We start from the raw sequence: 115,343 nt of genomic DNA, 5'->3' as shown, positions 1-115,343 counted from the left end.
CGAGGGCGGCAGAAAGTCCGCCTCGAACACCGGCTCCAGAACGATCTTCGCTGCCTGTTGGGCCACTCGGTCGCGCACCGTGGGAATGCCCAGTGGCCGCTTGCCGCCCTGTGGTTTCGGGATGTCCACACGCCTGGCCGACGCGGGACGGTACGTGCCTGAGCGGACAGCCTGCTGGAGTTCGCCGAGCATCCGTCGAACCCCATACTCGTTCTCCACGAACGCCAGGGTGACCCGATCCACCCCGGTGCTTCCCCTGTTGGCCCGGACTCGCTCCCATGCCTCCCACAGGACGTCACCTCTGTGGATACGGTCATACAGGGCATGAAAGCGCCGCTCCGGAGACTGCTTGGCCGCAGCCCATAGCCCGCGTTGAAGTTTTCGCACTTTCGGAACGGACGCGTGTCCGTCCACTACGACGGGGCATCGCCCGTCGGGGTTGTTGGACCGGGCAGACCCGGTCATGCCCTCGCGCTTACCTCCGCCACGGACGTGATCAAAGTGCGGGCCCTTCCCTCCCGGCGCGTTATGTTGCACGCCGATCACCGGTACTACGCCCCGCTCGGACTCCCGCTGCCCTCCGGACGACTTCACCATCGGCTTATACGTCCGGTCTCTTGCCTGACGTCAGGCGTGGTCAGACGGGTCTCTCCTGTTCCGGCCCAGACTGTGCACACGTGCCGTCCTCCATACCCGGGAGAACCCCGAGGGCTGACCCCGGAACCGGGCCCTCAGGACATGGCCTTCGCCCCTTCATGACGGGCTCGGCTTCTCCGCTGTAGATCTGACGAGGCTGCAAGGTTCGCTTGGTGCTACGGCCCGCGTGCTTGCTCCCTCCGAAGAGGCATTCGACATCCCGCTCAGTCTGCCGCGTCTCCACGACGAACCGGGACCTGCTACTGGGCACTCCGGTGTCTACCCGGACGGGACTTTCACCCGCGAGCCTGGACCAGCTTTCAGGACGCAACATGCCGGTGATCGTACGGACTACGCCCCTGCGGTGCGGGCGAGTTGAACAGCGCGGCCCTCATGCGAGGGCCGGTTTCCTGGACTGGGTGCTGGCTTCTTGGCATTCTTGCGTGTGGCGCTGTACCGACCCCCAGATCGGTGCCGGAGCGCTCGCGGGCGAGTGGCATAGTGAGCCGGATGATCGGACGCCTGTACACCGTTGTCATCGACTGCCCCGACCCGGGTGAGCTCGCCGGTTTCTACGAGAAGCTCCTGTCGCTCTCACGACAGGAGGACACCGGTGACTTCGTCGTGCTCCAGAACGCCGCGGGCGCCCCGGTGGTCGCCTTCCAGCGGGTGGACGACTTCCGCGCGCCGCGGTGGACGGATTCCGCGCGCCCTCAGCAGATGCACATCGATGTGATGGTCGCGGACCTAGATACGGCCGAGACCCAGGTGCTCGCTCTCGGTGCGACGCTGCTGGATGGTTCGGACAAGCCGATCGGTTACCGGGTCTACGAGGACCCCGTCGGCCATCCCTTCTGCCTGATCACTCCCGAGGGAGCCTGAGAGCCTGTGTCTCTCCATTGGGCTGATCGGTAGGATGCTCTTATGGATGTCAAGCAGCGGTTGTGAGGTGGCTCGGGGTCGCTGCTGAGGCGTTCGTGGTGGTCAGGACGTGGTAGATCTCGCGGGCGACGAACCGTTTGAGGCAGCGGATGATCTCCTTCTTCGACAGGCCCTCTTTGGTTCGTCGTTCCATGTAGGTGCGGGTGCGCGGGTCCCAGCGCAGGCGACAGAGCACGATCCTGTAGAGGGCCGCGTTCGCGGCCCGGTCACCGCCCCGGTTGAGGCGGTGGCGGTGGGTTCGGCCGGAGGAGGCGGGCAGCGGCGCGACGCCGCAGAGCATCGCGAACGCCGCTTCGGATCGGAGTCGGCCGGGGTTGTCGCCCGCGGTGACCAGCAGCTGACCGGCAACGTCTGGTCCGACGCCGTGCAGCTCGGTCAGAGCCGGGTTGATCACCTGGGTGAGCGGGGCTATCAGTTCGTCCAGTTCGTCGGTCTCCCGGCCCAGGTCGCGGTGACGGCGGGCGAGGGACCGCAAGGCGATCTTCGTCGCGGTGACCGGATCGCCGGCCTGGCCCGCATCGGGGCGGAACCCCGCACAGATGGCCAGCAGGTCCTTGTCCTTCAGGTGCCGCAGCATGGTGCGGACGCCTTCCGGCGCGGTGACGATCAGGTTCTTGATCTGCCGGGTGACGTCGGCCCGCTGCTGGACCGCACTGCGGCGAGCGACGCGCAGGGCCCTCAGAGCCTCGACCCGTCCGTCACGGAACTTCGGGGGTCCCGGTGCGGCGTTCGGCGAGTGCGGCCCGGGCCGCGGCTTCCGCATCGACAGGGTCGGACTTGCCCTGCCAGCGGCGGGTCTTGCGGTCCGGGCGGTCGATCTCCACCACCGTCACCTCGTGTTCGCGCAGGTAGCGGGCCAGGCCGGCTCCGTAGGCGCCCGTCCCCTCGACTCCGACCATCAGCAGGGTGCCGAAGGAGCGGAGCCAGGTCAGCAGCTTGCGGTAGCCGAGCGCGGAAGCGGGGAACTGTGCCGAGCCCAGGAGCCGGCCGGCCGAGTCGATCGCGGCTGCGGTGTGGGTGTCCTTGTGGGTGTCGATACCGCCGGTGACCTGGACCTCATGGTGTGCCATCGTGGGTTGTGCCGTCCTCTCCATTCGACCGGGCGGGATGGCACCCGTCGGCCGGGAGGGCGGACAAGACAGTGATGGGGCCTCTGGCCAGGCTCTTATGAAGTCACGTCCCCCGGCCCGACGGATGCGGGCGAACGCCCCCGGCCGGGGCCGACAGATCCCGTTGAGGACCCTGAGTCAGTCAGGCGGTGGGTCAGACCCCGCCGGGGAACGCTCACGTACATCCTCACTGTCAGGCGGCTTCGGCCATCACGTAGCCGTGGGTGCTGTCGCGGCGTTCGGCGGGATGGTTCTTGCGCCGGGTGAGGCGTCGGGTCATGAGGGTGATGGCGGCCCAGGTGATGAGGGTTTCGGAGTGCTGGGCCAGGGGCCTCAACCGCTCTCCCGCACATAGGTCACCACCCGCAAGGGCGAGCCGTGGATCACCGTCCCCAAGCTGGAGCCGCTGGCCGAGCCGACCGGACTGCAGGCGCTGACGCCGACTTCTTGTCCGGCTTCACCGACGAGTTCCCCTCCATCGCCGTGTACGAGCGCATCGACCGGCCGACCCTGCAGCGCCGACCGCTGCTGGCCCTCTTCGCGCTGGGCACGAACATGGGTATCCGGGCGATCGTGGCGACCGGCGAGCACGGCGAGAGCGAGGCCACGCTGCGGCATGTGCGCGGGCACTTCATCACCGTCGACAACCTGCGCGCCGCGGTGACCAGGCTGGTGAACGCCACCTTCGCCGCCCGTGACGTGGCCTGGTGGGGCCGCGGAACAGGGTGCGGGTCGGACTCGAAGAAGTTCGGCTCCTGGTCGTCCAACTTCATGACCGAGTACCACGCCCGCTACGGCGGCAACGGCGTGATGATCTACTGGCACGTCGAGAAGAAGAACGTCTGCATCTACTCCCAGCTCAAATCCTGTTCGTCGTCCGAGGTCGCGGCAATGATCGAGGGCCTGCTGCGGCACTGCACCGATGCCGAGATCGAGTCGAACTACGTCGATACCCACGGAGCCTCGGTGGTCGGCTTCGCCTTCACCGAGCTGCTGAACTTCCAGCTCTCCCCCGGCTGAAGAACACCGGCAGCATCCGCCTGTACCGCCCGGACGACACCCCGCTCAGCTGGCCGGCGCTCGGCGGCTCGCTGACCCGCCCGATCCGCTGGGAGCTGATCGAGCAGCAGTATGCCCAGGTGGTGAAGTACGCCACCGCGCTCCGGCTGGGGACTGCGGAGGCTGAGCAGTTACTGCGCCGGTTCACCCGCGGCGGACCCAAGCACCCCACTTATGCCGCGCTCGAGGAGCTCGGCCGCACCGTACGCACGATCTTCGCCTGCGACTACCTCGCCAGCCCTGACCTGCGCCGCGAGATCCACAGCGGACTGCAGGTTGTGGAGAACTGGAACTCGGCGAACACCGTGCTCCACTACGGCAAGGACGGCGCCCTGACCGGACCCGACAAGGAGCACGCCGAGAGCAGCATGCTCGCGCTGCACCTGCTGCAGTCCGCGCTCGTACACGTCAACACGCTGCTGGTCCAGCAGGTCCTCGCCGAACCAGCGTGGGCGAAGAGGCTGACGGACGAGGACCGGCACGGCCTGACCGCCTTGTTCTGGTCGAACGTCAACCCGTACGGCACCTTCCGCCTGGACATGGACAAGCGCCTCGACCTGGGCTCCTCGGCAATGGTGCCCGGGCAGCGGCGGGCCGCAGGGCACAGCCGGACGCGGTCAAGGTCGGCTGTCGATCCGTGACCCAGCTCAGCCCGGCAGAACGTCCTCAAGTTCCACCAGTTCCTGCGCGTTCAGCGTGAGTTCCACGGCCCTGGCAGAGTCGGTGATGGAGGCCGGGCGGCTGGCTCCCGGTACCGGGATCATCGCCGGGGAGTGGGCGAGCAGCCAGGCCACGGCGATCTGCTGGGGGCTGACGCCGCGTTCGGTGGCGATGCGGTGGAAGGCTGTGCCGATGGAGGTGGGGCCGGAGGGGCCGTCGAGGGAGCTGCGGGAGATTCCGCCGAGTGGGCTCCAGGGCAGGAAGGCCAGCCCCAGCTGTTCACTCAGCTGCAGCTCGGGCTCGCTGTCGCGGACGGCGGGTGAGTACTGGTTTTGTACGGAGACGAGCCCGTCGCCGAGGATCTGATGTGCCTGGCGGATCTGGGCGGTGGTGACGTTCGAGATGCCGGCGGCGCGGATGGTGCCGGCATCGAGAAGCTCGCGCAGCGCGCCGACGGATTCCGCCCAGGGTACGGTCGGGTCCGGCTTGTGCAGCTGGTACAGGCCGATCGCGTCGACGCCCAGGCGCTTGGCGGAGGCTTCAGCGGCTTGCTTGAGGTGGGCGGGGGTGGCGGTGACGGTCCAACTGCCGTCGCCGGGGCGGCCGCGGCCGCCCTTGGTAGCCACCAGGACATGGGAGGTGGGGCTGCCATAGCGGGCCAGGGCGCGGGCGGTCAGCAGCTCGTTGTGGCCCACCTCGTCGGCGTGCCAGTGGTAACTGTCGGCGGTGTCAATAAGGGTGACGCCGGCGTCGAGGGCGGCGTGGACGGTGGCGATGGCCCGCGCCTCGTCCGGGCGGTGCTCGATGGACAGCGGCATGGCACCCAGGCCGATGGCGCTGACTGCGGTGTGGGCGATGGTCCGGTACTGCATGGTGGCCTTGTTCCTTAAGCGGTGGGAGCAGCGGATATGGCGAGGGCTTCGGCGACGGCGCCGGGCAGCCAGTCGGTGGTGCGGGAGAAAGAGAAGCCCAATGCCTTCGCACGGGCATTGCTCATGGCGTAGTGGCGGTCGAAGGAGAACGGCGAAGCCTCCACGCCCGCCGGGACTGTCCGGTAGACGGCCTCCCGGCCGGCCTGCGTGGCGACGATCTCAGCGAGGCCGTGCACATCGAGCGGGCCGTCGGAGCAGGCGTTGACTGGGCCGGTGAAGTCGGCTGCGGTCGCCCACAACAGCAGGTCCGCCACCTCCTCGTAGTGGATGAAGACCGTGGGCAGCGCCTTCGCGTGCACAGTGACCTCTTCGCCCTGGGTGACGCGCCCGGCATAGTGCGCCAGCCTGCCGGTGAACTCCTGCGCGCCGCCGAGCACATGGGCGCTGCGCACAGTGGCGAAGGCGAAGCTGCCGACGTGGGCGAAGACGGCCTCGGCCTGCCGCTTGCCCTCGGCGTAGTGCGCCTCCAGGTAGGAGTCGTCGTGCCAGGGCAGGTCCATGGCCACCTGCCAGTTGGCCGGGTCCACGCTCTCCTCGGGCACGGGCGTCCCCGTGGGCACGGTCGGCAGCGCGGCGGTCGCGGGGTCGTAGACCTCGATCGTGGAGGTCATGACGTAGCGCCGGGTGCGGCCGGCAAAGGCGCGGGCGGCGATAGCGGCCTGTACCGGGGTGTAGCAGACCTGGTCCACCACGACGTCGAAGGTGCGGGCGTCGAGTGCGGCTGTCAGGGCGGCCTCGTCGTTGCGGTCGACGACGAGGTGCTCGACGCCGGTGGGCGGCGAGGTGGAGCCGCGGTTGATCACGGTGACCTGGTGGTCAGCGGCCTGCAGGCGCTCTACCAGGAGCTTTCCGAAGTACCGGCTTCCGCCGATGACGCAGATCTTTTGCACGCCCCCATCCTGGAGACCTATCGTCATCAGCAGAAGTCCTGACTTACTTGGTGCACATTAAGGAAAACTGTTGATTGATGTGCAGCGGCTCCGGGTTCTGCGGGCGGTGGCGGAGCACGGCAGCTTCAACCGGGCGGCCGCGGTTCTCCGCCTCACCCCCTCGGCCGTCTCCCAGCAGGTGGCTGCCCTGGAACGCAGCCTCGGTGCCCAGGTCGTCGCGCGCAGCACCCGAGGCGTCTCCCTCACACGGGCCGGCCAGATCATGGTCGGCGCCGCCGAATCCGTCGCCGCGGAGCTTGAACATGCACAACAGCAGGTTGCCGAGCTCAGCACTGGCCGCACCCAGCTCACCGTCGCCACTTTCACCAGCGGCGGCAGGCTCATGCTGCCCGCCGCTCTCACCCAGCTCATGGCAGCGCATCCTCGCACCGTGCTCCACGTCAGGGAGGGCGAACCCGAGGACACTCTTCCCCTCGTCCGGCAGGGCGCCGTGGACCTCGCCCTCGCCTACCACTTCGATGGCCCGCTCCCCGTCGGACCAGGCCCGAGCTCCAGCCTGGAGTGGACGCCGCTCCTGGAAGACCCCCTGCACGTCGTCCTGCCGCAGGAGCACCGGCTCGCGAGCCACGACGCGCTCGACCTCGCCGATCTGGCAGCCGAACCCTGGGTGCTCGGCTGCCTGAAGACCGAGGCATATCTGCGCCGCTACGCTGAGCACGCCGGCTTCGATCCGGAAATCCGCGGGACCACCACCGACTACTTCTTCGCCCGCTCCCTCGTCGCCGCAGGCATGGGAATCTCCCTGATCCCCTCCATCGCGCTCGCCCCCGAAATCCCGGGCCTAAGCACCGTCCCGATCAAGTCGCCGGGCCCGATCCGGCACATCGGCGTCGCCACAATCAGAGGCCGTGACCGGCCCCACGTCACGACGCTCATCCGCTCCCTTCGCGAGCAGGCGATGCCGCACAACGGGCATTGATCCGCCACAGACCCGCCGAACGCCGACGGGGCGGCGTTTCATAGGTGTTCACCTATGAAACAGTCCGCCCGGCGACGCGCGACCTGCGGCGATCACGTTTCATGAGTTGTTGCAAACGGCAGGATGGATGAAACACTCTCATGAAACGATTCCGGCGTGACCGCCGACCCGTACGCGCTCGTTGAAGCGCACGCTGTCCTGTCTCCCTGATGTCCGGGCAGTCTCGGAGATCTCCGGGCATCTGAGCTGACGTCTCAGTCATCTCCGGGCAATTGGTAGGGTGCCTCGGTCTTCTCCGGGTACGCCGTCGCGGCTGTGGCTGCTCGACTTCGACCCGCTGGTGACAGGCATGCCCTCACAGCCGTTCCGGCTGTCCTGGGCGGAGTCGGGAGGGGGCGGGTGCGGCATACGCCGGACTTCTTCGTCCGCCGGACCGATGGCACGGCTCTGGTGGTGGACGTGCGCCCTGCTGAGTGGATCGAGCCGCAGGACGGCCATCCGCTATACGGGTCCAGACGCCGGCGCGGCGGCCTCGCGAGCGTAGTCGGTGAGGTCTTTTGGTTGGCTGCCTGGGGCCTCCTGGACGTGGATCTTTACCTCGCCGTCGACCGGCGGCCTCTCGACAACCAGTGTGCCGGTGTCGGCCTCGGGCACGCCCCGGGAGCTTCGTGACTACTTCAACCGTTGGCGGATGCGTTGCCGTGCCCAGAGCGCCGAGACCGTGGGCACGATCGCGGGGCGTTCATCGCGGCCGGAGGCTCAGGAACCAGCCACGTTTGCGGGCGCGGTCCAGCCGGTAGCTCGGATCCACTCGACCAGGTCCAGCGTGGCCGGCTCGATCGAGCGCACCACCGCGAGGTCCGAAGGGTATTCCGCCGCCTCCGCGAACTGGCGGAACATCGCCTTGTCGAGGTCGTTGGGAAGCACGCTCAACGGGAGGGCCTCGTACCGTGCCGGGAGCCCGGCGCGCGCGCCGAACGCCGCGGCGATCTGGGGGCCCGTCAGCTCGTCGCCGACGAGCTCGACGGCTCCGCCGGGCGCCTCCGCGGTGTCGAGCAGGAGCGCGGCGGCGACCCGGCCGATGTCCCTGACCGAGATCATCTTCAGGGCGACGTCCTCCGGCAGCGGCAGCCTCAGCACGATCTCCCCATGCTCCAGGCTCGGTGCCATCACGCTCGCGAAGTTCTCCATGAAGGCGGTCGCGCGAACCATCACGGCCCTCAGGCCGGACTTCCTCAGGCGCTCCTCGATCCAGTGCTTCGAGTCGTGGTGCGGCACACCCGACTCCCGGTCCGCTCCGAAGACCGAGTTGAACACGACGTGCGGGACGCCCGCCTCGACCGCCGCGTCGACGAGCGCGGTACCGATGCGGATCTCCGCCTCGACCTCTTCGAGGCTGTTCGCCTCCGGGGTCATGAAGTAGAACCCCTCGACCGTCGCCAGCGCGGCGGCCAGCGACGCCGGGTCGTCGGCCCGGATGGCCGCCAGCTCGACGCCGCGGGCGGCCAGCGCCTGAGCCCGGTCGGACTGCGGGTTGCGGACTAAAGCCCGCACCCGCGCCTTGTGGTCCAGCAGCGCGTCGACCACCGCCCCGCCCTGTTGCCCCGTCGCGCCGAAGACTGCGATCGTGCCGGTCGTCTGTGTGCTCATCGCTGCCACCCTTCACTAGTTCATGCCATGAACGAAACTAGTTCACGGCATGAACCTCGTCAAGGTGCGGGTGCAGCGGGACCTCACGGTGTGTTGGGTTGGTTCGAGGTGGGCGAAGAGAGGTCCGAGGTGTCCACGATGGCGGTGGCCACGCGCTCGAAGTCGCGCTGGTCGTCGGCGTCGAGGTTCCTCGCGATCTCGGGCAGGCGCTTGGCGACCTCGGCGTAAACGGCCTCGGCGAGCACCTTCCCCGTGGGCGTCGCACTGAGCATGACGACCCGTCGGTCCTGCGCCGAGCTTGCCCGGCCGACCAACTCGCGCCGCGCGGTGCGATCGACCAGCTGGCTCAATGCGTTCTTGGTCATACCCAACGACGCGGCGAGGTCAGCCATCTGCCGCGGCTCGTTCCTGACTGCGCAGAGCAGCGTGGCCTGCGAGGGGGTCAGGTCGAACTCGGCGCAGACCTGCGCGTACTTGCGTTGAATCACAACCGAGAGCCAGAAGAGCTTGTCGCCATAGTCCACGCCGGCCTCCCCGTCCGATGACGAACGATCAGCCTACTCGTCGCGGGCCGGCAGACCACGCCACTCACCAGGAGATGCACACCTCTGCGAGACCGGCCTGGCACTCCTACCCCAACCACTTTGATCGACTTACCCTGTCCCTTCACCCTCAGGTGGCGCCTCTACCGGCGCGCGACGGCTCGCGCGCCGGTGCCATGTTACTTCTGTGCCGCCTCGAGGGTGGGGTAGTCGGTGTCTCCGGTGTGGTCGCCGCCGTAGAAGGTGGCCGGGTCGGCCGCGTTCAGCGGGGCGTTCGCCTGGAGGCGGGCCGGCAGGTCCGGGTTGGCCAGAGCGGCCGCGGCGACGGTGACGACGTCGGCCAGCCCGGCGTCGAGGTCGGCGATCCGGGCCTCGAGGGGAGCGCCGGCGCGGTTGAGGAGCAGGGCCGTAGGCCATTCGCGGCGCAGCCTCGCGACGAGGTCTTCGTCTCCGGCGTGGATCACGTGCAGGTAGGCCAGGTTCAATGGGGCCAGGGCGGCGAGCAGAGCCGGGTATACCTGGTGCGTGTCGTGCTCGGTGATGTCGTGGTACGAGTTGCCCGGCGAGACCCGCAGGCCCGTACGGTCGGCGCCGATCTCGTCGGCCACCGCCGAGGCGACCTCGACGGCGAAGCGGATGCGGTTGGTGACTGCGCCGCCGTACTGGTCGGTGCGCTCGTTGGCGTTGTCGGAGAGGAACTGGTGCACCAGGTAGCCGTTGGCCGCCTGGATCTCGAAGCCGTCGAAGCCGGCCGCGATCGCCGCGGATGCCGCACGGCGGTATTCGTCGACCACGGTGAGATGTCGTCCTCGTCTTCGGTGAGATCGGGCCATCGCTCCAAGAGTGCGGCGACATAGGCCGCAATTTGCTTGGACGGAGCAACGTCTGGCCCATCCGCGTCGATGTACTTGTCATACAGATCGGTGAAGCACTGGCCTGCAACAACGTCATCTGCAGGCCGCTCGCCTTCCCAGACAGCAAGGTCATAACTCATGGGCGCAGCCTGCCATCCAGCACTGACAAGAGCACCGACGGACCAGATCGCCTGAGACGCCGAGCGAATCGGACCCGATCGTTTGAGACCAGGACCAGTTCCGCGGAGACGGGACACGACGGGCTGACTTCAATCGCAACGGACAGCAGTTGTCCTTCGACAGCCAAGTTAGTCGAGTACAGCGCGCTGACCTGCGTCGACCGAGTTGGGTGTCAACACGGCGCTTGATGGACCGGATCATCGTGTCAGAGGGGGCTGGACCCGCGATGGCCGCACGTTCTGCGGAATTGTTGTTGGGGTGCGGCCTGGGCCGCACCCCAACCTGGCTGATCGGCGGTGAGGGAGTCCAGTTCGCCGTCGGCTGAGCGCCCCCGGCTGTGGGCCGTGTCCTGGTGTGGGCGCGGTTGCCATGAGAGGGGTAGGACTTGTCGTCGGCGACCGCGTCGGGGTGAGAGCGTGGGCGTCCGATCGGGTCGCGGTCCCGGATCTTCTCCAGAACGGGGATGAGCGGAGGGCTGCCGGAGTCCTGTCCGGCGGTCAGGGTGATCGCGTGCGGGCGGCACTGGCAGGAGGGCCAGTCCCCTGAACCTCCGTCCGAGTGCGGGTCCCGGCCGGCACCCACGGCCAGCCGTTTCACGGCCTGGGACAACAAGCAGGTGTCTACGAACCTTGGTTCTTGCTTGGGGTGAGCGGGAAGGATGCCTCGTCGCGCTCCGTGCCGTCGGTGATCCACCATCTGTCCCCGCCGAAGAGTGCCAGCTCTGCGCGGCCGTCGCCGTCCCAGTCGTGGGTGTCGAAGAGCTGGCCGTCGCTGGCGCCGTCGTCACCCGGCACGGATCGCTTGGTGGCGCGCCAGGGCTCCGATCCGAGCCCGTGCTCGGAGCCGCCCCGCAGCACCTCGATCCGCGCGTCCCCCTCCTCCTTTTTCTTGGTGAGCTGGACGGCCAGGTCGTCGCAGCCATCGCCGTTGAAGTCTGCGGCGGCGAGCCTGGTGCCGAATCCCTCCTTGAAGTCGCCGCCTTCCATGGTGGCCCATTTGTTCGGATCCTTCCCGTAGCGGACGCTGACCTGACCGCGCCGGTGAGGCGTGTCGTCCTCGTCGTAGCTGTTGACGAAGCTCCGGCCGACGGCGACGTCCTGCCGACCGTCGCCGTCGAAGTCGCCGAAGACGACGTTCTCGCCCTCCGGCAGCCGCTCGGGCTCCTTGCTCAGGCCGCCGGCGGTACGGGCGCCGCCGGTGAACAGCAGGGGCGGATCCCACGGGGAGTCGTAGAGCGCGAGATCGGTGGCGCGGTCGTCGTTCGCGTCCCCGGCGACCAGCACGGGTGTCGCGCCCTTGTGGACCGGACTGGGGATCCTCACGGTCCGGTCGGGGGCACCCGAGTGCTTGAACGGTCCTTTGAGGACGACCAGTTCGCCCTGCTCCTCGCCCGAGTCCTTGAAGACCGCGAGGTCGGTGTGGCCGTCCCCGTCGAAGTCGCCGGCGATCGGCGCGGTGTGGTAGCCGCTGCCCGGCAGCGGGACGCGCCCGTGCGGCCCGTCGGCCCGCGGGCCCTTGGGGCCTCCCCACAGGACCTGGGCGGCGCTGCTGACGACGAGATCGGCGTGGCCGTCCTCATCCAGGTCGGCGACCGTGGGCTGGAGCGGGTCGTCGCCCACCTGGATGTCGTCCGGCACACCGAGGTCGCCCTGGGTGAGGACGGTCGTGCGGTCGTGGTCCGGACCGCGCTTGGAGCCGGGCACGACGACCACGTCGACCTTCAACGACCGGGAGATCTCGTGCACCAGATCGACGGAGCCGTCCCCGTCGAGGTCGGGGGTCACGGGCGTGTCTTCACGTGCGGAATCGACCGGTCGGCAGGGACTGCCGGGTACCGGGCGCACGCCGTCGTCGGACGGGCGAAGGACGAGGAACGCCACCACCGCCACCACGACGAGAGAAGCCACCACGGCGTGCCACACACGCAGGTGGCGGAAGAACGGACCGCCTGCCGTCGGAAAGTGCATCAGCCCACCTCACAGGCGTGGACGCGGGCCGCACAAGGAAGTGGATCATTCTGTTACGGGGGTGATGCACAACGGCCCTGCCCCCCCCTGTTGCGGCCCACGGTAGGTGTAGGGCGGTGAGCCATGGCCTCTTCCGGGAAGCGATGCCCGCGGCCCAGCTGCACGGTTGGGACGTCTGCCTGATCCTCACGCCGTCCGCCCAGTAGCTCACCGAGGACGCCCAGGGCGAGATCAAGGGAGTATCCGGCGGCAAGCCAAGCAGCACCTCCCCGGATATGGCCCGCCGACCAACGAGCCTGGCCGGCGGCCTTCTTGGAGGCTCTGCGATCCGGACAGTCGATGGAACCCGTCGCCCGTCGCCGGTCCTCCGTCATCCGATCCCCCTGCCGGCCAGGCGCACGACCGTGCGCGACCCCAGCAGCTCGACCGCCATCCCCTCGGCGAACAACTCCCGCCTCCACAACAGGTGGAACAACAATCCTTCTCCCGCAGGGGAGTTCAGCTCTCCTCGCGGTCGACCCACCAGGCCGTGGCCTGGACCCCGACGGGGTTTTCACGTTCCGCACCAGGAAGATGCGGCTGGGGAGGGCGCCCTCTCTACCCCGGGACCAGCGGTATCCGCCTCCTGGACTGAGATCCCCAGGGGTCGCTTCGTGCCTTCCAGCACGCGGGTCCTGCGGCTGCCGCTCGTATACCATCGCGCAGCCTCAACGTCACGGGGCATGATCAAGGGTTCACTTGCGGTCGGGTAGGCCGCCGGCGAGGTGCCTGCTGGGCAGGTCCTTTTTCAACGGCCCCCGCCGAGTGAAGTAGGCCGCCGACGAGGTGCCCGTGGCTCGGGTCCTTTTCCGACGGCCCCTTCCCGAACGGAACGGGCGAGTTTCCCCGCATTCCGCTCTCCAGTGATCACGTCCGTTTGAGCGCAGTGGGCCGCCCGGAATGGATGTCTTCATGACAGCGGCGGCAGATCACCAAGGTTTTCCGCCGTCGCATCGCCATGAGGCGGACCCATGCCGGTTTCTCGCGCCGTCCTGGGCGGTTGAGGTCGGCGAGTTTGCGGACATGGTGCACTTCCAGGTGTGTCCGTGACTCGCAGAGCTCACAGCATTCGGCGAGGAGTCGATGAATCAGCTCGTTGCGCTTGCTGCTGGCCATGACGGGCTTGAGGTCGGTGAGGGTCGCTGTGCGCTGTCGTTTGAGCGGGATCCCCCCGAATCGGGCGACCAGTGGTTTCCTCCCTCGATCGCGTTCGACAGTGACCTGGAAACAGGTGCGCGGTCCTTCCGGCGTCTCGATCATGCTCTTGTACTTTCGAGCCGTCTTCGTGACCGTGCTGCGATGTTTCCCGGCCAAGGTCTTGAGCATCGAAGTCTCCATGACCCATCGGAGCTTGCCCAGGCGAAAGACGTCCTGGGCCAGAAGGTAGTACTGGACGACACCTTGAAACTCGGACTGGTACTTCGCAACGATGGTGAAGTCATCGTCACGCATGACCGAACCTCTCAGCGCCGGTTTTCCCTTGCTCATGTAGAGCGCGCATCGCTGCCTGATCGCCTGCCTGGGCACAAACAGCCCAATGGATCCATTGACTGCCCGTCGATTACGGGTGATCTTGTCGTTGGAGTATTGGGATTTGATGTCGTAGCCGAGGAAGTGCGCCGCCTGGCTGGTGGCGTGCGTGATCAACGTCTTGGCCTCAGAAAGTTCCAGCTCGAGTTCCTCTCGCAGGAACGCCCGAATCTTTGACTTGATCTCCTCTGCTTCGTGCCTGGGCCCGGCGAATCCCAGCAGCCAGTCGTCGGCATAGCGCACATACCGAAGCCGTCGATAGTCTGGATCATTGGGGTCTTGGCTCGGCAACGCTCGGCGCCGGGGTTCGAGCTCCCGCACCGATTTTCGGCAACCGCGCCGTCTCGCCCCTTGGATCCAGTGCTCCAACCGCCGGTATTCCCGGTTCGGTTGTCGACGCTGGCCGTGGTTGTATTCGGGCAGCAGCGACTGTTCAACGAACTGATCGAGCCGATCAAGGTAGATGTTCGACAGGATCGGGCTGGCCACTCCACCTTGCGGAGCACCGCTGAGTGTCGCATTCCAGCGCCAATCCTCCAGATATCCAGCCTTGAGCATGTGCCCGATCAGCCGGAGGAAACGGCCATCGTGGACTTTCTCCGACAGGATCGACAGCATGACACTATGGTCAAGGCTGCCGAAGCAGTCGGAGATATCGCCCTCGACGAACCAATGGGTTCCCGTCCAATACCGTTCCACCTCACTCAGTGCGGTGTGACAGCCCCGGCCGGGACGGAAGCCGTGGGAGCGGTCGGAGAACTGGACGTCGTAGTACGCCTCTAGAAGCATGCGCACTACCTCGGCCACGAGCTTGTCCGACCAAGTCGGCAGTCCTAGCGGACGCTTCTTGGCTGATCCCTTCTTCTCGATGTATACGCGTCTCGCCGGGGACCATCGATAGCGCTCGCAGCGGAGCGATTCGATGATCCTTTGGATCTTCTCCAGGGACATGCCATCCACGGTTTCCCTGGTGGCCCCGGGAGTCATCGCTCCCTTGTTGGCATAGATGCGCCCGTAGGCCAGCAGAAACAACTCCGTGTTGAATAACTGCCGGTAGAGCCTTTCGACCGGCAAACCTCTCTCACCGCGCTTGCGGAGGACGCTCAGCACCGTTTCAGCACTCTGCATTGCGCATGCTTCCCTTCGCCGAACATCTCGATCACCTGGTGCCCTTCGCCCTGTGGTCCCGGTTTTCCCGGCCTCCTTGGCAGGTCGTTACTCCTGCGACTACTACGGCACCTCCGTCGCCATAGGGCTCGCGCCCCGTAGGCGATCCCGTGGTACGTCTTCGCTGTACGTATCGAGCACGACGTAGGCCGTTCACTCATCTCCTTGACCACCCTCGTTGGGCGGCGTTTCGCGCCATGGAGGTTGCCTCGGCTTCACGGTTCATGGCCGGGCATGACGCGACGTCGGTTTCAGACGTTATTCCGACGGGTGCGCACTTTCACCACCGGAGATTGAACTTCAAGCAATCCAGCCTTGGCCTTATCGTGCGGGCCTTGCGGCACCCCGCCCTGAACGTCTCCAGACGGCCGCCGCTTTCCTGACATGCTCTTGTCCCCTCGCGCTTTCGCGTCCAGGTAAGTCAGGTGACCCAGAAACATTCCTCCAAGTTCCTCCCGATTGGGTCGGGGATACAACGAAGCGCCTCACGGCGCACACGGTACGTGCGACTTTGATCGCATACCGCTCTCCAGTGACTACTTGAGCGGAACGACTGCGAGCCGACCGGCATGCGTACTCTCATGGCAGAGACGGCAGACCACGAGGGTCTTCCGTCGCCGCTTCGCCATGGTCTTGACCCATGCGGGCCTCTCTCTGCGCCCTGGCTTGTTCAGGTCTGCGAGCTTGCGGATGTGATGGACCTCCAATCTCCTGGCAGATCCGCAAAGTTCACAGCTCCCGGCAAGGAGCCTGTGGATTAGCTCATTCCCTTGCGTTGTCGCCAAGACGGGCGCCCGGTCAACGGGCTTTGCCTCTACTTTCCGCTTCAGCGGGATTCCTCCGAACCACGCGACCAGCGGCTCCTTCCCTTCGCCACGTTCAACCACTGTGTGGAAGCACACTCTCGGCCCTTCGTCGGTCTGCATAACGGCCTAGTACTTACGGGCCGTCGCGGAAACCGTGGCGCGGTGCTTGGAAGCCAGGGTCTTCAATAGCGAGGTTTCCATGACCCACCGCAGCCTGCCAAGGCGGTAGACGTTGGAGGCCAGAAGGTAGTACTGGACCACACCTCGATACTCGGCCTGGTATTTGCTGATGATCGTGAAATCCTGATCGTTCAGCATCTGAGGCCGATGTGCGGGTTCACCCCGCCGCATGTACAAGGCGCTTCTTCGCGTGATGGCTTCCTCGGGGACACGCAGCCCGACGACACCGTTGACCGATCTCCGTCCACGGGTGATTCGGTCATTGCTGTGCTGAACCACGATGTTATATCCGAGGAACCGAGCCTTCTCTGTTCGAGCATGGGTGATCAGAGTCTTCTCCTCGGAGAGCTCCAGCTTCAGTTCCGAACGCAGGAACTCGCCAAGCGACTCCTTGATCTCCACGGCCTCGGACTTGGGGCCGCTGAAACCGAGCAGGATATCGTCTGCGTACCGGACGTAACATAACCTGCGGTAGTCAGGGTCATTCGGATCCTGGCTGGGCAACGCGCGGCGCACCTGTGACAGCGCACGTACCGACTTCTTGTCCCCGCGTTTCCGCGCTCGCAGGAGTGCGTTCTCGGCCCCCTTGTACTCAGGGTTGGTCCTCCGTAGACGACCTCGGTTGTATCGCGGTAGTAGCTGAGATTCGACGAACTGATCGAGTCGGTCAAGGTAGATGTTGGAAAGCGTGGGGCTTGCCACCCCTCCTTGCGGCGCACCGCTCAGAGTGGCGTGCCACCTCCAGTCCTCCAGATACCCCGCCGTGAGCATGTTGCTCACCAGCCGAAGGAACCGGCCGTCGTGAACCTTCTCACCCAAAATCTCGATCATGACCTGATGGTCAAGTCGGTCGAAACATTGGGTAATATCGCCCTCGATAAACCAGGTCACACCTTGCCACGTATCTGCTATCTCACGCAGCGCGGTATGGCACCCTCGGCCACTCCTGAACCCGTGTGAACGGTCGGAGAACTGAACGTCGTAGTACGCGTCGAGCAGCATGCGCACCACCTCGGCCAGTAACTTATCCGACCATCCAGGCAGTCCTACTGAGGTTTTCGTTAGTTCTGTGGGTGTAGGGCGCTTTGCGGTGTGAGTATCTTGGCGTGCCTTCCGAGTTTCAGTCTGTTGTTTCCGAAGTCTCCGTTCCGCCGCTGACGCGACCGCAGTTGGCCGAGGCTCGACGTATGCGGGCGGTGGAGTTGTTCGAGCAGGGGCGTCCCCATGCGCAGATCGCGGGAATGCTGGGGGTCCGTCCCGAGAGCGTGCGGCGATGGAAGCGCCAGTGGGAACAGGGCGGGGCCGCGGCGCTGCGGCGGTCTCCGGCCACGGGGCGGCCGCCCAAGCTTGATGACGCCCAGGTCGAGCAGGTGCGGGCCGCGTTGGAGCAGGGTGCCCAGGCGCACGGGTTCGAGGCCGATTTATGGACCTTGGAGCGGGTCGGGCTGGTGGTTTGAGCGGGTGAGTGGGGTGAAGCTGGCGCGGGCGTCGGTGTGGCGGCTGCTGACCGGGCGGCTGGGGTGGAGTCTGCAGCGTCCCCAGCGCCGGGCGGTCGAGCGGGACGAGTCCGAGATCGCCCGGTGGATCGCCCATGAGTGGCCCCGCATCAAAAGGGGGCGGTGAAGAAACGTGCCTGGATCGTGTTCTTCGACGAATCGGGTGTGTCGCTGCTGCCCCAGGTGCGCCGGACCTACGCGCCCCGTGGCCGGACCCCGACGTTGCGGCACCGGCTGAACTGGAAACGCGCCTCGATGGCCGCCGCTCTGGGATATCACGCCGCGGACGCCGGCCGTGGTCCGCGGCTGTGTTTCCACCTTAAGCCGGGCAGCTACGACACCATGGCGTTGATCGACGTGCTGCGGCAGGTCAAAGCGTTCTATGCGGGTGAGCCGGTGGTGCTGGTGTGGGACGGGCTGTCCGCGCACTGGAGCCGGGACATGCGCGCCTGGGTGGCCGGACAGGACTGGCTGACGCTGGAACGGCTGCCCGCCTATGCACCTGAGTTGAACCCGGTGGAACTGCTGTGGTCGGCGATCAAAACACGCGAGCTGGCCAACCTCACCGGCGACCACCTCGCCGACGTCGCCGATGCCACCGAACGCGGCATCCACCGGGTCTCCTCCGATGGACAACTCCCGTGGTCCTTCCTCACCCACACGGGACTGACGATCCATACTCAACCACCACAGAACTAACGAAAACCTCAGTAATGGCCTCCGTTTCCCGTTCTGCTTGGGAATATACGTCCGCCGGACGGGAGCCCACCGGTACCGCTCGGATCGAACGATATTGATGATGCTCTCGACCTTTTCTAAGGACATGCCGTCCACGGTCTCTCCCGTGACGCCCGGAGTCATCGCACCCGCATTCGAGTACAACTTCCGGTAGGCCAATAGGTAGAGCTCAGGATTGAACAGTTGTCTATACAGCCGTTCCAGCGGCAGACCCTTCCTGCCACGCTCACGAATGACCTCTAAGACGGTTTCGGCGTTCTGCATTACGCATCCCTCACGCGTCCGGAAGATCCTGTCACCTGTGCCACTTTGCCCTGTGTCCGGCTTTCCCGGACTCCCCGGCAGGTCGTTACTCCTGCGACTACAATTGGCACTCCGTCACCATGGGGCTCGCACCCTTTAGGTGATCCCGCGGTACGTCTCTGTTGTACCTCCGAGCGCGACTTAGGCAACCCACTCATCTCCTTGACTGCCCTCACAGGGCATCACCCGCCCCACGGAAGTTGCATCAGCAGGCGAACGATACTGACGCATGGAGCGGCACCGGTTACAGACGTCTTTCCGGTGGGCGCGGACATTCACCGATCGGAGATTAGGTTTCAAGCAGTCTAGCTTTTGCCTTATCACACGGGCCCCGCAGCGCCCCGCTTCGACGTCTTCGCGCGGTCGCTGCTTTCTGACATGCTACTGTCCCCTTCGTCTTTCGATTCCAGGTTAGCCATTGGGCCCAGGAACATTCTTCCAAGTTCTTCCCGATTGAATCGGGGATACAACAGAGCGCCTCACGGCGCACTTCGCCCGTCCAGCCTTCCCCTTGCTTGTCGCCTCCGGGCGGAACAGGAGGTCCTCGGGCTTCTCCAAGAGCGTCCACTCCCCGCACGCAGCCTCGTATCGCACCTTCATCTGCGAAGTGCTCCTTTCCCTGCAGTCGACAGGATCCTCAGCGAGTCCTGTCGTGGCAGGTCAAGGGCACTTTCGTGTTTCTCTAATCGTTCCCTGGACAGCCACCTCAGGAACGCGTGAGGTCAGCTGGGCGGGCGGATTGGTTCCGTGGGTGAGGTCTGCGGTGCTGTCCAACTGGCGAGGAGTTTGAGGCGGTCCTCCGAGGGGGTGCCCGGCTCGGCCGTATAGATGATCAGGTCGTGTACGGCCCGTTGCGGCAGGGGCAGATTCAGATCGCGGAAGGTCATCTCCACGCGGCCGACTTCGGGATGGTTCAGCCGCTTGACGCCTTCGTGACGGATTCGGACGTCGTGGCTGGCCCACATGGTTCGGAAGTCGGGGCTGAGCGTGGACAGTTCGCCGACAAGCTCGCGCAGGGCCCGGTCGTGAGGTTCGCGTCCGGCTTCGGCGCGGAGCACCGCGACCGTGGCCCTCGCACCCTCCTCCCAGTCGACGAAGAAGTCCTGGGAGCCCGGGTCGAGGAAGAAGTAACGGGGGAAATTGGCGCAGCCCCGGTCGCCGGTGGTGTCGCTGTCAAACATCGGTGAGTAGAGGGACCTGCACAGCGCGTTGCTCGCGACGATGTCCAGACGGCCGGTGCGGACGAAGGCGGGGGCCATGGTCATGGAGTCCACCATCCATTGGACGGAGGACGGGATCTTGACGTCCTTGCGGCGGTTCGGTCTGCGGCGGGTGGGGCGAGCCGCTCTGGCCAGCTCGAACAAGTAGGTGCGTTCGTCCTCATTGAGGTGCAGTGCCTGCGCGACCGCTTCCAGCACGTCCTCGGAGACACCGCCGATGTGGCCTTTCTCCAGCCGTGTGTACCACTCGGTGCTCACGCCGGCGAGGGCCGCGACCTCCTCGCGCCGCAGTCCCGGAACCCGGCGGCGCCGGCTGGTGGGCAGTCCGATCCGCTCCGGGGCGAGCTTGGCGCGTCGGCTGATGAGGAAGTCGCGGATCTCCGAGCGGTTGTCGGTGGGATCACCGGTGTGGTTTTCGGACGGAGGTTCCATTCGTCCAGGGTATCCATGGGTCCGGCCGATAGAGAGGTTGCGTTTATGCCCCCCATAAACGCGACCTTGTCCGCCTCTGACGGCGCCGATTTCCTTGGGTTGGCGGACTTGAACGGCCCTCTTTCATGGCGGGCCGCCGTCCGCCGGTCCATCATCCACACCCCGGGAGCATGACCATGGCCAGCAAGACCGTACTGATCACCGGCGCGACCAGCGGTATCGGCGCCCACACCGCGCGGTTGCTCCTCGACCGCGGTCACCGTGTGGTGGTCACCGGCCGCAACGAGAGCAAACTGAAGCTTTTCCTCGAGGACGCCGGCCACCCCGACCGGCTGCTGGGCCTCGTCTCGGACGCGGCGGACTGGGAGGCCACCGAGTCGGTCGTGACCCGCACCGTGGAGCACTTCGGGGCCCTCGACGCGGCGGTCGCCAACGCCGGATTCATGACCGGTGACTCCATCGGGGACGGCGACCCGACCCGGTGGTCGTCCATGGTCCTCACCAACGTCCTCGGCCCCGCCCTGCTGGCCCACGCCGCCCTGCCCCACCTGGAGGCCACCGGCGGACGGCTGGTGCTCCTCGGCAGCGTCGCCGGGCTGAAGAACTCTCCCGGGAACCTCTACTCGGCCACCAAGTGGGCCACGACCGGGCTCGCCGAGAACCTGCGCCTGCACGCCACGACCCGCGGCATCGGCGTCACCCTGGTCAACCCCGGCATGATCGACACACCCTTCTGGCAAGGCGCCGACGTTCCCCCTTTCGCCCTGCCTCCCCAGCCCATCGCCGAGGCCATCTGCTTCGCCCTCGACCAGCCGACGGGCGTCGACCTCAACACCCTGACCATCCGGCCCATGGGCCAGCCCACCTGACCGCGCTCGGTTGTCGCAAGGCGCCGCTCGGTCTCTCGGAGCTTCCTTGCATGTCTTTGTCACGGGTGGATCCGGTCTGACCGGTCCGCAAGCGCGGAGATGCGAGCCGATGGCATGGCGCGGGCGTAGTTCCCTGGTCGGACGCAAGGCGTAGCAACGTCCACCGGACCGGAACACGCCCGCGCACCTCACGCCCCGAGCCGTACGGCACTGGTTAGGCCGATTCCGGTGCTGCCCCCGGCGACGAGAGCGGTCTTGTCCTCAAACAGTCCCACTTGAACAACGGGCCCTACCCCTTGAGCGTGGACACCCTGATCATTGGATCGTGATGATCCATAGGACAGGAGTGCCCGTTGGGGACGTCGAAGTACTCGCCTGAGTTCCGGGCCGATGCCGTCGCGCTGTACCACGCCAGCCCGGGTGGGACGTATGCGTCGGTGGCCAAGGACGTGGGCGTCAACCACGAGACGCTGCGCACGTGGGTGCGGGACGCCGATCAGGCCGCCCGGCCTGAGGCCGTGGAGGCCTCCGCGATGGAGAAGGAGAACCGTCGGCTGCGGGCGCGGGTGAAGGAACTCGAGCTCGAGCGGGAGATCCTGCGGAGGGCCGCGAAGTATTTTGCGGCCGAGACCAGCTGGTGAGCAGCCGCTTCCAGTTCGTCGACGATCACCGTGGCGCCTTCGGCGTCAAGCGGCTGTGCCGGATGCTGCAGGTCTCTCGTTCCGGCTTCTACCGACACCTGGCCGGCGCGCAAGCGCGGGCCGGCCGGGCACGGGCCGATGCCGAGCTCGCTGAGCGCATCACCGAAATCCACCAGGAATCCGACGGCACCTACGGGGCCCCGCGCGTCACCGCCGAGCTCCGGGACGGCGGCGAGCGGATCAATCACCAGCGGGTGGCACGCGTCATGAGGAGGTTCACCATCGTCGGGCTCCACCTGCGCAAGAAGGTCCGCACCACCATCCCCGAACCTTCTGCGACGCCGGTGCCGGACCTCCTGCAGCGCGACCACGCCGCGACCACGCCGAACACTCGCTACGTGGGCGACATAACCTACCTGCCGGTGGGCAATGGCCAATTCCTTTATCTGGCAACGGTGTTGGACCTGTCCTCAAGACGACTGGCGGGCTGGTCGATCGCCGGCCACATGCGCACCGAGCTGGTCACCGACGCGCTCAAGGCCGCGGCCGCGGCCGCGGCCCGGGGTGCCGACGGCCTGCGCGGGGCGATCTTCCACAGCGACAACGGGTCGCAATACGTCTCGAAGGAGTTCGCCCAGGTCTGCGGCGAGCTCGGCGTGATCAGATCACGCGGCGCGGTGGGCACGAGCGCGGACAACGCCGCCGCAGAATCGCTGAACGCGACCATGAAAAGAGAGATGCTCCAGGGGAGAAAACGGTGGAACGGGGCCCGCGAGGCCCGGCTCGCGGTCTTCCGATGGGCGACTCGCTACAACACCAGACGAAGGCACTCCCGCCTCGGCCAGATCAGCCCGATCACTTACGAACAGCGATCAACTACGCTGACCACCGCCGCATAACAACCGGTGTCCACGATCAAGGGTGAAGCCCCGTGACAGCCATGACCCGTATAGTGCGACAGGCGCCGCTCAGATAGAGCGGGTCGATCGATTTCGTAAGTGGGATCAGTTGTGCGTGGTGGCCGGTGGGCCGGCGATGGCGGTGAGTTGGAGTTTGGTCTCGTCCTCGCTTCCGGGTACGGCGGTCATGATGACGATCTTGAGTTCGGTGTCGCCGTCGGTCAGGACGTCGCAGTCCACTGTGACCGGGCCCACCGACGGGTGGTCGACCGTCTTGCGGACCTCGCGGTTCGCGGTCACCTCTCCCTTCGCCCACAACTCGGCGAACCGCCTGTTGCCCGCGTTCAGGTCGCGGATCAGCCTGGCCAGGCGGCTGTCCCGGGGGAAGCGGCCGGTGGCGCGGCGCAGGTCGGAGACGACGGCTGCGTCGGTGGCGTCGGCGTCCGCCTCGGTGACCGGCCACAGCGCGAGGCGGGCTGAACCGGCATTGACTGGGAACCTGTCGCGGGCGAAGTTGCGCAGCCGTGGCGGTGAGGCCAAGGGGTCGCCCAGCAGGGCGGCCCACCCGTGGTTCCGCCACACCAGTTGCCAGTCCGCCGCGAACACGGCAGCCGCCACGTCTCCGAGGCGGGTGAGTACCCGCTGCATGCCGGGCGGGAGATGGTCGGAGATCGTGCCGTCCGCCGGCGGTGCGAGCTGGGCCAGCCGGTAGAGGTGGTCCCGCTCGGTGGTGGACAGCTGCAGGGCGCGTGCCAGGGACGCCACCACCGACACTGAGGGTGTCGTGGCCCGCCCCTGTTCCAGGCGCACGATGTAGTCGACCGACACTCCGGCCAGGTCGGCCAGTTCCTCACGCCGCAACCCCGCTGCCCTGCGCCCGCGGGCCACCGGCAGCCCGGCGGCCGACGGAGGCAGTCTGTCCCGCCACGTGCGGATCATTGCGCCCAGTCCGGTTCTGGGTGTCGTCGACATGCTCTCCATCCTCCCGCATCCCCGGTCGCGGGTGGGGACCCGAAGGTGGTACTGGTCTTCCCACCGTCGAATCGTCCCTGGTCCGTCTCCGCCGTCGGGGCGAGTATCGAAGGCATGACGATCACCTTCATCACCGGAGCCAACAAGGGGCTCGGCCGCGAGACCGCCCGCCGCCTCATCGCCTGCGGTCACACCGTTCTCCTGGGAGCCCGCGACCGTGAGCGGGGCGAGGAGGCCGCCGCCGCGCTCGGCGCACGCTACGTCCCCATCGACGTCACCGACGACGCGTCCGTGGCCGCCGCCGCGGCGAATGTCTCCGAGCACGAGGGCAGGATCGACGTCCTGATCAACAACGCGGGGGTACAGGGACCCTTCGGCGACCCCAGCGACCTCACCGCCGCCGACGCCCTCGCCGTCCTCGACGTCAACGTCATCGGCGTCATCCGCACCACCACCGCCTTCCTGCCGCTGCTGCGCCGCTCGGACGACCCCGTGATCATCAACGTCAGCAGCGGCATGGGCTCCCTCGCCTTCACCCACGACCCCGCCCGGTCCGAGTCGCACGTCGTCGTGCCGCTGTACGCCTCCTCGAAGGCGGCGCTGACGATGTTGACCACGCAGTACGCCAAGGGCCTCAAGGGCATCCGCGTCAACGCCGCCGACCCCGGCTACACCGCAACCGACCTCAACGGTCACAGTGGCCCCCAAACCGTCACCGAGGGCACAGACGCGATCGTCGCCCTCGCCACCGAGAAGCCCGGCGCCGGCACCGGACGCTTCATCGACCGCCACGGCGAGATCGCCTGGTCCTGACACCAGCGGTGCCGGGTCAACTATTTCGGGCGACGAGGGTCTGTCCAATCAACGGCTGATCTTGGTTGTTGAGGTTCAGTGGCTGGTGGTGGGAGTGAGGCGTCCTTCGAAGGCAATCTGGAAGGCGTTCAGCGGTGCCTTCCAGCGCATCGTCCAGCGGCGCCGGCCCTTGCCGGTCGGGTCCAGGCTCATCAGCGCCATGTAGACGCATTTCAACGCGGCGTTCTCCGACGGGAAGTGTCCGCGAGCCCGCACGGCCTTGCGGATGCGGGCGTTTACGCTCTCAACCGCATTCGTGCTGCATATGACCTTGCGGATCTCGACGTCGAAGGAGAGGAAGGGCACCATCTCGGCCCAGGCATCGGACCACAGCTTGATCACCGCCGGATACTTGGTGCCCCACTTCTCGGAGAACTCCAGGAACCGTTCGGTCGCGGCGGCCTCGCCCGGCGCGGTGTAGACGGGCTTCAAGTCTTTGGCGACCTTGTCCCAGTCCTGCCGGGCGACGTAGCGGATGCTGTTCCGAATGAGGTGAACTATGCATGTTTGCACCACAGTTCGGGGCCAGACCGTCTCCACCGCGTCCGGCAGGCCCTTCAGGCCGTCGCAGACGAGCATGAGGACGTCCTCGACGCCGCGGTTGCGGAGTTCGGTGAACACGCTGAGCCAGTGCTTTGCTCCCTCGCCGCCGTCGCCGGCCCAGATCCCGAGGATGTCGCGGGTGCCCTCGACGGTGACGGCCATGGCGAGATAGACCGGACGGTTGGCGACCTGGCCGTCGCGGATCTTGGTTCTGTCGACGATCTTGTGATCCGGACGGTTGAGCGGGTTGCGCCGACTGTTCGCGATCATGCATCGGGTGCTCTCGTGATGTGCTCCTCGAGTTGTTTCCGTACCTGTCCGCGCTGCTGATCGAGGAGGTCGAGCGAGGGCCGGACAAGGTAGTACTGCGGGCACGAGTGCGGTCGACGACGGGGTCCTGCCATTGCGGTCACAGCTCGTCGCGGGTGCACGGCGGGTATGTACGCAAGCTGCGTGATGCCGCTGTGGGCGGTCTCGGTGTTGTGATCGAGTTACACATACGTCGCTTCCGCTGTGAGAATTCCGCCTGCGCAGCAGTGACGTTCGCCGAGCAGATCGCGGGGCTGACGACTCCGCACGGCCGCTATACCCCTTTGCTGCGTGGGCTGTTGATGCAGATCGGATTGGCGCTGGCCGGCCGGGCCGGGGCCCGCCTGGCGGCCGCGGTCGGCATCACCGTGGGCAGGGACACGCTGCTGCGGATGGTCCGGTCCTTGCCCGAGCCGGAGATCGGCGAAGTTGAGGTGCTTGGTGTCGACGACTTTGCCTTCCGCAAGGGCCGCCACTACGGCACGGTGCTGATCGACATGGCCACCCACCGGCCGCTGCATCTCTATGACGGTCGCGAGGGCGAGGACCTGGCCGCCTGGCTCCAAGGCCATCCCGAAGTGAAGGTCATCTGCCGGGACCGCTCCAGTGGCTACGGGGAGGGCGCGCGGGTCGGTGCGCCGCAGGCCCAGCAGGTCGCGGACCGATATCACTTGTGGGCCAACCTCGGCCAGGCGGTCGAGAAGACAGTCAACGCCCACCGCTCCCGCCTGGCAGAACCGCTTGCCGCAGCGGAGGACGGCCCCAGCCACCTGGGAGCGGAGCCCGAGGTGGTGCAGTCGTCGAAGGAGCTGAAGATCGTGACCCGGCTGCGGGAGCAGCATGCCGCCGCCCACGAGCTGTGGGCACAGGGGATGTCGAAGGCGGCGATCGGCCGGAAGCGCGGGCTGCACCAGGCCACCGTCCGCAAGCTGGTCAACGCCCGCTCCGCTGATGATGTCGTAGCCAAGAGCCTGCAGCGGGCGCATGTCGTCGACCCGTACGTCGGCTACCTGCACCAACGATGGAACGAAGGCATCAGAAATGCCGCACAGCTCCACCGGGAGATCCAGGAACTCGGCTATCCCGGAGGCGAGTTGGCCGTCCAGCGTCATCTGCGGCGCTACCGCACCGGGCGCGGACACGCACCCGCCGTCGGTCCCAAGCCTCCCTCGGTCCGCGAGGTCACCTCATGGATCATGACCCATCCCGAACACCTCCGCGACGGCGATGCCGACAAGCTGCACCGCCTGCGTGAGCGCGACCCCGAGCTGGACCGGCTCACCGGCCACGTCAGGAAGTTCGCCGTCATGATGACCACACGCCACGGCGACCGGCTCGAGGAGTGGATCGCCGGCGTCGAGCGCGACACCCTGGCTCCGCTTGCGGGCTTCGCCCGCAACCTCCGCCGCGACTTCGACGCCGTCTGCAACGGTCTGTCCCTGCCGCATAGTTCAGGCGCTGTTGAAGGCAACATCAACCGGCTGAAGATGCTGAAACGCCAGATGTTCGGCCGTGCCGGCCTCGATCTCCTCCGCAAACGCGTCCTGCTCGCACGGTGACGCCATCCCCACTGGATCACAAGATCGTCGACAGAACCAAGATCCGCGACGGCCAGGTCGCCAACCGTCCGGTCTATCTCGCCATGGCCGTCACCGTCGAGGGCACCCGCGACATCCTCGGGATCTGGGCCGGCGACGGCGGCGAGGGAGCAAAGCACTGGCTCAGCGTGTTCACCGAACTCCGCAACCGCGGCGTCGAGGACGTCCTCATGCTCGTCTGCGACGGCCTGAAGGGCCTGCCGGACGCGGTGGAGACGGTCTGGCCCCGAACTGTGGTGCAAACATGCATAGTTCACCTCATTCGGAACAGCATCCGCTACGTCGCCCGGCAGGACTGGGACAAGGTCGCCAAAGACTTGAAGCCCGTCTACACCGCGCCGGGCGAGGCCGCCGCGACCGAACGGTTCCTGGAGTTCTCCGAGAAGTGGGGCACCAAGTATCCGGCGGTGATCAAGCTGTGGTCCGATGCCTGGGCCGAGATGGTGCCCTTCCTCTCCTTCGACGTCGAGATCCGCAAGGTCATATGCAGCACGAATGCGGTTGAGAGCGTAAACGCCCGCATCCGCAAGGCCGTGCGGGCTCGCGGACACTTCCCGTCGGAGAACGCCGCGTTGAAATGCGTCTACATGGCGCTGATGAGCCTGGACCCGACCGGCAAGGGCCGGCGCCGCTGGACGATGCGCTGGAAGGCACCGCTGAACGCCTTCCAGATTGCCTTCGAAGGACGCCTCACTCCCACCACCAGCCACTGAACCTCAACAACCAAGATCAGCCGTTGATTGGACAGACCCGGTTCTCGCAGGGCACAACGTCGTCTTCCTCGCTCTGCCCCACGGCCGGTCGGCCGCCGCCGAGCAGTTCGGCCCGGACGTGCTCGTGGCCGATGGATGCGGGGCCGGAAGCTTACCGCGCGACACCCTGGTTCGGCGGTTGGCGCACGACCGTTCGGGGGTGACCCACCACCCTGGAAGTCACGATCCGCCGCTGCTGGTGCCGCCAACTACACCGGTGCTCTGTGGGGTGACGGCATCCGCACCACACCCACGTCCCGGCCCGCCAGCGAACAGAGTTGAGGGATACAGGCTGGTCAGCCGGTAGACAACAACCTCGTGTTCTAGAACCAGCGCCGAGACCTGAGCTGCAAGAGGGTCTCGGGAGGCCCCGGGATCCACGGCGTTCAAGACCTGGAGGACTTGCCGTGCCTCTTCCGGCGAGTCGTGATCAATGGTCGCCACGATCTGACGCCGTGGCCGCGGCACAAACAGCTCGTAGTCCTGGTAGCGCGCTCGCGTGAGAGGAGACCCGTTGATTGCCATGATCAGAAGCACAACGCCCCCAAGCAGGGGAGCTACCGAACCAGCCTGATTGCCGACGATGAAGACAGCAGCAGCTCCTGCCCCGGACACCCCGGACAGCGCAAGCCCCGACAGCGACGCCGCCAAACGCTCTCAACGGGACCCCTCCGATACGGCGCGGCCCGTCAGGGCTGCCGGGCCCGGGGGTGGCGAGGGGGGGGCTGGCACCGGTCCGGGCTACCGTGGGACGGGTGCTCAACGACATCGAGACCTTCCAGGACGCACTCGCGGTCAGCGGACTGCCGCCCGTGCTGAGCAAGCGGCACGACGGCGGTGATTTCCGGGCCGGCGTCATGGCGCGCGAGCTCGGGCCTCTGCGGCTGATCGAGCTGATCACTCCTGCGGGCGAGTGTTTCCGGGATGCTCGTTGCGCCCGTGCCGAGGACGAGGCTCTGTGGCAGGTCGAACTGGTGACGCGCGGGCGAGCGCGCGTCGAGCAGGGTGGCCGCACCGCCGAACTCGGCCCGGCCGACATGGTCCTCGTCGACCCGGCGCGGCCGGTGCGGTACGCCAGTACCGCCTGCACTCACGTGACGATGCTGGTGTCCCGGCGCGAGCTGCGGCTCCGCCCCGGTGACGCCGACCGTCTGGCAGGCGTGCGCATTCAGGGCGACCGGGGTCCAGGAGCGTTGGTGTCCGCATTGGTGCGGGACATGAACCGGTCGCTGACCGGATTCCGTGCCGGCGAGGCGCATCGGTCGGGGGCCGCGGTGATCGAGCTGATCTCGGTGGCTTTGGAGTCGCAGTTGCACGACGTGCGCTCAGCTTCCGACGAGGTGCTGCGTGGCCGGATCCTCGGCTACATCGAAGCCCGGCTGTCCGATCAGGACCTCGCCCCGGCCAAGGTCGCCGCGGCGCACCACATCTCCGTCCGTCGGCTCCACAAACTCTTCGAAGATCAGGCATTGCCGGTCGCGGCCCATATCCGTCGGCGCCGCCTGGAGCGGTGCCGCGCCGATCTGCTGCGCGGTGACCGGACGGTCGCGGCTGTCGCCGCGCGCTGGGGGTTCGCCGATCCCGCCCATTTCAGCAGGCTCTTCAAAGCGACGTACGGCTGCGGCGCCGCGACGCTGATGTCCAACAACCGTGCACAGACAGTCAAGGTCCACACCGGATGGCCCGGTGATGATGGTGGCGAAACCATCGTGGAAAGGTGATTGCATGGAGCAGTCGGTCGAGTCGATGAGTGCCGTTCCGGGGCGGATGTACGAGGCGTGGAACCGTGGGGACGCTGTCGGTTTCTTCGCCGACTTCGCCGAGGACGCCCTGGTCGCAGAGCTCGAGGGGAGCATCTACCGCAGCCGCGCCGACATGGTCGCGGCGCAGGAGGTGGCCTTCACGACGGTGATGAAAGGCTCTCGGCTGGTCCAGGGCGAGGTGCTGTTCGCCCGGGTCGTGAGCCCGGGTGTCGGCGTGGTGCACAGTCGCGTGGGCATCCTCATGCCGGGCGAGGAGGAACCGCCACCGACACGCTTCGTCATGCAACTCCTTGTGATGGTCTGGCAGGAAGACCGTTGGATAGTCACGGCCATGGAGAATGCCCGTCTGCTCACCATGGACGGCATGGTGGCCCTGGAGGCCCTGAACGCCTAACTGATCATTTCAGAATGAGTTTGGTTCACAGGCTTGGCAGTTGGGCTGGTGGGCGGCAGAGTTCTGCGAGTGTCGGATGATCTTGTGCCTGATGATCTGTGGGATTGTGTCGCTCCGCTGCTCCCGCCTCGCCGGCCGCGGCGTCGGCGGTACCCCGGTCGGCTGCCCGTGGATGACCGTGCGGCTCCGCGCGGGATCGTCTACGTGCTGCGCACGGGTGTGGCCTGGGCGGACGTGCCGACCGAGACGATCGGCTGCAGTGGGGTGACGTGCTGGCGGCGTCTGCGGGACTGGACCGAGGCCGGCGTCTGGCCCCGCCTGCACGCAATCCTCCTCACAGAACTCCGCACGGCCGGACTGTTGGACATGGACGACGCCGCGGTCGACGGCTCGCACGTCCGGGCCCTCAAAGGGGGGCTCACACCGGACCTTCGCCGGTCGACCGCGGCCGACGGGGCAGCAAGCACCATGTGATCACCGACCGGCACGGAACGCCCCTTGCAGTGTCGGTGACCGGCGGAAACCGTCACGACGTCACCCAGCTCATGCCCCTGGTGGACGCGATCCCCCGCATCCGCGGCCTGGTGGGCCGGCCACGTCACCGACCACGGCGGCTGTTCGCCGACCGCGGCTACGACTACGACAAATACCGGCGGCTCCTCCGCGCTCGCGGCATCACGCCGAAGATCGCCCGCAAGGGCACCGCCCACGGATCCGGCCTGGGCAAGACCAGGTGGGTCGTCGAGCGAACCTTCGCCTGGCTCCACCAGTTCAAACGCCTGCGGATTCGCTACGAGATACGAGCAGACCTCCACCTCGGACTGCTCCAACTCGCCTGCAGCATCATCTGCTTGAGACGACTCCGAACCTCATTCTGAAATGACCAGCAAATGGGCGTTTGATATAGGTGGATTGCCCCTTATCTCCAATTAAGCTCCTCGCCAGGCCGGTGTCGTCTCGTCCGTTATGCGTTTGGTGAGGTTGTCGACCGAGGCGACGTGGATCATGGTCTCGGAGCCGGCGGGCAGGGTCGCGTAGTCTCGGGCGAGACGCCGGTGCAGCATGATCCAACCAATACTTCGTTTGGCAACCCAGTACCGATGAAAGGAGCAGTGGTGGCAGAAGAGATGCCTGCCGGGATTACCGACGGCGAAGTAATGATGATCAACACCCTGTACATCAACCCGGGCCGGTGGGGCGAGTACCAGGCCGCGTTGCAAGAGATCCTGCCGCAAGCTCGCGCCCTTGAGGCGTGCCTCGTGTTGGAAGCTGGCCAGGTCGCTGACGAGCCGGGCACGGTGATCTTGACAGAGCGGTGGCGTAGTGGCGTTGAGTATGTCACCGAAGTTCTCAAGCTGCCGATGTTCGAGAAGTACCTCGCGGCGACGGAGGCGATGTATGCGAAACCCCGAACAGTAGTTGTGCTCAACTCGCTTTGAGCATCATTGAGCCTTTCCCGGTAACGCCCCGTTGCTCGCTGTGATCGCGGGCCTGCGCTGCCGCCCGTGCGGTCCTCAAGTCCGGGCAGGAGTAGGTCCGCTGGTGGGAACGATCTTGCGACGGATTGTTCTGACCGAAGGGCCTCACGTGTCGATCAGTGTCACATACACCGCCGTGCTCAATGTGAAGTGGTCCACTGCCGAGCATCTGGCCCGGTTGCTGCACGATCACCGCATCGCGGCCGGAATCCGCAGGGGCAGGCGTGCGCTGGGCTGCTTCCGCCAGGCAGTGCTATTCCCGCGCTGGTTCATCGACGGCACTCGCCTTGCCCAACTCGCCTGCGACAACGGTCTTGAGGCTGATCCTTTGGAGTGGACACCCTGACAATGGATCTTGATGGTCCAGGGAGGGATGTCCAGGTGGGACGCAAGTCTCCGTACCCGGAGGAGTTCCGGAAAGACGCCGTCGCGCTCTACCGCGCCGCGGCAGGCAAGCGGACGTACGCGGCGGTGGCCGCGGATCTCGGGATCACCGCGGAGTCGCTGCGAACGTGGGTCCGCAAGGCCGAGGCCGAAACCGTGCCCGGACGCCGTGACGCAGGCGGGAGCCAGGCGGAGGAGCTGGCCCGGCTGCGGTCGGAGAACGCCCGGCTGCTCAAGGCCGAAAAAGAGTGGCACCTGGAGCGCGAGATCCTGCGCCGGGCAGCCGCCTATTTCGCTCGGGAGGTGAAGTGAGCCCCCGCCGCTGGGACTTCATCTCCGACAACCGAGCCGACTTCGGCGTCAAGCGGATCTGCCGTGTGCTCGGGACATCTCGCGCCGACTACTACCGGCACCTGGCAACCGAGCCGACCCGCGCCGAGCGCCAGGCCGAGGAGAAGCGGACCGTGGCCCAGATCCGTGCCATCCACGCCGAGCACCATGGCGCCTACGGCGCTCCGCGCGTCCATGCCGAGCTCCGTGCCCGCGGACACCGGATCAACCGCAAGCGTGTCACACGGCTGATGCGGATCAACCACATCATCGGCCGGCACCTGCGGAAGAAGAAGCGCACGACGATCGTGGACAGGACCGCGCCGCCCGCGCCGGACCTGGTGATGCGCGACTTCACCGCAGACACGCTGAACACCAGGTGGTGCGGCGACATCACGTACATACCCGTCGGCACGACGTGGCTCTACCTCGCCACGGTGATCGACATCTGTTCGCGGCGGGTGGTGGGCTGGTCGATCGCCGATCACATGCGCACCTCGCTGGTCACCGACGCGATCGAGATGGCCGTAGCTGCCCGTGGCGGCCGGATTCCCGGCGTCGTTTTCCACACCGACAGGGGCGCTCAATACCGTGCGGCCGCCTTCGCCGAGGTGTGCCGCCGGCACGGCATCCGCCTCAGCATGGGCCGAGTCGGCTCGAGCTACGACAACGCCCTGGCCGAGTCATTCTTCCAGGGCCTCAAGCGCGAGTTGCTCCACGGGAGGCGCTGGACCTCGAAGGCGCAGACGCGGCTCGAGCTGTTCCGCCGGCTGTCGTACTACAACCGGCGTCGCCGGCACTCCGCCCTCGGCTACCTCACACCAATCGAGTTCGAACACCAACTGATGACGTCACGTACTCTGTCACTCGTCGCATGAAACCCGGTGTCCACTCCCGAGGTTGAACCTCATTGCTGTGCTGAACCACGATGTTATATCCGAGGAACCGAGCCTTCTCTGTTCGAGCATGGGTGATCAGAGTCTTCTCCTCGGAGAACTCCAGCTTCAGTTCCGAACGCAGGAACTCGCCAAGCGACTCCTTGATCTCCACGGCCTCGGACTTGGGGCCGCTGAAACCGAGCAGGACATCGTCTGCGTACCGGACGTAACATAACCTGCGGTAGTCAGGGTCATTCGGATCCTGGCTGGGCAACGCGCGGCGCACCTGTGACAGCGCACGTACCGACTTCTTGTCCCCGCGTTTCCGCGCTCGCAGGAGTGCGTTCTCGGCCCTCTTGTACTCAGGGTTGGTCCTCCGTAGACGACCTCGGTTGTATCGCGGCAGTAGCTGAGATTCGACGAACTGATCGAGTCGGTCAAGGTAGATGTTGGAAAGCGTGGGGCTTGCCACCCCTCCTTGCGGCGCACCGCTCAGAGTGGCGTGCCACCTCCAGTCCTCCAGATACCCCGCCGTGAGCATGTTGCTCACCAGCCGAAGGAACCGGCCGTCGTGAACCTTCTCACCCAAAATCTCGATCATGACCTGATGGTCAAGTCGGTCGAAACATTGGGTAATATCGCCCTCGATAAACCAGGTCACACCTTGCCACGTATCTGCTATCTCACGCAGCGCGGTATGGCACCCTCGGCCACTCCTGAACCCGTGTGAACGGTCGGAGAACTGAACGTCGTAGTACGCGTCGAGCAGCATGCGCACCACCTCGGCCAGCAACTTATCCGACCATCCAGGCAGTCCTAATGGCCTCCGTTTCCCGTTCTGCTTGGGAATATACGTCCGCCGGACGGGAGCCCACCGGTACCGCTCGGATCGAACGATATTGATGATGCTCTCGACCTTTTCTAAGGACATGCCGTCCACGGTCTCTCCCGTGACGCCCGGAGTCATCGCACCCGCATTCGAGTACAACTTCCGGTAGGCCAATAGGTAGAGCTCAGGATTGAACAGTTGTCTATACAGCCGTTCCAGCGGCAGACCCTTCCTGCCGCGCTCACGAATGACCTCTAAGACGGTTTCGGCGTTCTGCATTACGCATCCCTCACGCGTCCGGAAGGTCCTGTCACCTGTGCCACTTTGCCCTGTGTCCGGCTTTCCCGGACTCCCCGGCAGGTCGTGACTCCTGCGACTACAATTGGCACTCCGTCACCATGGGGCTCGCACCCTTTAGGTGATCCCGCGGTACGTCTCTGTTGTACCTCCGAGCGCGACTTAGGCAACCCACTCATCTCCTTGACTGCCCTCACAGGGCATCACCCGCCCCACGGAAGTTGCATCAGCAGGCGAACGATACTGACGCATGGAGCGGCACCGGTTACAGACGTCTTTCCGGTGGGCGCGGACATTCACCGATCGGAGATTAGGTTTCAAGCAGTCTAGCTTTTGCCTTATCACACGGGCCCCGCAGCGCCCCGCTTCGACGTCTTCGCGCGGTCGCTGCTTTCCTGACATGCTACTGTCCCCTTCGTCTTTCGATTCCAGGTTAGCCATTGGGCCCAGGAACATTCTTCCAAGTTCTTCCCGATTGAATCGGGGATACAACAGAGCGCCTCACGGCGCACTTCTCCCGTCCAGCCTTCCCCTCGCCCGTGGCCCCTCGATGGCCGAGGCGCCCTTGGGCTTGAACGCTCAGCTCCACACCCCGCCGTTGCCAGCGACGCATGTGAGCGCGGGGACGAGCCTGGATACTGGCTCGAAGTCCAGCCATCCATCTCTCCTTCATCTGGCTGTCCTTACTTCTCTGGTGCGACCTCGTGTCGCACTCTCATGACGTTGGTGCCACGAACCCGATCACTGCGCGGCGGGGTCGTCGTAGTCGTTGAGGAGGAGGCTGTGGCGTTCGGTGAGCGGGCCAACGCCGAGATCTTCACGCATGAGCTTGCGCATCTTGGCGGCCGCTTTGCCGCGCGCCTCCCAGCGGGCGCGATCCTCTGGACTGCTGACAACAGTGCCGTCGATGTAGCCGTAGCAGATGCGTCGCAGACAGTGGAACACGCTGTTGGAGGCCTTGACGACGGGTTGGGGCGCGATAAGCCACATCCGTTCTGATGCGATGGCTATGTCTGAATCCCGAAAGGCTTCGCGCAGCGCAAGGGCCCGCTCGTCATCGGAAGGGTGCTCTCGCTGGGCCAAGGCTCGCAGGGTCTCACCGAGGACCTTCACGGTGGTGGTGTACTGCGTGTAGATGTCGAGCCGCAGGCGAAGAGCTTCTTTGACATCCTCGCGCTTCCACCGATTCCGATCGGCGATGAGAGTAGCGACGATGCCGATCGCGGCCCCGGCCAGGGTGGAGAGCAGTGGCAACCAATCCATGCGGGCCAGCTTGGGCCATCCCGTGACGGCGGCACCAGGTGGGCTTGGAGGACGAACCTGTACCGCCAGCGCCGAGACCACCCGCCGCTGCCCCGTTCTCCCGAGACAGCACGCCTGGCCGGGATGCCCCGCAGGGCCTGCCCGCGCATCCGAGTGATCCAGGCCTCACAGAAGCGCTTTGTTGCCAACCAGCATCAACTTAGCTGCCCGCGACAGGGGTTTCTGGCTACATCGGAAGGCTGGGAGGTTGTCTCAGGGGGAGGACTGGCCGCGTGATGCTGCCGATCAACGTAGCCTTCCTGCTGTCGGTCATCATCTACGTCCGGCTGCCTCGCCGGACCCAAGCCCGCAGCCGCAACGACGAGCTGCTGACTGTGATTATCGTCATGACCTTCGGAGTTCTCATCGCCCCCACGGCCTTTAACGCAGTCCTTGCCCGCAACAGCATGGCAGCGCGGGCAACTCCGCTTGATCCAGTGTCGCCGCGCCACCTGCTCGTGCGATGGCGGCTTTCGCTTTGACCGCGCCACGGGCTGCGCGGGCTCCGAGGTCGGGCGGGCAGTTTGCGCCAGCGGCCTGCCGATGTCCGCCCGCGTCTTCCAGGCGGTGCTCTGCTTCTGCTGATGGGAGTCGATACGGTCACCGGCCTCTGTCGCAGCGTGCACGGGTTCCTTCACCAGTTTCCGCATCGTCCCCAGAGGCTGATCGGTCCCGCGGTGTTGCAGAGTCGCCAGCAGTGTCTGTGCACGGTCAGCTGCTCGTTTCGACCGGTTGTCCTCCTGTTCCGCTCGCTTGGCTGCTGCCTCGGCCTGCCGTTGTTCCGCGAAGGCATCCAGACATTCGACCGCCGCCTCCGCGATGGCGTTCTCGGCTTCGGTGCGGTCGTGGCTCGCGGTCGCGTTCATACGCACCAAGAGCTGATGGACGTGCGTGGCGTTCAGTGCGGTGACAGCCTCCTCCAGGTGGGAGAACAGCTCCCGCCGCACCTCGGTCTGGACCTCCAGCCAGCGCTCCGCGTCCGAGACGGCGGCTGCCAGCTGGGCCTGGATCTCCCCCTCAACGCCGGTCAGGTCCGCGATGTCGCGGCACACCCGGGTCACAACGAGGACGGACTCCACCCTGCGGGCGTCGGCCAGCTTGCGCAGAAGCACCTGCGCTCGAGCGTGCGCGTCCGGGACCTTCCTGACCTTGCCTACTGCCCACCGGGAGACGCGTCGGGTGCTGCGGGAACGCACAATCTGCTCCACTGCCGGCGTCGATAGACCTCGCTCCGTCATCTCGCACTCGTCCCAGCGCGAACCACTCGATGGGCCGCGCGAACGCCTCGGTGCCAATGCGGACCCGTCGGGCGGTGCCTTCGCTGTCCAGGCGGATGCGGTGGACGTACCAGCGGCGGATCAGAGTGTCCCGGTCCACCGGCACCGACATCCCCGGCACCGGCTCGCTGCCCTCGTCCCACACCGGGGCCACCGCCTGGTCCAGATGCACCCGCAGCCCGCCGCGCCGCCAGCGGATGTCGACCACGGATCCGACCGGCACGCCATCGGGCTGGGCGAAGTCGAAGCGGGCCCGCTCGCCCCGGTCGTGAAGCCAGGTGGCGGCCGCGGCCTTCACCGGGTGTGAGTCGTTGGCGTACAGGAAATCCCGGTGAGAACGATCACGGTTCGGTCGGCACGAGCGCGCTGACCCGGTTCTCGTACTCGCGGCGGGCCTTGCGCTGGGCCGGGACCGCGGGCACGCCCTGGCCGCCGTCGAGCGGTTGGCAGAGGGCGAGGAGCCGGCAGTGCACGGCCGGGACTACGGTGACGCGCAGGGTGTAGCCCTGGCCGCGCCGCACGACTACCCCCTGGGCGAGCGCGGCCCGCTCGGCGGCCTCCAGCTCGGCGGTGCGGAGGAAGTCGGCGACCTTGCCCGGCATGTCGAGGGTGACCAGCAGCTCCAGGGCCGGGGCTTCCTCCTCGGCGGCGGTGTGGTCGGGCAGGAGGTCGGCGACGGCCGTGCGGATCGCGCCGCGGCTGCCCCGGTGGTCGCGTGCAAGGGCGGCGATCAGCGCCGCATCCACGCGGCGGGCGGCTCCCGCGACGGTGGCGTGCAACCGCTTGTCCGCGACCGTCCGGACCTCCGACACCTGCCGGGCCGGCACGCTCACCCCCGGCAGCAGCACCCGGTTGCGGCGCAGCCAGCCCACCGCCTGGTTGAACAGCGCCTTCGGCCCCTCGGCGTGCGTCCACGCCCGCCCGTGCAGGAACGTACGGAACCGCCGAGACCACTCCCAGTCCTCGTACTCGTGGTACTCGTAGGCGTCCCGGATCTCCCACGCGTGCTCGTAGGCCGTCTTCGGCCGCTCGGTGTACCGCTTCACCACCGACGGGTCCTCGATGCCGAGCTGCGCGGCCAAGTGCTCGACCACCGGCCACGGGGCGTCGAGTGGATCGTCCGGGAGGAACCGGCCGATGTAGCGCACGGTGCACATCTGAAGCGCGAAGCCCAATTGGTGATGCGTGGAGCGCCGCAACGCAATCAGATCGCGGTCGACGTCGTCCAGGAAGAAGAACCGCTCCAGCTCAGGGCGGGTCGGCTCCTCGGCGAACTTCCCGTACGCCTCAGCCTGCTCATCAGTCAGAAACTCCACCGGCACGAGCGGACCGTAGCCAGCGCCGGTACCCGCCCGGCGATCTTTCCGCGAACCCCAGCGGAGCCTCCAGCCGGTGTGCCGGCCGACCATGATCGTTCTCAGCGCCAACCGCTGCACCGATGTTCCCCGAGGCCGACATAGCTGAGCGTCGGCGTGCTCGCGGTGGGCGCGGACGGGTACCGGGCGCTGGTCTCCTACGGCGAGATCCTCCCCGGGCTCCGGCAACCGGGGCGCGATCCTGGCCGTCGAACAGGACGGGGCACCGCCGGCCCGACCCCGGCTGGTCGTGACCGGCGAGGTCACCGGTGGGCGCGACGTCAACGACGTCGTCGAGCTGGACGTCGTGCGCGTCGAGCCCACCGGCTAACCCCGAGCGACCTCAGCGGTGTGCGCGGGGGTGTAGCGCTCGCCCATCACCTGGTCGCTCAGCGGGTCCAGCGCGGCCAGCGCCTCGGCGTCCAGGGTGAGCTCCAGCGCGGCCGCGTTCTGCTCCAGCCGGGCCGGGCTGCGGGTGCCCGGAATGGTCGCCACCGCCACCCCGAGCCGCTCGGCCTGGGCGTACACCCAGGCCAGCGCCACCTGGGCCGGGGTGGCACCCAGCCGGTCGGCCACCTCGCGCACGGTCTGCGCGATCTTCTCGTTGGCCTCGCCCGCCTCACCGGCGAAGCGGGGGTTGGTGCGCCGGAAGTCCTTCTCGCCCAGCGTGGAGCGGTCCAGGTTGCCGGTCAGGAACCCCCGCCCCAGCGGCGAGTACGGCACCAGCCCGACCCCCAGCTCGGCCATCACCGGGGTGACCGCCTCGACGTCGCGGGTCCACAGCGAGTACTCGCTCTGCACCGCCGTGATCGGGTGCACCGCGTGCGCCCGGCGCAGCAGCTCGCCGTCGACCTCGGACAGGCCCAGATGGCGGACCTTGCCCGCCTCGACCAGCTCGGCCATCGCCCCGACGGTCTCCTCGATCTCCACGTCCTGGGGCGGGCGGTGGGCGTAGTACAGGTCGATCACCTCGACGCCCAGCCGCAGCAGCGAGGCGTCGCAGGAGCGCAGCACGTAGTCCCGGGCACCGCGGATGCGGCGTGCCCGGTCGCCGGCACTGCGGTCGATGCCGAACTTGGTGGCCAGCTGCACCTGGTCCCGGCGGCCGTGGATGGCCCGGCCCACCAGCACCTCGTTGTGCCCGGTGCCGTAGGCGTCGGCGGTGTCCAGGAACGTGATGCCCAGCTCCAGGGCCCGGTCGATGGTGGCCAGGCCGCCGTCCCAGTCGGCGGCGCCGTAGCTCTCGCTCATTCCCATGCACCCCAGGCCCATCGCGCTGACGGTGAGACCGGGCGAGCCGAGCGAGGTTCGGGTGATCATGCGCGGATACTCCTCCTGCCCGGCGGACCGGGCGGTACCTTGAGCACTGAAGAACGCCTCCGAAACTAGGACTTGGAGCGCACTCGAAGTCAAGCCGGAGGACCGGCCCCCGCCGGCGGGTCAGGCGCGGCGGGAGCGGGTGAGGGTGAAGCGGTCCACCGGCAGCAGGTCGCCACAGGGCCCGGACACCGCGTATTTCCCGGCCGTCCTCACCAGCGGGTGCAGCGGCCCGGCGGCCGGACCTTCGTGCGGGCCATGGTGTCCCCTTCTCTTACCGGTCCCGGGTATCTGCGCGGGACCTCCGCTTCGACGACGAACGGCCCGACAGGTCGGGTGCGTCGCCCGTCACTCCTCGTCTTCGCCGTCCTCGACGGCGTCCGGGTCCCGCAGCGGGCGCAGGCCCTGGCCGGGGCCGCCGGCCTCGATGTCGAACAGGTAGCGGCCCAGGAAGTTGATGTGCCGGTCCTTGAGCGGAGAGAGGCGGGCGACGTCCTCGTCCTTGATGTCGTGGCCCTCGGCGCGGAGCTGGACGACGGCAGCGTCCAGGTAGCGGGTGTTCCACAGGACGACGGCGTTGAGGACGAGGCCGAGGGCGGCGAGCTGGTCCTCCTGGCCCTCGCGGTACGCCTGGCGGATCTGGCCGCGGCCGCCGTGGCAGATCGCGCGGGGCGAGGGGGTGGCGAGACTCCTGCACGGTGAGCTGCCGGTTCATCAGCCGGCGGTAGGTGTCGTCGACCGGGTCGACCAGCGCGAGCAGGTGCATGGTCTTGTCGATCCGCCCGTACTCGGCGAACGCGGCGCCGAGCGGGATCGGGTGGCCTTCACGCCCGAACATCCGCAGCAGGTCGTACGCCCGGACCTGGTTGGTGATGAGCGATCCGGCGACGCGGAGCATGTCCGGCCAGTGCGTGGCGATCCGCTTGAGGTTCACCTTGTTGCAGGTGACGGCCTCCAGCGGCCCGTACCCGGCGGCCGACGCCTCACCGTCGGGCAGGTCGGCCCGCCAGAACCTCTGGTCGGCGAGGTCGCGGAAGCGCGGGGCGAAGCGGAAGCCGAGCATCTTGTACAGGCCGAAGGCCATGTCGGAGTACGACGCGTTGTCGGTCGCGACCATCTCCGGCTTCACCCCGCCGTCAAGGTTCAGCAGCGTGTCCAGCGTGTCGAGGCTGTCGCGCGGGGTGCCGCGTACGACCATCGCGCCGATCCCCGCGACCTGGTCATTGACGGCATTTAGCCAAGTCACGCCCCGTTTATATCCATAATATTTTGGCGAGGGCCCGGTGTTGATGCTCGTGACGGGGACGACGAACCGCAGGCCGTCGACGGAGGCCAGCAGCCCGCCGCCCCACATCTGGGCCAGCTCGATGCGGGACCGGGCGGTGATGAGCGCGGCGTTCGCCGCGGCGATGGTGTCGGCGCGCAGGTAGTTCTGGTCGACGTGGGACAGCCGCGAGCGGGTCAGCGCCTTGTTCTCCGGGTCGATGACCGGGGTCAGGCCGATGTTGCAGCTCTCCGCCACCAGCAGCGCGACCACGGAGACGAGCAGGCCCTCCATGCGGGGCGCCGCTCGGAGACGCGGCCGAAGGCGTCGAGGAACCCGGTCCAGGAGTGGACCTCGAACAGCAGGTCCGGCAGGTCGATCCCCGGGAGCATCGCCTCCGTGGTGGCCTTCAGCCAGGTCAGCGACTCCGGCTCGCCCACCGCGCCGAGCTTGTCCACCGACAGGCGGGCGCGTCCGCCGCCCTCGGGGACGACGATCTCCACCTTCGCGTCGGCGCCGGCCTCCTCCAGTCGGTCGGCCATCTGCCGCCACGCCGCGTCCAGCCCCCGGGTGAGCTGGGCCAGGCGCTCCTCGGCGTCCTCGGCCAGGGACAGGCCCGCGAGCACATCCGCGCGCATCGCCTCCCACCGCGGCCCGTCCAGCAGCCGGGCGCGCGGGTCCGCCCACCGGTTCGACGGCGAGGCGAACACATCGCGCCGGTTCAGGGCGCGGTGCAGCTGCTCCAGGACGCACACCACGTACGCGTCGCGGTCGACCGCGCCCTGCGGCAGCTTGGCGCCTGTGAACACCGCGCGCTTCCACATCGCCGGCACCAGCTCGGCGTCGACTTCGCGGGAAAGCAGCAGCCGGTCCTTGACCCGGCGCCGGGACAGCGCGGGCAGGCGGCGCACCGCCTTGAGGATGCGCCGCCCGGCCGGGGCGGCGCCCAGCGCGTCCGACTCGCCCAGCAGGGACAGGAACGGGCGCACGGCGTTGTAGCGCAGGCCCGGCTTCTCGCGCATCGCCGCCTCGGCCGACCCGTCGTCCTCGGGCACCAGGGCCTCGACGGTCGCCACCGCGCCGGCCACCGCCGTACGCGGCACGGCCTCCTCGACCGCCACCCACAGCGCGGCGACGTCCAGGTCCGCCTCGTGCTCGGCGACCAGGTCCAGCTCCTCAGTGAGGATCTTCAACGCCTTCCCCCAGGATCCGGGCCGCCTTCTCCAGCTGCGGAAGCATCGCCAGACGCTCCCGGTCCAACGCCCGCCGCGCGGGGCTGATCAGCCGGTTCGCCATCAGCACCGCGAACAGATCCAGCGCGTCGTCAACCGCCTGCGCCTCCAGCTGCCGCACCACCGCCGTCAGCAGCGCGGTCCGCCGCGGCTCCGGCGCCCGATCGATCGTCTGCGCCGTGCTCAGCTGCCCGTACCGGGCCAGCGCCGACAGCCGGTTCACCGGCACCCGCGACAGGTTCACCCGGCCCAGCGCGAACGCGGAGATCTCCTCCACCCGCTCCATCGCCCGCACCATCGCCGTGCCCGTCGACTTCACCGGCGGAGTGCGCAGCCGCTCCAGCTCCGAGACCCGCCTGCCCTCCGGCACCACCAGCAGCTCCGCCAAGGCCGGCGCGAGCGCCGCATCCGCCCGGACCGTCGCCCGGGCCACCGCCTCGCACAGGCGCCGCTCGGCCGCCGTACGGGCCTCCGACACCTGCCGGGCCAGCACCGAGACACCCGGCAGCAGCACCCGGTTCTTCCGCAGCCACGTCACCGCGTAGTTGAACAGCGCCACCGGCCCCTCGGCGTGCGTCCACGCCCGCCCGTACAGGAAGCTGCGTAACTCCCGCCCCCACGTCCGGTCGGTGAAGTCCCGGTACCTGAACCGCCTCTGGATCCCGTCCGCGTGCTCGTACACCGTCGAGCGCCGCTCGGCGTACCGCTTCACGCACGAGGCGTCCGCGATGCCGAGCTGCCCCGCCAGGTACTCCACGGCCTCCCACGGCACCGCGAGCGGGTCCTCGCCCAGGAACCGGCCGACGTAGCGGACCGTGCAGATCTGCACCGCCATGCCCAGCCAGTGCGCGTCCGTACGACGCAGCGCGATCAGATCACAATCGTCATCGTCGAGGAAGAAGAACCGCTCCAGCTCCGGGCGCGTGGGCACCTCGGAGAACGTCCCGTAGGCCTCGGCCTGCTCATCAGTCAGAAACTCCACCGGCACGAGGCGGGCCGTAGCCAGCGCCGGCACCCGCTCGACGAGCTTTCCGTGAACCTCAGCGAGGCCAAGGACGTCCAGCTCGCCCGCATCGCGCACCGCCAGGAAACAACACCGCATCAGACGTTCCCGATGAGCGAGGCCGACCTGGATACCTGGCGGGAGCAGTTCCAGGAGCCTGCCGCCGCCGAACTCGACAGCAGCGAGATTCCCACCCCACCGGCGGGCTGGCCGAGCTGGCCGGACTCGACGCCTCACCGCCTACCGTGCACGAGCTCGTTAGAGGTCGACGCGGGCCTTTTCCTGCTACGACGCTGGGCGCAGGGCGGGGTTGAGGCACTGCGGCGGCGTCCGGCCACCGGGCGGCCACCCAAGCTGGATGACGCCCAAGTCAAGCTGGTTCGGACCGCGTTGGAGCAAGGCGCCCAGGCGCACGGTGCCTGCCGAACCCGGCCTGCTCCTGAACGTCTACATCGCGCCCGCCGGCACGGCGACCGCGGACGGTCTAGCCCTATTGGCGTCGTGGGCGGCTGGCCAGGAGAGGCTAGCGACCGAGATTCAAGCACTCAGCTGATATTTCTACCTTTTCAGTCCGTCTGAGTCAGCGCCCGGGGTCGTGTCCGGTGCGGGAAACGACGGCCGGACCATCACCGTCCGCAACCTGCTGCAGCACACCAGTGGCCTGGCCGACTACATCTACGACGTTTCCCCCGACCCCAGTGCCCAGACCTACTTCGCCAACCGGTGGCGTGCCTACAAGCCCGAAGAGCTGGTGGACCTTGCCATGCGCCATGAACCTGCCTTCCCACCAGCCACCACTGGGCATACCCCAACACGAATTACGTGCTCGCCGGAATGATCACCGAGAAGATCACAGGCCGCACCTGGGAACAGCAGGTCCACGACCGCATCCTGCGCCCGCTCGGCCTGCAGCACACCGACACCCCCCGACACCTGGCCCTTCCTTCCGCATCCGCACACGGCCAACTACCAGCAGTTCACCGTGAACGGCCCGATGGTCGACACCACCATCCCCTACCGCCCCTTCGACAGCGGGGCCGACGGCTCGATGACCGGAACGGCCCGCGACCTCAACCGCTTCTTCGCCGCACTGGCAAGCGGACAGCTGCTGAAGCCCGCCCAACTCGCTGCCATGCGGACCACTGTCCCGGTGCCGCAGGACAGCGGTCACCCGGAAGGCACCCGGGACGGCCTGGGCCTGTTCTTCACACCCCTGTCCCGCGGCGGCGGCTACCTCGGGCACGGAGGAAGCGGCTTCGGATATGTCATCCGGGCAGCGACAACCGTGGACGGTCGACGCACCATCACCGTCGAGGACCCGTCATGACCGCTGCCACCACCCACATCACCCCCAGCGCCGCTCCAGCGCCGGGGGTCTCCCGCCGGACCGATGTCGCACTGTGGGCCACCCAGATCGCCCTCGCCCTGTTCTTCGCTGTCGCCGGCGGCGTCCCGAAGCTGGCCGGGATGCCGGCCGCCGCCGAGTCATTCGACCGAATCGGATACGGCGACTGGTTCATATACCTGGTCGGCGGCCTGGAAGTGGCCGGCGCCATCGGCCTGCTGGTCCCACGCCTGGCCGGTCTCGCCGCCTTGGCCCTGACCGGGCTCATGGCGGGCGCCGAGATCTTCCTGTGGGCCTACTTGGACACCACCTTCTGGTACACCCCGCTCATCCTCGCCGCGATCCTCGGCTGGATCGCCCACAGCCGACGCCGAGCGACAGCCGCACTCTTCCGACAGCTCCCGCACCGCGCCCTCAGCCGCCGCTAGTGTCGGCAGCTGGCCGGGCACCACTCGATGACCAGGAACGCCCCGGGAGGTGCGCACCGGGCCGGGGTCTGGGCCCGCTGGGCCCACGCGGTTCAGGCCCGCCCTCTCGGCAAGACGATCCTCGCGGTGCTGGTCATGGCCGCGGTCTCACCACCTGCGTTCTCACTGCATCTGGGCAGCTCGGACGCGGCTAACGACCCTAAGACCACCACCCGCCAGGCATACGCCTCGATGGCCTAGCTAGGGCTTCGGGCCGGGCTTCAACGGCCCGCTGCTGCTGGTGGCCAAGGCACCCACGTCGCAGGACCAGGCGGCGCTGAGCCATCTGGTCACCGAGGTGAAGGGCATGGACGGCGTGGCACAGGTGGACGCGGCACCGATGAAGCCGGGACAGAGCGTCGGCACCGTCCGGGTCGTTCCCACCACCTCTCCGCGGTCGGTCCAGACCTCCGACCTGATCACGCACCTGCGCGACCGGGTGATCCCGCAAGCGGAACACGGCAGCGACCTACAGGTCTATGTCGGCGGCTCCACGGCGAGCTCGGACGACTTCGCGAACGTGCTGACCTCCGAGCTACCGGTCTTCCTCGCCATCATCATCGGTCTGGGTGGCCTGCTGATGATGATCGCCTTTCGCAGCCTGCTCGTATCGCTGATCGGCGTGGCGATGAAGCTGCTGGCGATGGGCGGCCTTCAGTGCGATCGTCGCGGTCTTCCAGTGGGGCTGGGGGTCCGACACACTCGGCGCGGGCGCCGCGGGGCCAGTCGACGCCATCGCGCCCGTGATGATCATCGCGATGGGCTACCCAGGCCTCGCCACCACCGCACCACCGCACAGCACCTCGTCGCCGTCATAGTCGCCCTCGCAGGCATCCAGGCCCTCGAGCACGCCGAGGGCCACGGCCTCGGCCGCATCGAGCGTGCCCAGCGCCAGACGGCGGCGGACATCGGTCTCGTACTGCTCGATGACCGGCTCGATCAGGCGGCTCGTGGCCTCGTACACGTCGGTGTACCCGAAGCCCGGGCGGTGGCCGGTGCTCAGATGGTGGATATCCAGAGCACGCAGGGCCTGCTCGGCCTCGGCCGCCGTCCCCTCCTGAAGGGCTTGTCCCACACCGGTATCACCGCCCGGAACCTGGACGTACGGCTCCCATGGGAGCACGCTCGGGAGCGCGGTCCGATACACGACAGGCCCGGCAGCTGTCTTGCCCCGCGTCCCTGAGCGCGGGGTCCTCCAACCGGTCCGGGAAGTAGTTCACTTCCTCCTCATCCCAGGGCCAATTCGACGGCACACGCGTGAACTCCACCGAGTACCGCTTGCATGTTGTTCTTGCTACTCACTACCTGGACAGCTTCCTCCGGGACTCATCCGTCCCAGTAAGGCTGTCCAGATCAGCGGGGAACTTGAGGGCGAGGACCAGGACGTGATGTGGGCGTACTGTTTGTGGTGAAGCGGGCTTTGACTGGGAGGACTCATGGGCTCCCTGGAGACACCTATGGGTGTGGATGCACGGGATAGGCTGCTCGCCACCGCGGCACAGGATGTCGTACATGCGCTGAGAGCTTCGGCGGCGACGGTGTATCTTGTGCGACCGGAACCACCGAAATTGATGCTGATAGCCGCGGCAGTGGTGGTTAGCCCCCTCGGAGTGGGACCTATTGAGCATATACCGGCAGATGATCCGGTATATGCGACGGCGGCCGCTTATCGGTCCGGTGATACGGCGACGGCGCATTCGATCGATTTCCTGGGAGAGCATCCCGAGGAAGCGATTTCCATGCCGTTTCCTTTTACCGCATTTTCGGCCCCCGTCGGCGGGGTAGGGGTGATGACCGCGTTTTGGATCAATGGCCCCAGAGAGCCGACAGCAGAAGAGAGGCGGCAGCTCGCGGAGGTGTCCGGCAGTCTGGGGCGCGAGCTGGAGCAGCTGGCTGCCCAGCGGGTGCCCATGACTCCTCCGGCCGTGCCGCGGGTACACGCTGCGGAGTCCGGGCTGGCTGAGGGCCAAGGAGCAGCGGCCGTTGACAACGCGCCGCTCGTCTATCACCTGCATCGGCTCGCCGTGCAGCTCAACCACGTGTCGGACGGCCGGGAAGCTGCCGCGTTGGCCTGCGCGCGGGTGATGTCCGCGGTGGACGCGGACGCGATGGCGGTGACCCAGGTAAAGGGTGACCGGCTCGTCATTGCCGCTGCCGAGGGCTGCTCGCACTTGTTCCTGCGGAGCTGGAAGGGCAATTGCTCATCAGTGCTTCAACGCCCGAGGCGAGGGCGATGGCGCACAGGCGGCAACTGACCTATGCACCGGGAGCGGCACTGACACGCGGCCGGGTGGGGACAGGGGACCGTGACGATTACGCCTGGGTGGTGCTGCCACTCCTAGGGGGAAGCGGGGTCGTGGTGGGCACCTGCTCGATCGGCAGCGAGCAGCCAGGCATCTCGAAGACCGCTCCATCTGCGCTGGCCACGCTGCTGGGACAGGCGCTGGAACGCACGGCGGCGGACGGCGCCCGACACGCCCTCGCACAGCAGCTTCAGAGGACCCTCTTGCCGCGGGTGCTGCCGCAGTGTGCAGGCATCCGCAGCACGTCCAGATACGTGCCGACCGGCGGGATCGACCTGGGCGGCGACTGGTATGACCTGGTGACACTGCCTGATCAGCACAGCGTCACCGCGCTGGTCGGTGACGTCCAGGGGCACGACATTCAGGCGGCTGTGGTGATGGGCCAGCTCCGGGCGGCCATGCGAGCCTACGCCACCGAGGGCCACCACCCCGGCACCATCCTGGGGCGGATAAACCGCTTTCTCTGGGAGAGTAGTCATTTGATGTGCACATGTGCATGCATACAAATCGACTTGGATACCGGCGTCGCTCAGCTCGCAACCGCCGGACATCAACCGCCTATAATCCGCAATCCCGCGGGTTGCTATTGGAATTCCAATTGCGGCCTGGACATAGGCGTACCACTGGGAGTCGATCCCGATAGCTCATATATGGTGACCGAGGCCATTTTGGAGCCGGGCACACTGCTGGCCCTCCACACCGATGGAGTGATCAGTCAAGAGGAAACCCAGTCGGACATCATGGAGGCCGCTATTAAATCCTCCGGGGCTGATGAGTTGGAAACTCTGGCAGACGAGCTGATCCGCCGCCGCAGCAATCGCATGACCGATGATGCAGCGCTGCTGCTGCTGCAATTTGAGGGTCCTCCTGCGCATGCGCGCATTCGTCAGCTTGAAATCACGCAGAATGATTTGCGAGGTGCTCATCGCGCTCGTTCTGCCGTCCATGGCTGGCTGCATGAGTGGGAGATGGACCATGTAGCCGAAAAGATGGAGCTACTGGTATCCGAGATGGTCACCAATGCGCTGATTCATGCCGCCACCGACGTGCATGTGTGTGTGCGCGGATACTCGGACTGTGTGCGTGTCGAGGTGCGGGACAGTGACGTGCACCCGGCACGGCCGGACACCTCGCCCCTGCAGGACGGCGATCCTGCGGAGAGCGGCCGCGGGTTGCTCATCGTGGATGCGCTGGCAGACCGCTGGGGCAATTCGCCCAGCGGCCGGGGAAAAACGGTGTGGTTCGAGGTGGCGGCAGAGCCATCGTGTCCGTAACGCTGGCTGGGGCATCCGGTTGATCTTGCCCAGACGGGCGTGGGCCTGTTTTTCAGCTCCTTGCACCGGCCACTGTGAACGCGCGTCTCACCGGCTGGCAAACACGGCATTCGGTAAATGTAGGTCGGTTCTGGATCACATAGTCACGCTCCGGCTCCTTTACCATAAGTGACCTGCGCTTGGCGGCAACCTGCCTGAGGTGCTGTGTTTGCGCAGCTCGATACGCGGCTTCCCCGCGGAAGTGCGTGCGATCGCGGTCGCGGAGCAGGCGTGCCGGAGGGTGACCTTCGACAGGCCGCGGTAGCGGGTTCGGCGCAGGCCCGTGGCATCGAGGACCTGGTTGATCGCGCCTTCCACGCCGACGCGCAGGGCGTACTCGGCCTGCCACCGGTCGGTGGTCTGCTCGGCGCGGACGGAGCGTACTCACGAGGGATTCGCGGTCTGCACCAGTGGCGTATTTTGCCCGATGTGCATACGCGCCCTCTACTGGTCGCGGATCGACGCCCTCTACTCCAGCTGCGACTAGAATGGCCGAGGACAACGAATTTGGTGATGCCCTCAGCATGAGGACTTCGGAAAGCCCGCAGCGCGCGGAGCATCACCGTCGGGCAGATGCACCTCCCGTTGGGGTGGCGTGGACGGACAGGCTCGACGGCATCCGTACTGACACCCTTCCCCCGCGCTCAGGGGTTCCGAATGGATCTGAACACCATCGAGACGGTCGTCGAGGCACCTACCCGTGCCGAGCAGTCGGTGTGGCAAGCGGGCGACGCCTGGCTTGCCGGCGGCACGTGGCTGTTCTCCGAGCCGCAACCGGAATTGCACCGCCTCATCGACGTGAGAGGTTTCGGCTGGGCACCGTTCAAGACCGACGCCGATGGGCTGGAGATCGCCGCGACGTGCACGCTGGCGCGACTCGTCGAAATCCCGACGCCCGCGGAGTGGACTGCGACCTCGCTCCTGGACCAGTGCCGTCAGGCGCTGCTGTCTTCGTTCAAGGTCTGGAACGAGGCGACCGTGGGCGGCAACCTCTGCCTGTCACTGCCTGCCGGCTCGATGATCTCGCTCATGGCGTCTCTCGACGGCGTCTGCACCATCTGGACCCGCGAAGGCGGCGACCGGCAGGTCACGGCCACCGACTTCGTCACTGGTCCGCAGCGCAACGTACTCAGACCCGGTGAGCTGCTGCGCTCGATCACCTTGCCGGCGTCCGCGCTGCGCTGCCACACGGCTTTCCGTCGGATCTCGCCGGCCCCGCAGGGCCGGTCCGCCGCACTGGTCATCGGCAGGCGGTCACCCGACGACGGTGCGTTCGTGCTGACAGTGACCGCATCGACCGTGCGTCCGGTCCGGCTGGCTTTCCGCGGGGTACCCGGGCCGGGCGAGCTTCACGCCGCCCTCGACCAGGCGATCCCGCCGGAGCTCTACCACCGCGACGTGCACGGAGCACCGGCGTGGCGGCGCCACATGACTCTCCGGTTCGCCGAGGAGATTCGGTCAGAACTGTCATCACTCGGTGGGTGAGGCCGATGAAGATCGAGGTGAACGGTGAGATCTTCAGCGAACCAGCGCGCCCCGGGCAGTGTTTGCGGAGCTACCTGCGGGATCTCGGCTGGTTCGGGGTGAAAAATGGCTGTGACGCGGGCGACTGCGGCACGTGCACCGTGCACGTCGACGGGCAGCCTGTGCACAGCTGCCTCTATCCCGCGTTTCGCGCGGCCGGCCATCGGGTGACCACGGTGGAAGGACTCGCCCGCGCCGGGGATCTCCATCCGGTCCAGCGCGACTTCCTGTCCGCCCAGGGCTTCCAGTGCGGCTTCTGCACAGCGGGCATGATCACGACGGTGGCCGCACTCGACCCCGCCCAGCTGCAGGATCTCCCCAGGGCGCTGAAGGGAAACTTCTGCCGGTGCACTGGCTACCGCTCGATCGAGGACGCCGTCCACGGGATCGTACGAGTGGAGCAGGATCCGGGAGGGGAGCCGTTCGGGCGGAACCTGCCGGCGCCCGCCGGCCGGCAGGTAGTGACGGGAACGGTCCGTTACACCCTGGACGTCCCCGTCGATGGCCTACTGCATATGAAGCTGTTGCGCTCCCCGCACGCGCACGCGCGGATCACGGCGATCGACACGAGCGCCGCGCGTGCCGTTCCCGGTGTGCACACTGTGCTCACCCACGAGGACTCACCGCCACGGCTGTACTCGACGGGGCGGCATGAGGACCCCAAGGGCGATCCCGCCGACACACGGCTCTTCGACGACGTCGTCCGGTTCGCCGGGCAGCGGGTCGCGGCCGTCGTGGCCGACACGGTGGCAGCCGCGGAGGAGGGCTGCCGCAGGCTGGCCGTCACCTGCGACCTGCTACCGAGCGTGTTCGACCCCGAGGAGGCGATGACGCTGGGCGCCCCCGTGCTCCACGGCGACAAGGGGACCGAGCAGTACATCGCGCACGCGCAACGCAACATCGCCGATCAGGTGCACGGTGACATCGGCGATGTGGAGGCGGCCTTCGCGGAGGCCGATGCGGTGTGCGAACGCACCTACGTCACCCAGCGTATCCAACACGCGCACCTGGAGACCCACGCCTCGATCGCCTGGCTGGACGAGTCCGGCTGCCTCACCGTACGGACGAGCAGCCAGGTGCCGTTCCTCACCAGGAAGGCACTGTGCACCCTCCTCGACCTGCCCACGGAGAAGGTACGGGTGGTGTGCGGCCGTGTCGGCGGCGGCTTCGGGGCCAAGCAGGAGATGCTCACCGAGGACGTCGTCGCGCTGGCCGCGCTGCGCACCGGGCGCCCCGTGCAGCTGGAGTTCACGCGGGAGGAGGAGTTCACCGCGACCGTCACCCGCCATCCGGTCAGCGTCCGCGTCAAGGTGGCCGCACGGCGCGACGGCACGCTCACGGCCGTGCAGTTGCGGGTCGTCTCCGACACCGGGGCGTACGGCAACCACGCCTGCACCGTGTCCCGCTCGTGCAACGAGTCGATCGCCGTCTACCGCTGTGCGAACAAGAAGGTCGAAGGGTGCGCCGTGTACACCAACCACATGCCCTCCGGCGCTTTCCGCGGGTACGGGCTCAGCCAGACGATCTTCGCCGTCGAGTCGGCGATGGATGAACTCGCCCGCGCGCTCGGCATGGACCCGATCGCCTTCCGGGAACGTAACGTGATCCGGCCGGGCGACGCCGTGGTGAGCTTCAGCACCGAGCCGGATGACGTCGAGATCGGCAGCTACGGCCTCGACCAGTGCCTGACCCTCGTCGACACGGCATTGCGCCGCGGCAACGGCGTTCAGGCGCCGCCGGGCGAGGAATGGCTCGTCGGGCAGGGGACGGCGCTGGCGATGATGATTACAAGTCCGCCCCACGGGCATCGAGCCGAGGCGCGGATCGGACTGCTGCCGGACGGCCGCTACCAACTGGCCGTTGGCAGCGTCGAATTCGGCACCGGCACGACGACCGTGCACCAGCAGCTCGCCGCGAGCGTGCTCCACACGAGTCCCGACCGGATTCTGATTGCGCAGGGTAATACGGACCAGGTCGGCTACGACACCGGAGGGTTCGGCTCGACCGGGACGGTGGTCGCGGGCCTGGCGTCCGCCCGTGCTGCGGAGTCACTGCGTGAGAGCATCATCGCTGCCGCTGCCGACCACGTGGGCGGCGAGCGGTCAGCCGGTGAGCTCGACGAGGACCAGGTGTGCTGCGACGGTGTGCGAATCCCGCTCGCCGAGCTCGGGGTGGCGACCCAGGCCGCCGGCAGGGAGCTGCGCGCGACCGGCACCTGCGAGGGCTCCCCGCGTTCGGTCGCCTTCAACGTCCAGGGCTTCCGGGTCGCGGTCCATACCGGTACCGGTGAGATCAGGATCCTGCAGAGCGTCCAAGCGGGCGACGCCGGCCGGGTCGTCAATCCGATGCAGTGCCGTGGACAGATCGAGGGCGGTGTTGCGCAGGCCCTGGGCGCGGCCATGCACGAGTCGTTGGTGATGGACGAGGAGGGCCACGTCACCACGGCGACTTTCCGTGAGTACCACATCCCGGAGTTCGCCGATGTGCCGCGGACGGAGGTGTACTTCGCCGACACCGCCGACGCCCTCGGTCCCCTGGGCGCCAAGTCGATGGGCGAGAGCCCCTTCCTCCCGGTCGCTGCCGCCTTGGCCAACGCGGTGCGGGACGCCACCGGGGTTCGGCTCGGCACGCTGCCGATGACGCGTGATCGGGTCTGTCTGGCCATCGCTGCCTCCCGCGGCACACCCGTCGCGCCTGACGAGGTCCGGGCAGACGGGCCAGTCGGGCACGCCCCGGCCTGATCGCCTCGTGCGACGAAGGCGGCCTCGGCGTCGTCGGCCGACTTCGGCAGCGGCGGCCCGGGAGAGCCGTCACTCTTCTGCGGATGGTCGGGACAGTGGGCCGGGTGGATCACCGGACGTCCCGGCAGAGCCAGTTGGTGACGGGCGGAACAGGGACAGCGCCACACGTTGGGCGTGCTTTTTCTGGTCGGTACGTCGGTGTCCTGCGGTTGCCCGGTAAACCCGGGGGCGCGCGTGTGCTGCGGGCACAACGCCTCGTCTGCGTGAACACCTCCTGGGCCCATCGGACCTTCGCCGAGCAGATACCGGGCCTGACGCGCCGCCACGCCCGCCGGACGCAGTCGCTCACTGCCCTGCTCACCGACGCGCCGCTGCGGGCGCGGCAGGTGTGCGAGGCGATGGACATGGAGGCTTGTTCACCCAGCCGCGGCCGTAGCCGCCCGGCGACGCCGCGGCCAGCGCGCTTACCCCCCCGAAACAGCGAAACGGACATCAGTCCACGTACTGCCCTCTCGGTTCTGTGATGCCCTGACGGCCGCGCCGGTATCGGTGTAGCGCTACCAGGTGCCTGCGGTGCGGTGCAGATCGTCGAAGCTTGTGTGCAGGTGGTGGCCGAGGGCGCCACGCTGTGGGTCGGCCAGCCACCGGGCTGAGGCGAGCCGGTACGCGGCGACGGAGATGGTGGCGGTCAGCGTGGCTGCCGGGTCGTAGATGCCCCGGGTGCGCAGTGCGTCGGCGATCGCCTCACCGAGGGCTGCCATCTTCGCCCCTTCGCGTTCCTGTAGATCGGTATGTGCGTCAAGGATGTGCCTGCGGCGCTGTGACGCGTCCCGGCGCTGGTCGAACCAGTCACTGGTGGCCGTGAATGCCGCGAGGACCGCGTCGAGCGGGGACTGCTCCGCGGGTGCCACGCCCACCGCTTCGCGGATCTCGGCGATGAACCGGCCCTGATCAGGGAAAAGCACCTCACGCTTGTCGGCAAAGTGGTGATAGAAGGTGCGCTCGGTCAGGCCAGCTCGCTTCGCGATCTCGGCGACTGTCGTCCGTTCGTAGCCGCGCTCGGTGAACAACTCGATCGCGGCTTCCTGCAGCCGTTCCTGCGCGCCGGCCGGCCATCGTCCCATGGCACGCAGAGTAGTGATTACAGAGACTGCAATCAAGGTGTACGGTGATTTCAGAACCTGTAATCACCGTGGTGCTGCGGGACAACGGCTGCGCCGGATCAGGTGAAGGAGCTCGTGATGGAGGCTGCCGGAACGCGGGTCGGAGTATTCCTGGGAGGCACGTTCGCGCAGGAACCCGGCATGACCAACCTTGTGGACCGTGCCGTGGAGCTCGCGCACGAGGTGGCCGACGCCGGTGTGCGCACCGTGTGGTTCGGGCAGGCGGCGGATTACGACGCGCCCCAACTCGCGGCGCTGGTGAGCCGGGCGGAGCCCCGGGTCTACGTAGGCACCTCGGTCGTGCCGATATATCCCCGCCATCCTCTGCTGCTCGCGGCGGCGGCGAAGACGGCGCAGGCAGCTACCGCAGGGCGGTTCCGGCTCGGTGTCGGGCTCGGCGCACGCACTGTGCTCCAGCCGCAGTTCGGCCTGGCGTATCCGCCGCAGATCCAGCACCTGCGCGAGTACCTCACCGCGCTGCGCCCGCTGCTGGACGGCGACAACACCGCCTTCGAAGGGGAGACGCTGGCGTCGCGCCCGGTCGGCTCGACGGCCGTGGCCGGGGCTTCCCCGGCGGTCCCGGTTCTGGTGGCCGCGATGGGTCCGCGGGCCCTCGCGGCTGCGGGCGAGTTGGCCGAGGGAACGATTCCGTTCCTCGCCGGGCCCTACACGCTCACCGAACAGATCGTGCCGGTCATCACCGAAGCCGCCGCCGCGGCCGGGCGGCCAGCCCCGCAGATCGTGGCCGGGGTGCCCGCGGTGGTCACCGACGACGCCGCAGCCGCCCGCGACCGCGTATCGGCTGCCCTCGGCTTCTACGACAGCATCCCGTCCTACCGGAAGGTCATCGCGACCGAGGGACTGTCGAACGCGGCGGACCTACTGATCGCCGGCGACGAGGACATCGTCGCCGCCGGTTTGCGCCGCTATCTCGACGCCGGGGCCACCGAGGTCATGATCACCCACACCGACCTCTTCGACGCGGAAGATCGCCAACGGACCTGGGCTATCACCCAGCGTCTGTGAACCGAGACCGAACCGGCTATACCGCCCGACTCCTTCTGCCGTGACAGCGATGTGATTCCCCATCGGCAGATCCCACTGACAGCCGGTGCGGCCCTGGTGGAGGAGCGCGTTAACGATCTCCCACATCTCGTACCGACCCTGGTGGCCACTGACCGAACGGTGTGCGGCCTTCCACGCGGTGATCACCGGCTTGATCTGCGCCCACTGCTCGTCGGACAGGTCGGTCTTGTAGGGCTTGCGCTCGCTCACGGTGTTCAGCCCAGCGCGCCCGAGCCCGCCGCCCGGCTGGGCTGTCGCAATCCCACACGCCCAGGTGACGACAAAACACCCGCCAACTCGCATACCGCCCTCTGATGAGTACTCCCAGTCGATGGACGACTGGTACCACTCGCACAGTCTTGCCAGCTCCTCCCGCGTGGCCGCACTGATAGACAGCCGTTCCAGCACGCAGGGGGAACCGTGGGGACCGTCGACGTCGTCCGGCCACGCAGGGGTGTACGGAACGCCGACCTCGAAGAAGAAGCGCAGGTGATAGGGCATAGAGCGCCCTCAGCGCGGTGGGAACGGGGCCAGACAACGATCCCACTCGTCCGCCGCCTGGCGCAGGCCAGCGGCGGCGGCCTTGAAGTGAAGATCCGGCTGTGCGCCCGCCAACATTGCTCCACCGACGGCGCGCAGCCACGGCAAGATCTGGCGCGCCTCATCGGTCAGTAGGCAGGGGTCAGCGAAGGACCAACTGCCCTCGGGCGTGGTCACCTCACCCCCGGTAACCAGCCAATTGTCGTCATACTGGTCGCCGCTGACCACCGGGAACTGATAACGCAGCGGACGCAACTTGATGCGATGTTCGTGATCAGCGAGTAGCACCACCCAAGGATGGCAGGCCGTAGCCGGAGGTTCAGACAGACGAACCGACCGCCGGCCCGCCGTGGTCGGGGCGCCGGTCAGGGCGTGTCGCCGCAGTAGTAGAAGCGGCAGATCACACCCGGGCCCGGTGTGCGAGGCTCGCCAGGGCGCGGGTCGTACAGCGACCGTCCGCCGGGAAACTGACCGAGCTCGGTAGACAGAGCCGCGCCACGGTCGACTTCCCCTGGCCGCCAGCCGGTGATGTCCAGCAGCAACCCATCCAGCGGCCCGCCTATGAGCGCGGCATAGGTCTGGTACGGGAGCGGGCCTGGGTCAGGGTCATCGTGGTCACAGCCGTAGACCCGGCCGCGCAGCAGCTGCTCATCGCCATTCATCCATCCAGCGTTCCAGCCGCCACCGACACTGATACTCGTAAGCGGTTCTGGCCAGAGCCGCCACGTCACCGGCCAGGTCCCGCCGGGCCCTGTCGTTGCCGCCGTGGAGCTCCCCCTTGAACTCCAGGTCGTAGGACTCGCAGACCGCGTTCGTCTTCGGGGCGGCGACCTGAGCGTGTGAGACCGCGTCCAGCCGGGCCCCGAAGAGCCCTTCCAGACGACGGGAGCGAAGAGCGACCATGACGCCCGATGTTGCCCGAACCACCCCCATGTGTCACAGGATTAAACAGATTACCCACCGGAATCGACGCGGGGCCGACTGCGCGCCCAGCGCTTCCGGTGGCGGGCGTGCGGCCCGAAAACGTGTAGGTGCCGTCCCAAAACCTGAGTCGTGAGCGACGCATCTCGCGATCAGGCTCGGGCGCGGGTAATGGCAGAGCCCAGAGGCAGGTGCGTCTCCGGCCAGTCCGCGGTCCGCTTGCGGAGGCGGCTTCCGGCACAGCCTCCAACTTTCGCTCAAGTCGCATGTCACACATCGCAGCCCTCTGTGCACTTCTATACGTCGATGGCGGTACGAGGAGTTACCGCCGCAGAGTGATGTGAGGAGCCGCATGGAGATCGCGGTCGCGACAGCTGTGGGAACGGCGTGTGTCGCGCGCCTGCTGTACGTGTGGATCGGCAACCGTCTCCCCGCAACCCGGGCGATGGGCTGGGCCGCCATCGGTTTCGGGCTGATCGACCTCGCCCTATTGCTCTACCCGCTGCGACTCGCCGCCGCCTGGCCCGCCATCATGCTGATGATCCTGGCCGGCTTCCCCGGCGCACTGATGGTCACCTCCGTGATGACTCTGTTGCAACGCCACACCACCGACAGCCACCGAGGCCGCGTCTTCGGCGCACTCGGCGCGGCCGAAGGCATCGCGATCGTCGCAGGCACCTGCACGGCCGGCTTCCTGGGCCAGTCCCTCGGCATCGTCCCCGTACTCGCCGCGCAGGGCGCCGGTTACATCCTCGCCGGAATGCCCGTAGTGGTACTGCTGCGCCATGACGGTGCAGGACACACCGCTCCTGAGCGTCGCACGCACAAACCGGCAGTCGGGCAATGAGGCGCGCTGGGCGCCACGACGCCCATTTCGGCGGACCGCGGGTGAGGAATCACAGGGAACACATCTGTCCCACCCACTGGGGCGGGATACTCGCTCTCCGGGAAAGTCATCACCAGACCGGGCCGTCTGGTTCGTACCGGTGCAGGACATCACTGCCTGGCCAACGCGGCCAGCCCAGCCGACGACAACCACGAACCCGTACACGGAGTGGCAACCGTCCAGGACACGCCCACGGGTTCCGGCGTTCCCACTTCCAGGAATCTGCGAGCTCACACGCTTTGAACCGCTCCAAGGCCGATCAGGACCCGGCCGAGTGACTTCCCTACGATCCGGGAGCCCCCTGCCGGTATACCGAGGAGTGGACCGTGGTGAAGTCCCGCTGGGGGCTGTCAGTGGACCCGGGCGAAGTGACCGCGCTCACCGACCTCGCGGACAGCTGCCGCGACGCCCGCATCACCTACACACCTGCCCGCTGAAGTCAGTAGTCGCGCAGCCATCGCGTAGAGGTACGATCCACCACCAACATGAAACAGCCCAGACGAGGGAGCTTGTGGTGGACACTTCTGCCGGCAACACCAATCTGAAGTCCCAATACGCGGCGCAGATCACCGCCGATCTCGAACGCAACTCAGCCGAACACGAACGCCTCAGCTCCGAAATCACGGCACTGCAGCAGGAACTGTCGGCGCTGGAAAACAACCGGGCCCTCCTGCTCAGCATGCGGCAGGCCCTCGGTGACGAAGCCGCCGGTGACGTACCCGAGAACACCGACGTCAGCAGCTCCGAGAACGGCTCGTCCGCCGCGCGGAAGTCCGCATCGCTGCCAGCAGCACGCAAGCCGAAGAAGAACACCAGCACGACGACCGGCAGGCGGAAGGGGGCAGAGCCCGTCAGGAGCCGCCCCAAGCAGGCACGAAAGGCGGGTGCACCCACGCTCCGGGCCCTCATCCGTGACGACCTCGCCCAGCACGGTGAACCACGCTCGGCAACCGAGGTCACCGCCGCCCTCACCCAGGCTTTTCCGGAGCGCGAGATCAAGGCCACGGTCGTGCGCAGCACTCTGGAGTCACTCGTCGCCAAGGGCGAAGCTCACCGCACCAAGCAGAAGAGGGCCGTCTTCTACTCGACCGCCGCCCCGCAGGCAGCCGCAGACGCGGGTGAGCCCGCCGAGGACTGAGGAGCTACGGGTTCTTCCGTCACGCATGGGCGTTGGGCGTGCCGAGAGTGACAGGGCAGTTTGGCCACGCGCCGCAGCTCTCCAGAACAGCTGGGGAGAGTGCGGTGAGGAGGCAGCACAGCCAACCGCAGCCCAGAGCAGCACGGTGCGCACCCGGGGACATCGGCCCTTGAGCTCGCGCTGCCTTCACTTCGATCGGTTGAGCTAGGTTCCGGCGTGTTCTGCCGGCGCACGGCCCGGACAACAGAGCCGTCCGGGACGGATCCGGCGGCAGTCTCTCTAGAAGTGGCGGCCCATTGACTTGCCCAGCCGTTCCCGCAGCATCCGTTTCCTATCGACTTCGTCGCCGCTGACGGGCGGCGAAGCGGGTGCTGTGCGGTGCGGGCCGGTCCGCAGTTGACTGCCTCGCCGGTCGGTCTATTCGTGGATGCTGTCGGGGCTCGACGGTGCGGGCCAGGTGATAAGGAGGTAGTCCTCGATGGGTTCTTCAGCTGCTCCGTCTGTCGGCGGCCAGTTGGAATTCCCCAGCGGCGGCCACTTGGTGGGGAGTTATCTGGCCGCCGATGTCACTCTGCGTGCTAATTCGTGGCACACAACGGCTGGCGGATGAGGGTGCAGAGGTCTGCCAGTGGGATGCGGGATGCCTCGCCACATGTGGTGTCGTCGAGGCGGGCCGAGGAAGACCGTCTCGACGAGGCCGAGGCCGCCCTCGACGACGGCGTCGACCCCGATGACCCGCGCGTCGAGGAAATCGCCGTACAGCGATACACCCACCACATGGCCTACGACGCCGACCCGGCAGAGGAGGAGGACACGCAGATGAGCGCCTCGGAGGCGGTCACCAAGATGCCCTACGACTTCTCTCCTGCCCGGATGCGCTGCATGGAGCGCGTGGCACAACTCGTCGGCCAAGACGCCCGCACAGACAGTTGATCGCCTGTACCCGGTACCGACGTGTCCGGCATCCCATCGCGTCCGCCTGTACGTGACCGGCCACATCAGGAACCGGTCAATCCGAAAACCGAGAGTGACATCTCAACTGGCCGTACGTGGGGATTCCGGACCGGCCGCTGACAGCCGTCGGGAGCCAGGTCTCGTCCGCGAACGTGGACACGGATTCGGTAACTCCCGCTCAAGATCGGTCAGCCGTGGCGGCGTGCCACCCCACCGTGATCCACTGCCCCGACAATCTTTGAAGGCGGACCTCGTCCACCGCGGCCAACGTCTTCGTCACGAAGCTGGCATCGGCTTGCACGAGACGGGGCGCCCGAGCGGGTCCTCCAGTACCAGTTCGACCAAACACATACGGGGGTGGCCACAAGCTAGGCGGCTTGCTTTTCGGGATCGGCTACTGCGCCCCTGCCATGGGTCTCACGTCCTGTCGATGCTGCGGACCGGCTGTGGATCGTGGATGGCACGCTTGTCCCGGTCCGCGACCGCAAGGTCGGTGCCTCGAGCCGCAACTACCGGTTCTCCGCGAACGTGCAGGTCATCATCGATGCCGACACACGCCTGGTCGTGGCCACCGCCCGCCCGTCCCCGGGCAACAAGGCCGACGCCCATGTGTGGCGCAACTCCGGTCTGCCGGACCAGTGCCGCGGCGTCACCGCGCTCGGCGACGGCGCCTACATCAACACCGGCCTGGTCGTCCCGCACCGCAAACGACCCGGCCGGCCCCTGCTGGCCGGCGAGGAAGCCGACAACGCCGAGCATCGCCGGGTCCGAGCGCGTGTCGAGCATGCGATCGGCCGGCTGAAGAACCGGCCTGGATCAGTACGAGGTCCGCCGATACCCGGGCTGGTACCGGCACATCACATTGGCGGCATGTCCGCAAGGCCCCTACCTCGCCGACGCCCACGACCGCCCAGGCCGCTTCGATCGAGGGACACCCGAGGCACCCTGAGCCTCTCCTGGAGTTTGTCCAGGCACACGGTAGGTGTCCTTTCGGTTACTGACCGGCCTCAGGGGTGATCAGAGCGCGGTGGACTCGGTCCATGGCTATGGCGGCATCCACGGTGACGGCTATCCGCACCGTAGGCCGTTGATCGGGGATGCCCCCGTGGTCAGTGCTGAACTTCCGTTCGTCGATCAGTGTGGCGCCACGCGCATGTCCCGCAAGTTCGACCATGACCTGGCGCTCCTGGTATGTCGCCAAGGACTCATCAACCATGATGGCCGCAGCCAGTGGGTCGTGCAGGACGCAGCCGACGGTGCCGTGAGCGTCACTGTAGAGGGCAACGTAGGTCTCGAGCACCGATGACGCGAAGCGGGCCGCCGGGGCGGCCGCATCCGCGATCCGCTTGAGCCAGGATGCGTCAGCCCATGCGTGTTCGGTCATGTCCAGCGGCACCACGATCAGGTCGAATCCCGCGCGCAGCACCTCCTCCGCTGCCTCCGGATCATGAGCGGAGTTCGCCTCGGCCCAGGCAGTGACATTGCCCGGGACGTGGAACGCACCTCCCATGAACACCACACGGCGCAGGAGTCGCGGGAGGTTCGGCTCCATCCGCAGGGCGAGGACGATGTTGGTCAACGGCGCCAGAGCGAGCAACGTCAGTTCTCCCGGCCGTTGCCGGGCCAGGCGCACCAGCTGCTCCGCTGCTGATTCCGCGCTGACCTGTCGCGGTGATGGAGGCCCCGCCTTGCCACCCAGTCCATCAACGCCGTGGACGAACTCTGCTGTCTGTAAAGGCTGCTGAAGAGGAACCGGATGGCCCAGGGCTACCGGTACCTGATCCAGGCCGACGACGTCGAGCACACGTAAGGCGTTGGCTGCCGCCACGGCAGTGGGCACGTTGCCGTGCGCGGCTCCAACGGCGACGATCTCGACGTCCGGCTGGGCGGCCAGGAACAAGATCGCCCAGGTGTCATCCACCCCGGGGTCCGTATCGATGACAACGGACAAACGGGTCGAAGCGGCAGGTAACATGCACGTCCCCTTTATTTTGTCATGTGGACCTGGCGGCTACTCAGTCTTCGCTTCCACTACTGTTTCGGCATTCGGGCAACAGCGGAACGCTTTTCCCGGTCAGCGGGCTGCCGGACTGTGGGGCAGGCTTGCGCGCGTCCCAGGGCCGGAGAGCACCGACCCGTTGCTCACGTTCGCCGCCCCGCGCCCGGCCGGATCGCCGCGGTCATAGCCGAGGTGCCCGGCCATCTCCACCTCGAGCACGGTCTGCAGCTCCCGGCGCGTCAACGCGGTCATCAGCCCGTCCGCCCCGGTCAGCTGCACACCCTGCTCCATGCTCGGCCCCCGAGGCGTCCAGCTGCTCAGCGAGCAGCGACATGTCAGCCGGCGTCCGACAACGGCCGAACGGCACCAGATCGCCAGAACCCTGCTCCGTCATGAGCGTGAACTTCTTCTCGACCACAAGCAGAAGTCGTGGACATCACGCCGAGTCTGAACACAAGTTCCTGACAGACCCCATTCGGTGGAGGCGGCTGGCCACCGCCTCCGAATCCTCGGAGGGTCGTGGCCGCGAGCGCGCCTTGCCTCGAAAATCTGGAGCGAGAGTCTCGGATCTGGTGGGCCGACGGAGCGCGATGATGCGCGTCAGATGTTCGGAGCCCGATACCGGCTCAGCGGACCATGGCCAGCACATCGCGGACCAGCCGTCGTGCGTATTCATGATCGACTTGTAGTGCGAATACGACGTGGTGATACAGCGGCGCGATGATGTGGTCGAGGATCTGCGGGACTGTCGGTGCCGTCTCTCCGCGTTCGCGGGCACGGCGTACCATCTCCGACGCCTGCTCGCGCCGCGTCTCCGTGACCGGGCAGCTCGAAACGATCTCGACGCGGGCCGACACCATCGCGCGCAAATATCGGGCCCGCTTGGGACGGGTGATGTCGCGGGCGATGATATTCGCCCACTCCGTCAAGTCTTGCTCGAGCGATCCGGTGTCGGGTACCGACTCACCGTCTCCCGTCAGGGCGGCGACCGCGACTTCCTCAAGGAGTGCATTGACGTCGTTCCAGCGTCGTCGGGTTGACCCCGGCCCGCTCGGCGATGACGGGAAAGCTGATCTTCTCAGCACCCTCGCCTACGAGCTCACCGACCGACGTGTAAACGCGGCAGGCCTTCTTCGCACTGGTTCCGTTGATCGGCGCGACATGGGCGCTCGCCGGTCTGTATCTGTCGCTCGGGTCGTCGGTACTCAGCACCGTCCTCGATGTGCACAGTCATTTCGTCGTGGGCATCGTGCTCGGAGTGTTCTTCGCCGCGGGGATATCAGGCACCGTTGTCTCGACAGTCCTACCGCCGCAACTTCGCGAGAGGTTCGGCTATGGGGCTCTCACCCTCGGCGTCCTGGTCACGATCGCGGCGATGCTGATGAGTGCGTTCCCGCTCTACGTGGTCGGGTCGGTGGTCGCGGGGTTCGGCTTCGGCGCGGCGTTCCGGTTCGCCATCAATGCGCTCGGCGAGGCGGCGCCAGTCGCCCAGCGAGGGCAGGTGTTCGCGACGATGTACATCGTCAGTTACCTCGCATTCAGTGTGCCGGCGCTCGCGGCCGGGCTTGCCGTCGAACGGTTCGGGCTCAAGCCAACAGCCGTCGCCTACGGGGCGTTGGAAGTCGCGCTGGTTCTGATCGCGATGGTCGCAGGGATCGTCCGGGCGCGCCGACGGGTTGGCCAGAACGAGCTTCGGCCAGGCGCGGCCTCGACGTTGGCTTCGCGCACTTTCAGCACGCCTCGTCAGACAACGCACTACATCAAGTGCGGCCGGGCGACGGACCTCTGATGATCTTCCTCCACGGCCGGCCAGGCATCGGCCTGATATGGCGCGCCCAGATGGACCCGTTCGCCGCCGACGGTCGGCACCGCGTCGCTCCTGATCTGCGCGGCTACGGCGGCTCCTCTCCCCCGGCAGCCAACGACGCCTACACCATCAAGGAAGTCGTGGCAGACATGGCGAAGTTCCATAACCACCTTGGCGGCAAGACTGCGATCTGGGTTGGCCACGACTGGGGCAGTATTACGGTCGGTGCTTTGGCCGCGCATGAGCCTGACCGCTGCCGTGGCGTCGTGTTGACCTCGTGGGCGTATTTTCCCGACGCGAACAGCCTGCCCACGCTCGTGGCTCGGCAGCCCGGCTGGTGTCTTGTCGCCACACCCGCCGACAGCTGCTGCAGCGGTAGCGGCGGATCGCGACCAGCAGCGTCGTCGGCCGCCACCCGAGCGGCTCGTGCGCCGGCCTTCGGGTCACCGTGCCGCGTGGCGATCCCTCAGCCCATCAGCGGCGATACCACCGGTCGAACTCACCCTCGACCACCCGACAGGCCGGCACCGCGGCACCGGGCCGGACCCGCTGCCCGACCACCTCCAGCCGGAGTTCGTCAAGGCGGCAGAACACGCCAAGGTCAGGGCGCACGAAGGTAGCGTCAAGCACGTCGAGGTCTTCCGGACGGGCGGCGTAGGAACCCCCATCATCGGAAGACATCGGCGCATACCCGATGATCAACACGCCAGCAGCACTGCACCCCGGATCAGGAAGAGCCGTCAAAGCCCTGTCTCCCCTCACCACGCGCGAGGAGCGCTACGCCCTCCTCACCGAGCGCCACGACGACGTTCTCGACGACGTCGTCGCCAGCCTTCAGGTCGTCACCCACCCTGAGCTCACCGACATGGTCACCCTCCTGAGCACTGTCAGTCGCACCGCGCGGGCCGGCCTCAGCGAGGGCGCCCAGGCCCTGGCAGGCAACGTCCTCGAGACCGCGATGAAGCGGCACGGCAACGCCTGGATCCGGCGATCCGTTCCCCAGGTGACCTACCCGTCGAAGGCCGGGCACCACGGCACCCTCGGCAGCGTCCTGGACGACACGGACGACTGGGGCGACCTCACGCTGCTGCAGTTCAAGCACTACCTGGTCCTGGCGGGCATGAGGAACGCCTTCGGATCCGGCGCCCCCAGGACACCTTCAACCGCCACCTCGGAGCGCACCAGGCCTCGCCCGACACCTACCGCCCGGAGTTCGTTCTGCCGGCGGTCCTCCTCGCCCACGCCTTACTGCGTGCGCTGATCCAGGACCTCGAACGCCCCGACGACGAAGAAGACGAGGCATAACCGCTCCTCGACATCATCGCTGCTTGGGGTCCTCGCGGGCATACGCGCGCGGCGTCGCGCTGCGCCTCCGTGCAGCCCCTCCCCCAACAACGGCGCACGTCTACATTCCGAGATGATCACTAAACCTGCACCTCAGAGCCTCTCCAGATGCGAAAGATGCGCCACCAGCCTTCCTGGAGGTTCAGCCGGCAGGCACCGACCGGGATGAACACGTGCCGGATTCTGGGATGGTCCTCCAGCCATGCCCGGGTGGCCAGGCTCGGCGGCGATGGCCGGCACCCGCGCTCCGGCTCAGCTCAGCTCGATCATCCGGGCTCGCATCACCAGATCCAGCGGCGCCCATGCGCGCCCGCGCCAGCCGTTGCACGACGGCTTCCTCATCCGCATCACGGCTCCGCGGAGCCATATGCCGAGCGCGGCCGCGGTGACGGTACCGAGGTAGACGTAGCCGCGTTTGTCGAACCGGGTCGCGACCGCGCGGAAGGTCTTCAGTTTCCAGGAGTCGATGACTTTCAAGTCGCGGGGCGTTCGGTAGCGGAGGCGCGGAAGCCCATGGCTCGTGAGGCTTCCTCCGCCGCCTCCTTGAGACGGCGGAGGTGAAGGGGGCGTTCGGACTCCGGCAGGTGTGTGGAGAGCCCACTCAGGCTCAGAGCCGCGGTGATCTTGCCGAGGTGGTCGCGTACTCCGACGCTCAGCGCGGTGACGCCCTCCTCGATGTCGTCGTGGCTGACCGCGTAGCCGTCGCGGCGGATTTCGGCCACCTGTTCGCGTAGCCGTGCTTCACTGGGGCCGCCGACGCGGCGCTGGAACGGCCCGGCCAGATAGCTTTCGAACTGGGATTCGGAAAGCTGGGCCAGGAGTAGCTTGGGACCGGCACCCAGGTACAGCGGCAGTGTGCCGCCCACTTGGAGTACGTGCGTGGCCGCGTAGCGGCCGTCGAGGCGTTCCAGACAAACCGCCTCGTCGCCGCGTAGCACGATCAGGAACACGGTTTCCCCGGTCTGCCGGTACACCTCACGCATCGCGGGCAGGGCACGGTCGCGGATGCTGAACCGCCGGGCCATCGCGCTACCGACACGGAACGCGCCGATGCCCAGTCGGTATGCGCCGGGAGAGGGCCGCTCCACGAAGTCGCCGGCCATCAGGGTGGTCAGGATCCGGTGACACGTGCTCTTGTTGAGGTCGAGCCGCCCCGCGATCTCGCCGAGGCTCAGCTCGTCCGACGTCTCGGCGAGTAGTTCGAGCACCGCCATCGCCTTGACCAGCACCCGGACCGGGCTGCCCCCGGAACTCACCTTGTCCTCATTCTCCAACGCGTCAGGCCCGGCCACAGTCGGTGATGTCCTCCTCGTTCCGGTGAAGCAGATCCGTCTGCCGTTCGGACAAGAAGCCTAGCGTCCGTGGCAGGTCGACGATTCCAGCGTCTGAGCCGAGCCCCTGCGCCACCAGCGCCGACGCCGCGGTACCCAGGCGCGCCGAGGACAGCAGGTCCTGGTTCCGGCACAGCCCGACGATGAATCCGGCCGTGTATCCGTCGCCGCAGCCAGTGGTGTCGACGACCGGAATCCGAAAGGCGGGGATCTCCTCGGCCAGAGCCTCGTCCACGACCAGCGAGCCGTCCCCGCCTCTGGTCACGATGACCGTGCCGACTCCGTGTGCGCGCATGGTCCGGGCGGCCAGGCGGAGGTCCTCGATCTGCGTGATCGCGCGGATCTGGTCGTCGTTGGGCAGCAGGTACCGCGTGTTCGCCCAGCACGGCCGCAGCAGCTCGACGACCTCCGGTGACACGCTTGTCCGCAGGAAGTCCATGGTGGTGACGGTGCCGTGCTCGCGGGCGAATCGGAGCAGCCTGGGCAGCACGTCGACGGAGAAGTCCCCGAGGGCGTCCGGTCCGCCGATGTGCAGGACGTCCGCCTCGGCCACGGCGTCCCAGTCGATGTCGTCCGCGGTGAGCATGTCCATCGCGCCGGACGCGTGCAGGGAGGGGCGTTCCCCGTTCGGTCTGATCGGCAGGATCGTCGACGGCGTGGCCCGGCCCGGCTTGACCGCGAGGCGTTCGTCGACCCCGTTCTCGGCGAGCAGGAGCCGCAGCACCCGGCCCGCCGTGTCGTCGCCGATGGCGCCGAAGCTGATCACCTCCGCGCCCAGCTTGGCGAGGTCGACCGCGGTGCCCCCGGCGGTACCCGCCGCGGTCACCCGGATCTGTTCCAGTGCCAGCCGCCCCTGACCGGGTGGGATCTCGCCTACCGGGTGGCCGAGCACGTCGAATATGTGCGCCCCGACGCATACGACCTTCATGATGCCGCCCTTTCCGCCTTGTGCCGGGTGACGTCCGCGAGCTCCGCTTCGCTGAGCACGCGCGGACTGCCCATCTGATGAGCCTGGATATGCAGGTTGCACAGCCATTCGAGGAGTCGGGCCCGGTCGTAGGCACGGTCGAGGGTGTCGCCGTGCGCGACGGCGCCGTGATTCTGCATCAGCGCCGCCGTGCGGTCTTCCAGCGCGGCGAGCACGGAACGGGCCAGTTCCTCGGTGCCGAACGTCGCGTACCGGGCGACGCGGGTCGGGCCGCCGAGCTGAAGCGCGTAGTAGTGAAGGGGCGGGAGTGCGCTGACTGCTGTGGACACCGCGGCACTGGCCAGGCCGTGGTGGTGCACCACGGCATTCGCGTCGGTGTTGGCGTAGATGGCGAGGTGCATGGGCGTCTCGGACGACGGTGGCAGGCCGGCGACTTGCCCGCCGGCGAGATCGACCACGCTGACGTCCTCGGCGGTCACCAGGTGATAGGGAATGCTGGACGGCGAGATGGCCACCAGGTCGCCGACCCGGACGCTGATGTTGCCCGCGGTGCCGAGCACCAGCCCGTCGGCCGTCAAACGTGTGCCGGTCTCGGCGACCTGCCGACGAGCCGTCATGACGTCGGAGTTCACTGCGCGCTCACCGCCACGCGTCGCGGCTGGTCGATTTCGTCACCTGGTACGAGTACACCGGCGTGGCCGGGCCAGTGCACCTCGATCCGCTGCCCGGCGGTCACCGGCGTGCCCGAGGTGATGTCCCGGACCTGGCCGGTGGTGCCGCCGTCGAACTCGACGAGGACCCGCCGGAACGCGCCCTGGTACACGACGTCGGTCACGGTAGCGGAGAGCACATTGGCCCCGGGTTCGGCCGGCGCGCCGATGCGCAGCCGTTCGGGCCGCACCATGAGCACGACCGGTCCCGCTGGGAGCTCGCCCTCCGTACGCAGTTCGCACCAGCCGGTGTCGAGGACGCCGTCGCGGATCTGCCCGGTGAACACGTTGGAGTCGCCGAGAAAAGTGGCCACGAAGTGGGAGGCGGGGTTCTCGTACAGCTCGTCCGGCCTTCCGACCTGCTCGATCCGACCGTCGCGGAACACGGCGATGCGATCGGAGAGCGCGAGTGCCTCCTCCTGGTCGTGGGTGACGAACACGAACGTGATCCCGAGTTCGGAGTGCAGCCGGGAGATCTCCAGTTGCAGTGACTCGCGCAGCTTCTTGTCCAGCGCGCCCAGCGGTTCGTCCAGCAACAGGGCCCGTGGCTTGAACACCACAGCGCGGGCCAGGGCGACACGCTGCTGCTGGCCGCCGGACAGCTGGGCCGGCAGGCGGTTGCCATGCTCGTTCAGGCGCACCAGGTCGAGGGCTTCCGCGACGCGACGCTCGATCTCCTTCTTGCCCACCTTGCGCCGGCGCAAGGGGAACGCGACGTTCTCGGCCGCGGTCATGTGCGGGAACAGCGCGTAGTTCTGGAACACCATGCCGAGGTCACGCCGGTAGGTCGGCACCGGGGCGATGTCGGCGTCGTCGACCAGGATCCGACCGGAGGTCACGTCCTCGAATCCGGCGATCATGTTCAGCGTGGTGGTCTTGCCCGAGCCGCTGGGCCCGAGCAGGGTCATGAACTCACCTGCCTCGATCGTCAGGTTGACGGTGTCGACCGCGTACTGGGACGAGCCCCGGTACCGCTTGCACACGTCACGGGTCTCGATGCGTGCACCGCCATGGCGATCAGGCCGCATGGTGGTTCCTCCTCGTGATCGTTGCGAGTCCCAGCAGGATGGTGGAGACCACGAGCACGACGGTCGATGCCGCCGCGATGGTCGGATCGACCTCGTTGGTGACCGAGGTGAACATCCGCACCGGAAGGGTCTGCAGCGTGGGGGACTGGATGAACAGGGACACGACGACCTCGTCGAACGAGGTCACGAAGGCGAACAGGGCGCCGGCCAGTACGCCGGGCCGGATCAGTGGAAAGGTCACCGACCGGAACGTCGTCCATGGGGATGCACCGAGAGTCGCCGAAGCACGCTCCAGCACCCGGTCGAAGCCGGCCAGCGAGGCGGTCACGTTCACCGTCACGAAGGGCAGGGCGAGCACGGTGTGGGCGGCGATGAACCCGATCGGGGTGCCGATCAGCCCCCAGCCGAGGAAGGCGGCGTACATCGCGACGGCGACCACGATCCCCGGAACGATCAGGGGTGCCATGAACAGCCCCTCGACGATGCCCTTGCCGACGAACGTCCGCCTGGCGAGGGCGAACGCAGCCGTCGTGCCCAACACGGTCGCCACCGCGGTGACGAGCAGCGCGAGCTGGAGCGACACCAGTAGTGAGGTCAGCCAGCTGGGCTCGGTGAAGAACGTGGTGTAGTGGCGCAGGCTCCACGAGCTCGGCGGGAAGGCGAAGCTGTTCTCGCCGGAGAAGCTGATCGGGATCACGACGAGGGTCGGCACGACGAGCCACGCTCCGGTGAGCACGCCGCACGTGATCAGGAAGGCGCGCAGGCCACGCCCGGTCTTCATAGGGGTATCCCTCCCGATATGGGGGCACTGTTCGCCCGTGTGCCCTTGCGTCGTGTCGCGAACTGGACGCCGCCGAGAAGCAGGAGCGTGATCACGAGCAGGGCGACCGCGAGCGCGCCGGCCCCACCGAAGTCCACGAGCTGGTTGACCTGTACGGAGATGAACTGGGCGAGCATGGACTGCTTGGGCGAGCCGACGAGCGACGGCGTCACGTAGAACCCGAGGGACAGCACCATCACCAGGGTTGCTCCGGCGGCGACGCCCGGCAGGGACAGTGGGAGGTAGACCCGCAGGAAGGCGATGGCGGGGCGGGCGCCGAGCGAGAGCGCCGCATCGACCAGGCGGCGGTTGATCCCGCGCATCGTCGTGTATACCGGCAGCACCACGAACGGCAGCATGACTTGCGCCATCGCGAGCGTGACCCCTGCTGTGGTGCCCAGCAGGCGCGTCGGCCCGATCCCAGCCCCGCGCAGCAGGGTGTCGACCACCCCGTTGTCCTGCAACAGCACCACCCAGGCGAAGGTGCGTGCCATGAGCGAGGTCCAGAACGGGATGAGGACGACGGCGATCAGGACCGCCCGCCAGCGCGGAGTAGAGATCGTCATCAGATACGCGTACGGATAGGCGAGGAGCAAGCAGACGACCGTCACGATCGCCGCCATGCCGAGGGTTCGCAGCACGACGGTCAGCGCCACGTCGTCCGTGGCAATCGCCGTGTAATTGCCCAGGCCGGGGACCGGGTCGGTCACCGAGAGCCAGAGCAGGCGGAGTGCGGGCACGACGAAGAAGACGACCAGCACCGCGACTGCCGGCGCCGCGAGCAGGAGGCCGAGACGCCGGGCCGTGCGGGCTCTGGCGGGCGGTCGTGGGCGGGGCGTGGAGTGGGCGGCTGAGCTCGACGGGGGTGTCACTACCATCGGCACCGTTTCTTTCTTCGATACTCATTTCACGAAGTGAAACAGAGTGTGTGCTCCGTTGAGTCAAGTGTCAATCGTTGGCACCGGAATTAACGCACAAGTAATGCGTCGATCGACGGGTGCGCGGGACTTGACGCGAGTTGTGCCCTGACTCCATGCTTTTCTCAATACGGGCAGCGTTTCATATTATGAAATATGGGAGAGGGGCTCTCGTGCGACGCAATGGACGTCTCGGCAAGGCGCTGGTGCTGGCCGTCTTGCTGGGACTGACGATGACGGCCTGTTTCGGAACCGCTGGCAGTTCCGCCGGAGGCGGGAAGCCCGTGGTGTTCAGCAACACCGGAGGGGCGCTGGAGAAGCTGTTCAAGCAGAACGCGTACGCCGATCTGTCCCGCAAGGGCATCACGGTGTCCACGGAGTCACCGAACAATGAGGCGAAGCTGACCGCGATGGTCCGGGGCTCCAAGCCCACCTGGGACGTTTACTACTCCACGCCGTACGCGGCCATGGCCAAGTGCGGCACCCTCTTCGAGAAGATCGACTACAGCAGAATCCACACCGGCGGGCTCGACAAGTCGCAGATGACCGACTGCGGGGTCCCGGTGCTGAACTCGTACTTCGTGCTCGTCTACAACAAGGACACCTACAAGTCGCACCCGCCGAGGAGCTGGGCGGACTTCTACGACACGAAGAAGTTCCCCGGCACCCGCGGCGTCATGAACTTCGCCAAGGACGCGGGTATGGAAACGGCGCTGCTGGCCGGCGGGGTGCCGGCCGACAAGCTCTACCCGCTCGACTACGACAAGGCGTTCGCCACGCTGGACAAGATCCGGAAGAACACCCGGTTCTACGACACCGGCGCGCAGCAGACCCAGGCGTTGCAGTCGGGCGAGGTCGACATGATGCTCGCGTGGCCCGGCCGCGCCTACGACGCCGTCAAGAACGGCGCGAACCTCGGCGTCGTGTTCAACCAGCCGATCAAGTATCACGACGTGCTGACCATAGTGAAGGGTGCCCCGCACCAGGACCAGGCATACGCCCTGATCAACTCCCTGATCGGGACCAAGAACCAGAAGGCCGTCGTCGATCAGCAGCCCTATGGCGCGGCGAACTCGAAGGCCGGCAAGACCAGTGACGCCGCGATCGGCGCGTTCGTCGCCGATGACACCAAGGCCAAGGGCACGGTCGTGGTACGGGACAACGCCTGGTGGGCGAAGAACCTCGACGAGGCCACCCGGCGGTGGACGAAGTGGGTCAACGGATGAGGCTGGTCGGATACGCGGACCGGCTGTCGGCCCGGCCCGGCGAACATGTGACCTTCCATCTGAGTTCGGAGCATCCCGGGATGCGGCCGGAGATCGTCCGTCTGCGCAGGCCGGGTGGTCCGCTCCGGCACGGCGTACCGCTGATCGAGGAGCCAGTGGCTGCGGACCTCCCCGAAGTCCTTGAAGGACGGAAGCAGGTCACGACCTCCGGCTCATACGCCATGGCCGAGGTACGGCAGAACCTCGGCGCGGTCGGCTTGGCCGTGTGGTGCCGGCCGACCCTGCCCTACCCGCGCCCGCTCCTGGCGGTCGGTGACCTCGTCCTGAGCGTGTCGGCCGACGGCGTGACGCTGCGGTCGGGGCAGCGGGCCGTCGCCGAACTGGCCGCCCCGGTCGAGGAACAGGTCTGGGTGTTCGTGGCCGCGACCATCGACCAGACGGGCACGGTGCTGTTGTCCCTGCACCGGCCCGGCCGCCCGGAGCTGTCCGTGTCGTGCCGGACCGAGCCGGTTCGCCTGGTCCGGCCGGCGTTGCTCCTGGGCGGCGACGGGCGCGGCACCGGCGGCCTCGGGCATACGTTCAACGGCAAGGTGGCCCGCCCGGTTGTGTCCGCGACGGCCTGGCCGCACACCACCACCGGCGCGCTCGCGGCCGGCGCCGACCCGCTGACACTGCTCTCCGCGGACAGCACCAGCGTGCTCGACCTCGCGGTCGATCCCGGCGGCAGGCGGGTCCCCGACCGTGGCGGTCTCACCGCCGGTGCGGAGATCCGCCACCTGCCGGGCCGCGGCGTGCCAGGCCCTCTGTGGACAGGAGCGGAGACCGACTTCCGCCGCGCTCCGGCTGAGTTCGACGCACTGCACCTGCACGAGGACGACCTCGCCGACGCCGGCTGGGTACCCGACCTCATCTGGACGATCCCGGACGGCCTGCCGAGCGGCGTCTACGCGTTGAAGGTCACCGCGGGGGAAGACGTGGACCGGGTCCCGTTCGTCGTCACCCCGGCCGCGCACGAGGCGCCGGTGCTGGTGGTCCTCCCGACCTGGACGTATCTCGCCTACGCGAACTGGCGCACCTACGCGGAGTACGAGGACGAGCGGATCGGCATCTACGGGGAGCGACGCGGTGTCGACGAGCGCGACCGGTGGCTGGTCGAGCACCCCGAGTTCGGGCGCTCGCTCTACGACGTCCACACCGACGGCAGTGGCGTCTTCTTCTCGTCGAGGCTGCGCCCGATTGTCAACATCCGCCCTGACTACTACACGCCCACCACCCGTGGGTTCCGGCACTTCGCTCAGGACCTGCAGCTACTCGCATGGCTCGACGCGCGGGGCGAGCACTACGCCGTGGTGACCGACGACGAGATCGAACGCGAAGGCGGTGCGCTGCTCGGCCAGTACCGCGTGGTGATCACCGGTTCGCACCCCGAGTACTGCTCCGCGGGCATGCTCGACTCCTACCTCGCGTACACCCGTGCCTGCGGACGGCTGATGTACCTGGGCGGCAACGGTTTCTATCAGGTCACCGCGCGGCATCCCGGGCATCCCGACGCCATCGAAATCCGCCGGGGGCACGCGGGAGTCGCCACCTGGGTGTCCGATCCCGGTGAGGAGAACCTCTCCGCGACGGGCGAGCCGGGTGGTCTGTGGCGCCTGCGCGGGCGGGCGCCGAACGTGCTGGCCGGCGTCGGTTTCACCGCCCAGGGACATGACCACGCCAGTGGCTATCGCCGCTCCGGCGCCAGCGCCGATGCCACCGTGTCCTGGGTGTTCGACGGCGTCAGCGCCGGTGTGGGTGAGGTGTTCGGCGACGAGGGCCCCGGGCTTCGCGGCGCCGCGGGTGACGAACTGGACCGGGCCGACGTCACCCTCGGCACCCCACCCGACGCGGTCGTCCTTGCCTCGTCCGAGGGGCACTCGGAGAAGATCCGGCTGGTGCCGGAGGAGACCGACCACGGCTATGCCGAGCCTCCACCCGGGATCCATCCCAAAGTACGGGCCGACATCGTCCTCTTCGGACGGCCCGGTGGCGGTGCGGTGTTCTCGGTCGGATCCATCGCCTGGTCGACCGCCATGACCCACAACGGTGGGGACAACGACACCGCCCGCGTCACGGCCAACATCCTGGACCGCTTTCGCGACACCGCCGGTTCCGTCTTCGGCCCTGCCACCACGAACGGAGAATAGTATGCCCACCGCCGCCGAAGAACTCGCCGACCGCGCGAAGTTCGTGCGGACCGAGACCGTGCGGCTCACCCGTATCGCCGGTGCGGGCCATTACAGCGCCGTGTTCTCCTGCGCCGAGCTGCTCGCCGTTCTCTATTACCACCAGTTGCGCGTCGACCCGCGCCGGCCGGACTGGCCCGAGCGGGACCGGTTTGTACTCAGCAAGGGCCACGCGGCGATCGGTCTCTATCCGGTACTGGCCGACCTGGGGTACTTCGATCCGTCCGAACTGGACACCTACACGCGCCTGGGCAGCCCGTTCGGCGACCACCCCGACATGAAGAAGATCCCGGGTGTCGACTTCTCCTCCGGCTCGCTGGGGCACGGCCTGTCGGTGTCCGTGGGCATGGCGCTGGCCGCTCGCATGTCCACCCTGGACTACCGCACCTACTGCATGCTCGGCGACGGCGAACTTGCCGAGGGTCAGGTCTGGGAGGCGGCGATGTCCGCGCGCCACTTCGGACTCGGCAACCTTGTCGCGATCGTCGACGCCAACCAGCTCGGCATCGACGGATTCGTCCGCGACGTCATGCCGGCCGAGCCCATCGAGGAACGGTTCGCGGCGTTCGGCTGGCAGACCCACCGCGTCGACGGCCACGACATCAAGGCCCTGCTCGACGTGTTCGCGGCGCTGCCGGACAGCGACGGCCGGGTCCCGCAGTTGATCGTCGCCGAGACGGTGAAGGGAAAAGGCGTCCAGCGCATGGAACTGAGCCCCGACTGGCACGTGGGCAATCTGGTCGGCACCGACTACGACGACGTCATGGCGGAGCTGCGCCATGAGGAGGTGCGGTGACCATGGGACAGGATCAGTCCGAGATCTTCAACGGACTCAAGGACGCCCGATCGGTGGACGGCACGGACACACGGGCGATCCCGGCGTTCGTCTTCGGCGAGGAACTGGCCGACCTGGCCGAGCACGACCCACGGATCGTCGTGCTCACGGCCGATCTCGGCCGCTCCAATCGCGCGCTGGACTTCGCGGCACGCCACCCCGGCCGCTTTGTCAACGTCGGCATCGCCGAGAAGAACATGGTCACGATCGCGGCCGGCATGGCGTCCTGCGGCCACCTGCCCTTCGCCGCCACGTTCGGCTCGTTCGCCGCGCTGTTGTGCGCAGAGCAGATCCGCACCGACTGCGCCTACCCGGATCTCCCGGTGCGGATCGTCGGCCACCACTCCGGGATGTCGATGGGGTTCTACGGCACCAGCCATCACAGCCTCGAAGACCTCGGCATGATGCGGACCATCGCCGATCTCACCGTTGTGTGCGCTACCGACGCCAACCACTTGCGCGCCCTGCTGCGCCTGTCCCTGCACCATCCGCATGCGATGTACCTGCGCCTGGGCCGCGGCCGGGATCCCGAAGTGTACGACACGGTCCCGGACCTGCGGGTCGGGCAGGCGCAGACCGTCCGCGACGGCTCGAACCTGACGATCATCGCCACCGGTTCCGAAGTGCACCCGGCCCTCCGGGCAGCCGAAATCCTCGCTGAGCGAGGGGTTTCGGCCCGGGTCGTGGACATGTGGACGATCTCACCGCTCGACCGCGACGCCGTGCTCGACGCGGCGAACACGACAGGCGCGATCCTCACGGTCGAGGAGGGCAACCTGACGGGAGGGCTGGGCACCGCGGTCGCCGAGGTGCTGTTCGACGCCGATGCCCGCGTCCCCTTCCGCCGCCACGGGGTGCCCGACGAGCACGTGCCCGTCGGACCACCGGCCGGCCTCTACGCCCACTACCGTCTCGACGCGCCCGGGATCGTCGCCGTTGCCGAAGAACTGCTCACCACGTCGGAGGGGGACGCCACATGACATCCCTTGTTTCGCCCTCAGACCGCATGAGTGAGCGGTACGGCTCCGCTCGCGGCCGTCAGCGTTCAGCCGGTGACGAAGCTGATCATCGGGCGGGTCACCGACCGGGACTCGATGGCGAGCCCGGTGTCTGCCGTCAGAAAGCTCCGGAAGCCCCGTAGGCGGCAGTGTCATGCGGGTCCTGAACGGGCGACCACCGCAGGCATCCATCCCGGCTCGCACCGGCATCCGGCCACGGCCCTCGTAACGGGGCCCATAGAGAGGAGCGTCCACCAGTGACCACCGCACCAACCACGCTCGGCCAGCGTGAGCTGGCCCTGCGCGAACGCGCCGGCCAGGTCATCCCCGGGGGTATGTATGGCCACATGCGCGTAACGGACTTCAGCGGCGCGCACCCGCAGTTCATGGTGTCCGGCAACGGCTGCCGCGTCACCGACGCCGATGGCCGGGAGTACCTCGACCTCATGTGCGGCTGGGGACCGGTCGTGCTGGGGCACCGGCACCCGGGAGTCACCAAGGCAATCCTGGACCAGCTCGAACACGGCGACTGCCTCGACGGGACGAGCCCGGTCGCCGTCGACTACGCCGAACTGCTCGTGGACACCGTGCCGTCCGCGGACTGGGCCATGTTCTGCAAGAACGGCACCGACGCCACCACCACGTGTGTCACCATCGCACGGGCAGCCACCGGCAAGCGGAAGGTCCTGGTCGCGGCTGGCGCCTACCACGGCGCGGTGCCGTGGTGCTCGCTGAGGGGCCAGGGCGTCACCGCGGAGGACCAGACCCACCTGATCCGCTACGAGTACAACGACCTGCTCTCTGCGGAACGGGCCGCGGCCGAGGCGGGCGACGACCTCGCGGCGATCATCGTCTGCCCCATGCGCCACGACGTGCGGCGCGACCAGGAACTCGCCGACCCGGCGTTCGCCCATGGCCTGCGGGCGCTGGCCGACCGCACCGGCGCCGTGCTGATCCTCGACGACGTCCGCTGCGGACACCGGCTGCACCTCGGGGGCAGCTGGGAACCACTCGGCGTCCGGCCCGACCTTTCGGCCTGGTCCAAGGCGCTGGCCAACGGGCAGCCACTTGGCGCTGTTACAGGGATCGACGCGCTACGCGACGCTGTGAGTTCGGTCTATGTGACGGGCTCGTTCTGGTACGCGGCGGTGCCGCTCGCCGCTGGCCTGGCCACCTTGCGCGAACTGCGCAACGGACAGGCGCTGCCGGACATGCTCCGTACCGGCACCCGGCTGCGGGAGGGCCTGGCGGCGCAGGCGGCCGCCCACGGGTACGAGATCCGCCAGACCGGTCCTGTGCAGATGCCCGTCCTGTACTTCGCGGGCGACGACGACCTGAGCCTGGGCACCGCATGGGCCGAGGCCGCGGTCCGGCGCGGCGTGTACCTGCACCCATGGCACAACTGGTTCCTCTCGGCCGCGCACACCGATGCCGACATCGACGCCATCCTCGACCGCACCGACCAGGCGTTCGCGGACCTACGGGACACGGGAAGCTGACCAGTCGATGTCCGGCTGCCGTGGCCCGCGGAATGAGCACTGGGACAGGGCCGGCTTCAGATCGGGAACCGCCTTTGTGCGCTTGCATTGGCCAGGTGGCGACGTCGCCAATGAAGGGGGATGCAGCGGTGATTCATGAACGTAATACGCTCCGCATTCCGAGGAGATCGTCTCGATGGAATCTTCGTCACGGCAGACCACTGGCCCCCCGCCGGAAAGTATTTCACGCCGGCGCTGGTTTGTATTCGGCGTCGTCGTCGCGCTGAACTTCGGAGTGTGGCTTGACGAGGCCAAGGTCTCGCAACTTGCCCCGTTCTGGTCGGATTCGCTGGCGCTGACTCCCGCTCAGGTGTCGGGCGTGTTGTCCGCGTATCTGCTCGGGTATGCTCCGATGCTGGCCATCGCCGGCGTGCTCGCCGACCGTTTTGGGTCGAAGATAATGCTGCTGACCTGCGGCTTCGGGGTCACCGTGCTGTCGGTGAGTATGGTCTTTGTGCGCACCTACAATGAAATGTGGTGGCGAAATCTGGCGTTCGGGTTCGTGTTCGGTCTGTTGCTGGCGCCGACATTTCGAATTCTGGCGACCTGGTTCCCATCCCATGAGCGGACCAAGGTAACCTCGTTGACGACCGGTGCCTGTGCCGGTATCTCGTCGATGGTCACACCGCTGATCGCACTCCCGATCGCGAACCACGCCTCGTGGCAGTTGGCATTCATCGCGGTGGCCGTCTTCACCGTACCTCCGTTGATCTTGCTGTTCTGGATCTCCGACGAGCCACGGCGGATGCGCGGAATCAGTGCGGGCGAGATTGCTCTGATCGAAGGAGTCGAGGCGGCTGCCGCGCGGCAGCTCGGCCGGGTCGGGTTTCGGGAGATGCTGAGTTTGCTGCGTAATCGCAGTGTCATTTTGTTCGGCATCTCGGGTCTGCTCATCAGCCCGATCTGGTTGTCGCTGAACTGGTTGTCGTTCGGCCTGATCAATCTTGACAAGGTCAACCCGGATGTCGTCGCGGTTGTCCTGCCTGCGATCACCGTAATTCCGGTCACCTTTTCGTTCCTGAACGGCCTTGTTCTGCAGCGCGTGTTCGGAGGGCGGACGTGTATGTGGATAGCCGTGGGGTTCCTGCTGGGCGGAGTCGCGTTTCTCATCGCTGCGCTGGTGCCGATGGGGTGGGTGCCGTGGGCGCTGCTGCTCGGCGGCGGGGTCATGGTCGCGAATCTGATCTACTTCGGCACCATGAACGCGTACTGGGCGGAACTCGCCGGACCGCGATTCACGGGTACGCTTTCCGGGATCACGTCATGTCTCCAGGTCGTTGCCGGGATGTTTCTCGTCAAGCGGAGTGGGTCCTGGTTCAACGAGAACGCGACCGGTCACGCCCGGTTGGCGACTACGATGGCGGTGGGTGGAGGAATCATGCTTGTCGCTATTGTCCCGGTGATGCTGTCCAAGGAAGTCCGAGTGGAGCGGACAGCGGCGGTGGAACCCCTGCGTGAGACCTCTGCCGAAAGGGCATGATGATGCGTGAAAATGAGCCGAGCTACACGCAGTTGGCTGCCAGGACGCCACCTGGGTCCAGTTGGGGGGTGTTCGGCGAGGACGACGAGGCGGGAACGATCAATCGGCTGACGCCGGAGCATGTGAGAGACGCCGCCCGACTGGTGCGGGCTGGGCTGGTGTTTCCGCTCGACTGGGATCTGGACTTGCCCGACCCTCCGTTGTTCGGCCGGTTGCCGTTGGTGCACACCGTCATCGCGGAAGAGAACGGTGGCAATGACGACCGCTACGACGGCTTTTACCCGCAGCGGTCCAGCCAGTGGGACGCACTGTCTCATATCGCTCACCCGAACTATGGGTTCTACAACGCCAGGCGAGAAGTCGGTACGGTCGGCGACGCGCTTGGCATACATGTATGGGCCGAGCGCGGAATCGCCGGCCGCTTCGTGCTCCTGGATGCCTGCCAGTATCGCGCGGACCGCGGTGCCCCCATCGATGCCGACCTGTCGGTCCCGTTCGACGCTGCGGACTTGGAGGATATTCGTGCGGCACAGGACGTCGAACTGCGTCGTGGCGACATCCTGCTGATCCGATTCGGCTGGACGGCCTGGTACGAGAAACTGGGCGAAGACGAACGTCGTCGGCTCGCCGCCAACACCCAGGATCAAGGCAGTCCGGGCTTGGCACGCACCGATGCCGTTCTCGAATGGTTGTGGGACAACGGGATCAGTGCCGTGGCCGCGGACGTTCCTGCTCTTGAGGTGATGCCCTTCGACAACACGGCAGTTGACGGGTTTCTGCATTTCCGGCTCATCGCGCTGCTCGGCATGGCGGTTGGAGAAATGTTCAACTTGGAGCAGCTCGCTGAATACTGTCACCGGGAACGTCGTTACTCCGGTCTGCTTACCAGCGCCCCGTTGCACAAGCGAGGCGGAATTGGTTCCCCGGCCAATGCGCTGGCCCTTGTGTAGCGATGCGCGGTCGACAGGTGCCGCAGTCGACCGCTGATCGTCCTGTGCGGAACACAGATCGGAGAATCGAGTGGCGATGCAACAACCTGCCAAGAGGCCGAGCCCGCGCCCGTACCCAGGACGTGTTCGTGGACCTGCGCCGCGGCCGTTCCGCTTCGGCGTGGAGATGATGGCGCCGTTCCCCGGCCGGACCTGGGCGGACTCGGCCCGGGAACTGGAATCACTGGGCTACTCGACGCTGTTCGTTCCCGACCACCTCGACGAGGGCTACGGCCCGATCACCGCGATGGCCATGGCGGCGGCCGCGACGACCACGTTGCGGGTCGCCCCGGCCGTGCTCGCCGCGGATTTCCGGCACCCGGCAGTGCTCGCCCGGGAGCTGGCGTCCATCGACCAGCTGTCGCAGGGCCGACTCGAAGTGGGCGTCGGTGCCGGATACCAGGTGCGTGACTACAGGTGTTCCGGGATCCCGATGGCCTCACCCGGCATCCGCGTCGACCGGCTGATCGAGCACGTCACGGTGCTCAAGGGACTGTTCAGTGACGGCCCGCTCAACTACTCCGGGGCGCACTACCGGATCTCGGAATTGCTGGGAACGCCCACGCCGCACCGGGTCGGCGGCCCCCCGATCCTCGTGGCGGGCGGGGGCAGGCGCGTTCTCACCTTCGCCGGAGCGCACGCGGATATCGTGGGTGTGAACCCGTCCTTGCCATCCAGTACGCAACGGGCCGCCTCCGCGCCCGACGCACTCCCACCCAGTATCGACCGAAAGCTCACCTGGGTGCGGGAAGCGGCGGGAGCACGCTTCGACGACCTTGAGATCCATGGCTGGCTGCGCTTTGCCGGCGTCGTGCCCGACGCACTCGGAGCCGCCGCAGAGCTTGAGCACCTCTTCGGCGCCCCCGCCACTGAGGTGATCACGTCGCCGATCGTGCTCCTCGGCAGCGTGCTACAGATCGTCGAACGACTGCATGAACGTCGGGAACAGTGGGGTTACACGTACTTTACGATCCAGCAGGCCCTCGCACACGAGTTCGCGCCGGTGATCGCTCGGCTCTGAGTGTGATCAGTCACCAGCCATCGCCTCAGACATCGGCCGAAGGAAAGCCGGTCGAGAGGCCGGGGCAGCCTGTCGGACTCTTTCGGCCACAACATCCACCGCGGTGGCCAGTTCGTACCCGTCCGGCGTCAGCGAGGTCGAGACGCCAGGCCTGGACACGCCGCGGTCGGGGTCAACGAGGAGGAGCTCCAAGGCTCGGCTCCCATCCGCGGAATACCCGGCGGCCGACATGCTGCGGGGGGGGCTGCCCCTGCCGCGACTGCAACTGAGGTCGACAGTAGCACGCCGTATCGGCCTGCGTTCGCTTAAATAACCTCGCTCTGTTCATCGCCAAAATACTCTCCCCACGCCGGGCGTAGAACCCTCATCTCGCGGGCTTAGATACTGGTTTACCGGGACCGCAGAGTTAAGGAAGATGGTTGTCGTTCACCACTCGAAGCTGCCACTCGAAGGATCATGCCTGCCCCCAACCTCGGGTGGCTGAGCACAGTGACTGCCAGGACGATGGCCGTGTAGTGCGCGGTGAAGGCGGCGATGGTGAGGGCGTGGAAGACCTCGTGAAAGCCGAACCAGGACGGTGAAGGGTCAGTGCGCTTGAGTCCGTACACGACCGCGACCGCGGTGTAGAGCAGGCCACCGGCAATGACGAGTACGACCACTGCGGTGCCGCCGGTGCGCGCGAAGTCGGGCACGTAGAAGACGGCCACCCCGCCCAGGACGATGCAGCACGGGAGTGTACAGCCACCGGGGACGACCGATCCACAGCATGCGGAAGGCGATGCCGGCCAAGGCGCCTGCCCACACCACGGCCAGCAGCACCAGCTGCTGACCCGCGGGCAGCAGCAGTACCGCCAGTGGGGTGTACGTGCCGGCGATGATCAGGAAGATGTTCGCGTGGTCCAGCCGCCGCAAGACCACCTCCCCGTATGGACCCCACGTTCCGCGGTGGTTGACCGCGCTGGTACCGAACAGCAGGCAGGCCGACAGCGCGTACACCGAACAGGCCGCCACTGCCGCAGCCGAGCGCGAAGCAGCGATCAGGACGATGCCGCCGACCAGCGAGAGGGGGAACACGCCGACGTGCAGCCAGCCGCGCATCCTCGGCTTCAGCGCAGCCGCCACGCGCTCCGCCCCGCCTTCCAGGGCGGCGCTCTGCCCGGCAGTCAGCCGGCCGGATGTGCCAATAGGCGCATCAACCGCGGGAGGCCGCGGGGCGTCGGGCGTGGTGCCGGAGCGGGGCTGGGGCTTCCGCCCGTGTGCCGGCGGCTGAGCATCTTCGGCGATCATGCGTTCATATTCTGAGATCGGCGGAAGAATACGGCCCGGCGCGTCGCCCCGGACTGCGGGTCAGATGTCGGCCTCGCTCCGGGATGCCGCGCGGCGGTGTTCGGCGTTGATGCGCTGGGCTTCTTCGAGTTGGTCTTCGAGGATGACGATGCGGCAGGCGGCCTCGATGGGGGTGCCCTGGTCGACGATTTCCCGGGCGCGGGCGGCGATGCGGAGCTGGTAGCGGGAGTAGCGGCGATGGCCGCCCTCGGAGCGCAGGGGGGTGATCAGGCGGTGTTCACCCAGGGCGCGGAGGAAGCCGGGGGTGGTGCCGAGCAACTCGGCGGCCCGGCCCATGGTGTAAGCGGGGTAGTCGTCGTCATTGAGACGGCCGAACGAATCGTCTGCTGTCATTGCACCTCTCTGTGGAACGCGCTGAGGGGCCCTGGTGCCGTATGACACCAGGGCCCCGAAGGGGCTGTTACACCATCTGCCGGCCCTGGTACTGCGCCGGCTTTCTGTTTCCGCCGACCCGACTTGGGAGCTGTCGGGTGTACGGGGATCGCGGTTGCTTGACCGGAGACCACCTCACTATCGATGTCCTGCGGTACCCGGGCTCAAAAAGACTCCCGCCCGGGCGATCCTGATGGCGCTCGGCTCCTCCGTTCTTCCCTCTTGATGAACTACTTCCCAACGGGGACTGCGTACTGCTGGTACTACTGGTGATGCGAACTGCTGGTGACCTGAGTAAGCGCCACTCTTCGGCAGCCAGCCCCGTCGCCCGTCCTGCGTCTGCTCTGGCTTAGAACCCCACTGCCGAACTTCCCGGTGCGCGCGTCCGCAGCCGACGCCTTCACCGAGGTACCGCTCACTGACCTCACTGCTGGTACTGCGAACTGCACTTACTGAACTGCCACTCCGTTACTGCTCATGGCGGCCCCTGATCACTGCGGGCCACCCGGTCCGGCCGTCAGTCCCGTCGCCGTCCTGCGACATCCCTGGCTTCGGAACTCCACCACCGCACCGTCCTGCGCACTGCAACTGCGTGTACTGCGGTACCGCTGCCCGGCAGTTCGTCTCTGCCAGGCCCCGTTGATCTCGGCTACAAGAGAAATCATAACCACACCACCGCCCCATGTCTACTCCGGCCGACATAGATTTCCGCGCGTTCGACGATGAGGTAATCAACCTCGAACAGCGACAGGAGACAGGAGCAAAGCGGTGATCTGCGGGTTAACCGCTGCAACCCGGGGCACAAGCACCACGCAGGCAGGACGGGCGTCGATGTAGCGTGTCGTCCATAGAACGACTGCGTTCACAACGAGTCCGACTGACCCAAGCTGGTCTTCCATTCCGTCCCGGTATGCCTGGTGGATGGTGCCCTTCTTGCCGTGGCAGATGTCCCGGGCCAGCTTGTGGCGGGACTCCTGGACGGTGAGCTGCTTGTGCATCTGCCGTCGGTAGGTGTCGTCCACCGGGTCGACGACGGCGAGCAGATGCAGGGTCTTGGCGATCCACCCGTACTCGGCGAACACCTGACCGAGCGGCGTGGGGTGGCCCTCACGGCCGAACATCCGCAGCAGGTCGTACGTCCTCACCCGGTTGGTGACCAGAGAGCCCGCGACGCGGAGCATGTCCGGCCAGGCGGTGAGCACCTCCTTCACGTTCACCTTGTTGCGGGCCAGCGCCTCCAGCGGCCCGTACCCGCCCAAAGATCAATCTCGCCGATACTGGCTGTTCCGTTGGTCCCCGCGGCCGGACGACGACGGCCCCCTGTCGCCGGGCGGGGATCAAGAGGGCCGTCATCGCACGAGTAGCTTCAAGATCATCCCATGGCCCCTTTTGGGCTCACTTCGGCCATACCCTCGTAGGCGGCGCAGCTCGGGCACAGCCCGGGCAACGAAATGGTCCGGGGTGAGCCGCTGGTGCAGCTGGCTCACCGGAACCGATGACTCGTCGATCCAGGACCGCACCAGCTCAACGAGCTGATTGATCTCGGTGCACGACTCCCTCGGCAGTGCCCACGGCCGCCCCGGTCGGCTCCTCCCGCCACCCACTCGCCTTCCCCCTTCAGTTGTTCGGCGGACAACCCCTCGTTGTCACCGAAGAACCATCCAACCGGACCGCCCGTAACCTCTGCCCGGCGATCGTGGTCATTCCTCACCGACACAACGCGATCGAGGCGGTGCGCTCATGGACCACACATGCCCTGCCTTCTTCCTCCTCGCCCTGGCCGTGGCAGCCTCGTTCTCCACCATCACGGCGGTGATCGCCTTCGCCCTGGCCCGCTGGGACGGTGCGACGATCCCAGCAGCCTTCACCCGCGGCGGCGACCGCCTTCGCGCCGTTCAGGATCGCGCGGAACCAGCGGCGGTTCTGCTCGGTCGCATACGCCCGCCGCGCCTCCGCCCCGGCCCGCTGCCAGCACTTATTCGACGCAGATCGCCGACCACCTCGTGAGAGCCGACCTGGCCACCGGGGGCAGTGGAAGGGACGGCACAACCTGCTGATGATGGTCGGCCGCACCATCCGGTCCGCGTTCCGGCGAGCCGGAACGCGGTGTCGCGCTCCTGGTCGCGGCTCTGGTCGCACCGGGCTGGGCGCCGGGTGTGCTGCCGCAAGGCGCTGGCCTGGGACGACGCGCCTCCAACAGCTCCCCGGCCACGCCGACTACTTCCCCACAGCGCCTCCTGGCCGTGGGGCCCATCGGACCCGCAGCTCCGGCCAAAGGGATCGTCAGCGGATGGGCCCCCGCGGCTGGACGTACACTCCACACATGGGTCGCACATGCGCAGTGAGGGAGTGCCTGTTCCAGGCCGCTCATGCCGTGTGCCCGTCCGCCGTGTACGCGACGGCCGTCGACCCGGTGAACGCGCCGGCGATCTACTGTCGCGCGTTGCACGGCCACGGCTAGCGATTCCGGGTAATTCTCGGCATTTCCGAGATCATCCCGCCCCTGCGGGCGGACCATTTTCTGCGCGGCAGCAGCCCCTCCCCGCCTCTGTAACCGTACGGCGACGGCTCTCGCCATAATTTCCTGCTTTGTCACCCCTTGGCGCCCTGGCGCCGCCTGCGCGCCGACCGCCGGACGACCGGCAGCCGGTGCATCTCCGAGAGGAGCCTTGTGAAGTTGAGCGAGCTGCTCGCCGGGCACGATCATGAAGTCATCGAGGGCGATCCGGAGACGAGGATCACCGGAGGCACCGGCTTCGACGCCCACCGCGCCGCTCCGGGATCCCTGTTCATCGCGGTGCCCGGCCATCGCGAGGGCGGCCCCGAGTCCGTCGGACCGGCTCTCGCACGCGGCGCGGTGGCGATACTCATCGACTCCGCGACGTCGCCACTTCCGGTCGCGACCTGGGCTTCGGCAACTGGTGTATGCGTCGTAGCCGTCGCGGACACGCGCAAGGCGGCCGCGGTCGTCGCCTCCCGCTACCACGGGGAGCCAGGCCGGCAGATGAAGATGGTGGCCGTCACGGGCACCAACGGAAAGACGTCGGTTTCCTCCATGGTGGAGTCGGTGCTGAGGGTCGCCGAGCACGCCAGGGTGGGGGGCATCGGGACGGGCGGCAGCCGGATCGGCGACGAACTGATCCCGATGCCGACGTCGGTACTGACCACACCGGAGTCGCCGGACTTCCAGTATCTGCTCGGGTGCATGCGCGACCGCGGTGTCGGCACCGTGGCGCTCGAAGCCACGTCGATGGGCCTGCTGACCCACCGCCTCGACCACTCGTTCATCGATGTAGGGGTATTCACCAACCTGACGCAGGATCACCTGGACGACCACGGCACCATGGAAAACTACCGGGACGCCAAACTGCGTCTGTTCCAGGGGCTGTGCCGGCGTGCGGTGGTCAACGCCGACGACCCGGTCGGAGCCTGCATCGGGGCCATGATGCCCGGCGCGGTCGTCACGACGGCATCGACGCGGAGGCGGACTACCGGGCGACCGACCTCACCATGGACGCCGTCGGCACCCGCTTCACCCTGCACCACGCCGGCCACAAGTATCCGGCGGTGATCCCCGTGCCTGGACGGTTCTCCGTCTCCAACGCACTGGCCACTGTCGCAGCCTGCCACCTCATCGGGCACCATCTGGCCGGACTGGTCGCCGCACTCGAGCAGATGCCCCCGATCCCGGGAAGGTTCGAACGCTACGAGACCCCGGACGGCACGTCCGTCATCGTGGACTATGCGCACTCCCCGGACTCACTGGAGAAGGTGCTGACCACCATCCGCGGCTTCGCCTCTGGCCGGGTCGTCACGGTCTTCGGCTGCGGCGGGGACCGGGACGTCACCAAGCGCGCCCAGATGGGGGAGATCGCCGGCACCTACTCCGATCTGTGCGTTCTCACTTCGGACAATCCCCGGAACGAAGACCCCCAGACGATCATGGATCAGATCGTCCCGGGCCTGCTCGCGAGCGGCACCACTTTCGAACGGTTCGCCGACCGCCGCCGCGCCATCTCCTTCGCCCTGTCCGCCGCAGGGCACGGCGACGTCATCCTGATCGCGGGCAAAGGCAGCGAGCCCTACCAGATCGTCAACGAGGAACTGCTGCCGTTCAGCGACATGGCGACGGTACGCGAACTCGCCACGCGGTAGGCGTACCGGCCTTCTTGACGCCCGGCGCTGGTTGTGGTCGTCCGGCACATCGTCGGCCTCCAGCGCCGTCAGAAACCCGCTACCCGCTACACACGAGACCTCGGGGCCCCGCGGCTACCTCGGGGACGTGCGGCCCGCCCTCATTTCCGTCGGCGTGGACGCCTGATGGCGCTGATCGGGACGGGCTGGGGTCGGCCCCTCCGGCTACTCCGTGCCACAGCTCGGTGCGTTCAGCACCCGGCACCAGGCCGCCAGGAACGGTCAGTACAGCTGGTGAGGGCTGCGGATGGGGCCGCCCCTGGTGTCTTCCGTTGCCGGAACGGGTCCTGCTGGTGGCCGTGTACTACCGCACGAACCTCACGATGCGGCAGCTCGCGCCGTTGTTCGGCGTCTCGCCGGCCACCGTGTGCCGGGTCATCCAGCGCCTTGGAGCACTCCTCGCGCTCGAGCCGGTGCGGCCCCCGCAGCAGGCGGCCGACCGGTTGTGGATCGTGGACGGCACCCTCATCCCGGTCCGCGACCGGACGGTGGGCGCGTCCTCACGCAATGATCGGTTCTCCGCGAATGTGCAGGTCATCGTGGACGCCGATACGGGAGCCCGAAAGTTGCTCAAGCGGGCGACTGCTACGCGAGGACCGTTGAAGCAGCGTCTTCGCCCCGAAGAGAACATCGCACTCAGCGTCGGCTGCCACCCGCCGCGGCACCGGATACTGCGGGCAATGGCATCGGATACGAGCTGGCGGACCTCAAAGGTCGGCAGTCCGTCAGGGAAAAGACCTCGGGACGAAACGTGAACAGACAAGATCGCGCGGACGCGGTGGACCGGGGTCGGCGCACCCGATGCTCGGGGTACCGACGAAACTCACTCACCTGCTATTTTCTGTGCCCTTTCAGATGAGAGGCCCGTGATGGTCCGGGGAGATTCCCAGGAACCTCGCACTGACAGCACACGCTCAAGGTGATCGCTGATGTGAGCGGGCGAGGGGTTTGTTTCACCGAGGTCCTGGAACTGTTCGTCCGTGATGAATCCGCCCGCACGCATCGGGGCGGCCCCCGGCAGACCGCGGCTGCCGGCGACCGGTTCATGTTCTCCGACTACCTGACGAGCACCCAATCCAGGCGCTACGCTCTGCCCTCGGGCGGTCACGCTGCGCCCGCGTCAAAGCGCGGCTCTGTGCACGGGGGAACGATGGGCCAGGATTTGGAAGGCGTCGAACTGGCTAAGGCAGTCCAGTGGTTGCGCGACGAGCTGCTGGAAGCCGCCGCACAGGGCGCCAGCCGGGCGGTCCGCTTCGCGGTGGACGCCATCGAGCTGGAGTTCACGGTCGAGCTGCGCAAGGACCGCAAGGGCAAGGCCGGCTTCAAGGCATGGGTGGTCACCGCCGGAGCCGATGTGTCGCGAGGTCGGGCCGATACGCATCGGGTGAAGCTTGCGCTGAGCCCCAAGGATCCGGAGGGACGCACCCTGGAAATCGGAAACACCGATCGTGGCGGCACCGCCGGCTTCACGCGGGCCGCGCCTTCGTCCGGGGGCGGGTCGTGAACCCGGACCTCTCGCGTGTCGCTGCCGTCATCGGCGCGCGGCAGGGCAGCGGCTACCTCGTCGGGTCACGGCTGGTCCTCACGGCCGCGCACGTTGTGGAGGAACAGGGCACCGCCGAAGCAGTGGTGATCGGCGGGTTCGGCGAGGTGCTCTGTGATGTCGTGTGGCGACGCAAGGACAAGGCGTGCGATGCGGCCCTGCTCGTGGCACGCGCCGACCTCGTGCCGGATGCCGTGTCGTCCCGTTTCGCCCCGCTGCGCTGGGGCGAGCTGGTCCGCCTAGATATCCAAGAGAACTGCACGGCCATCGGCTTCCCACAGGTCCAGCGCGACGAATCGGGCGAACTCGACAGCGATCAGCTCGACGGCCGGGTCAAACCAGGGTCAGGGATCCTGCGTGGCCGGTATGCGCTGGACATCAGCGGCATCCCACCGCAATCAACGGCGGACGGATCGCCCTGGTCGGGCCTGTCGGGGGCCGGTCTCTTCTGCGGAGGTGCACTGATCGGCGTGGTCGCCACGGCACCGACCCGCTGGCAGAACGGCCGGCTGGAAGCGGTCCCGGTGCGAGTGATCACCGACGATCGGGGATTCCAGGACGCCCTGCGCACGCACGGCGGCACGACCGTCGCCGTAGAGGCCCTGGACGACCTTTCCGACCAGGAGCGCGAGGACCGCGACTTCGAAGTGCAGTACCGGCACTTCGTCGCACGCGGCTTCGACCAGGTCGAGACGCTGGGCGCCGGCTCCGCACTCGGCACGATCGTATGGCCCCTCGACACGGCCTTCATCGCCCTCGAACTCGCAGAGACAGCGCCCCGCCCCGCCCCCGGCCGCTCCGCCATCGACGTGGCGGCCGGCAAACGCATCCAGGACGCGCTGCACGGCCGGACGCGGATCCTGCTCCAGGGCACTGCCGGATCCGGAAAGACCACACTCATGCACTGGCTCGCGGTGCGGGCCGCGCAGGGGGATCTGCCCTCCGAGCTGGACCAGCTCCAGGCCAGGGTGCCCATCGTCGTCCCTCTGCGGAAGGTCCTCCACAAATCGCAGAAACTTCCTCAAGTCGAGACCCTACTGCACGACGTGGAGTACCCAAGCGCGTCCCTCCAGCCCGTGGGCTGGCTGACACGGCTGCTGCGCAAGGGCCGGGTCCTGCTCCTGATCGACGGCATCGACGAGGTCCCGCACGACAAGCGCCAAGCAGTGCGTGACTGGCTGAAGGCGCTCCTCGCTGAGCACGAGCACACCGCTGTGGTGGTGACGTCCCGCCCGTCCGCAGTGCCGGACAGCTGGCTCACCGCGAGCAAGTTCACCGGATTCAGCGTGCTGCCGATGAGCCCCCAGGACGTGGGCACGTTTGTCGACCGCTGGTTCGCCGCCCTGCTGGAGGCCGAAGGCTGGAGCGGGTACAGGAAGTACGCGGAGCGCGGGCGCAGACTCCTGCGGGCCGAACTGGACAGCATCAGGCCCGCGGCGCAGATGGCGGCGAATCCCCGCCTCTGTTCGCTGATCTGCGCACTGTGGCTCCAAAACCAGGGGTCCTTGCCAAAGGACCCCATGTCGCTGCATGTCGCGGCACTCCGCCTCCTGCTGGAAGAGCGCGACATTCAACGCGGAATCGGCTCTACGGAGGGTGTCAGGCTGGACTTGGGCTCAAAAGCGAGTCTCCTCGTGTCCCTCGCGCTCTGGATGACCCTGAACGGGGCGACCGAGATGACCGAAAGCCGTACGGTGCGCATCCTCGAGAAGGACCTGCGCTGGATCAGACCGGACCCTGCGGGAAACGCGAAGTCGGTGCTGCGCCATCTGCTGATCCGCAGCGGAGTTCTGCGTGAGACGAAGGGCACCGTCGATTTCGAGCACAGCACCTTTCGGGACTTCTTCGCGGCCCTGGGGCTCGTGCACGGGGACCACTTCGGCTTCCTGGTCAATCACGCCCACGACCCGCACTACGAAGACATCGTGCGCATGGCAGTCGGCCACTGCGGCTCAGCTGAAGCCGATCAGCTACTGCTGGAGCTCGTCCAACGAGGAGACCGGGAACCGGAGCACCGCGAGAGGATCCACCTGCTCGCGACTTCGTCGCTCGAGTACGCGGCGCGGGCCGACGCAGAGGTCCGCCAGGAAGTCCTCCGCCGGGCCAAGGCACTCGTTCCGCCCCGGGACGACGCAGCTGCTGGTCTACTCGCGGGGGCGGGGGCGGCGGTGCTAGACCTGCTGCCGGGGCCGGACGGCATCACTGTCGAAGAAGCACGGGCCGTGGTTCTGGCAGCCGGCACGATCGGCGGGACCACCGCCTCGGCTTTCCTGAAGCGCTTCCAACAACACGACGATCCCGCAGTGCGGAAGCGCGTGCACTGGGGACTCGACCGCGCCAGCCGGGCACCGAGCCCTGACACGAACGGCACCGCCCCCAGAGCTCTTTGACAGCGCCGAACCCCGGGGCGCCCCTCAGACCGCCGACGTGGCGCCGCGAGCGGCCGTCGACGACTGTTCCACCGCAGACGTCAGCTAGAAGGAGGCCGCCGAGCGCGGATCGCAGTCCTGGCAGGCAGGCCGTGTGCGAGGTGCGATCCCTGGTCCACGGGGAACGGTACTCGGGCGTACCGGTTCCGCCGTGCATCACTGAATAACGCCGGGCGAGCCATCTCACGGGCTGACGATGTCACCCGAGCTCGACAGCGTACGAGCTTCCGAGGAGCCCCTCCGTCTGCGCCTTCGCCGATGTCCCGGATGCGAGCGTGCGCCCCGGTCCTTGGCCGCGCCGTGCAGCCGTCGTTAGGCCTTGTCCTGCTCGTGGGGGTCGGACAGCCGCGGGCACAGCTGTACGGCGAGGTCGACGTGGAGCAGAAGATCAGCCGCCGGTTCTGCGCAGGCGCCCACGGCGCGGATGGCGAACCATGGGCGAGCACCGCAGCCGCCATCAGGTGCGTGCCCCCCTGACGGGCGCGGGGTGGCCCTGAGTGGGACGATCGGCGCGCCCGCCCGCTACTTCGTTCGAGTCCCCCAGCGCTGAACAGCAGACAGAAAAGGCTGAACGTGAGTGATTGCGATTGCCGCAGCGTCGCCCGTACGACCCCACTGATATTGGGCACGATGGCGTGGTCGTGCGGCTGACGGCGCGTGCCAGCTATCCCGATACCGATGTCCATGGGCCTGGCCCGGCGGCCCGACTCCCCACCCACAATCACCCAGTCGATGCCAGTGACGTCCAACGCGTCCAGCGAGCCCAGCAGCGGCTCAGAGGACAGGAATCGCACCGCGGCCGGCACCTGCCGCAGATCATCCACCCGGCCTCGGCCGTCTCGATCTCGGTGTGGGTCGCGGTCTGCTCGTGCAGCTGCTCCAGCCGCGTTGCCAGAAGGTACTCGGCGGTGCGTTCCCGGGCGGCGTCAGTGGGCCTTCGTCGCGGCGGCCACCGCGTCCGCGCCGTTCGGGTTCGCGCGGAACCAGCGGCGTTTCTGCTCGGTCGCGTACGCCCGGCGTGCCTCGGCTTCGGCTTCCTCGGTCCGGCCCAGCATCGCCAGGGCGCACCGCCGGTACTCCGGCGCCGCCTGCTGCACCGCCTGGAGCACGGCGAAGGCGAGCGCGGCCGCCGCCGCAGTTGGCTCCGAGTCCAGCTCGCCCGGCTCGACCAGCCCCATGAACGCGCGCCGGGCGGCGGCGATGTCAATCTCCACGGGCCGCCTCACGCGGTCAGCGACGGAGGCGACCTCGTCCGCATCATCCAGATCGGCGGACCAGGTGGCCGCGACCAGGCCGGCCTCCACCGTCAGGGCCTCGGTCTCGCGCCGGTAGCCGCACGCCTCACACAGCCCGGCCGCCCGCTCCTGCCCGCAGCCCTCACACGGCAGCGCCCGGCGAACCGCCTCGGCGGCGACGGCCGCGCGTTCGCGCTCGCGCGCTCCTGAGTGCGTGTTTTCAATCCTCAAGAGCGCAGGTCAACGACCTGCGGCGGAGATGCCAGAGATCGCCACTGTTCCTCCAACGGTCACCGCAACCGATCTGCGAACGAACTCCCAGAATGGTGGTGCTCCTGGCGTAGGGGGAGAAGGCTTGCATATGGCGAAAAATGGAGCTGCACAACAACCAGCCGACCCACAAACCTTGTTACGTGGCTAGCTGGCACCGGAGGACTTCGACGGTTCCGGTCGACCATTTACACATGCGCAGACACGAAGGGAAGAACTCGCATGGTCAACCCCACCCGCTGGCAGTCTCTACGGAGGCTTCTCGTGGCTGCTGGAGCCCTCACCGCCGTAGCACTGTCCACGGCCCCATCGAGCGCTGCGCAGACTGCAATACAGTCCGCGCCAGCCGACTGTCCCAAGGGTTACTTCTGCGGCTACAAGAAGAACAACTTCCAGCAGCTCGGATTCAAGTACAAGGACTGCTACGAGCAGGAAATTCCCGACGGCATGGGTAGTGGAGGTTCCTGGTACAACAACCAGACACCGGGCACGGATACCGGGTTCTACGACAAGTATGGGTACTACCTCGACCATGCCCGCGGCGCCCCCTCCTCGGACGCCTACGCACACTGGGGCCCCGTCTGGTCCGTCTGGAACTGGTGCTGAGTGCCTCGGGGATCGGTCACAGTGACCGATCCCCGAACGCTCGCGCAAGCTCCTAGCGGTGGTTTGTTGACATCGGGTCGGGACCGCAGTAGAAGGACGAGGAGGGGTGTGTGATGACCGCTCGTCGTCCGTGTCCGCCGGCTCCGGGACCGCTGGAGCAGTACGCCGTCGGCTTCGATGATCTGTTTGACTCCCTGGCTCAGCGTCGGGGTTTTCGTCAGTACCTCACGGGGTTGCTGGCGCCGCGCGAACGGAACAAAACGCTGACATGCCTGGCCGGGGCCGAGCCGGTAGCGGGAGCCCAGCACCCCGCAGTGCAGCGGCTGCAGTTCTTCCTCTCCGAATCCCCCTGGGAGCACGAGCGGATCAACGCCCGTCGTCTTGAGCGGTTACTGGATGATCCGCGCACCGCTCCGCATGCCGGTGGAGTGCTGGTCATCGACGACTCCGGCGACCGGAAGGACGGGACCGCGACCGCGAACGTGGGCCGGCAGTGGCTGGGCCGATACGGCAAGACCGACAACGGTGTCGTCACCGTCACCACATTGTGGGCGGACGAGCGACTGTACTACCCGCTGCACGCCGTGCCCTACACCCCCGCCCGCCACTTCCCCAAGGGCCGCAGCGATCCGGGCTTCGCCACGAAACTGCAGATCGCTGCCGCTCTCGCCCGCCGGGCCACGGAGGCCGGAGTGGACTTCCGCGCGGTGGCGGCCGACTGCGCCTACGGCGACCAGGACGGCTTCCGCGGCGAACTGGCCACCGCCGGGCTGCCGTTCGTGATGGCCCTCAAACGGCGCCGCGGCACCTGGGCCTACGGCCCCGATGCCCACACCCCGGTCGACGCCGCCCGGGAACTGGCCTGGCACGGCCCCGACCGGCCGGGCGACTGGACGACGGTGACCCGCACCTTCCGTGACGGCCACACCACCACCTGGTGGGCCGCCGACGCCTCCCTGGGCTGGTGGGGACCGGACGGCACCACCCGGCTGGTGGTGGCCACTACCCACCCGGACACCCTGCCGGAGAAATCCACCTGGTACCTGGCCACCAACCTGCCCCGCCCCAACTCGACACGCCAGGCCGACAGCCCCCACCCGGCCGCCGACCTCGCCGAGATCGTGCGGATCTACGGCATCCGCAACTGGATCGAGCAGAGCTACAAACAGGTCAAGGACGAACTGGGCTGGGCCGACTTCCAGGTCCGCACCGACCGCGCCATCCGCCGCCACCAGACCCTGGTCAACTGCGCGTTCTCCTTCTGCTGGGAAGCCGGACTGCCACCGACTCCCGCCAACCGGCTGGCCCGGCCAGAGAGGGGGCACCCGATCGCACCACCCGGCACGCTGGCCCCAGGCCCTACGTGCCGTCCGCAGCTGGCTGACCCCCACCATCATGCTGCAACGCTGGTGGAAAGCCTGGTCCAGCACGCCCCCACCAGCAGAGTTACAAAACCTGATCAACGCAGTCAGCACCGGCCGACCACTCAGCCACCACCTCCCACTCCCGCCTTAACAAACCACCGCTAGGCGGAACTTCCCGCCCTGCCGGGCATGACCGTGCACCATCTGGTGGGTGAGGGAGCGCGGAGAGCTCTGCGCACTGTTCGGGATGAGTGAATGCCGGGGCCCGGCACGACTGGTCGACCGGCCGGTGGGGCATGGCGCCCTTCACCGGCACGCCGGTGCTGTCGGTGGTGGGCGGAAGCGGCACCCGGGGCAGGCGGATGGTGAACACCGAGCCCTCGCCGAGGGTGCTGCTCGCCGTCACCGTGCCCCCGTGTGCCTGTACCAGCTTGCGCACGATGGACAGGCCCAGACCGCTGCCGCCGGTCCGGCGGCAGCGCGACTTGTCGGCGCGCCAGAAGCGGTCGAAGACATGGGGCAGATCCTCGGCGGCGATTCCGGAGCCGGTGTCCGCGACCTCGATCAGCACCTCGTCACCGGTCCGGTGGACGCGCAGGGACACGGCCCCGCCGGACGGGGTGTGCCGGAGGGCGTTCGTCACCAGGTTGCCGACCGCCTGGTGCAGCCGTACCTGATCGGCCTCGATGACCACGCCGTCGCCGGGGGTTTCCGCGCGGAGGGTGACACCCGCGTTCTCCGCCGCCGCGTGATGGGCCGTCGCCGTATGGGCCAGCAGGTCCGCGATGTCGACCTCGGCGAGGTTCAGCCGCAGCTCTCCCGCGTCGGCCGCGGACAGATCCCGCAGGTCGTCGATGAGGTGCTGGAGGTGCAACGCCTCTTCCAGCAGCGAGGACACCAGCACGTCGCCCTGCGGTACGACACCGTCCTGCGCGCCCTCCAGCCAGCCGCGGATATTGCTCAGCGGGGTGCGCAGCTCATGTGCCACATCGCTGACCATGTCCTTGCGCACCGCCTCCAGCTGGTCACGCCGTCTGGACATCGCGTTGAACGCCGAGGTGAGACGGCCCAGTTCGTCGTTGCTGGTGACCGCCACCCGCGCGCCGGGCTCCCCCTCCTCCATGCGCCGCGCCGCCTCGGTCAGCGCACGCAGCGGCCTGACCAGCCGTAGTCCGGCGAGCGTGGTGGCGGTGACGGTGACGAGCAGCATGAGGACGGCGCCGCCCGCGATACGGGCGCGGTTGCCCGCGGACAGGTCGAAGAACGTCGTGGCGCTCCGGCCGGGACTGGTGACATACAGCGCCGCCGTGGGGGCGACATACGGTGCGAGCTGCTGGGCGCGGCCACTGGCCAGGCACGAGGTGACCAGTGAGCCATCGGCGTTCCCGGCGCCACGCGGCCCGGAAGGCGTCTCCTGCGGGGGCCCGGGACGCGGCGCCGGCAGCACGGCACTTGGTATCCCGTGGTCGTCCAGGGTGAGCTTCACCTCGGCCGCGTGGCGCCGGGACAGGCAGGTGTTGACGAGGGCGTTGAGCGCGACCAGCGCCTTGGCCTCGGTCGGGGTGCGGGAGTCGAGCGTCGCGGAGTAACAACGCGGGGTCTCCGGCACCCGGGAGGCGCCACTCTCCACGCGCGACCGCCCGCTGGGAGCCTGGACCACGGTCATCTCCTGGCCGAGGACGGTGCGCAGGCACTTGGCCAGGCGTCGCGCCGCCCCGCGCAGCCTCGTGCGTTCGTCCTCGCTGAGCCGGAACGGCCCGACGGCGCGCGGATCGATCCGGTCGGAGGCGGAGTCCGGCAGCAGCTCGGGGCTCACCGCCAGCGGGTCGATGGCGGCCGTCGCCTTGTCGGGCGGCCGGTAGGGAAGGCCCGGGGCGGGTCGGGAGTCGGCGATCCGCCGACCGTCACCGGTGATGACGATACGGTGCCCGGTCTCCCGGGCCAGGGCGCGTACGGTCGGGCCCACGCCGTCCCAGCGCGGATGGCGGGCCGCGTAGCCGAGCAGGCGGTCGTAGATCCGGGTGTCGTCCGCGAGGGCCTGGCCCCGTTCCTCGCGGATGGCGACCGCGGTCGTCCGCACGGCCAGCCAGGCGGTCGTGGCGACCGAACACACGGAGACCAGCACGGACGCGGCGAGCAGGCGCAGCAGCAGGCTGCGGCGCAGCGGTACGTCACGGCGCACGGTGGGCTTCTCCGTCGTCGGCGGCATCCGTGATCACATCGGCCGCCGTGTCCGCGGTCGCATGTGCCGCCACGTCCGTCGTCGGACCGGCTGTGCCGTCGGCGATCTTGTAGCCGACGCCGTAGACGGTGACCAGGAAACGGGCCCGGCGCGGATCGGTTTCCAGTTTCTTGCGGAGGTTCATCACATGCACGTCGACGGACCGTGTGGTGACGTACCGGTCGAAGCCATGCAGGCGCTCCAGGATCCGCGGGCGGGTGAAGACGTGGCCGGGGCGGGCGGCCAGCATCTGCAGCAACCGGAACTCACCGGGTGTGCAGTCCACCGGCCGGCCGTGCATCGACACCTCGTGCCGGGCGGGGTCGACGGTCAGGGGCCCGACGGTGAGCACCGGCTCCGTGCCCGTCGCGACCGTGGTGGCGGAGCTGCGCCGCAGCAGCGAGCGGATCCGGGCCATCAGCTCGCGCGGGCTGAACGGCTTGGTCATGTAGTCGTCGGCGCCGAGGTCCAGGCCCAGCAGCAGATCGTCCTCGGTGGCGCGGGCGGTCAGCATCAGCACCGGCAGGGTCGATTCCGCGCGCAGCACGCGGCATAAGTCGAGGCCGTCCACCTGGGGCATCATCACGTCCAGGACGAGCAGATCGGGAGGCTGCCGCCGGACCTCCGCCAGCGCGGCCCGCCCGTCGTGGACGACGGTCACCCGGTGGCCCTCGTGTTCCAGATAACGACGGACCAGTTCGGCCTGCTTCCGGTCGTCCTCGGCGACGACCACGTATGCGCACATGGCGGCGAGTGTAGAAACACGGCGGCAAAAGGACCGAGAAACACCAGTGGCGACCAGGGCCCGGGCGATGGCGACGCGTCGGTGTTCACCCCCGGACAGCTGATGCGGCCGCCGGGCTGGCGGGGGTGCGCTGCTGGTCGGTGACATCGGATTGGCCGACACCGTGCGTCTCGGTGAGTGCTCGCGGCGCCGGCTACGCCACCTACCGGGGCCAGGGGCCGCGGAGGCGGCCGGCCGCCGCTTCGTCCGCGGTCTCGCGGGCCGCCCGGCTCACCTCGTCCGCCATTTCCGTCTCCTTCCTGTCACTCAAAGCTGACAACCACCTCACGTTCCACATCCATCGTGATCTCCGGCACCCGGATACCCGGGCTCTCCCCCCGTTGCCACCCGCAAGGAGATCCGTACCGATGCGCCCAACGTCCCGTCTGCACCGCGCGAGCGTGGTCCTCGGGCTGTGCGCCGCCCTCGTGGGCGCGCCCGCCGCCGCGGCCGAACCCGCCACCGCCGCGGCCCCGCCCGTCATCACCTCGGACCAGGTCATGCCGCATCTCGACGCCCTGCAGCAGATCGCGGACCGTGACGGGGGCAACCGCGCCCATGGCACCCCCGGCTACCGCGACTCGGTGGCCTACGTGAAGGCCGCGCTGGACCAGGCCGGATTCCGTACCGCCCTGCACCGCTTCACTCATGACGGCGCCACCGGCTACAACCTCATCGCGGACTGGCCCGGCGGCGACCCCGAGCACATCGTGTTCGCCGGAGCGCACCTGGACAGCGTGCCGATGGGGCCCGGTATCAACGACAACGGCTCCGGCTCCGCCGCCCTGCTCGCCACCGCACTCGAAGTGTCCAAGGCGGGTCTCAGGACCGACCGCCATTTGCGGTTCGCCTGGTGGGGCGCCGAGGAGGCGGGCCTGGTGGGATCCCGCGCCTATGTGCGGGACCTGCCGGCCGCCGACCGCGAACGGATCGACGTCTATCTGAACGTGGACATGGCCGGAACCAACAGGGAGAACCAGCTGTGGCTCGTCGTCCACGACGACCCCGCGGCGACCGCGGCGTTCGAGGACTGGTTCGCGGCCCGGGAACTGCCCACGTTCGACATCGGCATCGGCGGCAGCGACCACGTCTCGTTCGGTGAGGCCGGCATCCCGGTGGGCGGTTTCGCCACGGGGGTCGACGACTGCATACACGATGCATGCGACCGCGTCGAGAACGTGAATCCGCGCATCGAGACCCTCAGCACCAACGCCCTCATCAACGCGGTCTGGCAACTCGCCGCGCGCCACTGACCCCGCCCCCGGGCCCTGGGCGGCCCAGCCCTGGCCCCGGCCCTGGAACCCCCCACCCCGAAGGAACAGCCGCATGCCCGCACGCCGGACCCGCCATCGCCGCGCCACCACCCTCGCCACCGCCGTGGCCGCCGGCATCGTGTTCACCGCCCTGCCCGCCTCCGCCGCCCCGGGCGGCCCCGGCGCCGGGGACCCTTGCTGGACGGTGGTCGGCAACGGCAGGCAGGGCGACACCACCAGCGGCGGTGGCACGACCACCTTCCGCTGGTACGAAGACCGGCCGATGGCCACGTACCTCAGCACCATCGCCATCGACAAGTTCACCGTGCGCACCTCGAAGCTCTCCGACGGCACGCCCGTCGTCCACGCCTACAGCCCCGGGGCCGTCATCAACCCGGAGTCGGAGGCGCTGCTGCCGGAGGTCATCGACTTCCTGGCCTCGAAGTTCGGCCCGTACCCGTTCTCCTCGGCCGGGGGGATCGTCATCACCGGCAACGATGACGAGGGCCCGCTCGCGCTGGAGACGCAGAGCCGCCCGACGTATCAGGGGGCGTTCTTCGACAGCTCCATGGTCCACGAGAACGCCCACCCAGTGGTTCGGGAACAGCGTCTCCTTCGCCGACTGGCGCAACGGCTGTCTGGCCGAGTGCTTCGCCCAGTACGCCAACCAGTTGTGGGAGGAGGAGACCGGGGCCGACCTGGACACCGGCTTCTACCGCGCCATGCTGGAGGAGAGCGAGGCGGACCCCGACTTCTGGTCGACCAGGCTGTACGACCCCGGCAAGGGCCGCGAACTGCACCACGCCCTGTACAGCAAGGGGCCCATGATGCTGCACGCCCTGCGTCGCACGGTCGGCGACCAGGCGTTCTTCGACACCCTCAAGCGCTGGCAGCGCGACCACCGCCACGGCAACGCCTCCTGGCCGCAGTTCGAGGCGCTCGCCCAGGAGGTGTCCGGCAAGGACCTCACCGGTTTCTTCGACGCCTGGGCACACGGCACCACCGCTCCGCCGAAGAAGTACCTCCTCCCGGGCTCCCTCGGGTCCCTCGGGTAGGTCGGTCCCCTCGGTGTGGGCGCGGCGCCACCACGCGTCGTCGTACGCCGCGCCCACGGTGTCGTACAGCTCCCGCCATCGGACGCGGCCCCCTCCGTACGCCGCCGGACGCACCGGATGCCGCCGCAGGGTTCGTCGAGCGAGACGGTGGCCGAGTACGGGGTCACTCATGCCGGCGCACGCCGGCGCCGCGGCGCCCGGTACGGGTCGCATCGGGCTCCGGTGCGACCCGTACCGGGCGCCCCGGCAGACGTGGACCGCTGCGAGATGCGCCTTGTCCGGCTCCGCAAGCCGGCTCGCCCCATGAACGGCTCGCTCTTCTAGCCGCCGTTCGCGATCTACCGCGTCATCCCCTTCCCGCTCGGAGCGACTGCGACCAAGCTCACCCGTTCCTTCGCCGAGGCCGGGCGGGAGGTACTTCTCCGTCTCCTGCGGGTGAGCCCATGACCGACGCGTATGAGCGGATGATGCGGGCCAACCAGTCGAACTGGGACGCCCGAATCCCCGTCCACCCACTTGGGGTATCCCCCTGAGCGAACGGCCACGGTGGTGACCTATGCCGTGGCGGGGCCGCCGCGAGCCCGAGCCTGCGGAGCGCGCCGGGCACACCGCGGTGGCCCCCGGCGTGCGGTGCGCGGTGCGGGCCCGGCCTCTGCCGTCAGGGCGGGGCTTCCGGAAACCCCGCATGTGACGGGGATCACGCCCGGGGGAAAACCTGGCGTTCGTGCCTCACGTCTTGCGGGTGTGAGATCAGTCAGGAAGACATCGGGCGAACTGGACGAGGAGCATCTCGTCCGGCTGGTGGCCAGAGGCGACCGTGCCGCGTTCGAGGAGCTGTACCGGCGTACGTCGCCGTGGATGGCGGTGCGGCTGCGCCGCCGCTGCGCGGACGAGCAGATCGTCGCCGAGGTCATGCAGGAGACGTATCTGGCGGTGTGGCGCGCGGCGGGTGCGTTCAGCGGGGCCGCGGCTGGGGGAACCGCCGTCGGCTGGCTGTGGACGATCGCGGCGCGCCGACTCGTCGACGCGTTCCGGCGCAGGGCCCACCACGCGGAGCCGCCGCCCACGGCTGCCCCGCAGTCCATGGCGCCCGCCGCCGAGGAGGAGGCGCTCGCGGCGACCGTCGGTGGTGAGGTCGGGGACGCGCTGCGGCGCCTCGCGCCGGAGCTCAGACAGGTACTGCAGGCCATGGTGCTTGACGGGCTGTCCGTCCGGGAGACCTCTGTCTTGCTGGGATTGCCCGAGGGCACGGTCAAGACCCGTGCCCGCCGGGCCCGGATCGAGCTGCGGAAGGCACTGGCATGAGTGTGGAACACGCGTCGATTCGGATCATCGACGGTTACGCGCGCGGCGACACGGACCTCGCCGCCGACGAGGTGTGGGCCCTGGAGACCCATCTGGAGACGTGCCGGGTGTGCCGTGACCGGCTGTCGGCCTCCGTCACGGCGCAGGCGCCCGCCGTCGCGGCGCTGGTCGGCGCGGTGTGGTCCAACCTCGAACCCCAGCTCGCCGGCACCGCCCCGGTACCGCGTCGACGGCGCTGGTCGGCGCGGCTGTCGAAGTGGATGACGCCCGTGATGGTGCCCTGGCTGGCCATGGTCGTGGGTGTGACGCTGCTCGCGTTGCTGCTCGACCTGGCCGACAGCGGTTCCGGCGAGGTGTCGCTGGTGCTGCTGCTCTCCCCGGTTCTGCCCGTGCTCGGCGTCGCGGCGTCGTGGTCGCGCGGTCTGGACCCGGCGTACGAGCTGACGGCCTCCGCGCCGAGGGCGGGGCTGTACCTGGTACTGCGGCGTACCGCGTCCGTGCTCGCCGTGGTCGTCCCCGCGTTGCTGCTGGGCGGATGGGTGACGGGGGTGACGGCCTGGCAATGGCTGCTGCCCTGCCTGGCCTTCACCTCGACGACCCTGGCGCTCGGCGGTGTCGTCGGTGTGACCCGCGCCGCCGCCTGGCTGGTGGCCGGATGGGTCGCTGTGATCGTGGCACCGACCCTGGCCGCCGGCCGTACGACCTTCGCCCTGGCGACCGACGGTTTGCCTGTGTGGGGGCTGATCCTCGCGCTCGGCATCGGTGTCGTGGTCGCCCGCAGGGGCGCGTACTCCGTGCTGGGAGCCCATCGTTGACCATGAGAAAGGACCACCACATGATGACCGCGGTGAGCGCGGCCGACATCGCACCGACGCCCTACGCCTGGGAGATCCGGGCCACCGGGCTGAAGGTCAGGGTTGGCAGAAACCACATGGCCGTCGACGGGCTCGACCTGTCACTGGGGACCGGCGTACACGGCCTCCTCGGCCCCAACGGGGCGGGCAAGAGCACCCTCATCCGGGCTCTGGCCACCGTACTGCGCCCCGCCGAGGGCACCCTGGAACTGCTCGGCGAGTCCGCGGGCGGCAGAGGCGAGCACCGTGCGCTGCGCCGACGGATCGGCTACCTGCCGCAGGAGTTCGGCTACTACAAGCGCTTCACGGTCCGCGAGTTCGTCGAGTACATGGCGTGGCTGAAGGAGGTGCCCAAGGCGGACATCCCCGCGGCCGTGCAGCACGCCGTGGAGCGGGTGGGCCTGGCCGACCGTGCCGACAAGCGGATGAAGACCCTGTCCGGCGGCATGGTGCGGCGCGTGGGCATCGCCCAGGCCATCGTCAATGACCCGTCGATCCTGCTGCTGGACGAGCCCACGGCCAGCCTGGACCCGGCACAACGGCTGCGCTTTCGCGAACTGCTCCAGGAACTGGGCAAGGACACCTGTGTGGTCGTCTCGACCCACCTCGTGGAGGACGTGGCCGCCGCCTGCACCGACGTGGTGCTCTTCGCCGAGGGCCGGCTGGTTTTCCAGGGCACCCCGGAGGACCTGGCTGCGGCGGGCGGCCCCGAGCACGTGGGCGACAGCCCGCTGGAGCGCGGCTACTCGGCACTGCTGCTGGGCCCCGGCCGGGGAAGGGGCGCCTGGTGAATACGCGTGTCCTGCGAACCGAGCTGAAGCGCTCCGTCGCCCCCTGGGCCGGCACCGTGGTCCTGGCGAGCGCGCTGGCGTTCCTGTACCTGCTGGACGCTGAATGGTGGAGGGGCACTACGGCGTGGACGGCCCAGTGGACGTCCCTGGCCCTGTGGACCCGCACCCTGCTGTTCTACCTGTGGCCGCTGGCCGTGGGGCTCGGCGCGTTGCAGGGCCTGCGTGACCACCGCTCGAAGATATCCGAGCTGCTGACGACCACCTCGCGTCCCGTCTGGCACCGCGCCGCCACGCTGGCGGGCACGATGGCGATCACCCTGGCCTCGGCCTTCGCGCTGCTCGTCCTCGTGGGCGCGGTCCAGGTGCTCGCCAACGCCGAGTACACCCACCTTGGATGGCTGCCGATCTCGCTGGTGGGGGCACTCTCACTCGTCGCGGGAGCCGTGCTGGGCATGGGGGCCGGGCGCGCCCTGCCGTCCGTGCTCACCCCGCCGTTGCTGGCCATGGGCGCCTTCGCGTTCACGGCCCTCATGCAAATGTCGCCGGGCCGGACGGAGACGGACACGGCGACAGGGATCCCGAGCACGGAGCCGAACCGGGTCTCGCTGCTGTCACCGGCGGTGGAAGAGGTGCGCGACGCGCTCGTCACGCTCTCCGCCTCCGTGCACGTCGGGCAGACGATCTGGCTGCTCGGCCTGGCCGCGACAGGCTTCGCGCTGCTGGTCGCCGCGAACCCGCGCACCCGGCTGCTCGCCCTGGCGCCCGTCCTGGCGGGCGCGGCCGTCGCCCTGCTCGTCCTCCCCTCCGACCCGCGCCGGATGTATGTCCTCGACAAGGCCGCCGCGGAGTTGGTGTGCGATGGCCCGGTATGCGTGACCAGGATCCACCAGGCACGACTCACCGACCTCGCGAGTCACGGCAAAAAGGCGCTGCGCCTGCTGCACGGTGCCCTGGGGAGCCAGGCGCCGGTCTCGGTCCGGGAGAACACCGCCGTACTGCCGGAGGGTTCCACACCGCGGTGGTCCCGCAAGACCGTGCTCATCGACTTCGACGACGACATCGTCGCCGCCGCGAAGGGCGAGGAGCTGACCTGGGCCCTGATCGCCAAAGGCATGGTGCCAGGGTGCTCCCCCGTCGGCTGGAGCAGCATGGGGGGAGACGACATCGCGCAGACCGTCGCGGTGGGCTGGGTCCTCGGCGACCTCAAGTCGATGCCCGGCCAGGGGTCACCGAACGTGCGGCGCGAGATGGACACCCGGGCCCGCGCGGTGTGGAAGGACTTCAAAGTGCTGCCACGGGCCAAGCAGCTCCAGCGGATCAACGCGATGCGCGCCGCCGCGCTCTCCTGCAAGGGAGACGCACTCGACGCGCTGACCGGCGGTGCGTACCGATGAGATGGCTGATGCTGTACGCGCGCTCGCGTCAGGTACCCGCGTCACTGGCCGCGGTGGTGATCAGCACGGTGACGGTGTGGGCACTCGCCCAGGGCGGCAGCGGGGGGCCGGGTGATCAGCGGCTGCCCGCGCTCGTCCTCGCCGTGGGAGCGATAGCGGTCTCGACCGGGCTCAGCGGGCAGGACCTCGCGCTGGACCGGACGGCCGCGATCCGCTGGGCGCCCCGCAGGGCGGTGCACGTGCTGCTCGCCGGCGCGGTCGTCGCCATGGTGCTGCTGGCGGTGCAGGCGACGGGGAAGGACCTGGCCACCGCCGCGTTCGTGGTACGGGACAGCGCCGGCTTGATGGGGCTCGCCGCCGTCGGGGCGGCGGTGTGCGGGGGGACGTATGCGTGGACGCTGCCGTTCGCCTGGCTCTCGTGCTCGTTCTCCGTCCCGCCTCCGACGAGTGTGCCGACGCAGGTGGCGTCCTGGGTGCTGCTGCCCCCTGGCACGGCGGCGGGCACGTGGACAGCCCTGGTGCTCACGATCGTCGGCACCACGGCCTACGCCGTCGCGGGACCGAGGCGGTAGTCGGTCCGGGCTACCGGACCGGGGCACGGCAGGGATCGTGTGTGCTGCGGACTCGCCGCAGCGAAAGTAACCCGCCACGGGGGTGATCTTGGTTACCGGGCGAGGGCGCTGCCGCGGTTCTCGTACTCGCGGCGGGCCTTGCGCTGTGCCGGAACCGCCGTGCTCCCGGGGCTGCCGTCGAGGGGCTGGCAGAGGTCGAGGAGTCGGCGGTGGATCGCGGGGACGGCGGTGACGCGGAGGGTGTGGCCCTGACCGCGTCGTACGGTCACACTCTGGTCGAGCGTGGCGCGCTCGGTGGGCACCAGGTCGGCGAGCAGCTCGCCGAACTTCGGGCGCTCCGGCGGGTGGAGACGGCTGGAGGTGCCGACCTGCTCCTCGAAGACGACCGGGCCCTCGATCCGGGCCTCGTCCAGAACGAGATTCTGACGACCCGGTGCACATGGTGTGTGTTAGTTCCGGCCAGGACTGCTCACGTTGCGTATGTGCTGCGATCGCGTGACTGCTTAGTGTCTCCAGAAGCCGCCACGGTGAGGACAGCTTATTTCAGCTCCTCAGAATCACCGGATATGGGTCTGGTGAACATATATCGAGCACACCGGGCTACGAGGCCTGATCTTATGGAGGCGATATGACGGGGACCGCGGAAACGTACGACTACGTAGTTGTGGGGGCCGGCTCAGCGGGCTGTGCGCTTGCTGCCAGGCTCTCCGAAGATCCGGACGTAACAGTGGCCCTGATCGAAGCCGGGCCACCCGCCACAGGGCGTCTGTTTGAGATTCCGGCGCTGTTCTCCCAGCAGCTCAAGACGGCGTACGACTGGGACTTTGCCACGGAGCCCGAGGCGCAGCTGGGCGGACGCAGGATCTACCTGCCGCGTGGGCGGGCGATCGGCGGAACCAGCTCGATGAACACCATGCTCTACGTCCGCGGCCACCGCTACGACTACGACACATGGGAGCGGATGGGGAACCCCGGCTGGGGCTACGACGACGTCCTGCCGTTCTTCAAGAAGTCCGAGGACAACCAGCGCGGAGCCGACGACTTCCACGGCACCGGGGGCCCGCTGACCGTCAGCGACCCGGTCTCCGTCCATCCGCTGCTGACGGCCTGGGTGGAGGCGGCCCAGGACGCCGGCCACAAGTCCAACCCCGACTTCAACGGAACCGAGCAGGGCGGTGTCGGCTACCACCAGGTCACCCAGCGCAACGCGCTGCGATGCAGCAGTGCGGTGGCGTTCCTCGAGCCGGCGGCAGACCGCCCGAACCTCACCGTCCTCCCTTCGACGACCGCCCTCCGCCTCAGCTTCGACGGCACCCGCGCCCAGGGACTTGAGGTCGACCACCTGGGCACCGTTCGACTGATCCGGATCAACCGTGAGGTCGTGCTGTCCCTGGGCGCCTACAACTCCCCCCACCTGCTGCTTCAGTCCGGCGTCGGCCCCGCGGACGAGCTCACCCAAGAGGGCATCACGCCCCTGCATGACCTGCCGGACGTGGGACGGAACATGCAGGACCACGCCGGGTGCTTCATCAGCTTCTTCAGCCACACCGAGCCTCTTCTCGGCCCGGACACCTCGCGCGAGGAGCAGCGGCTGCGTGAGCGGGGTGATGGACCTATGGCCTGGAACGAGGTCGGCGGTTTCTTCAGTACCAGCGATGGCCTGCCGGCTCCCGACATTCAGGTGCACGCCGCGCTGGGCATCGTCCGGGACGAAGGACTTGCCGCTCCTCTTGAGCCGGGTATGTCCTTCGGGCCGTACGTCGCGCGCCCGAGCAGCCGCGGTTCCGTGCGCCTGCGGCACTCACACCCCTACGCCAAGCCGCGCATCGTGCACAACTACCTCGGTGACGAGGATGACCGCAGGCGGCTGCGGGAAGGCCTGCGCATCTGCATGCGCATCGCCCGCGAGTCGCGGCTCACCGAGGTCCTGGAGTCCGACCTCCACGGGGCCGCGGCCGCGGGGCTGGCTCCCGTATCGGACCGCGACCAGGACATCGACGACTTCATCCACACCCAGTCGTTCTCGTTCTACCACCCGTCGGGTACGTGCATGATGGGCAAGGTCGTCGATTCCGAACTCCGCGTGCACGGCCTGGACAACGTCCGTGTGGCAGACACATCGATCATGCCGTCCCTGGTGACCGGAAACACCAATGCGCCGGCCATCATGATCGGCGAGCGGGCAGCTTCGTTCATCCGATCCGCAGCGCAGTGACGAATCTGCCCGGCCGGACCCGCCGGCACTCCGAGCGGTTGCTACGGAGCGGCGGGCTCAGCCCTCCTGCCGGTCCCCGTGACCAGCGCGTCGACGGCCGTGGCGATGTCTGTGGAACTCGTGGGGTGTGCGTCGAAGGAGTCCGACGACATCCAGAGCTGCCTCCAGAATCCGGTTCCGTCGCGCCGGGTCGTTCGGCCCGCGTGAAGCCCCTGTCATATCTCTCCCAACTGCCCCGCCGGCTTGCCGAGGTACACATGCCCGGGGGCGCAGCTCCCTTCAGGCAGGATCCTCGGCGGGCCGGGAGGGGTTGGCACCGCATTGCGCAACGCGCTGCGGGGCCGTGCCGGTTCGGGCACGGCCCGGTGTCCGTGCCACTGACGAAGCGCCGCCTCTCGCGGAAAGTACGTCCGTTCATACCGGTGGCCCGTGCCGCCCGTACGTTCTCTTCGCGGTCGTCGACGAAGAGGAAGCCGGCCGGCGCGGCCTGCATGGAGACGACGCAGTGGTGGAACGTCGCTGGGTCTGGTTTCGCCGCATTGATCTTTCCGGAGAAGGCGACGTGGTCAAGGTTCCCCAGCCAGGGCTGTGCGGCCAGGAAGGCGTCCGCGTGGTCTGCGGGAATGTTGGACAGCAGGGCGACCTCGGCGATGTTCCGCAGGGACTGCACGTAGGCGACCATGCGGTGGTCGACGCGTGACCAGCTGTCGATGTCGGCGAGCCGCAGCTCCTCGATCGTGTCGGCGTCGACGGGGAGTGACAGCCACCGCAGCACGGCCGTCCAGTACTCGGGCGCGGACCACTGCGCGGCGTCGTAGGGCGGGCGGCAGTCCCAATAGGCCTCGGCGAAGGCGTCCGCGGGTGCGGCGCGCCGGGCGGCCATCTCCGCCAGGGCGCCCGGGCGTTGGTGGAGGGCGATGACCCCGAAGAGGTCGAACAGCACGATCCGTCGGTCGGTGGACATGGCGGGCTCCTCCGGGGGCAGCGGTTTTCGGCTCTTCGGCTCAGGGGCGGGGATCCAGCACGCGGGCGAGCGAGTCGAGGGACGCCAGGGCGTCAGGGCCGGTGGGAGTGAGGACGACGCTGGTCGCGCCCGCTGCGTGGCGGGCTGTGATCGCTTCGCGTGCCTGGTCGGGGGTGCCGGCGATGCTCAGTTGGCGGACCCAGGCGGCGGGCATGGTCTGGGCGAATTGCCGGGCGTCGGCGCAGGCGGCGCGGTGTTCGCGCAGCCGCGCGGCGAACGGCAGGGGGTCGATGTGGGCGGCCCAGGCCGGCTCGCCGATGGCGGTCAGTCCGTCGCGGACGCGGGCGAGAGCGGCGTCCTCGTCGTCATCGACAGCGGCGGCGTCGTAGGTGACGACTTCGGGCGCGCTCGCATCGGAGATGCTGCCCAGGTGCCGGAGTGAGGAGGCGATGTAGGCGGGGGCCGCGGGCTCGGCCAGGAGGAGCCCATCGGCCACCTCGCCCGCGGCTGCCTGCGATTTGGGACCGCGTACGCCGAGGACGACCGGGGGGACGATGCCGGGGGTCTCGGTGATGACGACGCCTTCGCAGCGCACATAGCGGCCGCCTGCCGGGCCGGGCTCGCCGCGCATGAGCAGGCGCAGCGCGGTCGTGTACTCCTTGATCAGCGTCAAGGGGCTGGTGGGCCAGGCTCCCGCCTGACGCATCCAGTCGGGCATGCCGTGGCCGATACCGGCGATCAGGCGACCGGGGTAGAGCTGGGCGAGGGTGGCCAGTTCCATCGCGGCGAAGCACACGTTGCGGGCGCCGGCGGGCATGATGCCGATGCCGACGGTGATGCTGGTGGTGCTGGCGAGGACGGGGCCGGCCTGCGCGAGTCCGCCGCGCCAGCCGAGGTCCTCCACCACCCACACCTGGTCGAACCCCAGCTCTTCGGCTCGCCGCGCGTACGGCAGCACGTCCCGTACGGGCAGGTCGCGGGGAAGCATGATCCCGACACGGCCGCGAGCGGGGATGGTATCGGTCTCGGACATCAAGGGCTCCTTCTGGTGACGGTGGGTTCTCCCCCACCGGTCTGGCGGCCGGCCGGGGCGAGCGTGGGGGCCGGTGTGCGGCACACGGTGTCAGGGGCCATGCCGCACAGGCGGTCAGTGGCTGCTCCGCGCCGCCTCGCGCGTGCGGTGTGCCGGCTCGCGCGTGCGGTCGGATCCGGTGCGCAGGATTCGGGCGGCCGCAGCGGTGATGACGCACAGCAGGGTCAGCAGCACGAAGGCGTGGTTCAACGCCACGAGATGCGTCAGCCGGCCGATGACGGCGGGTCCGGAGAGCATGCGCAGGCCACGATCGTGACCCCGGCGGCCGCCCATGCCTTCTCCACGTACAGGGAGTGGGCGTCCATGCTCACGTCGGGACAGCCGTTGCAGAAACCGAAGGCCGGCAGGGTATCCGCCGACATCCAGGGATCCCGGGGCAGGCCGGGCAGTCCATCGCCGTGCCGCACAGCACGAAGTAGACGAAGTTCGCCACACGGGCGGACCGAAGCGAGCGTTCCATGCCGCTCACCATAACGAACGTACTTTGTGATTGGAAAGCCCATAAACGAACACCTTGCTTGTTCGTTACGAGGTGATGTTCAATCGCGGCATGAGCAACGCAGGCCGACACAGGCTGATCGCCCAGGCCGTCGGAGAGTCGGGAAGTGCCACGGTCCAGGAACTCGCCGCGCTGACCGGCACCTCGGAGATGACCATCCGGCGCGACCTCGACACACTGGCCGCCCATGGCGTCCTCGAACGCGTCCGCGGCGGGGCACGCACCCTGCTGCTCAGGGGCGAGGAGCCGCCCTTCGCGCTGCGCGCCCACGAAGCCATCGACGCCAAGCGCCGGATCGCGGCCGAGGTGTCCTCGCTCATCGCCGACGGCGAGTCCGTCCTCCTCGACAGCGGCACCACCTGCCTGGAGGTCGCCCGTCTGCTGCGTGGCCGACAGGTCACCGTGATGCCCCTGTCGTTGCAGGCAATCCACGTACTCAGCGACGCCCCGGGTCCGACCACGCTGATGGTGCCGGGCGGCCGGCCCCGCACCGCCGAGGGGGCCCTGACCGGCCCCCTCACGCTCGCCTCCCTGGCGGCACTGCGCTTCGACACCGCGGTCGTCGGCTGCTGCGGCCTGAGCGCGGCCGAGGGCTTGACCGCCTACGACCTCGACGACGCGGCGGTGAAGAAGGCCGGCATCGCCTCCGCGCGCCGCATCATCGTCGCCGCGGACGGCAGCAAACTAGGCCGCACCGCCTACGCCCACGTCGGCCCCTCCACGCTCCTCAGCACCCTCGTCACCGACACCACGGCTCCCGCCGACGAGGTGACCGCGCTCGAAAGCGGCGGCACCGTCGTCAAGACCGCCTGACGGGTCAACAACGCGGGCTACATGTCGATCCGCGGTGGCCGGCGCAAGCAGACCTCCCGCCGCATGGGCACGGAGTTCCGCGGGAACGTGTCAGGCGACACGCCGTATCAAGCGCAGCGCCGCCGCTGGCCTCCCCCGCCTGCGGCCCGGGGCGGGACAGCGTTCGAACGGACGGGTCAGGTGGGGCCGGGGGTTCGACCGATGGGATCCGGCACGACCACGCGCGCCCGGGACAGTGCACCTGGACGGTAGAGGTCCGCCCCCATACGCACGGGCAGCATCCGGTGTGCCAGCGCTGTGGCACCACCCCCCTCGGCACCGGAGCGTCGGCAGTCCGGGCAGCCGTAGTGCCTCACCTGGCTTACCACGCCCTCTCAGTCGGCGCCGTGGAGCGCTGCGGTAGGTGTCTCGGAATCGCTGCCGAAAACAACCGCCGGTCCCACTGCCCGGTCCCGCGTTCAGTCACCGTGGCGCCGATGGCCGTTGTCCGCGCGCGGAGGGGAGGGGCCTGCCCGGCGCCGTCGGCGCGCACGGCCTTCGGCACGCCCGGGGCGGGGCGGCTGCCCGCGGTCGGCTGGGGATGAGGCGTGAGTGTCGGTGCGGACGTCACGGCCGCCACCGGGAACCTCCGGCAGGGCCTGGAAGCGCGGTTGAGCGAGCTGGACGTCGCCACCGGGGCCCCGGCGTGCGGCCGTTCCTGAGCGCCGTCGCGCTTGGGCCGCGTGGAAGGCCCCCGGAGCCTGCCGCGCCTACACCTATGTGTCCGGGTGCTCGGACTCGTCAGCCGCGCCGGGCAGTTGGGTCAGGTGCCGATGCAGGACGGCCCGGATGGTGTCCGGACTCAGGCGGTCGGGGTGGAGTGTCGCGCCGAGGGCGAGTCCGTCGAGTACTGCGGCGAGATGCTCCGCCGCCACCGGATCGTCCACGCCCAGACGGTGCAGCAGGCGCCCGGCGACGTCCCGCAGCCCGTCGTGGAGTTCGGCGGCGATCTCGCCCAGGGCGGGGTCGGTGCGGGCAGCCGCGACGAAATCCAGCCAGACCGCGGTCTCCTCGGCGCGCGCCGCGTCGAGCGGCAGGAACTGGCCCACCACCTCCTGCGCCACCAGGCACGGGTCGTCCCCGGGGTGCCGCCGCTCCCGCTGGGCCGCCACTCGGTCGTCCACCCGGCGCACCATCTCGCGCGCCGCGGCCATCAGGAGCTCGCGGTGGCTGGCGAAGTAGTGCCGTACGGACCCGACGGCGAGGCCGGCCTCGGCGGCGACGTTCCGGAGAGTGGCCTGCTGGATGCCGCCGCGGGCCACGACCCGGAAGACGGCGTCCACGACCTCGCGGCGGCGCTCCTCGGGATCCACCATCTTTGGCACCCGGCTTTTATAGCACGACCGTGCTACGGTTTATTTAGCACGGAGATGCTAAAAAAATTGGGCGGACGCCGCAGCCCGCCCGTCCCGGTGACCAGGATCAAGGAGAAGCCATGGACCCCTCGGAGCCGACCTCTTCGCCGTCAGTACCGCAGCCGGCCCGGCCGTCGGCGCCCGCGCGCCGGCGCCGCCTCGGCCGCCTGGCCCGCTTGGCCCTCGACCTGGGCATCTCGCCCCTTGCGTACTACGGCTGCCTCGTCGCGGGTGTGGCCACACTCCCCGCGCTCCTGACCGCGACCGGAGTGGCGGCCCTCTGGCTCGCCGCCACCGTCCTGCACGACCGGCGTGCCGACGGCCTGGCCCTTGCCATGCTCCTCATGTACGGATTGTCGGCCGCCTTCGCCGCCGTGACCTCCCAGCCCCAGCCGCTGCTCCTGCGTGACCCACTGATCAGCGCCCTCGCCGGATCGGTGTTCCTCACAAGCTGCCTCACCGCCACGCCCGCCACCGCCTATCTGGCCGGCAGGCTGCACGGTCAACCGCCGCACGAGCCGATCCTGCTCCGCGCGCACCGCACCGAGACGCTGGTGTGCGGTGCCGGACTCATGGCAGAGGCCGTGGCACGTGTACTGCTCGTGCTGACCCTGCCGGTGTCCACGGCCGCCTCGCTCACGCCACCGCTGGAATTCGCCGTCCTCATCCCGCTCGTCGTGTGGATGATCCGCCACCGCGGGAGCGCGCGCACCCGTATCACCGCCCGAGTGCCTTCGCGGACGCGGGACCCCGAGCCCGCGCCGCCGTCGGTCGCCTTCGTCCTCGAACGCCACCGCGGGGGCGCGCGATGAGGACCGTGGACAGCACGCCCACCGCGGACGGCTTCCGCATGCCGGCGGAATGGGAGCCGCACGACGGATGCTGGATGGCGTGGCCGCAGAACGGTTACGTCTGGCGCGACGGAGCCCGCCCCGCGCAGCGCGCCCTCGCCGCCCTCGCCAACGCCGTCGCGGACACCGGGGAGGCAGTCACCGTCACGGTCACCGGCGACCAGTATGCACACGCCCGCTCCCGCCTCGACTCCCGCGTCCGCGTGGTGGAGACGACCAGTTGGCTGGGCTGGGCCCGGGACATCGCCCCCACCTTCGTGGTCGACGGCACCGGGCGGCGGCGCGGCGTGGACTTCGCCTTCAACGGCTACGGCAACCGCTACCCGTACTGGGCCACCGACGACCAGTACGCCCAAAGGGTGCTCGACCTCACCGCCACCGACCGCTACCGCGCCCCGCTCGTGCTGGAGGGCGGCTCCTTCCACGTCGACGGGCAGGGAACCGCCCTCGTCACGGCCGAGACCCTGCTCGACCCCGCCCGCAACGACGTTCCCTCACGCACCGCCATGCATCACCTCATGGCCGCCTACCTCGGCGTGACCCGCACCGTGTGGATCGAGTGGGGCCTCGCCGACGACGGCACGCGCGGCCATGTGGACAACATCGCGTGCTTCGCCGCCCCCGGGGTGGTCTGTCTGGCCTGGACTGACGACACGAGCGACCCCCAGTACGAGCGCAGCGCACGCGCCCTGGAAGACCTGAGAAGCGTCCAGGACGCCAGAGGCCGCACCCTCCGGGTGGAGAAACTGCCGCTGCCCGGCCCGCTGTACGCCACCGAGGCCGAGCTTCGAGGCATCGACCGTCACGGCGTCCCGACCGCCGGCACCGTGCCACGCCCCCGGCTCGCCGCCTCCTACACCAACTTCTACGCAACGCAGGACCACCTCTTCGTCCCCCTGCTCGACCCCGAACACGACGACGAGGCCCTCGCCCGCCTCGCCAGGATCCACCCGCACCACACAGTCGTCGGCCTCCCCACCCGCGAACTCCTCCTCGGCGGCGGCAACATCCACTGCGCCACCCAGCAGATACCGAGCAGCGGTGCGGTGGCGACGGGGCCTGGCAGCGGAGCCGGGCGGCGCCCACGATCGAACCATTCGTCCGCCAGGAATCCCGTCGAACACTCTGTCCGGTGACCGAGTCGGCGCGGGGCGCGCGTCGCCTCGCACGCCGGACGGGACGGCTCCGGACTAGCCCGGTAACCGGCCAGTCGTGCCCGAAATACCGCGGAAATCATGAAGCCGCCTGCTTGCCCTGCGGATCGCCCGCGAGCGCAAGCGCAGCAGCCGAGGCCGGTGCCACCATGTCGAGCGCCTGCTCCGGTGTCCGGGCCACGCGCAGGATGCCGGCGTCGCGTACGAAGCCCCTTTTCTCCAGCCGCTCGACGTAGTTGAGCAAAGGCAGCCAGTCGTCGTCCACGTCCAAGAGTACGAGGGGACCGACGTCCTGCCCGAGTGCGGCCATGGACACCACTTCGAGCACCTCGTCGAGCGTGCCGTAGCCGCCCGGAAGCGCGACGAAGGCGTCCGCGCGGTCGATCATGACGCGCTTGCGTTCCAGGAGATCCTCCGTGAGTACGATCTGCTGTGGCGGCAGGTGGTCGTTCATCTCCTTGGCGCGCAGGAACTCCGGGATGACCCCGAGGATCGGCGCACCGCCCTCGGCGGCACCGCGCGCCACCGCGCCCATCAGGCCGGACCCGCCCGCCCCGTAGACCAGCCCGTGGCCGCGGGCGGCCAGGCCGGCGCCGAGCACGGTGGCCGCCTGGACGTACCGGTCCGACGGTCCCGTGGAGAAGCCGCAGAAGACTCCGAGCGCCAGGGAGCTTTCAGAGGTATCCATAACTGAGCCAGCCTCCATCGACGACCACGGTCTGGCCGTTTATGTAGTCGGCCGCAGGGGAGGCCAGGAACAGGACGGGTCCGACGATGTCGGCCGGCCGGCCGCGCCGGCCGGAGGGGATGCGCCCGACGATGGCGTCCTCGTCGAGCGCGGCCGGATGCGGGGTCTCGATGCGGATCATGCCGGGGGCGACCGCGTTGACGTTGACGTTGCGCGCCGCCCACTCCACCCCCAGGCTGCGGGTCAGCTGGAGTACGCCGCCCTTGCTCGCGGCGTACAGCGCCCGTTCCGGGAAAGCGGTGTAGGACAACAGCGAGCAGAAGTTGACGACCTTGCCGTGGCCTTGCTCGAGCAGGTGCCTGCCGAAGATCTTGCAGGCCAGGAACGTGCCCATGACGTTGGTTTCCAGCAGGGTCCGCGCGGATTCCGCTGGAAACCCGGCAGTGGGTCCGAGATTGAAGACGCCCGCGGCGTTGACGAGGACGTCCACGCCACCGAACCTCTGGACCACCCGCTCGGCCGCCTCGCCCAGCGCCGCCTCGTCCGCGACATCCACGGCCACGGCTACGCTCTCGGCGCCGAGTTCCTCGATCTCGCCTGCCACCGACTCCACCTGGGACCCGGTGCGGGCCAGCACCGCGACCTGCGCGCCGTGGGCCGCGAAGCCGAGGGCGACGGCACGCCCGATGCCCCGGCCGCCGCCGGTGACCACGACCCGCATCAGCGCGCCCGGAACTCGCCGAACCAGTGCAGCTGGTCCGGCTTGGTGCGGGTGGGCACGTTGCGGTACACGTACAGCGCCACGCACTCGAACCGGTCGGCGGTGAACGTGGTGAGGATGTCCTCGCTGGTGATCCGGCGCGGGCCGGTACCGGCCACCATCTTGTCGGAGAAGGAGTTCAGCAGGAACAGGCCGCCGGGTTTGAGCAGGCGGTGCACTTCGTCGGCGTAGCGCGGCCTGGCGTCGTCACGCATGTTGTGGAACACGAAGGAGTCGGTGACGACGTCGGCCGAGGAGTCCGGCAGCGGGACGTCGAGCACGTCGCCCTGGATGAACTCGGCGTCGGCGCCGGCCAGTTCGGCCCAGCGGGTGGCCCGGGCGACGGCGTCCGGGGACAGGTCGACGCCGGTGACGTCCAGGCCCTGCACGGACAGAAAGACGGCGTCGACGCCGGGGCCGCTGCCCAGATCGATCAGGCGCTGACCCGGCTTGAGCGTGCCGTCGATCACCCGCTTGACCAGCTCCAGGCCGGGGGAGGCGTTGAACCAGGAGAGCGTGGCCAGCGGCTGGTCGGCGTAGACGGAGGAAAACGTGTCGGTCCAGCTCTGTGTGAAGGCAGTCATCGGGTGACCCCCTGGGTCGGGCCGCTGAGCACAGCGGCGGTGTCCTCGGTGACGAGGCGGACGTAACGGGGTACGACCGGGATCCGGTCGTCCGGCATGGTGAGGACGATGCGGTCCTCGGAACGGGACGCGACGGCGAATCCCGCGAATCGGTAGGTGACGAGCATCTGCCGGTTCCGGTCAGTGGGCCGGAAGTGGGCGACGGTGCGGGCACCGTGCGCGGCGGCGGTGCGGGCCAGCGCCGCGATGAGGGCGGTGCCGACGTTGCGGCCCATGACCCGGCAGGACATCAGCAGCAGCCGGATCGTCCACTCGGGGCCGGTGGACAGCACGG

92 protein-coding genes and 23 pseudogenes (2 of these 115 cut by a window edge) are annotated in these 115,343 nt (G+C 68.1%); 59 read left to right on the top strand and 56 right to left on the bottom strand.

Annotated features, from left to right (window positions below; all coding sequences use genetic code 11):
* Window positions 1-192, bottom strand: a pseudogene (locus tag KHP12_RS04275) (reverse transcriptase domain-containing protein) (it extends 596 nt beyond the left edge of the window).
* A 954-nt stretch (window positions 193-1,146) separates the two neighbouring features.
* Here KHP12_RS04275 and KHP12_RS04270 point away from each other — a divergent pair.
* Entirely contained in the window at window positions 1,147-1,518 is a 372-nt protein-coding gene (locus KHP12_RS04270; protein WP_211831489.1) for a VOC family protein, read from the top strand.
* A 49-nt stretch (window positions 1,519-1,567) separates the two neighbouring features.
* Here KHP12_RS04270 and KHP12_RS04265 read toward each other — a convergent pair.
* A pseudogene (locus KHP12_RS04265) lies at window positions 1,568-2,648 on the bottom strand (IS110 family RNA-guided transposase).
* 232 nt (window positions 2,649-2,880) lie between these two features.
* Window positions 2,881-3,024 (bottom strand): hypothetical protein, encoded by a 144-nt coding sequence (locus KHP12_RS04260; RefSeq protein ID WP_211831488.1) that lies wholly within the window; start codon window positions 3,022-3,024, stop codon window positions 2,881-2,883.
* A 41-nt stretch (window positions 3,025-3,065) separates the two neighbouring features.
* Here KHP12_RS04260 and KHP12_RS53215 point away from each other — a divergent pair.
* Window positions 3,066-4,387, top strand: a pseudogene (locus KHP12_RS53215) (Tn3 family transposase).
* Between the two features lie 6 nt (window positions 4,388-4,393).
* Here the strand turns inward: KHP12_RS53215 and KHP12_RS04250 are convergent.
* Both KHP12_RS04250 and KHP12_RS04245 read right to left on the bottom strand, forming a co-directional pair.
* Window positions 4,394-5,278 (bottom strand): aldo/keto reductase, encoded by an 885-nt coding sequence (locus KHP12_RS04250; RefSeq protein WP_211831486.1) that lies wholly within the window; start codon window positions 5,276-5,278, stop codon window positions 4,394-4,396.
* Between the two features lie 14 nt (window positions 5,279-5,292).
* Complete coding sequence (locus KHP12_RS04245; protein WP_211831485.1) at window positions 5,293-6,228, bottom strand: NAD-dependent epimerase/dehydratase family protein; 936 nt, start codon at window positions 6,226-6,228, stop codon at window positions 5,293-5,295.
* Between the two features lie 70 nt (window positions 6,229-6,298).
* On the opposite strand from KHP12_RS04245, the gene KHP12_RS04240 reads away from it, so the two are divergent.
* Window positions 6,299-7,207, top strand: a complete 909-nt coding sequence (locus KHP12_RS04240; RefSeq protein ID WP_211831484.1) for a LysR family transcriptional regulator — start codon at window positions 6,299-6,301, stop codon at window positions 7,205-7,207.
* Between the two features lie 759 nt (window positions 7,208-7,966).
* On the opposite strand, the gene KHP12_RS04235 is transcribed toward KHP12_RS04240, so the two are convergent.
* From KHP12_RS04235 to KHP12_RS04210, 7 genes are all read right to left on the bottom strand, one after another.
* On the bottom strand, window positions 7,967-8,857 hold the full coding sequence (locus KHP12_RS04235) for an NmrA/HSCARG family protein (RefSeq protein WP_211831483.1): 891 nt from the start codon (window positions 8,855-8,857) through the stop codon (window positions 7,967-7,969).
* Window positions 8,858-8,940: 83 nt separating this feature from the next.
* A complete protein-coding gene (locus KHP12_RS04230; RefSeq protein WP_086883712.1) occupies window positions 8,941-9,381 on the bottom strand; it encodes a MarR family winged helix-turn-helix transcriptional regulator in 441 nt (146 codons plus the stop codon).
* A 197-nt stretch (window positions 9,382-9,578) separates the two neighbouring features.
* Window positions 9,579-10,193: an oxidoreductase gene (locus tag KHP12_RS04225; RefSeq protein ID WP_308289276.1), complete on the bottom strand. Its 615-nt coding sequence runs from the start codon at window positions 10,191-10,193 to the stop codon at window positions 9,579-9,581.
* Window positions 10,194-11,053: 860 nt separating this feature from the next.
* On the bottom strand, window positions 11,054-12,400 hold the full coding sequence (locus KHP12_RS04220) for an FG-GAP and VCBS repeat-containing protein (protein ID WP_211831475.1): 1,347 nt from the start codon (window positions 12,398-12,400) through the stop codon (window positions 11,054-11,056).
* 906 nt (window positions 12,401-13,306) lie between these two features.
* Window positions 13,307-15,097 carry a reverse transcriptase/maturase family protein gene (locus tag KHP12_RS04215; protein ID WP_086882058.1) on the bottom strand — a complete coding sequence of 597 codons (1,791 nt, stop codon included), beginning with the start codon at window positions 15,095-15,097 and terminating at the stop codon, window positions 13,307-13,309.
* 575 nt (window positions 15,098-15,672) lie between these two features.
* Complete coding sequence (locus KHP12_RS53210; protein ID WP_344397175.1) at window positions 15,673-16,062, bottom strand: HNH endonuclease; 390 nt, start codon at window positions 16,060-16,062, stop codon at window positions 15,673-15,675.
* A gap of 6 nt (window positions 16,063-16,068) precedes the next feature.
* Complete coding sequence (locus KHP12_RS04210; RefSeq protein WP_281429926.1) at window positions 16,069-17,166, bottom strand: reverse transcriptase/maturase family protein; 1,098 nt, start codon at window positions 17,164-17,166, stop codon at window positions 16,069-16,071.
* Window positions 17,167-17,228: 62 nt separating this feature from the next.
* Between KHP12_RS04210 and KHP12_RS04205 the strand changes: the two genes are divergently transcribed.
* The 3 genes from KHP12_RS04205 to KHP12_RS04195 are packed head-to-tail and all read left to right on the top strand — an operon-like array spanning window position 17,229 to window position 18,317.
* Window positions 17,229-17,579, top strand: a complete 351-nt coding sequence (locus KHP12_RS04205; RefSeq protein WP_143678061.1) for a helix-turn-helix domain-containing protein — start codon at window positions 17,229-17,231, stop codon at window positions 17,577-17,579.
* A gap of 4 nt (window positions 17,580-17,583) precedes the next feature.
* Window positions 17,584-17,745, top strand: a complete 162-nt coding sequence (locus KHP12_RS52770) for a winged helix-turn-helix domain-containing protein (RefSeq protein WP_107471801.1) — start codon at window positions 17,584-17,586, stop codon at window positions 17,743-17,745.
* Entirely contained in the window at window positions 17,742-18,317 is a 576-nt protein-coding gene (locus tag KHP12_RS04195) for a transposase (protein ID WP_086883090.1), read from the top strand. Before KHP12_RS52770 ends, KHP12_RS04195 begins: the two co-directional genes overlap by 4 nt.
* 12 nt (window positions 18,318-18,329) lie before the next feature.
* Here the strand turns inward: KHP12_RS04195 and KHP12_RS52765 are convergent.
* A pseudogene (locus KHP12_RS52765) lies at window positions 18,330-18,620 on the bottom strand (reverse transcriptase/maturase family protein); the annotation flags it as partial.
* A gap of 761 nt (window positions 18,621-19,381) precedes the next feature.
* Entirely contained in the window at window positions 19,382-20,311 is a 930-nt protein-coding gene (locus KHP12_RS04190) for a helix-turn-helix transcriptional regulator (RefSeq protein ID WP_086883089.1), read from the bottom strand.
* A gap of 176 nt (window positions 20,312-20,487) precedes the next feature.
* Here KHP12_RS04190 and KHP12_RS04185 point away from each other — a divergent pair, with 176 nt between their 5' ends.
* On the top strand, window positions 20,488-21,180 hold the full coding sequence (locus tag KHP12_RS04185; protein WP_208653095.1) for an SDR family oxidoreductase: 693 nt from the start codon (window positions 20,488-20,490) through the stop codon (window positions 21,178-21,180).
* A gap of 353 nt (window positions 21,181-21,533) precedes the next feature.
* Window positions 21,534-22,720 (top strand): IS3 family transposase gene (locus KHP12_RS04180; RefSeq protein WP_211831473.1). Its coding sequence is split into 2 segments (ribosomal slippage): window positions 21,534-21,801 and window positions 21,801-22,720, totalling 1,188 coding nucleotides; the frame shifts between segments, so codons are not numbered across the junction.
* A gap of 105 nt (window positions 22,721-22,825) precedes the next feature.
* Here the strand turns inward: KHP12_RS04180 and KHP12_RS04175 are convergent.
* Entirely contained in the window at window positions 22,826-23,701 is an 876-nt protein-coding gene (locus KHP12_RS04175; protein ID WP_372455157.1) for a helix-turn-helix transcriptional regulator, read from the bottom strand.
* 105 nt (window positions 23,702-23,806) lie between these two features.
* Between KHP12_RS04175 and KHP12_RS04170 the strand changes: the two genes are divergently transcribed.
* Complete coding sequence (locus KHP12_RS04170) at window positions 23,807-24,505, top strand: SDR family NAD(P)-dependent oxidoreductase (protein ID WP_211831470.1); 699 nt, start codon at window positions 23,807-23,809, stop codon at window positions 24,503-24,505.
* Window positions 24,506-24,580: 75 nt separating this feature from the next.
* Here the strand turns inward: KHP12_RS04170 and KHP12_RS04165 are convergent.
* Window positions 24,581-25,294, bottom strand: a pseudogene (locus tag KHP12_RS04165) (IS256 family transposase); the annotation flags it as partial.
* Between the two features lie 170 nt (window positions 25,295-25,464).
* Between KHP12_RS04165 and KHP12_RS04160 the strand changes: the two are divergent.
* The 5 genes and pseudogenes from KHP12_RS04160 (at window position 25,465) to KHP12_RS04140 (ending at window position 30,781) form a co-directional block, all read left to right on the top strand.
* Window positions 25,465-26,955 carry an ISL3 family transposase gene (locus KHP12_RS04160; RefSeq protein WP_308016596.1) on the top strand — a complete coding sequence of 497 codons (1,491 nt, stop codon included), beginning with the start codon at window positions 25,465-25,467 and terminating at the stop codon, window positions 26,953-26,955.
* A 38-nt stretch (window positions 26,956-26,993) separates the two neighbouring features.
* A pseudogene (locus KHP12_RS04155) lies at window positions 26,994-27,707 on the top strand (IS256 family transposase); the annotation flags it as partial.
* Between the two features lie 851 nt (window positions 27,708-28,558).
* Window positions 28,559-29,467 (top strand): AraC-like ligand-binding domain-containing protein, encoded by a 909-nt coding sequence (locus KHP12_RS04150; protein ID WP_308289275.1) that lies wholly within the window; start codon window positions 28,559-28,561, stop codon window positions 29,465-29,467.
* Window positions 29,468-29,471: 4 nt separating this feature from the next.
* Window positions 29,472-29,903 (top strand): SgcJ/EcaC family oxidoreductase, encoded by a 432-nt coding sequence (locus KHP12_RS04145; protein ID WP_211831465.1) that lies wholly within the window; start codon window positions 29,472-29,474, stop codon window positions 29,901-29,903.
* Between the two features lie 69 nt (window positions 29,904-29,972).
* Window positions 29,973-30,781 (top strand): IS5 family transposase gene (locus KHP12_RS04140; protein ID WP_211831463.1). Its coding sequence is split into 2 segments (ribosomal slippage): window positions 29,973-30,312 and window positions 30,312-30,781, totalling 810 coding nucleotides; the frame shifts between segments, so codons are not numbered across the junction.
* Between the two features lie 51 nt (window positions 30,782-30,832).
* Here KHP12_RS04140 and KHP12_RS04135 read toward each other — a convergent pair.
* Window positions 30,833-31,003, bottom strand: a pseudogene (locus KHP12_RS04135) (IS5/IS1182 family transposase); the annotation flags it as partial.
* A gap of 15 nt (window positions 31,004-31,018) precedes the next feature.
* Here KHP12_RS04135 and KHP12_RS04130 point away from each other — a divergent pair.
* From KHP12_RS04130 to KHP12_RS04120, 3 genes and pseudogenes are all read left to right on the top strand, one after another.
* Window positions 31,019-31,342, top strand: a complete 324-nt coding sequence (locus KHP12_RS04130; protein WP_086884173.1) for a putative quinol monooxygenase — start codon at window positions 31,019-31,021, stop codon at window positions 31,340-31,342.
* A 208-nt stretch (window positions 31,343-31,550) separates the two neighbouring features.
* Window positions 31,551-31,691: pseudogene (locus KHP12_RS04125) on the top strand (IS5/IS1182 family transposase); the annotation flags it as partial.
* A gap of 71 nt (window positions 31,692-31,762) precedes the next feature.
* Window positions 31,763-32,973, top strand: a protein-coding gene (locus KHP12_RS04120) for an IS3 family transposase (RefSeq protein ID WP_211831461.1) whose coding sequence is annotated in 2 segments (ribosomal slippage) — window positions 31,763-32,012 and window positions 32,012-32,973 — 1,212 coding nt in all. Because the reading frame shifts where the segments join, the coding sequence is not laid out codon by codon here.
* A gap of 31 nt (window positions 32,974-33,004) precedes the next feature.
* Here KHP12_RS04120 and KHP12_RS04115 read toward each other — a convergent pair.
* The 6 genes and pseudogenes from KHP12_RS04115 to KHP12_RS04085 all read right to left on the bottom strand — a co-directional run.
* Window positions 33,005-34,081 (bottom strand): annotated as a pseudogene (locus KHP12_RS04115) (reverse transcriptase/maturase family protein); the annotation flags it as partial.
* A gap of 759 nt (window positions 34,082-34,840) precedes the next feature.
* Window positions 34,841-35,362, bottom strand: a complete 522-nt coding sequence (locus KHP12_RS04110; protein WP_244202981.1) for a hypothetical protein — start codon at window positions 35,360-35,362, stop codon at window positions 34,841-34,843.
* Window positions 35,363-35,556: 194 nt separating this feature from the next.
* Window positions 35,557-36,513: a hypothetical protein gene (locus KHP12_RS53205; RefSeq protein WP_167442587.1), complete on the bottom strand. Its 957-nt coding sequence runs from the start codon at window positions 36,511-36,513 to the stop codon at window positions 35,557-35,559.
* 889 nt (window positions 36,514-37,402) lie between these two features.
* A pseudogene (locus tag KHP12_RS53200) lies at window positions 37,403-38,000 on the bottom strand (DUF4158 domain-containing protein); the annotation flags it as partial.
* Between the two features lie 360 nt (window positions 38,001-38,360).
* A complete protein-coding gene (locus tag KHP12_RS04090; protein ID WP_086882197.1) occupies window positions 38,361-39,353 on the bottom strand; it encodes an aldo/keto reductase in 993 nt (330 codons plus the stop codon).
* A 345-nt stretch (window positions 39,354-39,698) separates the two neighbouring features.
* Window positions 39,699-42,834: pseudogene (locus KHP12_RS04085) on the bottom strand (Tn3 family transposase).
* A 610-nt stretch (window positions 42,835-43,444) separates the two neighbouring features.
* Here KHP12_RS04085 and KHP12_RS50500 point away from each other — a divergent pair.
* From KHP12_RS50500 to KHP12_RS04055, 7 genes and pseudogenes are all read left to right on the top strand, one after another.
* Window positions 43,445-43,779, top strand: a pseudogene (locus KHP12_RS50500) (serine hydrolase domain-containing protein); the annotation flags it as partial.
* A 52-nt stretch (window positions 43,780-43,831) separates the two neighbouring features.
* A complete protein-coding gene (locus KHP12_RS50495; RefSeq protein WP_308289273.1) occupies window positions 43,832-44,176 on the top strand; it encodes a serine hydrolase in 345 nt (114 codons plus the stop codon).
* Window positions 44,173-44,622, top strand: coding sequence for a DoxX family protein (locus KHP12_RS04075; RefSeq protein ID WP_086882198.1), 450 nt, complete (start codon window positions 44,173-44,175; stop codon window positions 44,620-44,622). The genes KHP12_RS50495 and KHP12_RS04075 overlap by 4 nt, the downstream gene beginning before the upstream one ends.
* 27 nt (window positions 44,623-44,649) lie before the next feature.
* Entirely contained in the window at window positions 44,650-44,862 is a 213-nt protein-coding gene (locus KHP12_RS04070; protein WP_211831457.1) for a hypothetical protein, read from the top strand.
* A gap of 40 nt (window positions 44,863-44,902) precedes the next feature.
* Window positions 44,903-45,844 carry an MMPL family transporter gene (locus tag KHP12_RS04065; RefSeq protein WP_211831456.1) on the top strand — a complete coding sequence of 314 codons (942 nt, stop codon included), beginning with the start codon at window positions 44,903-44,905 and terminating at the stop codon, window positions 45,842-45,844.
* Window positions 45,845-46,097: 253 nt separating this feature from the next.
* Window positions 46,098-46,916 (top strand): GAF domain-containing protein, encoded by an 819-nt coding sequence (locus KHP12_RS04060; RefSeq protein ID WP_211831452.1) that lies wholly within the window; start codon window positions 46,098-46,100, stop codon window positions 46,914-46,916.
* A gap of 101 nt (window positions 46,917-47,017) precedes the next feature.
* Window positions 47,018-48,238 (top strand): ATP-binding SpoIIE family protein phosphatase, encoded by a 1,221-nt coding sequence (locus KHP12_RS04055; RefSeq protein ID WP_211831451.1) that lies wholly within the window; start codon window positions 47,018-47,020, stop codon window positions 48,236-48,238.
* A 159-nt stretch (window positions 48,239-48,397) separates the two neighbouring features.
* On the opposite strand, the pseudogene KHP12_RS53195 reads toward KHP12_RS04055, so the two are convergent.
* A pseudogene (locus tag KHP12_RS53195) lies at window positions 48,398-48,643 on the bottom strand (transposase); the annotation flags it as partial.
* A gap of 291 nt (window positions 48,644-48,934) precedes the next feature.
* Here KHP12_RS53195 and KHP12_RS04045 point away from each other — a divergent pair.
* Both KHP12_RS04045 and KHP12_RS04040 read left to right on the top strand, forming a co-directional pair.
* Window positions 48,935-49,762, top strand: a complete 828-nt coding sequence (locus KHP12_RS04045; protein WP_211831445.1) for an FAD binding domain-containing protein — start codon at window positions 48,935-48,937, stop codon at window positions 49,760-49,762.
* Between the two features lie 5 nt (window positions 49,763-49,767).
* Window positions 49,768-52,542, top strand: a complete 2,775-nt coding sequence (locus tag KHP12_RS04040; protein WP_211831444.1) for a molybdopterin-dependent oxidoreductase — start codon at window positions 49,768-49,770, stop codon at window positions 52,540-52,542.
* 557 nt (window positions 52,543-53,099) lie between these two features.
* Here the strand turns inward: KHP12_RS04040 and KHP12_RS04035 are convergent.
* Entirely contained in the window at window positions 53,100-53,666 is a 567-nt protein-coding gene (locus tag KHP12_RS04035; protein ID WP_211831443.1) for a TetR/AcrR family transcriptional regulator, read from the bottom strand.
* A 117-nt stretch (window positions 53,667-53,783) separates the two neighbouring features.
* Between KHP12_RS04035 and KHP12_RS04030 the strand changes: the two genes are divergently transcribed.
* Window positions 53,784-54,731 carry a TIGR03564 family F420-dependent LLM class oxidoreductase gene (locus KHP12_RS04030; RefSeq protein ID WP_211831442.1) on the top strand — a complete coding sequence of 316 codons (948 nt, stop codon included), beginning with the start codon at window positions 53,784-53,786 and terminating at the stop codon, window positions 54,729-54,731.
* A 66-nt stretch (window positions 54,732-54,797) separates the two neighbouring features.
* Here KHP12_RS04030 and KHP12_RS04025 read toward each other — a convergent pair.
* The 4 genes and pseudogenes from KHP12_RS04025 to KHP12_RS04010 all read right to left on the bottom strand — a co-directional run.
* A pseudogene (locus tag KHP12_RS04025) lies at window positions 54,798-54,980 on the bottom strand (transposase); the annotation flags it as partial.
* A 300-nt stretch (window positions 54,981-55,280) separates the two neighbouring features.
* Complete coding sequence (locus KHP12_RS04020) at window positions 55,281-55,601, bottom strand: WapI family immunity protein (RefSeq protein WP_244202852.1); 321 nt, start codon at window positions 55,599-55,601, stop codon at window positions 55,281-55,283.
* A gap of 74 nt (window positions 55,602-55,675) precedes the next feature.
* On the bottom strand, window positions 55,676-55,972 hold the full coding sequence (locus KHP12_RS04015) for a hypothetical protein (RefSeq protein ID WP_086882205.1): 297 nt from the start codon (window positions 55,970-55,972) through the stop codon (window positions 55,676-55,678).
* Complete coding sequence (locus tag KHP12_RS04010; RefSeq protein ID WP_086882206.1) at window positions 55,959-56,213, bottom strand: hypothetical protein; 255 nt, start codon at window positions 56,211-56,213, stop codon at window positions 55,959-55,961. The genes KHP12_RS04015 and KHP12_RS04010 overlap by 14 nt, the downstream gene beginning before the upstream one ends.
* Window positions 56,214-56,583: 370 nt before the next feature.
* On the opposite strand from KHP12_RS04010, the gene KHP12_RS04005 reads away from it, so the two are divergent.
* From KHP12_RS04005 to KHP12_RS03990, 4 genes and pseudogenes are all read left to right on the top strand, one after another.
* Entirely contained in the window at window positions 56,584-57,078 is a 495-nt protein-coding gene (locus KHP12_RS04005) for an MFS transporter (RefSeq protein ID WP_211831441.1), read from the top strand.
* A 553-nt stretch (window positions 57,079-57,631) separates the two neighbouring features.
* Window positions 57,632-58,255 (top strand): hypothetical protein, encoded by a 624-nt coding sequence (locus tag KHP12_RS04000; protein ID WP_211835154.1) that lies wholly within the window; start codon window positions 57,632-57,634, stop codon window positions 58,253-58,255.
* A 633-nt stretch (window positions 58,256-58,888) separates the two neighbouring features.
* Window positions 58,889-59,188: a hypothetical protein gene (locus tag KHP12_RS03995; protein WP_211831439.1), complete on the top strand. Its 300-nt coding sequence runs from the start codon at window positions 58,889-58,891 to the stop codon at window positions 59,186-59,188.
* 435 nt (window positions 59,189-59,623) lie between these two features.
* Window positions 59,624-60,016, top strand: a pseudogene (locus KHP12_RS03990) (transposase family protein); the annotation flags it as partial.
* Between the two features lie 187 nt (window positions 60,017-60,203).
* Here KHP12_RS03990 and KHP12_RS03985 read toward each other — a convergent pair.
* The 3 genes from KHP12_RS03985 to KHP12_RS03975 all read right to left on the bottom strand — a co-directional run bounded on the left by KHP12_RS03985 (window position 60,204) and on the right by KHP12_RS03975 (window position 62,293).
* On the bottom strand, window positions 60,204-61,184 hold the full coding sequence (locus tag KHP12_RS03985) for a nucleoside hydrolase (protein ID WP_211831437.1): 981 nt from the start codon (window positions 61,182-61,184) through the stop codon (window positions 60,204-60,206).
* A gap of 99 nt (window positions 61,185-61,283) precedes the next feature.
* Window positions 61,284-61,499, bottom strand: coding sequence for a hypothetical protein (locus KHP12_RS03980; RefSeq protein WP_086882210.1), 216 nt, complete (start codon window positions 61,497-61,499; stop codon window positions 61,284-61,286).
* A gap of 335 nt (window positions 61,500-61,834) precedes the next feature.
* Window positions 61,835-62,293, bottom strand: a complete 459-nt coding sequence (locus KHP12_RS03975) for a TetR-like C-terminal domain-containing protein (RefSeq protein ID WP_208653025.1) — start codon at window positions 62,291-62,293, stop codon at window positions 61,835-61,837.
* Window positions 62,294-62,355: 62 nt separating this feature from the next.
* On the opposite strand from KHP12_RS03975, the gene KHP12_RS03970 reads away from it, so the two are divergent.
* Together KHP12_RS03970 and KHP12_RS53190 are read left to right on the top strand one after the other, a co-directional pair.
* The gene (locus KHP12_RS03970) at window positions 62,356-62,997 is read left to right on the top strand and encodes an MFS transporter (protein WP_211831435.1); all 642 of its coding nucleotides are present in this window, start codon (window positions 62,356-62,358) and stop codon (window positions 62,995-62,997) included.
* Window positions 62,997-63,278: pseudogene (locus tag KHP12_RS53190) on the top strand (alpha/beta hydrolase); the annotation flags it as partial. The gene KHP12_RS03970 and the pseudogene KHP12_RS53190, both read left to right, overlap by 1 nt.
* A gap of 49 nt (window positions 63,279-63,327) precedes the next feature.
* Here KHP12_RS53190 and KHP12_RS50490 read toward each other — a convergent pair.
* A pseudogene (locus KHP12_RS50490) lies at window positions 63,328-63,645 on the bottom strand (ISL3 family transposase); the annotation flags it as partial.
* Window positions 63,646-63,709: 64 nt separating this feature from the next.
* Here KHP12_RS50490 and KHP12_RS03960 point away from each other — a divergent pair.
* Entirely contained in the window at window positions 63,710-64,276 is a 567-nt protein-coding gene (locus KHP12_RS03960) for a hypothetical protein (protein ID WP_167442528.1), read from the top strand.
* Window positions 64,277-64,716: 440 nt separating this feature from the next.
* On the opposite strand, the pseudogene KHP12_RS50485 reads toward KHP12_RS03960, so the two are convergent.
* The 7 genes and pseudogenes from KHP12_RS50485 to KHP12_RS03925 all read right to left on the bottom strand — a co-directional run.
* Window positions 64,717-64,812, bottom strand: a pseudogene (locus KHP12_RS50485) (IS5/IS1182 family transposase); the annotation flags it as partial.
* A gap of 20 nt (window positions 64,813-64,832) precedes the next feature.
* On the bottom strand, window positions 64,833-65,588 hold the full coding sequence (locus KHP12_RS03950; protein ID WP_143678029.1) for an IclR family transcriptional regulator: 756 nt from the start codon (window positions 65,586-65,588) through the stop codon (window positions 64,833-64,835).
* A gap of 49 nt (window positions 65,589-65,637) precedes the next feature.
* Window positions 65,638-66,618, bottom strand: a complete 981-nt coding sequence (locus tag KHP12_RS03945; protein ID WP_086882215.1) for a carbohydrate kinase family protein — start codon at window positions 66,616-66,618, stop codon at window positions 65,638-65,640.
* Window positions 66,615-67,250, bottom strand: a complete 636-nt coding sequence (locus tag KHP12_RS03940) for a class II aldolase/adducin family protein (RefSeq protein ID WP_244202854.1) — start codon at window positions 67,248-67,250, stop codon at window positions 66,615-66,617. Before KHP12_RS03940 ends, KHP12_RS03945 begins: the two co-directional genes overlap by 4 nt.
* On the bottom strand, window positions 67,247-68,356 hold the full coding sequence (locus KHP12_RS03935) for an ABC transporter ATP-binding protein (RefSeq protein WP_086882216.1): 1,110 nt from the start codon (window positions 68,354-68,356) through the stop codon (window positions 67,247-67,249). Before KHP12_RS03935 ends, KHP12_RS03940 begins: the two co-directional genes overlap by 4 nt.
* The gene (locus KHP12_RS03930) at window positions 68,346-69,137 is read right to left on the bottom strand and encodes an ABC transporter permease (RefSeq protein ID WP_086882217.1); all 792 of its coding nucleotides are present in this window, start codon (window positions 69,135-69,137) and stop codon (window positions 68,346-68,348) included. The genes KHP12_RS03935 and KHP12_RS03930 overlap by 11 nt, the downstream gene beginning before the upstream one ends.
* A complete protein-coding gene (locus KHP12_RS03925; RefSeq protein ID WP_208653026.1) occupies window positions 69,134-69,916 on the bottom strand; it encodes an ABC transporter permease in 783 nt (260 codons plus the stop codon). Before KHP12_RS03925 ends, KHP12_RS03930 begins: the two co-directional genes overlap by 4 nt.
* Before the next feature lie 350 nt (window positions 69,917-70,266).
* On the opposite strand from KHP12_RS03925, the gene KHP12_RS03920 reads away from it, so the two are divergent.
* From KHP12_RS03920 to KHP12_RS03885, 8 genes are all read left to right on the top strand, one after another.
* Window positions 70,267-71,319, top strand: a complete 1,053-nt coding sequence (locus tag KHP12_RS03920; protein WP_167442529.1) for an extracellular solute-binding protein — start codon at window positions 70,267-70,269, stop codon at window positions 71,317-71,319.
* Window positions 71,316-73,505 (top strand): N,N-dimethylformamidase beta subunit family domain-containing protein, encoded by a 2,190-nt coding sequence (locus tag KHP12_RS03915; protein ID WP_211831431.1) that lies wholly within the window; start codon window positions 71,316-71,318, stop codon window positions 73,503-73,505. Before KHP12_RS03920 ends, KHP12_RS03915 begins: the two co-directional genes overlap by 4 nt.
* Window position 73,506: 1 nt before the next feature.
* The gene (locus KHP12_RS03910; RefSeq protein WP_086882221.1) at window positions 73,507-74,340 is read left to right on the top strand and encodes a transketolase; all 834 of its coding nucleotides are present in this window, start codon (window positions 73,507-73,509) and stop codon (window positions 74,338-74,340) included.
* Between the two features lie 2 nt (window positions 74,341-74,342).
* Window positions 74,343-75,359: a transketolase family protein gene (locus KHP12_RS03905; RefSeq protein WP_086882222.1), complete on the top strand. Its 1,017-nt coding sequence runs from the start codon at window positions 74,343-74,345 to the stop codon at window positions 75,357-75,359.
* A 275-nt stretch (window positions 75,360-75,634) separates the two neighbouring features.
* On the top strand, window positions 75,635-76,876 hold the full coding sequence (locus tag KHP12_RS03900) for an aminotransferase class III-fold pyridoxal phosphate-dependent enzyme (protein ID WP_086882223.1): 1,242 nt from the start codon (window positions 75,635-75,637) through the stop codon (window positions 76,874-76,876).
* Between the two features lie 175 nt (window positions 76,877-77,051).
* Window positions 77,052-78,395: an MFS transporter gene (locus tag KHP12_RS03895; RefSeq protein ID WP_211831430.1), complete on the top strand. Its 1,344-nt coding sequence runs from the start codon at window positions 77,052-77,054 to the stop codon at window positions 78,393-78,395.
* A gap of 68 nt (window positions 78,396-78,463) precedes the next feature.
* Window positions 78,464-79,345 carry a cyclase family protein gene (locus KHP12_RS03890; RefSeq protein ID WP_167442555.1) on the top strand — a complete coding sequence of 294 codons (882 nt, stop codon included), beginning with the start codon at window positions 78,464-78,466 and terminating at the stop codon, window positions 79,343-79,345.
* Between the two features lie 160 nt (window positions 79,346-79,505).
* On the top strand, window positions 79,506-80,405 hold the full coding sequence (locus KHP12_RS03885) for a TIGR03621 family F420-dependent LLM class oxidoreductase (protein ID WP_167442556.1): 900 nt from the start codon (window positions 79,506-79,508) through the stop codon (window positions 80,403-80,405).
* A 497-nt stretch (window positions 80,406-80,902) separates the two neighbouring features.
* On the opposite strand, the pseudogene trhA reads toward KHP12_RS03885, so the two are convergent.
* From trhA to KHP12_RS03870, 3 genes and pseudogenes are all read right to left on the bottom strand, one after another.
* Window positions 80,903-81,692: pseudogene (gene trhA / locus KHP12_RS03880) on the bottom strand (PAQR family membrane homeostasis protein TrhA); the annotation flags it as partial.
* Window positions 81,693-81,752: 60 nt separating this feature from the next.
* Window positions 81,753-82,085, bottom strand: coding sequence for a helix-turn-helix domain-containing protein (locus tag KHP12_RS03875; RefSeq protein ID WP_086882595.1), 333 nt, complete (start codon window positions 82,083-82,085; stop codon window positions 81,753-81,755).
* An 863-nt stretch (window positions 82,086-82,948) separates the two neighbouring features.
* Window positions 82,949-83,374 (bottom strand): annotated as a pseudogene (locus KHP12_RS03870) (Tn3 family transposase); the annotation flags it as partial.
* Window positions 83,375-84,795: 1,421 nt separating this feature from the next.
* On the opposite strand from KHP12_RS03870, the pseudogene KHP12_RS03865 reads away from it, so the two are divergent.
* The 4 genes and pseudogenes from KHP12_RS03865 to KHP12_RS03850 all read left to right on the top strand — a co-directional run bounded on the left by KHP12_RS03865 (window position 84,796) and on the right by KHP12_RS03850 (window position 90,251).
* Window positions 84,796-86,279, top strand: a pseudogene (locus tag KHP12_RS03865) (UDP-N-acetylmuramoyl-L-alanyl-D-glutamate--2,6-diaminopimelate ligase).
* Window positions 86,280-86,569: 290 nt separating this feature from the next.
* Window positions 86,570-86,872 (top strand): annotated as a pseudogene (locus tag KHP12_RS03860) (transposase family protein); the annotation flags it as partial.
* 365 nt (window positions 86,873-87,237) lie between these two features.
* The gene (locus tag KHP12_RS52760) at window positions 87,238-87,822 is read left to right on the top strand and encodes a trypco2 family protein (RefSeq protein ID WP_211831428.1); all 585 of its coding nucleotides are present in this window, start codon (window positions 87,238-87,240) and stop codon (window positions 87,820-87,822) included.
* Complete coding sequence (locus tag KHP12_RS03850; protein WP_211831426.1) at window positions 87,819-90,251, top strand: serine protease; 2,433 nt, start codon at window positions 87,819-87,821, stop codon at window positions 90,249-90,251. Before KHP12_RS52760 ends, KHP12_RS03850 begins: the two co-directional genes overlap by 4 nt.
* Window positions 90,252-90,331: 80 nt before the next feature.
* Here the strand turns inward: KHP12_RS03850 and KHP12_RS03845 are convergent, their stop codons facing one another.
* Both KHP12_RS03845 and KHP12_RS50475 read right to left on the bottom strand, forming a co-directional pair.
* The gene (locus KHP12_RS03845; protein ID WP_372455165.1) at window positions 90,332-91,084 is read right to left on the bottom strand and encodes a DUF5131 family protein; all 753 of its coding nucleotides are present in this window, start codon (window positions 91,082-91,084) and stop codon (window positions 90,332-90,334) included.
* A gap of 132 nt (window positions 91,085-91,216) precedes the next feature.
* Window positions 91,217-91,756 (bottom strand): hypothetical protein, encoded by a 540-nt coding sequence (locus KHP12_RS50475; RefSeq protein WP_246643049.1) that lies wholly within the window; start codon window positions 91,754-91,756, stop codon window positions 91,217-91,219.
* A gap of 261 nt (window positions 91,757-92,017) precedes the next feature.
* Here KHP12_RS50475 and KHP12_RS03835 point away from each other — a divergent pair, with 261 nt between their 5' ends.
* Window positions 92,018-92,401, top strand: coding sequence for a hypothetical protein (locus tag KHP12_RS03835; protein WP_143678574.1), 384 nt, complete (start codon window positions 92,018-92,020; stop codon window positions 92,399-92,401).
* Window positions 92,402-92,514: 113 nt separating this feature from the next.
* Complete coding sequence (locus tag KHP12_RS03830) at window positions 92,515-93,930, top strand: IS701 family transposase (protein ID WP_210608843.1); 1,416 nt, start codon at window positions 92,515-92,517, stop codon at window positions 93,928-93,930.
* On the opposite strand, the gene KHP12_RS03825 is transcribed toward KHP12_RS03830, so the two are convergent.
* Entirely contained in the window at window positions 93,848-95,974 is a 2,127-nt protein-coding gene (locus KHP12_RS03825) for a sensor histidine kinase (protein ID WP_211831421.1), read from the bottom strand. The two genes, KHP12_RS03830 and KHP12_RS03825, sit on opposite strands and share 83 nt — an antisense overlap.
* Entirely contained in the window at window positions 95,937-96,731 is a 795-nt protein-coding gene (locus tag KHP12_RS03820; protein WP_211831420.1) for a response regulator transcription factor, read from the bottom strand. The genes KHP12_RS03825 and KHP12_RS03820 overlap by 38 nt, the downstream gene beginning before the upstream one ends.
* 407 nt (window positions 96,732-97,138) lie before the next feature.
* On the opposite strand from KHP12_RS03820, the gene KHP12_RS03815 reads away from it, so the two are divergent.
* From KHP12_RS03815 to KHP12_RS03785, 7 genes are all read left to right on the top strand, one after another.
* On the top strand, window positions 97,139-98,023 hold the full coding sequence (locus KHP12_RS03815; protein WP_086883850.1) for a M20/M25/M40 family metallo-hydrolase: 885 nt from the start codon (window positions 97,139-97,141) through the stop codon (window positions 98,021-98,023).
* A 497-nt stretch (window positions 98,024-98,520) separates the two neighbouring features.
* Complete coding sequence (locus KHP12_RS03810) at window positions 98,521-99,078, top strand: M1 family aminopeptidase (RefSeq protein ID WP_244202514.1); 558 nt, start codon at window positions 98,521-98,523, stop codon at window positions 99,076-99,078.
* Between the two features lie 744 nt (window positions 99,079-99,822).
* Window positions 99,823-100,383 (top strand): RNA polymerase sigma factor, encoded by a 561-nt coding sequence (locus KHP12_RS03805; RefSeq protein ID WP_086879743.1) that lies wholly within the window; start codon window positions 99,823-99,825, stop codon window positions 100,381-100,383.
* Complete coding sequence (locus KHP12_RS03800; protein WP_086879742.1) at window positions 100,380-101,198, top strand: hypothetical protein; 819 nt, start codon at window positions 100,380-100,382, stop codon at window positions 101,196-101,198. The genes KHP12_RS03805 and KHP12_RS03800 overlap by 4 nt, the downstream gene beginning before the upstream one ends.
* Window positions 101,195-102,028 (top strand): ABC transporter ATP-binding protein, encoded by an 834-nt coding sequence (locus KHP12_RS03795; protein ID WP_246648396.1) that lies wholly within the window; start codon window positions 101,195-101,197, stop codon window positions 102,026-102,028. Before KHP12_RS03800 ends, KHP12_RS03795 begins: the two co-directional genes overlap by 4 nt.
* Window positions 102,025-103,422 carry a hypothetical protein gene (locus KHP12_RS03790; RefSeq protein ID WP_086879740.1) on the top strand — a complete coding sequence of 466 codons (1,398 nt, stop codon included), beginning with the start codon at window positions 102,025-102,027 and terminating at the stop codon, window positions 103,420-103,422. The genes KHP12_RS03795 and KHP12_RS03790 overlap by 4 nt, the downstream gene beginning before the upstream one ends.
* On the top strand, window positions 103,419-103,994 hold the full coding sequence (locus tag KHP12_RS03785) for a hypothetical protein (RefSeq protein ID WP_086879739.1): 576 nt from the start codon (window positions 103,419-103,421) through the stop codon (window positions 103,992-103,994). The genes KHP12_RS03790 and KHP12_RS03785 overlap by 4 nt, the downstream gene beginning before the upstream one ends.
* A 92-nt stretch (window positions 103,995-104,086) precedes the next feature.
* On the opposite strand, the gene KHP12_RS03780 is transcribed toward KHP12_RS03785, so the two are convergent.
* Window positions 104,087-104,296, bottom strand: coding sequence for a hypothetical protein (locus KHP12_RS03780; RefSeq protein WP_244202513.1), 210 nt, complete (start codon window positions 104,294-104,296; stop codon window positions 104,087-104,089).
* A gap of 326 nt (window positions 104,297-104,622) precedes the next feature.
* Between KHP12_RS03780 and KHP12_RS03775 the strand changes: the two genes are divergently transcribed.
* The gene (locus KHP12_RS03775) at window positions 104,623-106,209 is read left to right on the top strand and encodes a GMC family oxidoreductase (protein ID WP_086879738.1); all 1,587 of its coding nucleotides are present in this window, start codon (window positions 104,623-104,625) and stop codon (window positions 106,207-106,209) included.
* Here the strand turns inward: KHP12_RS03775 and KHP12_RS50465 are convergent.
* The 3 genes and pseudogenes from KHP12_RS50465 to KHP12_RS50460 all read right to left on the bottom strand — a co-directional run.
* The gene (locus KHP12_RS50465) at window positions 106,187-107,173 is read right to left on the bottom strand and encodes an HAD-IA family hydrolase (RefSeq protein ID WP_246643059.1); all 987 of its coding nucleotides are present in this window, start codon (window positions 107,171-107,173) and stop codon (window positions 106,187-106,189) included. The genes KHP12_RS03775 and KHP12_RS50465 overlap by 23 nt on opposite strands.
* 40 nt (window positions 107,174-107,213) lie before the next feature.
* Window positions 107,214-108,206: an LLM class flavin-dependent oxidoreductase gene (locus KHP12_RS03765; RefSeq protein ID WP_086879737.1), complete on the bottom strand. Its 993-nt coding sequence runs from the start codon at window positions 108,204-108,206 to the stop codon at window positions 107,214-107,216.
* Between the two features lie 114 nt (window positions 108,207-108,320).
* Window positions 108,321-108,503: pseudogene (locus KHP12_RS50460) on the bottom strand (MFS transporter); the annotation flags it as partial.
* Window positions 108,504-108,816: 313 nt separating this feature from the next.
* On the opposite strand from KHP12_RS50460, the gene KHP12_RS03755 reads away from it, so the two are divergent.
* Entirely contained in the window at window positions 108,817-109,578 is a 762-nt protein-coding gene (locus KHP12_RS03755; protein ID WP_086879746.1) for a DeoR/GlpR family DNA-binding transcription regulator, read from the top strand.
* A gap of 755 nt (window positions 109,579-110,333) precedes the next feature.
* On the opposite strand, the gene KHP12_RS03750 is transcribed toward KHP12_RS03755, so the two are convergent.
* Window positions 110,334-110,933 (bottom strand): TetR/AcrR family transcriptional regulator, encoded by a 600-nt coding sequence (locus KHP12_RS03750; protein ID WP_244202515.1) that lies wholly within the window; start codon window positions 110,931-110,933, stop codon window positions 110,334-110,336.
* Window positions 110,934-111,052: 119 nt separating this feature from the next.
* Between KHP12_RS03750 and KHP12_RS03745 the strand changes: the two genes are divergently transcribed.
* Together KHP12_RS03745 and aguA are read left to right on the top strand one after the other, a co-directional pair.
* Window positions 111,053-111,784, top strand: coding sequence for a VC0807 family protein (locus KHP12_RS03745; RefSeq protein ID WP_211831419.1), 732 nt, complete (start codon window positions 111,053-111,055; stop codon window positions 111,782-111,784).
* Between the two features lie 5 nt (window positions 111,785-111,789).
* Window positions 111,790-112,959 (top strand): agmatine deiminase, encoded by a 1,170-nt coding sequence (aguA, locus tag KHP12_RS03740; RefSeq protein WP_211831418.1) that lies wholly within the window; start codon window positions 111,790-111,792, stop codon window positions 112,957-112,959.
* A gap of 97 nt (window positions 112,960-113,056) precedes the next feature.
* On the opposite strand, the gene KHP12_RS03735 is transcribed toward aguA, so the two are convergent.
* The 4 genes in view from KHP12_RS03735 to KHP12_RS03720 are tightly spaced (each overlapping or abutting the next) and all read right to left on the bottom strand, a layout consistent with a single transcriptional unit that may run on beyond the window.
* On the bottom strand, window positions 113,057-113,665 hold the full coding sequence (locus KHP12_RS03735; protein ID WP_167442351.1) for an LOG family protein: 609 nt from the start codon (window positions 113,663-113,665) through the stop codon (window positions 113,057-113,059).
* Entirely contained in the window at window positions 113,652-114,386 is a 735-nt protein-coding gene (locus KHP12_RS03730; protein WP_086879732.1) for an SDR family NAD(P)-dependent oxidoreductase, read from the bottom strand. The genes KHP12_RS03735 and KHP12_RS03730 overlap by 14 nt, the downstream gene beginning before the upstream one ends.
* On the bottom strand, window positions 114,386-115,009 hold the full coding sequence (locus tag KHP12_RS03725) for a class I SAM-dependent methyltransferase (RefSeq protein ID WP_086879731.1): 624 nt from the start codon (window positions 115,007-115,009) through the stop codon (window positions 114,386-114,388). The genes KHP12_RS03730 and KHP12_RS03725 overlap by 1 nt, the downstream gene beginning before the upstream one ends.
* Window positions 115,006-115,343, bottom strand: the end of a protein-coding gene (locus KHP12_RS03720; protein ID WP_211831417.1) for an HAD-IIIC family phosphatase. Its footprint extends 745 nt past the window's final position; only the last 338 of its 1,083 coding nucleotides appear in the window; its start codon lies beyond the right edge, outside the window; it ends in the stop codon at window positions 115,006-115,008. Before KHP12_RS03720 ends, KHP12_RS03725 begins: the two co-directional genes overlap by 4 nt.

It is taken from the genome of Streptomyces asiaticus, assembly GCF_018138715.1.
In the GTDB taxonomy this organism is placed as follows: Bacteria; Actinomycetota; Actinomycetes; order Streptomycetales; family Streptomycetaceae; genus Streptomyces; species Streptomyces asiaticus.
The sequence above is the reverse complement of the archived record's forward strand: the minus strand, read 5'-3'. Positions and strand labels throughout refer to the sequence as shown.

Bases quoted from the DNA above. Each gene is read 5' to 3' on its own strand.
- KHP12_RS03915 (WP_211831431.1), top strand. From the start codon at position 71,316: ATGAGGCTGGTCGGATACGCGGACCGGCTGTCGGCCCGGCCCGGCGAA.
- KHP12_RS03800 (WP_086879742.1), top strand. From the start codon at position 100,380: ATGAGTGTGGAACACGCGTCGATTCGGATCATCGACGGTTACGCGCGC.
- KHP12_RS03985 (WP_211831437.1), bottom strand. From the start codon at position 61,184: ATGTTACCTGCCGCTTCGACCCGTTTGTCCGTTGTCATCGATACGGAC.
- KHP12_RS04030 (WP_211831442.1), top strand. From the start codon at position 53,784: ATGGAGGCTGCCGGAACGCGGGTCGGAGTATTCCTGGGAGGCACGTTC.
- KHP12_RS53210 (WP_344397175.1), bottom strand. From the start codon at position 16,062: ATGCAGACCGACGAAGGGCCGAGAGTGTGCTTCCACACAGTGGTTGAA.
- KHP12_RS03945 (WP_086882215.1), bottom strand. From the start codon at position 66,618: ATGAAGGTCGTATGCGTCGGGGCGCACATATTCGACGTGCTCGGCCAC.
- KHP12_RS03765 (WP_086879737.1), bottom strand. From the start codon at position 108,206: ATGTCCGAGACCGATACCATCCCCGCTCGCGGCCGTGTCGGGATCATG.
- KHP12_RS04250 (WP_211831486.1), bottom strand. From the start codon at position 5,278: ATGCAGTACCGGACCATCGCCCACACCGCAGTCAGCGCCATCGGCCTG.
- KHP12_RS04220 (WP_211831475.1), bottom strand. From the start codon at position 12,400: ATGCACTTTCCGACGGCAGGCGGTCCGTTCTTCCGCCACCTGCGTGTG.
- KHP12_RS03775 (WP_086879738.1), top strand. From the start codon at position 104,623: ATGACGGGGACCGCGGAAACGTACGACTACGTAGTTGTGGGGGCCGGC.
- KHP12_RS03910 (WP_086882221.1), top strand. From the start codon at position 73,507: ATGCCCACCGCCGCCGAAGAACTCGCCGACCGCGCGAAGTTCGTGCGG.
- KHP12_RS04185 (WP_208653095.1), top strand. From the start codon at position 20,488: ATGGCCAGCAAGACCGTACTGATCACCGGCGCGACCAGCGGTATCGGC.
- KHP12_RS03930 (WP_086882217.1), bottom strand. From the start codon at position 69,137: ATGAAGACCGGGCGTGGCCTGCGCGCCTTCCTGATCACGTGCGGCGTG.
- KHP12_RS03825 (WP_211831421.1), bottom strand. From the start codon at position 95,974: ATGCCGCCGACGACGGAGAAGCCCACCGTGCGCCGTGACGTACCGCTG.
- KHP12_RS03785 (WP_086879739.1), top strand. From the start codon at position 103,419: ATGAGATGGCTGATGCTGTACGCGCGCTCGCGTCAGGTACCCGCGTCA.
- KHP12_RS03755 (WP_086879746.1), top strand. From the start codon at position 108,817: ATGAGCAACGCAGGCCGACACAGGCTGATCGCCCAGGCCGTCGGAGAG.
- KHP12_RS04045 (WP_211831445.1), top strand. From the start codon at position 48,935: ATGGATCTGAACACCATCGAGACGGTCGTCGAGGCACCTACCCGTGCC.
- KHP12_RS04015 (WP_086882205.1), bottom strand. From the start codon at position 55,972: ATGAATGGCGATGAGCAGCTGCTGCGCGGCCGGGTCTACGGCTGTGAC.
- KHP12_RS03810 (WP_244202514.1), top strand. From the start codon at position 98,521: ATGACGAGGGCCCGCTCGCGCTGGAGACGCAGAGCCGCCCGACGTATC.
- KHP12_RS03895 (WP_211831430.1), top strand. From the start codon at position 77,052: ATGGAATCTTCGTCACGGCAGACCACTGGCCCCCCGCCGGAAAGTATT.
- KHP12_RS03875 (WP_086882595.1), bottom strand. From the start codon at position 82,085: ATGACAGCAGACGATTCGTTCGGCCGTCTCAATGACGACGACTACCCC.
- KHP12_RS03745 (WP_211831419.1), top strand. From the start codon at position 111,053: ATGGACCCCTCGGAGCCGACCTCTTCGCCGTCAGTACCGCAGCCGGCC.
- KHP12_RS03735 (WP_167442351.1), bottom strand. From the start codon at position 113,665: ATGGATACCTCTGAAAGCTCCCTGGCGCTCGGAGTCTTCTGCGGCTTC.
- KHP12_RS04010 (WP_086882206.1), bottom strand. From the start codon at position 56,213: ATGGTCGCTCTTCGCTCCCGTCGTCTGGAAGGGCTCTTCGGGGCCCGG.
- KHP12_RS04070 (WP_211831457.1), top strand. From the start codon at position 44,650: ATGACCAGGAACGCCCCGGGAGGTGCGCACCGGGCCGGGGTCTGGGCC.
- KHP12_RS04040 (WP_211831444.1), top strand. From the start codon at position 49,768: ATGAAGATCGAGGTGAACGGTGAGATCTTCAGCGAACCAGCGCGCCCC.
- KHP12_RS03960 (WP_167442528.1), top strand. From the start codon at position 63,710: ATGATCAACACGCCAGCAGCACTGCACCCCGGATCAGGAAGAGCCGTC.
- KHP12_RS03905 (WP_086882222.1), top strand. From the start codon at position 74,343: ATGGGACAGGATCAGTCCGAGATCTTCAACGGACTCAAGGACGCCCGA.
- KHP12_RS03935 (WP_086882216.1), bottom strand. From the start codon at position 68,356: ATGCGGCCTGATCGCCATGGCGGTGCACGCATCGAGACCCGTGACGTG.
- KHP12_RS03980 (WP_086882210.1), bottom strand. From the start codon at position 61,499: ATGGAGCAGGGTGTGCAGCTGACCGGGGCGGACGGGCTGATGACCGCG.
- KHP12_RS50465 (WP_246643059.1), bottom strand. From the start codon at position 107,173: ATGTCCACCGACCGACGGATCGTGCTGTTCGACCTCTTCGGGGTCATC.
- KHP12_RS04090 (WP_086882197.1), bottom strand. From the start codon at position 39,353: ATGATCACCCGAACCTCGCTCGGCTCGCCCGGTCTCACCGTCAGCGCG.
- KHP12_RS03820 (WP_211831420.1), bottom strand. From the start codon at position 96,731: ATGTGCGCATACGTGGTCGTCGCCGAGGACGACCGGAAGCAGGCCGAA.
- KHP12_RS04005 (WP_211831441.1), top strand. From the start codon at position 56,584: ATGGAGATCGCGGTCGCGACAGCTGTGGGAACGGCGTGTGTCGCGCGC.
- KHP12_RS04235 (WP_211831483.1), bottom strand. From the start codon at position 8,857: ATGAGCACACAGACGACCGGCACGATCGCAGTCTTCGGCGCGACGGGG.
- KHP12_RS04190 (WP_086883089.1), bottom strand. From the start codon at position 20,311: ATGGAACCTCCGTCCGAAAACCACACCGGTGATCCCACCGACAACCGC.
- KHP12_RS04075 (WP_086882198.1), top strand. From the start codon at position 44,173: ATGACCGCTGCCACCACCCACATCACCCCCAGCGCCGCTCCAGCGCCG.
- KHP12_RS04270 (WP_211831489.1), top strand. From the start codon at position 1,147: ATGATCGGACGCCTGTACACCGTTGTCATCGACTGCCCCGACCCGGGT.
- KHP12_RS04110 (WP_244202981.1), bottom strand. From the start codon at position 35,362: ATGGATTGGTTGCCACTGCTCTCCACCCTGGCCGGGGCCGCGATCGGC.
- KHP12_RS04170 (WP_211831470.1), top strand. From the start codon at position 23,807: ATGACGATCACCTTCATCACCGGAGCCAACAAGGGGCTCGGCCGCGAG.
- KHP12_RS03725 (WP_086879731.1), bottom strand. From the start codon at position 115,009: ATGACTGCCTTCACACAGAGCTGGACCGACACGTTTTCCTCCGTCTAC.
- KHP12_RS03815 (WP_086883850.1), top strand. From the start codon at position 97,139: ATGCGCCCAACGTCCCGTCTGCACCGCGCGAGCGTGGTCCTCGGGCTG.
- KHP12_RS04060 (WP_211831452.1), top strand. From the start codon at position 46,098: ATGGGCTCCCTGGAGACACCTATGGGTGTGGATGCACGGGATAGGCTG.
- KHP12_RS03830 (WP_210608843.1), top strand. From the start codon at position 92,515: ATGACCGCTCGTCGTCCGTGTCCGCCGGCTCCGGGACCGCTGGAGCAG.
- KHP12_RS04175 (WP_372455157.1), bottom strand. From the start codon at position 23,701: ATGGAGAGCATGTCGACGACACCCAGAACCGGACTGGGCGCAATGATC.
- KHP12_RS04215 (WP_086882058.1), bottom strand. From the start codon at position 15,097: ATGCAGAGTGCTGAAACGGTGCTGAGCGTCCTCCGCAAGCGCGGTGAG.
- KHP12_RS04145 (WP_211831465.1), top strand. From the start codon at position 29,472: ATGGAGCAGTCGGTCGAGTCGATGAGTGCCGTTCCGGGGCGGATGTAC.
- KHP12_RS03750 (WP_244202515.1), bottom strand. From the start codon at position 110,933: ATGGTGGATCCCGAGGAGCGCCGCCGCGAGGTCGTGGACGCCGTCTTC.
- KHP12_RS03730 (WP_086879732.1), bottom strand. From the start codon at position 114,386: ATGCGGGTCGTGGTCACCGGCGGCGGCCGGGGCATCGGGCGTGCCGTC.
- KHP12_RS04035 (WP_211831443.1), bottom strand. From the start codon at position 53,666: ATGGGACGATGGCCGGCCGGCGCGCAGGAACGGCTGCAGGAAGCCGCG.
- KHP12_RS03835 (WP_143678574.1), top strand. From the start codon at position 92,018: ATGGTCAACCCCACCCGCTGGCAGTCTCTACGGAGGCTTCTCGTGGCT.
- KHP12_RS03995 (WP_211831439.1), top strand. From the start codon at position 58,889: ATGCGGGATGCCTCGCCACATGTGGTGTCGTCGAGGCGGGCCGAGGAA.